At 63.1% G+C, this 115,343-nt stretch carries 93 protein-coding genes, 5 pseudogenes and 1 riboswitch (2 of these 99 cut by a window edge); of the genes and pseudogenes, 59 read left to right on the forward strand and 39 right to left on the reverse strand.

What is annotated here, in order from left to right:
- The 17 genes from AEB_RS12905 to AEB_RS12985 form a co-directional block, all read left to right on the forward strand.
- On the forward strand, window positions 1-2,504 hold the 3' portion of the coding sequence (locus AEB_RS12905; RefSeq protein WP_197714432.1) for an alpha-1,4-glucan--maltose-1-phosphate maltosyltransferase. Its footprint begins 556 nt before the window's first position; only the last 2,504 of its 3,060 coding nucleotides appear in the window; its start codon lies beyond the left edge, outside the window; its stop codon occupies window positions 2,502-2,504.
- Window positions 2,501-5,752, forward strand: coding sequence for a maltose alpha-D-glucosyltransferase (gene treS / locus AEB_RS12910; RefSeq protein WP_119083518.1), 3,252 nt, complete (start codon window positions 2,501-2,503; stop codon window positions 5,750-5,752). Before AEB_RS12905 ends, treS begins: the two co-directional genes overlap by 4 nt.
- Window positions 5,749-7,944: a 1,4-alpha-glucan branching protein GlgB gene (gene glgB / locus AEB_RS12915; RefSeq protein WP_119083519.1), complete on the forward strand. Its 2,196-nt coding sequence runs from the start codon at window positions 5,749-5,751 to the stop codon at window positions 7,942-7,944. The genes treS and glgB overlap by 4 nt, the downstream gene beginning before the upstream one ends.
- Complete coding sequence (gene glgX / locus AEB_RS12920; protein WP_119083520.1) at window positions 7,941-10,043, forward strand: glycogen debranching protein GlgX; 2,103 nt, start codon at window positions 7,941-7,943, stop codon at window positions 10,041-10,043. Before glgB ends, glgX begins: the two co-directional genes overlap by 4 nt.
- The gene (gene treZ, locus AEB_RS12925; RefSeq protein ID WP_119083521.1) at window positions 10,040-11,746 is read left to right on the forward strand and encodes a malto-oligosyltrehalose trehalohydrolase; all 1,707 of its coding nucleotides are present in this window, start codon (window positions 10,040-10,042) and stop codon (window positions 11,744-11,746) included. The genes glgX and treZ overlap by 4 nt, the downstream gene beginning before the upstream one ends.
- Window positions 11,743-13,743, forward strand: a complete 2,001-nt coding sequence (malQ, locus tag AEB_RS12930) for a 4-alpha-glucanotransferase (RefSeq protein WP_119083522.1) — start codon at window positions 11,743-11,745, stop codon at window positions 13,741-13,743. Before treZ ends, malQ begins: the two co-directional genes overlap by 4 nt.
- A complete protein-coding gene (gene treY, locus AEB_RS12935; RefSeq protein WP_119083523.1) occupies window positions 13,740-16,193 on the forward strand; it encodes a malto-oligosyltrehalose synthase in 2,454 nt (817 codons plus the stop codon). Before malQ ends, treY begins: the two co-directional genes overlap by 4 nt.
- Before the next feature lie 57 nt (window positions 16,194-16,250).
- Window positions 16,251-16,457: a DUF2945 domain-containing protein gene (locus AEB_RS12940; RefSeq protein WP_119083524.1), complete on the forward strand. Its 207-nt coding sequence runs from the start codon at window positions 16,251-16,253 to the stop codon at window positions 16,455-16,457.
- 109 nt (window positions 16,458-16,566) lie between these two features.
- Window positions 16,567-16,656, forward strand: coding sequence for a K(+)-transporting ATPase subunit F (gene kdpF, locus AEB_RS12945; RefSeq protein WP_119083525.1), 90 nt, complete (start codon window positions 16,567-16,569; stop codon window positions 16,654-16,656).
- Window positions 16,656-18,665, forward strand: coding sequence for a potassium-transporting ATPase subunit KdpB (gene kdpB, locus AEB_RS12950; RefSeq protein ID WP_119083526.1), 2,010 nt, complete (start codon window positions 16,656-16,658; stop codon window positions 18,663-18,665). The genes kdpF and kdpB overlap by 1 nt, the downstream gene beginning before the upstream one ends.
- A gap of 18 nt (window positions 18,666-18,683) precedes the next feature.
- On the forward strand, window positions 18,684-20,342 hold the full coding sequence (kdpA, locus tag AEB_RS12955; protein WP_119083527.1) for a potassium-transporting ATPase subunit KdpA: 1,659 nt from the start codon (window positions 18,684-18,686) through the stop codon (window positions 20,340-20,342).
- Between the two features lie 20 nt (window positions 20,343-20,362).
- On the forward strand, window positions 20,363-20,920 hold the full coding sequence (gene kdpC / locus AEB_RS12960; RefSeq protein ID WP_119083528.1) for a potassium-transporting ATPase subunit KdpC: 558 nt from the start codon (window positions 20,363-20,365) through the stop codon (window positions 20,918-20,920).
- A gap of 11 nt (window positions 20,921-20,931) precedes the next feature.
- Entirely contained in the window at window positions 20,932-23,574 is a 2,643-nt protein-coding gene (locus AEB_RS12965; protein WP_119083529.1) for a sensor histidine kinase, read from the forward strand.
- Window positions 23,567-24,256, forward strand: a complete 690-nt coding sequence (locus AEB_RS12970) for a response regulator (RefSeq protein WP_119083530.1) — start codon at window positions 23,567-23,569, stop codon at window positions 24,254-24,256. The genes AEB_RS12965 and AEB_RS12970 overlap by 8 nt, the downstream gene beginning before the upstream one ends.
- 81 nt (window positions 24,257-24,337) lie before the next feature.
- The gene (locus AEB_RS12975; RefSeq protein ID WP_119083531.1) at window positions 24,338-24,562 is read left to right on the forward strand and encodes a twin-arginine translocase TatA/TatE family subunit; all 225 of its coding nucleotides are present in this window, start codon (window positions 24,338-24,340) and stop codon (window positions 24,560-24,562) included.
- 20 nt (window positions 24,563-24,582) lie between these two features.
- Complete coding sequence (locus AEB_RS12980) at window positions 24,583-25,536, forward strand: CorA family divalent cation transporter (RefSeq protein WP_119083532.1); 954 nt, start codon at window positions 24,583-24,585, stop codon at window positions 25,534-25,536.
- Between the two features lie 82 nt (window positions 25,537-25,618).
- Window positions 25,619-26,869 (forward strand): phospholipase A, encoded by a 1,251-nt coding sequence (locus AEB_RS12985; protein ID WP_197714433.1) that lies wholly within the window; start codon window positions 25,619-25,621, stop codon window positions 26,867-26,869.
- A 3-nt stretch (window positions 26,870-26,872) separates the two neighbouring features.
- Here AEB_RS12985 and AEB_RS12990 read toward each other — a convergent pair whose 3' ends face one another.
- Complete coding sequence (locus tag AEB_RS12990) at window positions 26,873-27,244, reverse strand: response regulator (protein WP_119083533.1); 372 nt, start codon at window positions 27,242-27,244, stop codon at window positions 26,873-26,875.
- Window positions 27,245-27,595: 351 nt separating this feature from the next.
- Here AEB_RS12990 and AEB_RS12995 point away from each other — a divergent pair, with 351 nt between their 5' ends.
- The 9 genes from AEB_RS12995 (at window position 27,596) to AEB_RS13035 (ending at window position 39,270) form a co-directional block, all read left to right on the forward strand.
- Window positions 27,596-31,234: a PAS domain S-box protein gene (locus AEB_RS12995; RefSeq protein WP_231958707.1), complete on the forward strand. Its 3,639-nt coding sequence runs from the start codon at window positions 27,596-27,598 to the stop codon at window positions 31,232-31,234.
- A 169-nt stretch (window positions 31,235-31,403) separates the two neighbouring features.
- A complete protein-coding gene (locus AEB_RS13000) occupies window positions 31,404-31,712 on the forward strand; it encodes a response regulator (protein ID WP_119083535.1) in 309 nt (102 codons plus the stop codon).
- A gap of 143 nt (window positions 31,713-31,855) precedes the next feature.
- Window positions 31,856-32,668 carry an oxygenase MpaB family protein gene (locus AEB_RS13005; protein WP_119083536.1) on the forward strand — a complete coding sequence of 271 codons (813 nt, stop codon included), beginning with the start codon at window positions 31,856-31,858 and terminating at the stop codon, window positions 32,666-32,668.
- 60 nt (window positions 32,669-32,728) lie between these two features.
- The gene (locus tag AEB_RS13010) at window positions 32,729-33,709 is read left to right on the forward strand and encodes a MarR family winged helix-turn-helix transcriptional regulator (RefSeq protein ID WP_119083537.1); all 981 of its coding nucleotides are present in this window, start codon (window positions 32,729-32,731) and stop codon (window positions 33,707-33,709) included.
- A 113-nt stretch (window positions 33,710-33,822) separates the two neighbouring features.
- The gene (locus AEB_RS13015) at window positions 33,823-35,286 is read left to right on the forward strand and encodes an aldehyde dehydrogenase family protein (RefSeq protein ID WP_119083538.1); all 1,464 of its coding nucleotides are present in this window, start codon (window positions 33,823-33,825) and stop codon (window positions 35,284-35,286) included.
- Between the two features lie 40 nt (window positions 35,287-35,326).
- Window positions 35,327-35,827, forward strand: a complete 501-nt coding sequence (locus AEB_RS13020) for a nuclear transport factor 2 family protein (RefSeq protein ID WP_119083539.1) — start codon at window positions 35,327-35,329, stop codon at window positions 35,825-35,827.
- A gap of 4 nt (window positions 35,828-35,831) precedes the next feature.
- Window positions 35,832-36,938, forward strand: a complete 1,107-nt coding sequence (locus AEB_RS13025) for an NAD(P)-dependent alcohol dehydrogenase (RefSeq protein ID WP_119083540.1) — start codon at window positions 35,832-35,834, stop codon at window positions 36,936-36,938.
- The gene (locus AEB_RS13030; RefSeq protein ID WP_119083541.1) at window positions 36,935-37,807 is read left to right on the forward strand and encodes an alpha/beta hydrolase; all 873 of its coding nucleotides are present in this window, start codon (window positions 36,935-36,937) and stop codon (window positions 37,805-37,807) included. The genes AEB_RS13025 and AEB_RS13030 overlap by 4 nt, the downstream gene beginning before the upstream one ends.
- Before the next feature lie 11 nt (window positions 37,808-37,818).
- Window positions 37,819-39,270 (forward strand): carotenoid oxygenase family protein, encoded by a 1,452-nt coding sequence (locus tag AEB_RS13035; RefSeq protein ID WP_172593095.1) that lies wholly within the window; start codon window positions 37,819-37,821, stop codon window positions 39,268-39,270.
- 97 nt (window positions 39,271-39,367) lie between these two features.
- Here the strand turns inward: AEB_RS13035 and AEB_RS13040 are convergent, their stop codons facing one another.
- Together AEB_RS13040 and AEB_RS13045 are read right to left on the reverse strand one after the other, a co-directional pair.
- Window positions 39,368-45,340: an autotransporter domain-containing protein gene (locus AEB_RS13040; protein ID WP_172593096.1), complete on the reverse strand. Its 5,973-nt coding sequence runs from the start codon at window positions 45,338-45,340 to the stop codon at window positions 39,368-39,370.
- A 272-nt stretch (window positions 45,341-45,612) separates the two neighbouring features.
- Window positions 45,613-45,687, reverse strand: a riboswitch (cyclic di-GMP riboswitch).
- A gap of 171 nt (window positions 45,688-45,858) precedes the next feature.
- Complete coding sequence (locus tag AEB_RS13045) at window positions 45,859-46,323, reverse strand: DUF4126 domain-containing protein (RefSeq protein ID WP_119083544.1); 465 nt, start codon at window positions 46,321-46,323, stop codon at window positions 45,859-45,861.
- Between the two features lie 190 nt (window positions 46,324-46,513).
- Between AEB_RS13045 and adhP the strand changes: the two genes are divergently transcribed.
- Window positions 46,514-47,560 carry an alcohol dehydrogenase AdhP gene (adhP, locus tag AEB_RS13050; RefSeq protein WP_119083545.1) on the forward strand — a complete coding sequence of 349 codons (1,047 nt, stop codon included), beginning with the start codon at window positions 46,514-46,516 and terminating at the stop codon, window positions 47,558-47,560.
- Between the two features lie 201 nt (window positions 47,561-47,761).
- Here adhP and AEB_RS13055 read toward each other — a convergent pair whose 3' ends face one another.
- The 7 genes from AEB_RS13055 to AEB_RS13085 form a co-directional block, all read right to left on the reverse strand.
- Window positions 47,762-48,220, reverse strand: coding sequence for a hypothetical protein (locus tag AEB_RS13055; RefSeq protein ID WP_145985309.1), 459 nt, complete (start codon window positions 48,218-48,220; stop codon window positions 47,762-47,764).
- A gap of 17 nt (window positions 48,221-48,237) precedes the next feature.
- Window positions 48,238-49,743 carry an acetyl-CoA hydrolase/transferase family protein gene (locus AEB_RS13060; RefSeq protein WP_119083547.1) on the reverse strand — a complete coding sequence of 502 codons (1,506 nt, stop codon included), beginning with the start codon at window positions 49,741-49,743 and terminating at the stop codon, window positions 48,238-48,240.
- 88 nt (window positions 49,744-49,831) lie between these two features.
- Window positions 49,832-50,068, reverse strand: coding sequence for a hypothetical protein (locus AEB_RS13065; RefSeq protein WP_119083548.1), 237 nt, complete (start codon window positions 50,066-50,068; stop codon window positions 49,832-49,834).
- A gap of 30 nt (window positions 50,069-50,098) precedes the next feature.
- Window positions 50,099-50,410 carry a DUF302 domain-containing protein gene (locus AEB_RS13070; protein WP_231958709.1) on the reverse strand — a complete coding sequence of 104 codons (312 nt, stop codon included), beginning with the start codon at window positions 50,408-50,410 and terminating at the stop codon, window positions 50,099-50,101.
- Window positions 50,411-50,531: 121 nt separating this feature from the next.
- Window positions 50,532-50,957: an OsmC family protein gene (locus AEB_RS13075; RefSeq protein ID WP_119083549.1), complete on the reverse strand. Its 426-nt coding sequence runs from the start codon at window positions 50,955-50,957 to the stop codon at window positions 50,532-50,534.
- Window positions 50,958-51,081: 124 nt separating this feature from the next.
- Complete coding sequence (locus AEB_RS13080) at window positions 51,082-51,738, reverse strand: DUF924 family protein (RefSeq protein ID WP_119083550.1); 657 nt, start codon at window positions 51,736-51,738, stop codon at window positions 51,082-51,084.
- Window positions 51,739-51,758: 20 nt separating this feature from the next.
- Window positions 51,759-52,085: a TraR/DksA family transcriptional regulator gene (locus AEB_RS13085; protein ID WP_119083551.1), complete on the reverse strand. Its 327-nt coding sequence runs from the start codon at window positions 52,083-52,085 to the stop codon at window positions 51,759-51,761.
- 260 nt (window positions 52,086-52,345) lie between these two features.
- Here AEB_RS13085 and AEB_RS13090 point away from each other — a divergent pair, with 260 nt between their 5' ends.
- Entirely contained in the window at window positions 52,346-52,588 is a 243-nt protein-coding gene (locus tag AEB_RS13090; RefSeq protein WP_088473117.1) for a YdcH family protein, read from the forward strand.
- A gap of 135 nt (window positions 52,589-52,723) precedes the next feature.
- Here the strand turns inward: AEB_RS13090 and AEB_RS18085 are convergent, their stop codons facing one another.
- From AEB_RS18085 to AEB_RS18200, 3 genes and pseudogenes are all read right to left on the reverse strand, one after another.
- Window positions 52,724-53,065: a cytochrome c gene (locus AEB_RS18085; RefSeq protein WP_145985310.1), complete on the reverse strand. Its 342-nt coding sequence runs from the start codon at window positions 53,063-53,065 to the stop codon at window positions 52,724-52,726.
- A gap of 202 nt (window positions 53,066-53,267) precedes the next feature.
- A pseudogene (locus AEB_RS18440) lies at window positions 53,268-53,432 on the reverse strand (peroxidase family protein); the annotation flags it as partial.
- Window positions 53,433-53,467: 35 nt separating this feature from the next.
- Window positions 53,468-53,773 carry a hypothetical protein gene (locus AEB_RS18200; protein ID WP_231959021.1) on the reverse strand — a complete coding sequence of 102 codons (306 nt, stop codon included), beginning with the start codon at window positions 53,771-53,773 and terminating at the stop codon, window positions 53,468-53,470.
- A 25-nt stretch (window positions 53,774-53,798) separates the two neighbouring features.
- Between AEB_RS18200 and AEB_RS13105 the strand changes: the two are divergent.
- Together AEB_RS13105 and AEB_RS13110 are read left to right on the forward strand one after the other, a co-directional pair.
- A pseudogene (locus AEB_RS13105) lies at window positions 53,799-54,002 on the forward strand (acetyl-CoA hydrolase/transferase C-terminal domain-containing protein); the annotation flags it as partial.
- 49 nt (window positions 54,003-54,051) lie between these two features.
- A complete protein-coding gene (locus tag AEB_RS13110) occupies window positions 54,052-56,847 on the forward strand; it encodes a cation-translocating P-type ATPase (protein WP_197714436.1) in 2,796 nt (931 codons plus the stop codon).
- Window positions 56,848-56,849: 2 nt separating this feature from the next.
- On the opposite strand, the gene AEB_RS18615 is transcribed toward AEB_RS13110, so the two are convergent.
- The 11 genes and pseudogenes from AEB_RS18615 to AEB_RS13165 form a co-directional block, all read right to left on the reverse strand.
- Window positions 56,850-56,993: a hypothetical protein gene (locus AEB_RS18615; RefSeq protein WP_230281965.1), complete on the reverse strand. Its 144-nt coding sequence runs from the start codon at window positions 56,991-56,993 to the stop codon at window positions 56,850-56,852.
- Window positions 56,994-57,101: 108 nt separating this feature from the next.
- A pseudogene (locus AEB_RS18620) lies at window positions 57,102-57,227 on the reverse strand (ABC transporter ATP-binding protein); the annotation flags it as partial.
- A gap of 10 nt (window positions 57,228-57,237) precedes the next feature.
- Window positions 57,238-58,017: pseudogene (gene istA, locus AEB_RS13120) on the reverse strand (IS21 family transposase); the annotation flags it as partial.
- A gap of 338 nt (window positions 58,018-58,355) precedes the next feature.
- Window positions 58,356-59,708, reverse strand: a complete 1,353-nt coding sequence (locus AEB_RS13130; protein WP_119083555.1) for an MBL fold metallo-hydrolase — start codon at window positions 59,706-59,708, stop codon at window positions 58,356-58,358.
- Between the two features lie 77 nt (window positions 59,709-59,785).
- Complete coding sequence (locus AEB_RS13135) at window positions 59,786-60,415, reverse strand: peroxiredoxin (protein WP_119083556.1); 630 nt, start codon at window positions 60,413-60,415, stop codon at window positions 59,786-59,788.
- Window positions 60,416-60,612: 197 nt separating this feature from the next.
- The gene (locus AEB_RS13140) at window positions 60,613-60,735 is read right to left on the reverse strand and encodes a DUF2474 domain-containing protein (protein WP_119083557.1); all 123 of its coding nucleotides are present in this window, start codon (window positions 60,733-60,735) and stop codon (window positions 60,613-60,615) included.
- Window positions 60,735-61,742, reverse strand: coding sequence for a cytochrome d ubiquinol oxidase subunit II (gene cydB, locus AEB_RS13145; protein WP_119083558.1), 1,008 nt, complete (start codon window positions 61,740-61,742; stop codon window positions 60,735-60,737). Before cydB ends, AEB_RS13140 begins: the two co-directional genes overlap by 1 nt.
- Window positions 61,732-63,186 (reverse strand): cytochrome ubiquinol oxidase subunit I, encoded by a 1,455-nt coding sequence (locus tag AEB_RS13150; RefSeq protein ID WP_119083559.1) that lies wholly within the window; start codon window positions 63,184-63,186, stop codon window positions 61,732-61,734. The genes cydB and AEB_RS13150 overlap by 11 nt, the downstream gene beginning before the upstream one ends.
- Before the next feature lie 4 nt (window positions 63,187-63,190).
- Complete coding sequence (locus AEB_RS18625) at window positions 63,191-63,346, reverse strand: helix-turn-helix domain-containing protein (RefSeq protein WP_119083560.1); 156 nt, start codon at window positions 63,344-63,346, stop codon at window positions 63,191-63,193.
- A complete protein-coding gene (locus tag AEB_RS13160; protein ID WP_231958710.1) occupies window positions 63,346-65,166 on the reverse strand; it encodes a SulP family inorganic anion transporter in 1,821 nt (606 codons plus the stop codon). The genes AEB_RS18625 and AEB_RS13160 overlap by 1 nt, the downstream gene beginning before the upstream one ends.
- Before the next feature lie 2 nt (window positions 65,167-65,168).
- Window positions 65,169-66,401, reverse strand: a complete 1,233-nt coding sequence (locus AEB_RS13165; RefSeq protein WP_119083562.1) for an NAD(P)/FAD-dependent oxidoreductase — start codon at window positions 66,399-66,401, stop codon at window positions 65,169-65,171.
- 206 nt (window positions 66,402-66,607) lie between these two features.
- Here AEB_RS13165 and AEB_RS13170 point away from each other — a divergent pair.
- From AEB_RS13170 to AEB_RS13205, 8 genes and pseudogenes are all read left to right on the forward strand, one after another.
- Window positions 66,608-67,779, forward strand: a protein-coding gene (locus tag AEB_RS13170) for an IS3 family transposase (RefSeq protein ID WP_119081383.1) whose coding sequence is annotated in 2 segments (ribosomal slippage) — window positions 66,608-66,872 and window positions 66,872-67,779 — 1,173 coding nt in all. Because the reading frame shifts where the segments join, the coding sequence is not laid out codon by codon here.
- 308 nt (window positions 67,780-68,087) lie between these two features.
- Complete coding sequence (locus tag AEB_RS13175; protein ID WP_119083563.1) at window positions 68,088-68,519, forward strand: beta-lactamase hydrolase domain-containing protein; 432 nt, start codon at window positions 68,088-68,090, stop codon at window positions 68,517-68,519.
- Between the two features lie 9 nt (window positions 68,520-68,528).
- Entirely contained in the window at window positions 68,529-69,290 is a 762-nt protein-coding gene (locus AEB_RS13180; RefSeq protein WP_119083564.1) for an MBL fold metallo-hydrolase, read from the forward strand.
- A 160-nt stretch (window positions 69,291-69,450) separates the two neighbouring features.
- A pseudogene (locus tag AEB_RS13185) lies at window positions 69,451-69,615 on the forward strand (transposase); the annotation flags it as partial.
- A gap of 215 nt (window positions 69,616-69,830) precedes the next feature.
- Entirely contained in the window at window positions 69,831-70,589 is a 759-nt protein-coding gene (locus AEB_RS13190; protein WP_231958711.1) for a class I SAM-dependent methyltransferase, read from the forward strand.
- A 101-nt stretch (window positions 70,590-70,690) separates the two neighbouring features.
- Complete coding sequence (locus AEB_RS13195; protein WP_119083566.1) at window positions 70,691-71,053, forward strand: DUF411 domain-containing protein; 363 nt, start codon at window positions 70,691-70,693, stop codon at window positions 71,051-71,053.
- 417 nt (window positions 71,054-71,470) lie between these two features.
- Window positions 71,471-72,730 (forward strand): APC family permease, encoded by a 1,260-nt coding sequence (locus AEB_RS13200; RefSeq protein WP_231958991.1) that lies wholly within the window; start codon window positions 71,471-71,473, stop codon window positions 72,728-72,730.
- Window positions 72,731-73,017: 287 nt separating this feature from the next.
- Window positions 73,018-73,356: a hypothetical protein gene (locus tag AEB_RS13205; protein WP_119083568.1), complete on the forward strand. Its 339-nt coding sequence runs from the start codon at window positions 73,018-73,020 to the stop codon at window positions 73,354-73,356.
- Between the two features lie 26 nt (window positions 73,357-73,382).
- Here AEB_RS13205 and AEB_RS18630 read toward each other — a convergent pair whose 3' ends face one another.
- Complete coding sequence (locus tag AEB_RS18630) at window positions 73,383-73,805, reverse strand: acyl-CoA dehydrogenase family protein (RefSeq protein ID WP_172593099.1); 423 nt, start codon at window positions 73,803-73,805, stop codon at window positions 73,383-73,385.
- A complete protein-coding gene (locus AEB_RS18635) occupies window positions 73,735-74,043 on the reverse strand; it encodes a hypothetical protein (RefSeq protein WP_172593100.1) in 309 nt (102 codons plus the stop codon). Before AEB_RS18635 ends, AEB_RS18630 begins: the two co-directional genes overlap by 71 nt.
- 354 nt (window positions 74,044-74,397) lie before the next feature.
- Here AEB_RS18635 and AEB_RS13215 point away from each other — a divergent pair, with 354 nt between their 5' ends.
- From AEB_RS13215 to AEB_RS13225, 3 genes are all read left to right on the forward strand, one after another.
- Window positions 74,398-75,666: a hypothetical protein gene (locus AEB_RS13215; RefSeq protein ID WP_119083570.1), complete on the forward strand. Its 1,269-nt coding sequence runs from the start codon at window positions 74,398-74,400 to the stop codon at window positions 75,664-75,666.
- Window positions 75,667-75,988: 322 nt separating this feature from the next.
- A complete protein-coding gene (locus AEB_RS13220) occupies window positions 75,989-76,804 on the forward strand; it encodes a universal stress protein (RefSeq protein WP_145985311.1) in 816 nt (271 codons plus the stop codon).
- 87 nt (window positions 76,805-76,891) lie between these two features.
- A complete protein-coding gene (locus tag AEB_RS13225) occupies window positions 76,892-77,731 on the forward strand; it encodes a class I mannose-6-phosphate isomerase (RefSeq protein WP_119083572.1) in 840 nt (279 codons plus the stop codon).
- Between the two features lie 51 nt (window positions 77,732-77,782).
- On the opposite strand, the gene AEB_RS13230 is transcribed toward AEB_RS13225, so the two are convergent.
- From AEB_RS13230 to cls, 4 genes are all read right to left on the reverse strand, one after another.
- Entirely contained in the window at window positions 77,783-78,733 is a 951-nt protein-coding gene (locus tag AEB_RS13230) for a DMT family transporter (protein ID WP_172593101.1), read from the reverse strand.
- 160 nt (window positions 78,734-78,893) lie between these two features.
- Entirely contained in the window at window positions 78,894-80,231 is a 1,338-nt protein-coding gene (locus AEB_RS13235) for a glycoside hydrolase family 130 protein (protein WP_231958712.1), read from the reverse strand.
- Window positions 80,228-81,556 carry an SAM-dependent methyltransferase gene (locus AEB_RS13240; RefSeq protein ID WP_172593102.1) on the reverse strand — a complete coding sequence of 443 codons (1,329 nt, stop codon included), beginning with the start codon at window positions 81,554-81,556 and terminating at the stop codon, window positions 80,228-80,230. Before AEB_RS13240 ends, AEB_RS13235 begins: the two co-directional genes overlap by 4 nt.
- A 449-nt stretch (window positions 81,557-82,005) precedes the next feature.
- Window positions 82,006-83,436: a cardiolipin synthase gene (gene cls, locus AEB_RS13245; protein WP_119083574.1), complete on the reverse strand. Its 1,431-nt coding sequence runs from the start codon at window positions 83,434-83,436 to the stop codon at window positions 82,006-82,008.
- A 427-nt stretch (window positions 83,437-83,863) separates the two neighbouring features.
- On the opposite strand from cls, the gene AEB_RS13250 reads away from it, so the two are divergent.
- The 3 genes from AEB_RS13250 to AEB_RS18305 all read left to right on the forward strand — a co-directional run bounded on the left by AEB_RS13250 (window position 83,864) and on the right by AEB_RS18305 (window position 87,102).
- The gene (locus AEB_RS13250) at window positions 83,864-85,213 is read left to right on the forward strand and encodes a glycosyltransferase family 4 protein (protein ID WP_172593103.1); all 1,350 of its coding nucleotides are present in this window, start codon (window positions 83,864-83,866) and stop codon (window positions 85,211-85,213) included.
- A gap of 106 nt (window positions 85,214-85,319) precedes the next feature.
- Complete coding sequence (locus AEB_RS13255; RefSeq protein ID WP_119083576.1) at window positions 85,320-86,081, forward strand: HAD-IIB family hydrolase; 762 nt, start codon at window positions 85,320-85,322, stop codon at window positions 86,079-86,081.
- Between the two features lie 532 nt (window positions 86,082-86,613).
- A complete protein-coding gene (locus tag AEB_RS18305; protein WP_197714438.1) occupies window positions 86,614-87,102 on the forward strand; it encodes a lysophospholipid acyltransferase family protein in 489 nt (162 codons plus the stop codon).
- Window positions 87,103-87,257: 155 nt separating this feature from the next.
- Here AEB_RS18305 and AEB_RS13265 read toward each other — a convergent pair whose 3' ends face one another.
- Entirely contained in the window at window positions 87,258-88,874 is a 1,617-nt protein-coding gene (locus AEB_RS13265) for an L-lactate permease (protein ID WP_231958713.1), read from the reverse strand.
- A gap of 305 nt (window positions 88,875-89,179) precedes the next feature.
- On the opposite strand from AEB_RS13265, the gene AEB_RS13270 reads away from it, so the two are divergent.
- Together AEB_RS13270 and AEB_RS13275 are read left to right on the forward strand one after the other, a co-directional pair.
- Window positions 89,180-89,866: a DUF6629 family protein gene (locus AEB_RS13270; RefSeq protein ID WP_331851742.1), complete on the forward strand. Its 687-nt coding sequence runs from the start codon at window positions 89,180-89,182 to the stop codon at window positions 89,864-89,866.
- Between the two features lie 227 nt (window positions 89,867-90,093).
- A complete protein-coding gene (locus tag AEB_RS13275; RefSeq protein ID WP_119083578.1) occupies window positions 90,094-91,821 on the forward strand; it encodes a cation:proton antiporter domain-containing protein in 1,728 nt (575 codons plus the stop codon).
- Window positions 91,822-91,911: 90 nt separating this feature from the next.
- On the opposite strand, the gene AEB_RS18455 is transcribed toward AEB_RS13275, so the two are convergent.
- A complete protein-coding gene (locus AEB_RS18455) occupies window positions 91,912-92,328 on the reverse strand; it encodes a hypothetical protein (RefSeq protein ID WP_231958715.1) in 417 nt (138 codons plus the stop codon).
- On the opposite strand from AEB_RS18455, the gene AEB_RS13280 reads away from it, so the two are divergent.
- From AEB_RS13280 to AEB_RS13295, 4 genes are all read left to right on the forward strand, one after another.
- The gene (locus tag AEB_RS13280) at window positions 92,308-94,359 is read left to right on the forward strand and encodes a copper-translocating P-type ATPase (protein WP_231958717.1); all 2,052 of its coding nucleotides are present in this window, start codon (window positions 92,308-92,310) and stop codon (window positions 94,357-94,359) included. The two genes, AEB_RS18455 and AEB_RS13280, sit on opposite strands and share 21 nt — an antisense overlap.
- A gap of 216 nt (window positions 94,360-94,575) precedes the next feature.
- Window positions 94,576-95,940: an MBL fold metallo-hydrolase RNA specificity domain-containing protein gene (locus AEB_RS13285; RefSeq protein WP_119083579.1), complete on the forward strand. Its 1,365-nt coding sequence runs from the start codon at window positions 94,576-94,578 to the stop codon at window positions 95,938-95,940.
- 17 nt (window positions 95,941-95,957) lie between these two features.
- A complete protein-coding gene (locus AEB_RS13290) occupies window positions 95,958-97,475 on the forward strand; it encodes a thymidine phosphorylase family protein (RefSeq protein WP_119083580.1) in 1,518 nt (505 codons plus the stop codon).
- On the forward strand, window positions 97,472-98,419 hold the full coding sequence (locus tag AEB_RS13295) for a ribose-phosphate diphosphokinase (protein ID WP_119083581.1): 948 nt from the start codon (window positions 97,472-97,474) through the stop codon (window positions 98,417-98,419). The genes AEB_RS13290 and AEB_RS13295 overlap by 4 nt, the downstream gene beginning before the upstream one ends.
- A gap of 265 nt (window positions 98,420-98,684) precedes the next feature.
- Here AEB_RS13295 and AEB_RS13300 read toward each other — a convergent pair whose 3' ends face one another.
- Window positions 98,685-99,335, reverse strand: coding sequence for an RNA polymerase sigma factor (locus AEB_RS13300; RefSeq protein ID WP_119083582.1), 651 nt, complete (start codon window positions 99,333-99,335; stop codon window positions 98,685-98,687).
- Between the two features lie 238 nt (window positions 99,336-99,573).
- Between AEB_RS13300 and AEB_RS13305 the strand changes: the two genes are divergently transcribed.
- Window positions 99,574-100,617, forward strand: coding sequence for a hypothetical protein (locus AEB_RS13305; RefSeq protein WP_119083583.1), 1,044 nt, complete (start codon window positions 99,574-99,576; stop codon window positions 100,615-100,617).
- Window positions 100,618-100,715: 98 nt separating this feature from the next.
- Here the strand turns inward: AEB_RS13305 and AEB_RS13310 are convergent, their stop codons facing one another.
- Window positions 100,716-100,982, reverse strand: coding sequence for a metal-sensitive transcriptional regulator (locus tag AEB_RS13310; RefSeq protein ID WP_119084634.1), 267 nt, complete (start codon window positions 100,980-100,982; stop codon window positions 100,716-100,718).
- A 190-nt stretch (window positions 100,983-101,172) separates the two neighbouring features.
- Between AEB_RS13310 and AEB_RS13315 the strand changes: the two genes are divergently transcribed.
- Genes AEB_RS13315 through AEB_RS13325 form a run of 3 tightly spaced genes read left to right on the forward strand, consistent with a single transcriptional unit; the run spans window position 101,173 to window position 104,549 of the window.
- The gene (locus tag AEB_RS13315; RefSeq protein ID WP_119083584.1) at window positions 101,173-101,457 is read left to right on the forward strand and encodes a hypothetical protein; all 285 of its coding nucleotides are present in this window, start codon (window positions 101,173-101,175) and stop codon (window positions 101,455-101,457) included.
- On the forward strand, window positions 101,450-103,813 hold the full coding sequence (locus AEB_RS13320; RefSeq protein ID WP_119083585.1) for a heavy metal translocating P-type ATPase: 2,364 nt from the start codon (window positions 101,450-101,452) through the stop codon (window positions 103,811-103,813). Before AEB_RS13315 ends, AEB_RS13320 begins: the two co-directional genes overlap by 8 nt.
- Window positions 103,814-103,817: 4 nt before the next feature.
- A complete protein-coding gene (locus AEB_RS13325; protein ID WP_119083586.1) occupies window positions 103,818-104,549 on the forward strand; it encodes a hypothetical protein in 732 nt (243 codons plus the stop codon).
- Window positions 104,550-104,594: 45 nt separating this feature from the next.
- On the opposite strand, the gene AEB_RS13330 is transcribed toward AEB_RS13325, so the two are convergent.
- From AEB_RS13330 to AEB_RS13345, 4 genes are all read right to left on the reverse strand, one after another.
- Window positions 104,595-105,503, reverse strand: coding sequence for a fructose bisphosphate aldolase (locus tag AEB_RS13330; RefSeq protein WP_119083587.1), 909 nt, complete (start codon window positions 105,501-105,503; stop codon window positions 104,595-104,597).
- A 160-nt stretch (window positions 105,504-105,663) separates the two neighbouring features.
- Complete coding sequence (locus AEB_RS13335; RefSeq protein ID WP_119083588.1) at window positions 105,664-106,407, reverse strand: Bax inhibitor-1/YccA family protein; 744 nt, start codon at window positions 106,405-106,407, stop codon at window positions 105,664-105,666.
- 201 nt (window positions 106,408-106,608) lie between these two features.
- Window positions 106,609-107,076 (reverse strand): hypothetical protein, encoded by a 468-nt coding sequence (locus AEB_RS13340; RefSeq protein WP_119083589.1) that lies wholly within the window; start codon window positions 107,074-107,076, stop codon window positions 106,609-106,611.
- A 1,198-nt stretch (window positions 107,077-108,274) separates the two neighbouring features.
- Complete coding sequence (locus AEB_RS13345) at window positions 108,275-108,694, reverse strand: DUF2147 domain-containing protein (protein ID WP_119083590.1); 420 nt, start codon at window positions 108,692-108,694, stop codon at window positions 108,275-108,277.
- Window positions 108,695-109,042: 348 nt separating this feature from the next.
- On the opposite strand from AEB_RS13345, the gene AEB_RS13350 reads away from it, so the two are divergent.
- The 3 genes from AEB_RS13350 to AEB_RS13360 are packed head-to-tail and all read left to right on the forward strand — an operon-like array spanning window position 109,043 to window position 110,250.
- Window positions 109,043-109,318, forward strand: a complete 276-nt coding sequence (locus AEB_RS13350; RefSeq protein WP_231958719.1) for a DUF2933 domain-containing protein — start codon at window positions 109,043-109,045, stop codon at window positions 109,316-109,318.
- A 17-nt stretch (window positions 109,319-109,335) separates the two neighbouring features.
- A complete protein-coding gene (locus AEB_RS13355; protein ID WP_119083592.1) occupies window positions 109,336-110,025 on the forward strand; it encodes a methyltransferase family protein in 690 nt (229 codons plus the stop codon).
- A 42-nt stretch (window positions 110,026-110,067) separates the two neighbouring features.
- Window positions 110,068-110,250, forward strand: a complete 183-nt coding sequence (locus AEB_RS13360) for a hypothetical protein (RefSeq protein ID WP_231958721.1) — start codon at window positions 110,068-110,070, stop codon at window positions 110,248-110,250.
- Window positions 110,251-110,326: 76 nt separating this feature from the next.
- Here the strand turns inward: AEB_RS13360 and eno are convergent, their stop codons facing one another.
- Window positions 110,327-111,604 (reverse strand): phosphopyruvate hydratase, encoded by a 1,278-nt coding sequence (eno, locus tag AEB_RS13365; RefSeq protein ID WP_119083593.1) that lies wholly within the window; start codon window positions 111,602-111,604, stop codon window positions 110,327-110,329.
- 530 nt (window positions 111,605-112,134) lie between these two features.
- On the opposite strand from eno, the gene ppsA reads away from it, so the two are divergent.
- Both ppsA and AEB_RS13375 read left to right on the forward strand, forming a co-directional pair.
- A complete protein-coding gene (ppsA, locus tag AEB_RS13370) occupies window positions 112,135-114,561 on the forward strand; it encodes a phosphoenolpyruvate synthase (RefSeq protein ID WP_119083594.1) in 2,427 nt (808 codons plus the stop codon).
- Window positions 114,558-115,343, forward strand: partial view of a hydroxyacid dehydrogenase gene (locus AEB_RS13375; RefSeq protein WP_119083595.1) — the 5' portion only. It continues 222 nt past the right edge of the window; 786 of the gene's 1,008 nt are visible here — the first part of the coding sequence; the start codon lies at window positions 114,558-114,560; the stop codon falls past the right edge of the window. The genes ppsA and AEB_RS13375 overlap by 4 nt, the downstream gene beginning before the upstream one ends.

The raw sequence follows: 115,343 nt of genomic DNA on the forward strand, positions 1-115,343 counted from the left end.
GCGACGCTGCGGAGCGCCTGATTGCGGCGGGCAGCAGCGGCTTCCTATTTGATATTGCCGAACCGGTCAGCCCCGCGCTGCTCGATAAGCTCAGCCAGCTGCGAGCCCGCGTACCCCTGCTGTGCGACGCCTCCACCAACCTTCCCGTGGCAGCGGTGGTCGGCAGCGGGATCCTTGCGCCGCAGGATTGGCTCGCCAACGAAGGCGGGCGCGAGGCGCTGGCCCGGGCACAGCGAATCCTCGCAGAAGCGCGCAGCTATCCGGGCGAGCTCCGCTCCATTGCACCATCCTCCCGCGTGATCGCTTTGCTGGCGGCCGAACGAGCGGATCTTCGCACATCCGACAAGGCCCTGATCATAGTCGCCAATACGACAAACGAGACCCAGCCCATTCCTGATCGCGCACAGATATCCGCCACGACCGGCGCGTTTAGCCCCGCTGACTGGGGGAATGATCTGGCGCCGCACGAGGTTCGCCTGCTGCATGTAAATCGCCAGGCTCCGATCCAGAGCAAAGTCGACGCGGGCGCGGTGAACGAGGCTGCGCGGGGAGCGAGGCTAGTCATTGATCGGGTCGAACCGACGGTCGACGGCGGGGCCTTCCCCATCAAGCGAGTGGTTGGAGAGGCCATCCCGGTCGAGGCGACGATCTTCGCCGACGGTCACGAGCTTCTCGCCGCCGAACTTCACTGGCGCGCCGCAGATGAAACTGAGTGGCGTAGCGTCCGGATGGAGCCGCTGGCCAATGACCGGTGGCGGAGCGCGCTCACTCCCGAACGGCTCGGCCGGCACGAATTCGCAATCGAAGCATGGCTGGACCGCTTTGGCGCCTTCCAGCGCGATTTTTCGAAGAAGGTCGCCGCCGGCGTCGCCCAGCCCGTGGACCGCGCCGAAGGGCAGGCACTGGTCGAACGCGCCCTCGCCCGAAGCAGCGGCGATCTTGCCCGTGAGTTGAAGAAGCGCGTCAGGCAGCTCGGCGGAGCGGAAGAGGAGAGCGCGACCGAACTGCTGCTATCGCACGAACTGCGGGACCTGATGGACCGGGCGGATGATCGGCCCCACAAGCTGACCACACCTTCGTTCCCGCTCGAAGCCGAGCGGATCGAAGCGCGCTTCTCCAGCTGGTATGAGATTTTCCCGCGTTCGATGACGGATGATCCCGCGCGGCACGGCACCTTCGCCGACGTCGTGAACCACCTCCCCCGCATCCGCGGGATGGGCTTCGACACGCTGTATTTCCCGCCGATTCACCCGATCGGCCGGACCAACCGCAAGGGTCCCAACAACACGCTCACGCCCGGCCCGGATGATCCGGGAAGCCCCTATGCGATCGGCAGCGCCGAGGGGGGCCATGATGCGATACACCCGGAGCTCGGCAGCTTCGAGGACTTCGATCGACTTGTTCGCGCCGCGGCTGAGCATGGGCTGGAGATCGCACTCGACTTTGCCATCCAGGCTTCACCCGATCACCCGTGGTTGAAGGAACACCCGGGATGGTTCGCCTGGCTGCCGGATGGCAGCATGAAATACGCGGAAAACCCGCCCAAGAAGTATCAGGACATCGTGAATGTCGATTTCTACGGTCCGGACGCAGTGCCCGGATTGTGGGAGGCGCTGCGGGATGTGGTGCTGCTGTGGGTGAGCCATGGCGTGAAGACGTTCCGGGTGGACAATCCCCACACCAAGCCCCTGCCCTTCTGGGAATGGATGATCGGCGAGGTTCGCGCGCAGCACCCGGAGGTCATCTTCCTGTCGGAAGCCTTCACCCGGCCGGCCATGATGTATCGCCTGGCCAAGGCGGGATTCAGCCAGAGCTATACCTATTTCACCTGGCGCGACCGCAAGCAGGAACTCACGGAGTACATCACCGAGCTGACGGAAGAGGCGCCGAAGGAATTCTACCGGCCACACTTTTTCGTGAACACGCCGGATATCAATCCCTTCTTCCTGCAGACCGGCGGCCGCCCTGCCCATCGCATCCGGGCAGTGCTGGCGGCCACGCTTTCCGGCCTGTGGGGCGTCTATTCCGGCTTCGAACTGTGCGACGCCACACCGCTGGGCCCGGGCAAGGAGGAGTATCTCGATTCCGAGAAATTCCAGATCCGGGTCCGCGACTGGCAGGCGCCCGGCAATATCATCGAGGATATCACCACGCTCAACCAGCTACGCCGCACCTATGCTGCCCTGCAGACCCACCTCAACACACGCTTCTACGTCGCGCATGATGACAATGTCATCTGGTACGGAAAACCGTCCGGACCGGCCAACGCGCCGCTCGGCGAGATGATCATGGTGATGGTCAATCTCGACCCGCACCAGGCCCACGGCTGCGATTTCGAGGTTCCACTGTGGGAATTCGCCCTTCCCGACCACGGCACGCTTGCAGTGGAAGATCTGGTCGGCGGCTATCGGTTCGACTGGCAGGGCAAAATCCAGAACATCACCCTTTCGCCCGATGAGCCTTACCGGATCTGGCGACTTTCGCTTGCGGGAGGCGCAGCATGAATGAGGTGCTTGACCCTGTCACATCGGACGCCGTCCGCAATGTCACCGATGCCGCCCCCGGCGATCCGCTGTGGTACAAGGACGCCGTCATCTACCAGCTGCACGTCAAATCGTTCTTCGATTCGAACAATGATGGGATCGGCGACTTCGCCGGTTTGCTGCAGAAGCTGGATTATGTGGCCGATCTTGGCGTCACCGCCATCTGGCTCTTGCCCTTCTATCCCTCTCCCCGGCGGGATGACGGATATGACATTGCCGATTACCGTAGCATCAGCCCCGATTACGGCACCATGGAGGAATTGCGCGCCTTCATCGACGCTGCCCATGAGCGCGGCTTGCGCGTGATCACGGAGCTGGTGATCAACCATACCAGCGATCAGCATCCCTGGTTCCAGGCCGCGCGGCGGGCGCCGCCCGGTAGCCCGGAGCGGGATTTCTACGTGTGGTCGGACGACGACAAGCTCTACTCGGGCACGCGCATCATCTTCCTCGATACCGAAAAGTCGAACTGGACGTGGGACGAGGAGGCCGGCGCCTATTTCTGGCATCGGTTCTATTCGCACCAGCCCGACCTCAATTTCGACAATCCGCGCGTGCTGGAAGAAGTGCTGTCGGTGATGCACTTCTGGCTCGATGCGGGCGTGGACGGGTTGCGGCTGGATGCCATCCCCTATCTGATCGAGCGGGACGGCACCTCCAACGAGAACCTACCCGAAACCCACGACATCCTGAAGAAAATCCGCGCAGATCTGGATGCGCATTATCAGGGCAAGATGCTGCTGGCGGAGGCCAACATGTGGCCGGAGGATACGCAGCAATATTTCGGCGCCAGCGCCGAGCGCACGGAAGAGTGCCACATGGCCTTCCACTTCCCGCTGATGCCGCGGATGTACATGGCGGTGGCACAGGAAGACCGCTTCCCCATCACCGACATCATGCGCCAGACGCCGGACATTCCGGCGGATGCGCAATGGGCGATCTTCCTGCGCAATCACGACGAGCTGACGCTGGAAATGGTCACCGATGCCGAACGGGACTATCTGTGGAACACCTACGCCGCAGATCGGCGCGCGCGCATCAACCTCGGCATTCGGCGGCGCCTTGCCACGCTAATGGAACGGGACCGGCGCCGCATCGAGCTGATGAACGCGCTGCTGCTGACAATGCCGGGCACCCCTGTCCTCTATTACGGCGACGAGATCGGCATGGGGGACAACATCTTCCTTGGCGACCGTGACGGGGTGCGCACGCCCATGCAGTGGTCGCCCGATCGCAACGGCGGGTTCTCCCGCGCCGATCCGCCTTATCTCGCCCTGCCCCCGATCCAGGATCCCCTCTACGGGTTCGAAGCGATCAATGTGGAAGCGCAGGAGCGCGACCGGCATTCGCTGCTCAACTGGGTAAAGCGCATGCTGGCCGTGCGCCGCGAACATCGCGCCTTCGGCCGGGGCACGCAAACCTTCCTTCGCCCGGCGAACCGCCGCATCCTCGCCTATCTGCGCCAGTTCGAGGATGAGACGATCCTGTGCGTGGCCAATCTCGGCCGGACAGCGCAGGCCGTCGAGCTCGACCTGCACGAGTTCGAAGGGTGTTCCCCGGTCGAGCTCTCCGGCGGAGCGCCCTTCCCCAAGATCGGCCAGCTTCCCTATCTGCTCACGCTTCCGCCTTATGGCTTCCTGTGGTTCAACCTGTGTGGCGATGCGCAGGCACCGGAATGGTCAAGCAGCGGCCCGGGGCAGGAGGTGGAGCGCCAAACCTTCGTTCTTCGCCCGGAACTCACCGACATCCTCCGCGCCGGCAACCGCACTCTGCTGGAGCAGGATGTGCTGCCGGACTACATCCGCCAGCGCCGCTGGTTCAGTGCCAAGGACGAGGTTCTCGAAAGTGTCGAGCTCACCCGGCTCACGCCAATGCCGAAAGCCACCGACTTGTTGCTGGGCGAAGTGTGCGTCCGCACGGCGGAGGGGGAGGCGATCTACTCCTTGCCGCTGGGTATCGCCTGGGAAGGCGAGCAGCAGGGGCCCTTCGCCTCCAACCTCGCCATCGCGCGTGTGCGACGCGAGCGTTACGTAGGACTACTTACCGACGGGTTCACTCTCGCCGAGTTCGCCCGTTCGACCATGCGCGGAATGCTGGACGGGGCCCGCGTCCCCACCGAAGGCGGCGAAGTGGTGTTTGAAGCGCTCGTGCCGGAGGCGCTGGCCGTCGATCTGGAGCCCGAGTGGCTTGCGGCGGAGCAATCCAACAGCACGATGGTCCTGGGGCAGAAGGTCGTGCTCAAGCTGCTGAGAAAGCTGGCGTCGGGCATGCATCCCGATGCCGAGATGGTCCGCTACCTGTCCGGCCATGGCTTCGCCAATGTCCCGGCCGTGGTGGGAACCGTAAAGCGCGTCTCGCCCGAGGGCGAAGAGACGCTGCTGATGATGGCGCAGGCCTTCGTCTATAATCAGGGCGATGGCTGGCAATGGACGCTCGGCACGCTGGAGCGGCTCGCCACCGATACCGACCGCAGCTTCACGAATTATGAGAATTTCGCGGCCAATCTGGGCCAGCGCGTGCGCGAGATGCATGACGTGCTCGCCCGTCCGACCGACGACGCTGCATTTGCGCCGGAGCGTGTCGCAGGGACGGATGCCGAGGCTCTGGCAGAGCGCGTGAACGCGGAGCTGGATCGGGCTCTCGCCCGCCTGGGAGAGCGGGAGCTCAGCGATGAAGCGGCCGTGGAGGCCAGCTGGCTGGCCTCTCAGCGCGACCGGATCGCCGATCGCGTAACCGCGCTGGCGAAGGGTGCGGTCGGGCGCATGCGCACGCGCATCCATGGCGATCTCCACCTCGGGCAAGTGCTCATGACCGGGCACGATGTGATGATCATCGACTTCGAAGGCGAACCGGCCCGCCCCCTCGCGGAACGACGCGCCAAGGGCATGGCGGCTCGCGACGTGGCAGGCATGCTGCGCAGCTTCGACTATGCCGCCGCAGTGGCGGAAAGGAACCGGCCTGCCGGTGCGGAAACCTGGGAAGTCCGCGCGGAGCAGCGCACCGACCTGTTCCGCGACCATGCGGAGCGTGCCTTCCTCAAAGGCTATTACGGCGAGGAAACGCCCGATCCGCTGCTGCCGATCTTCCTCATCGAAAAGGCAGCATACGAAATCCTCTACGAGGCGGCGAACCGGCCCGAATGGCTGTCGCTGCCGCTGGGCGGCCTCGCCCGCGCCGCCCGTGACCTGCTCGGCGGAGAGACATCATGACCGCGCACGATCACCTGCTCACCGCAGCCGCCGCGATGCTGGAAGGCCGGCTCGACGATCCCTTCGCCCTGCTCGGGCCTCACGACAGCGCGGACGGCCGTCTGGTGCGCAGCTTCCAGCCGGGTGCGGAGGCTGTCGCGCTGCTCTCCCGTTCGAGCGGAGAAGTGATGAGCCTGATGGACGAGGTGGCGGAGGGACTCTTCACCGCCCCGCTCCCTTCGGACGAACCCTATACCTTGCGGATCACCTGGCCGGGCGGTGCGGTTCAGGAGACGGAGGATCCCTATTCCTTCGGCCTCATCCTTTCCGACCTCGATCTGCACCTGTTTCGCGAGGGCCGCCATTTCGAACTCGCCCGCGTGTTCGGCGCGCGTCCCACGCGTATTGATGATGTGGTCGGCGTCAGCTTCTCCGTCTGGGCGCCCAACGCGCGGCGCGTGTCGGTGGTGGGGGATTTCAACAATTGGGACGGCCGGCGCCATCCCATGCGGCTCCGTCACTCCGCCGGAGTGTGGGAACTGTTCGTCCCCCGCATCGGCCCCGGGACGCTCTACAAGTTCGAAGTGGCCGGGGCGGATGGGGCCGTGGTGCAGAAGGCCGATCCCCTCGCCCGCCACACCCAGCAGCCGCCCGCCACCGCGTCCGTCGTCGCCCCGCCGGCGGACTTCGCGTGGCGCGATGCCGGATGGATGGAAACCCGCGCGGGCCGCCACGCGCCGGACGCGCCGATCAGCATCTATGAAGTGCATGCCGGATCCTGGATGAAGCGCGATGGCGGCGATGCCGGTGCGCTGGACTGGGCCGAACTCTCCGAGCGGCTGATCCCCTATGTGGCGGACATGGGCTTCACCCATGTGGAGCTTCTCCCCATCATGGAGCATCCCTTCGGCGGTTCCTGGGGTTATCAGCCGCTGTCGCAATTCGCGCCTTCCGCGCGCTTCGGCAGGCCGGAAGATTTCGCCGGCTTCGTCGATGCGTGCCACAGGGCCGGGATCGGCGTCATTCTGGATTGGGTTCCGGCGCATTTCCCAACCGATGCGCACGGCCTCGCCCGGTTCGACGGCACTCCTCTTTATGAACATGCCGATCCACGCGAGGGCTTCCACCAGGACTGGAACACGCTGATCTACAATTTGGGGCGTAACGAGGTAAGCGGCTTCCTGATCGCCTCCGCCCTGTGGTGGCTGGAAGCCTTCCATGTCGACGGGCTGCGCGTCGATGCCGTCGCTTCGATGCTCTACCGCGATTATAGCCGCAATGCTGGCGAGTGGGTGCCGAACGTGCACGGCGGCCGCGAGAATCTGGAAAATGTCGCCTTCCTCAAGGAATTGAACACGATCGTGGCGGAACGCTGCCCCGGCGCGATCACCGTGGCAGAGGAATCGACCGCCTGGCCCGGCGTATCGGCGCCGGTGGCGCAGGGCGGCCTCGGCTTCGACTACAAGTGGAACATGGGATGGATGCACGACACGCTGCATTACATCGAACGCGATCCCGTCCACCGCCGCTGGCACCACGGCGAACTGACCTTCCCCATGGTCTATGCCTATTCCGAGAAATACGTCCTCCCGATCAGCCATGACGAGGTGGTGCACGGCAAGGGCAGCCTGCTCAACAAGATGCCGGGCGATCGCTGGCGGCAGCTCGCCAATCTGCGGGCCTATCTCTCCTTCATGTGGACGCATCCTGGCAAGAAGCTGCTCTTCATGGGCTGCGAACTCGGCATGGAGCGCGAGTGGAACCATGACGAGAGCATTCCCTGGCACCTTCTCGACCAGCCCGAGCATGCCGGCATCCAGATGCTGCTGCGCGATCTCAACCGCCTCTATACCGCCGAGGGCGCACTTCATGCCCGCGACACGGAGCCCGGCGGGTTCCAATGGCTGGTGGCTGATGACGCGCAGAACAGTGTCTTCGCCTTCGTTCGCTACGGCGTCGATGCGGCACCGGTCGCGGTGGCAGTGAACCTGACGCCGCAGCCGCACCCCGCCTATCGCATCGGCTTGCCCCGCAGCGGCCAGTGGCGCGAGGTGCTGAATTCCGATGCCGCGAGTTATGGTGGAAGCAACTTCGGCAATGGCGGAACGGTCATGGCCGAGGATAGCCCGCTGCACGGCCAGGCACACTCGGCAGCTGTGGCGCTGCCCCCGCTTGGAGCCATCATCCTTCGCCATGAGGACACCCGCCGTTGATCCAGCTTCCTGACCGGCTTGACGCCGGATTCCCCTATCCGCTCGGCGCCAAGTTCAACGGGCTAGGGGTAAACTTCGCCGTGTTCTCCGCCAATGCGGACAGGATCGAACTTTGCCTGTTCGACAGCACCGGCCGCAGGGAAATCGGGCGTATCGACCTGCCGGAATGCACGGACGAAGTGTGGCACGGGTTCCTCCCCGAAGCGCGCCCCGGCCTGCTCTATGGCTTCCGCGCCCACGGCCGCTACGAGCCGCAGAACGGGCACCGCTTCAATCCCAACAAGCTCTTGCTCGATCCCTACGCCCGCCGCCTCGCCGGCGAACTGCGGTGGACCGACGCGCTGCATTCCTATCGCGTGCGTTCGAGCCGGGCTGACCTCAGCTTCGACCGTCGCGATAGCGCGCCCGCGATGCCGAAGGGCGTGGTGGGCCACAGTGGCTTCGACTGGACGGGCGACGAGCGGCCACGCGTGCCCTGGTCGGACACGGTGATCTACGAAGCGCATGTCAAAGGGCTGACGCGGCTGATGGAGGAAGTGCCGCCGGCCGAACGCGGCACCTATGCGGCTCTCAGCCACCCCAAGGTCATCGGGCATCTGCAGCGGATCGGCGTGACCACGCTGGAACTGCTGCCGATCCATGCCTTCGTGCAGGATCGCCGCCTGCAGGAGGCGGGCCTCGCCAATTACTGGGGCTATAACACCCTGGCCTTCTTCGCGCCGGAACGGCGCTACATGGCCGGTGATACCGGCGACGAATTGCGGCTGGCCATCCGTCGGTTGCACGCTGCCGGGATCGAAGTGATCCTCGACGTGGTGTACAACCATACGGCCGAAGGCAGCGAGCTTGGCCCGACCTTCAATTTCCGCGGGCTCGACAATGCCGTGTATTACCGCCTCGTCGAAGGTGACCCGCGCTATTGCGTGAACGACACCGGCACCGGCAATACGCTGAACCTCAGCCATCCGCGCGTGCTGCAGATGGTGGCGGATTCGCTGCGTCACTGGGCGGAAAGCTACCATGTGGACGGCTTCCGCTTCGATCTCGGCGTGACGCTCGGCCGCGATGGCAACAACGGCTTCGATCCGCGCAGCGGCTTCTTCGATGTGCTGCGGCAGGATCCGGTTCTCGGCCAGCTCAAGCTGATTTCCGAACCGTGGGACATTGGGCCCGGCGGTTACCAGCTGGGCAATCACCCGCCGGGCTTCGCCGAATGGAACGATCGCTTTCGCGACGCCACCCGCCGCTTCTGGCGTGGAGATTCGGGTGTCCGGCCGGAGTTCGCCAGCCGCATCGCCGGATCGGCCGATCTGTTCGATCGCCGCGCCCGCCGTACCTGGGCCAGCGTCAATTTCGTCACCGCGCATGACGGCTTCACCCTCGCCGACCTCGTCAGCTATGCCGAGAAGCACAACGACGCGAATGGCGAGGACAATCGCGACGGCCATAGCGACAATCACTCCGCCAATTGGGGGCATGAGGGGCCGATCGATGACCCCGCGATCACCGAATTGAGGGCCCGAGTGTCCCGTTCGATGCTGACCACGCTGTTCTTCTCGCTGGGTACGCCCATGCTGCTGGGGGGCGACGAATTCGGCCGCACGCAGCGCGGCAACAACAACGCCTATTGCCAGGATAACGAGCTGAGCTGGATCGACTGGAGCCAGGTCGACACCGCGGAAGGACACAGCCTCAGCGATTTCGTCCGCCGCCTGACCGCGGCCCGGCGGCACTACCCCCTGCTTCGCGCGCGCAAGTTCCTGCACGGGGAGGTCGAAGTGGCGCCGGGCGTGCTCGACATCGACTGGTTCGACGAGCGCGGCGAGCACCTGAGCGAAGGGGATTGGAACAACAGTGAAGGGCGTGCGCTGGCGATGCGCCGCGCGCGCCTGCTCCCCGACGGACAGGTGGAAGTGGTGACGATGCTGATGAACGGGGCCGAGGTGCCGCTCGACTTCCATCTGCCGCCCCCCGTGCTCGAGCGCCGGCTGATTATCGACAGCGCCGATCCGAACGCGCCGGAACGCGAGGTGGTAGAAAGCGTGACCGTGCAAGACCGCGCCGTAATGTTGATCGTGGGAACCGGAAAAGTCTCATGACCGGCTGGGGCCCGCAATTGCTGGCGGAAGGGCGCACACTCTTCCGCCTGTGGGCCCCGGACTGCGATGCCGTGGAGCTGGAGCTGCGCGGCGGGGCTTCGCTGGCGATGCACAAGGATGCGGACGGGTGGTTCTCCGTGGAGGCCGATGCGGCGCCGGCAACGCGATACCGCTTCCGCCTCGCCAGCGATCTCGTGGTGCCCGACCCTGCCGCGCGCGCGCAGGATGGCGGCGCGCATGGCTGGAGCGTCCTGACAGACCCCGACAGCTATGCCTGGCGTCAGCGGCATTGGACAGGCCGCCCATGGGAAGAGGCGGTGATCCAGGAAGTTCATGCCGGAGTAGCCGGCGGCTTCACTCGGCTGGCGGGGCAACTGCCGCGCCTTGCGGAACTCGGGATCACCGCGGTGGAACTCATGCCGATTGCCGCCTTCGGTGGCGATCGCAACTGGGGCTATGATGGCGTGCTGCCCTATGCCGTGGCGGAAGGCTACGGCACGCCCGATGACCTCAAGGCGCTGATCGACCGGGCGCATGAGCTGGCGCTGATGGTGTTCCTCGACGTGGTCTATAACCACTTCGGGCCGGACGGAAATTACCTCGGCGCCTATGCCTCCCCCTTCTTCGATGAGCACGCGCATACGCCGTGGGGCGGCGCGGTGGCGGTATCCCGCCCGCCGGTGCGCCGCTTCTTCATCGAGAATGCGCTGATGTGGCTGGATGAATATCGCTTTGACGGGCTGCGCTTCGATGCCGTGCATGCCATCGCCGATGACGGCTTTCTCGACGAGATGGCCCGCGAGATCCGCGCGGCCCTGCCGGGGAGGCATATCCACCTCGTGCTGGAAAACGAAGGCAACGACGCGGCGCGCCTCGCCCCCGGCCTCTATGACGCGCAGTGGAACGATGATTTCCACAATGTGCTGCATGTGCTGCTGACCGGGGAGACGGACGCCTATTACGAAGGCTTCGCCGAGGATCCCACGGCGCGGCTCGCCCGCTGCCTTGCCGAGGGCTTTATCTATCAGGGAGAAGTGCCGCCGGGCGACGATGCCGAACCGCGCGGCACGCCGAGCAGCCATTTGCCGGCGACCCGCTTCGTGGCGTTTCTCCAGAATCATGACCAGATCGGCAATCGCGCATTGGGCGAACGGCTGACCCTGCTTGCCGAGCGGGATCGCCTGCGCGCCGCCACGGCGCTGCTGCTGCTGAGCCCGCAAATCCCGCTCATGTTCATGGGCGACGAGAGCGGCAGCCAATCGCCCTTCCTCTTCTTCACCGGCTTTCACGAGGAGCTCGCGGACGCCGTGCGCGAGGGGCGGCGGCGGGAATTTGCGCGCTTCGCCGCCTTCGCCGATCCTGACGCGCGGGAACGCATTCCCGATCCCAATGCGGTGGAGACGTTCCACGCTTCCCAGCCCGAGCCCGGGCCGGACGCGGAGGACTGGCTGGAGTTGTACCGGACGCTGCTTGCCCTGCGGCATGATCAGATCATTCCCCGGCTGGCTGGCGCACAGGGCGAAGGCGCGGAGGTTCTGGGCGAAGGGGCCGTGCACGCACGCTGGCGCATGGGTGACGGCGTGCAGCTGAACATCGCGATCAACATCGGCGAGCAAGCGGTGCCCTTTCCCTCGGCTCCGCAGCCCTTGTTCGCGCTTGGCGAGGCAGGTGCCCCCGCATCCTTCGCAGCGTGGCTGGCATGAGCGATCTCGCCACCCTCGCCCGCGCTGCCGGACTGCAGATCGACTGGACGGATGCCGCAGGGCACGCGCAGCATGTCTCCGACGAAGCGCTGCGCAGCGTACTCAGCGCACTGGGCTATCCGGCCGAAAGCGATCGCATGATCGGCGAAAGTCTCGCCAAGTGCCGCTCGGAGGAGGCTGCCTGCAGCTTCCTTTCTGCCGATCGCGGGCAGCCCATCCCCCTTCCCCCCGGCTGCGGCACGCCGGGCGAGGCCGAGATCATCCTCGAAAACGGGGAGGCGATCACGGTGCCGATCGAGCGGGGGAAGGATGGCCTCTCCCTCTCGGCGGTGGATGCTGTCGGTTATCACCGGCTGCGGCTGAGCTCGCGCGAACTGCTGCTCGCGGTCGCTCCTGAACGGTGCCTGCGCCCGCGTGACCTATGTGAGCGGCCGCGAAGCTGGGGGGCGGCGGTGCAGACTCCCTCGCTACGCAGCGATGCACAGCGACCCTATGGCGATTTCGCCGCGCTTGCGGAGGCAGCACGAAGCTTTGGGCGAACGGGTGCGGACGCGCTGGCGATCAGCCCGGCGCATGCTCTCTTTCCCGGCGATCCCGCGCGGTTCAGCCCCTATGCTCCGTCCAGCCGGCTGTTCCTCAACATCCTGCTCGGCGATCCGGCGCTGGTCGGCCATGCACCCGCCGCCGGCGAGCAATCCGAGCTCATCGACTGGGACGCCGCAATCCCGCGCCGGATGGCCGATCTGCGGCAGGCCTTCGCGCAGCTGGGCGATGCGCAGCGGCGAGAGTTCGAGACCTGGCGCATGCAACAGGGCGAGGAGCTCGAACGGCACGCCATCTTCGATGCGCTGTTCGAACATTATGCGCTTAGCGGCGCGGGCGGGTGGCAGGGCTGGCCGGACGAGTATCACGACCCGGCTGGCGCGGCGGTGGCCCTCTTCGCGCAGCAGCATGCGGAGGACGTATCCTTCTATGCCTTCGCCCAATGGCTTGCGGCGACGAGCCTGGATGCGGCGCATCAGGCGGCGCGCGACAGCGGCATGACAATCGGCATCATTGCCGATCTCGCAGTGGGCATGGACGGCGGCGGCAGCCACGCATGGAGCCGGCGCGAGGAATTGCTGACCGGCCTCTCCATCGGCGCCCCGCCCGACCTGCTCGGCCCGCAGGGACAGAACTGGGGCCTCACCAGCTTCTCTCCGGCCGCGCTGAAGCGCACGGGCTTCGCCGCCTTCATCGCCACGCTGCGCGCCGCCTTCGATCATGCCGGCGGAGTGCGGATCGACCACATCCTCGGCCTCAGCCGCCTGTGGGTCATTCCCCATGGCGCGGCCTCCGGCGAGGGCGCCTATCTCACCTATCCGACCGAGGACATGCTGCGCATCCTCGCGATCGAATCCCACCGCGCACGCGGCATCGTGATCGGGGAGGATCTGGGCACCGTGCCGGAAGGCCTGCGCCCGCGGCTGGAACGGCGCGGCGTGCTGGGCATGCGCGTGCTGTGGTTCGAGCAGACTGATGACGGAGACTTCCTCCCGCCAGCGGCGTGGGACGAAGAAGCCGTCGCGATGAGCGGCACGCATGATCTCTTCACCCTCGCCGGCTGGTGGAGCGAGCGGGATATCGACTGGAACCGCAAGCTCTTCCGCAGCCCGGCCGGGGTAACCGAGGCGGAGGAACGCGCCACGCGGGGGGCGGACCGCAAGCGGCTATGGGGCGCCCTGCTCCACTCCGGCGCAGCGAGCGGCGCCCTTCCCCCGGCGGACGAGCCGGGAGCATTTGTCGAGGCGGCGCTGGCCCATGTCGCCTCCGCGCCCTGCGAACTCGCCATCCTGCCGCTGGAAGACCTCGCGGGATTGCGCGAACAGCCCAACCTTCCCGGCACCACCGATGAGCATCCCAACTGGCGGAGACGCATGCCCGATACTACGCCTGCCCTCCTCGCCCGGCCGGACGTCATCCGCCGCATCGCCCGCGTGGACGAGGCCCGCCGATGATTCCCCGCGCCACCTATCGCTTCCAGTTCCGCCGGGAATTTCCCTTCGCGCGCGCCGAGGAACTGGTCCCCTATCTCGACCGACTGGGCATCAGCCACATCTATGCCTCCCCGGTTACCACCGCGCGCAGCGGATCGCCGCATGGCTATGACGTGGTGGACCCAACGCGCATCAATCCCGAGCTCGGCGGCGAAGCGGCACTGCGCAGCCTCGTCTCCGCGTTGAAGGCGCGCGGCATGGGCCTCATCATCGACATCGTGCCGAACCATATGGGTGTTGCCGGCGGCGAAAACGCCTGGTGGAACGACGTGCTGGCGCAAGGGGAAGCCAGCCCCTACGCCCGCTTCTTCGACGTGGACTGGAGCGAGCCGCTGCTGCTGCCTATCCTCGGCAGCCCGCTGGAACAGGCGCTGGAGGAGGGAGCGATCACCATCGACCAGGCGGCGGGCGAGCCCACGCTGCTGCTCTATGGCGAGCATCGCATTCCGCTCCGCCCGGAAGACCGTGCGAACCTTCCCGCCCCCGACGACCGCGCGGGACTTACCGCCGTGCTCGAACGCCAGCACTACCGGCTCGGCTGGTGGCGCGTTGCGGACGACGAGCTTAACTGGCGCCGCTTCTTCACCATCAACGACCTGGCTGGCCTGCGGATCGAGGATGACACGGTGTTCGAGGCCACCCATGCGCTCTACTTTCGCCTATGGCGCGAAGGCCTGATCGACGGCGTGCGCGTGGACCATGTGGACGGGCTGACCGATCCGGGTGCCTATTGCCGCAAGCTGCGCCGCCGCTTCGAGCAGGAGGCGCAGGGCAGGACAGATCCAGCCTATATCGTGGTGGAAAAGATCCTCGGCCCATCCGAACACTTGCCCGCCGATTGGGAGGTGGACGGCACCAGCGGCTATGACTTCATGGAACAGGCCGCCGCCCTGCTGCACGATCCCGCCGGCGAACAGCCGCTGGGCGAGATCTGGCGCAGCTTCTCGGGCCGCGCGGAGGACTTCGCGGAGGAAGAGCTGCAGGCGCGGCAGGACATGCTGTCCTGGGCATTCTCGGGCCAGCTCGAACGCTGCGTGGATGCCTTCGCGGTTCTGGCCGGATCGGCCGCCGAAACACGCGCCTTCAGCCGTGCCATGCTGCGGCGGGCGATCGAACGCTTGCTGTGGGTCTTTCCTGTTTACCGCACCTATGGAACGGGCGCGGATGCGCCTGCCAGCGACGCCCGCATCCGGCAGCAGGTGCGCGAGGCGGTGCAGCCGCATATCCCCCCGGGCGAGGCCCCGGTGGTGGACTCTATTCTCGCATGGCTGGCCGGAGAAGGACCGGGCGAGCCGACGCTGGCAGCAGAGGCGGTGCGCCGTTTCCAGCAATTGTCGGCACCGGTCGCGGCCAAGGCGGTGGAGGATACGGCCTTCTACCGCCACGGCCACCTGCTTTCGCGGATGGATGTGGGCTTCGATCCCGCCTGCTTCGCCATGGGAACGAAGGCCTTCCACCGCGCCTGTGCGGAGCGCGGCGCGCACTTCCCCCACGCCATGCTGGCAACCGCCACGCATGACCACAAGCGGGGCGAGGATATGAGGGCGCGGCTGGCCGTTCTGTCCGCCATTCCGCACATCTGGCGCGAGCGGGTGACCGGCTGGGACAGCACGGCCGACGGGCCATCGAGCGGCCTCACCGGGGCGGATCGCTACATCCTCTATCAGACGCTGTTCGGCGCCTGGCCCGAACGGCTGGAGGCGGAGGATCGCGAAGGGCTCGGGGAGTTTGCCCGCCGCCTGATCGCCTGGCAGGAGAAGGCCCTGCGCGAGGCCAAGCTCCGCTCCTCCTGGGAAGAACCCGATGCGCAATATGAAGGAGCGGCGAGCGCCTTCATCACCCACCTGCTGGAGAGCCTCGCCGCGGCCTCCGTTCGGGCCGACCTGCGGCAATTCGTCACCGAGACGCGTGCCGCCGCAACCGCCAATTCGCTGGCGCAGGTGGCGCTGCGCTACACCGTGCCGGGCGTGCCCGACCTCTATCAGGGCACCGAGCTGCCCGATCTCAGCCTGGTCGATCCCGACAATCGCACCCCCGTGGATTACACTCTGCGCCAGGCAATGCTGGCGGGAGAGACTGCGAAGGACGCCAAGCTGGCGCTGATCGAACGCCTGCTCGCCGCGCGGCGCGATGCGCCGGAACTGTTCGGCGGGGGCGACTATCGCCCTGCCCGCGTCACCGGCGAACGGGCCGGGCATGTGCTGGCCTTCACCCGGCGCGGGGGTGGAGCCGAGTTGCGCTGCGCCGTGCTGCTCCGCGCCGGGGAGGCGCTGCATGGCGCCGACCAACCCGTCCCGTCGGAGGACTGGTGGGCGGACACGGCGATCGTGTTCGAAGGCGATGATGGGGCCAGTGCGGCCGCAGAGTGCTTCGCCGAGGGTCCGGTGTTCTTCAGCCTGCAGCAGCAATAGCTGCCGCCGGGGCACCCCGCCCGCTTCGACGCGTTTGCTGGGGGAAGGAGCAAATCGATGGCCAAGGATCTGAAGGCAGGCGACGCCGTGCGGTGGAACAGCCACGGCGGCGAGGCGCATGGCAAGGTGGTGAAGAAGGTCACCAGCCCCACGAAGATCAAATCGCACAAGGTTGCGGCTTCCAGGGACAATCCCGAATTCATCGTCGAGACCGACGAAGGCAAGCGCGCCGCACACAAGCCGGGAGCGCTCCGTCGGGACTGACACGGCGCGGCCCGCGGATTTTCACGCCGATTTAACGCCCGCGCAGGCCATTCCCCGGCGATTTTTCACACTCTGAGGGCGCATGCAGGCTCCGACAAAGGAGCCTTGCATGATGTTCGACCTCGTCCTTGCCGGCCTCACCGCCGTGGGGCTGCTCGCCTATCTCACCTTCGTGCTGATCCGGCCGGAGCGTTTCTGATGGCCGGCGCTACCATGTTCGATCGTGCGCTGCTGCTGCCCGCGCTGCGCGATGCGGTGATCAAGCTCGATCCGCGCCGGCTGATCCGCAATCCGGTGATGTTCACCACTGCCGCCGTTGCGGCCGTGGCAACGGTGATCCTGCTGCGCAACCTGCTGGCTGGGGCCGATGACCCGCTGTTCCAGGCTCAGCTTGCCTTCTGGCTATGGCTGACCGTGCTGTTCGGCAATTTTGCCGAGGCGCTGGCGGAAGGGCGCGGCAAGGCGCAGGCGCGCTCGCTGCGCGCCACGAAGGACCAGCTGGTGGCGCGGCGCATCGGCCGCAACGGCGCGGCAGAGGAAATTCCCGCCACCCAATTGCGCCACGGCGACGTGGTGCTGGTCAGCCAGGGCCAGCAGATCCCCGCCGATGGCGAGGTTGTCGCCGGCGTGGCCTCTGTGAACGAGGCGGCGATAACCGGGGAAAGCGCGCCGGTGATCCGCGAGGCGGGCGGCGATCGCTCGGCAGTCACCGCGGGGACGACGGTGATTTCCGACGAGATCCGCGTCAAGGTCACGGCCGAGCCCGGCAGCGGCTTCCTCGATCGCATGATCGCGCTGGTCGAGGGTGCCAGCCGGCAGAAGACGCCGAACGAGATCGCGCTCACCATCCTGCTCACGGGCCTGACACTGATCTTCCTGGTCGCGGTGGGCACTCTGCCTGCCTTTGCCGCCTATGCCGGCGGGGCGATTTCGGTGCCGGTGCTGATCGCGCTGTTCGTGGCGCTGATCCCCACCACCATTTCCGGCCTACTCTCCGCCATCGGCATCGCCGGGATGGACCGGCTGATCCGCTTCAACGTGCTCGCCAAGTCCGGCCGCGCGGTCGAGGCGGCCGGCGACATCGGCACGCTGCTGCTGGACAAGACCGGCACCATCACCATCGGCGACCGGCAGGCGAGCGAGTTCGTGCCCCTGTCCGGCGTGCTGATGGCCGATCTGGTGGCGGCGGCGCGCCTTTCCAGCCTGTCCGATCCGACGCCCGAGGGTCGTTCGATCGTCGAACTGGCCGGCGCGGGGGAGCCCGTGCCGGGAGGCGCCGAGGTCGTACCCTTCTCCGCCCAAACCAGGGTCAGCGGGATCGACCTTTCGGGGAGGATCATCCGCAAGGGTGCGGTCGATGCGGTGCTGAAGCTCGGCGCCCACCCCGAGCCCGCTGTTGCCGAACTGCGCAAGGTCACCGATCGCATTGCGCATGCCGGCGGCACCCCGCTGGCGGTGGTGGAGAACGACCGGCTGCTGGGGGCGATCCACCTCAAGGATGTGGTCAAGGCCGGCATTCGCGAACGCTTCGTGGAACTGCGGCGCATGGGCATCCGCACGGTGATGATCACGGGTGACAACCCGCTGACCGCCGCCGCCATCGCCGCCGAAGCGGGAGTGGACGATTTCCTGGCCGAGGCGACGCCGGAACAGAAGCTGGACTACATCCGCAAGGAACAGGCCGAGGGCAAGCTGGTGGCCATGTGCGGCGACGGCACCAACGATGCCCCCGCCCTCGCCCAGTCCGACGTGGGCGTGGCGATGAACACGGGCACCCAGGCCGCGCGCGAGGCCTGCAACATGGTCGATCTCGACAGCGATCCGACCAAGCTGATCGAGGTGGTGGGGATCGGCAAGCAATTGCTGATGACGCGCGGCGCGCTCACCACCTTTTCCATTGCCAATGACGTGGCGAAATATTTCGCCATCCTGCCGGCGATCTTCGTCATGCTCTATCCGGCGCTGGGGGTGCTCAATGTCATGGGCCTTGCCAGCCCGTCGAGCGCGATCCTCTCGGCCATCATCTTCAACGCCGTGATCATTCCCCTGCTGGTGCCGCTGGCGCTGCGGGGCGTGAAATACCGGCCGATGCCGGCGGCGTCGCAGCTGCTGCGCAACCTCGGCATCTATGGCCTGGGCGGCGTGGCGGCCCCCTTCATCGGCATCAAGCTCATCGACATCGCCGTGGCCGGCCTCGGCCTCGCGTAAGCGGCGGAAGGATTTCCCATGTTCGCAGCACTTCTCACCATCACCCTGATCCTCGGCAGCACGGCGCTGCTCTCCTGGCCGCTCGGCCGCTACATGGCGGCGCTGTTTTCCGGCCGCTTCGCAGCCGCCGATCGCCTGTTCATCCGCGCCGCGGGCAGCGGCAGGGAGCAGGACTGGAAGCAGTATTCGCTGGCGCTGCTGGCGTTCAACACGGTGATGTTCGTGTTCGTCTTCGCGCTGCTCGCGCTGCAGCACGCGCTGCCGCTGAACCCTGACGGACAGGGGCCGGCCTCGCTCGATCTCGTGTTCAACACGGCGGCATCCTTCACCACCAACACCAATCTGCAGCACTATTCGGGCGAAAGCACCTGGAGCTATCTCGCCCAGCTCGGCGGGCTGATGTGGCTGCAATTCGTGTCCGCCGCCACCGGCATTGCCGCCTTGGCGGCGCTGGCGCGCGGCATCGCGGGCAAGGCCGGCATGGGCAATTTCTTCCTCGACCTGCTGCGCGCCGCCATCGGCGTGCTGCTCCCGCTCGCGATCGTGCTCGCCTGCTTCATCGCCCTGCGCGGCGTGCCGATGACCTTTGACGGCGCGGCGAATGTCACCACGCTGGAAGGCGCGGTGCAGACCATCGCGCGGGGCCCGGCGGCGGCCTTCGTGGCGATCAAGCAGCTGGGCACCAATGGCGGCGGCTTCTTCGGCCCCAATTCCACCCACCCGTTCGAGAACGCCGACTTCTGGGTCAATTGCGCGCAAATGATTGCGCTGATCCTGGTGCCGATGGCTTGCGTGTGGATGTTCGGGCGGATGATCGGGCGGATGCGGCATGCCGGCGTGGTGTTCGGCGTGATGGCCGCGCTGCTGCTGCTGAAGTTGACCGCGGCGATCGGTTTCGAAGCCGCGCCCACGCAGGCCTTCGCCGATCTTCCGGTGGCGCATGACGTGGGCAATCTGGAAGGCAAGGAACTGCGCCTCGGCGCCACCACCGGGCCGCTGTGGGCAGTGCTCACCACCTCCACCAGCAATGGCTCGGTGGGCGCGATGCATGACAGCCTCAACCCGCTCACCGGCCTCGTCCCCATGGCCGGCATGTGGCTCAACGAGACCTTCGGCGGCGTCGGCGTGGGGATGATCAACATGCTGCTCTACATCCTCGTGGCGGTGTTCATCGCCGGCATGATGGTGGGGCGGACGCCGGAATATCTCGGCCACCGGGTGGAGGGGCGGGAAATGCGCCTCGCCGTGCTGGCGCTCATCAGCCATCCGGTGCTGATCCTCGGCGGCACGGCGCTGTTCGCCGCCACCGCCTGGGGGCAGGAGACGCTGAACAATGTCGGCGCCCATGGCTTTTCGGAGATCCTCTACGAATTCAGCTCGGCCGCGGCCAACAACGGATCGGGCTTCGAAGGGCTGGGAGACAACACCGTGCCCTGGAACATCGCCACCGGGCTGGTGATGCTGGTCGGCCGTTTCCTGCCGATCATCATCCCGCTGGCCATCGTCGGATCGCTGATGGCCAAACGCCGCAGCGCCGAAAGCGCCGGCACGCTCAGCGTGGAAGGCGGCACCTTCGGGGTGATGCTGCTGATCACCGTGCTGATCTTCGGCGCGCTCACCTTCTTCCCCGCCGCCGCACTCGGCCCGATTGCCGAGCATGTGACGCTGATGCGCTGATCGCCAGCCCAGGAGCAGACATGATGACCTATCTTATCCCCTCGCTTCGCCTGTGGTTCGCCACCATGCTGGTGTGCGTCGCCCTCTACACGGCACTGATTTATGGCCTGGCGCAAGGCCTGGCCCCCTGGCGCGCCAATGGCTCGATCATCGAGGTCGATGGCCGCGCCGTGGGCAGCGAGTTGATCGCGCAGGATTTCACCTCGCCCGGCTACTTCTGGTCGCGCCCCTCCGCCGCCGATTACAACGGCATGGGCGCCGCCGGCAGCAACCTCTCCCCCACCAGCGAGGTGCTTCATGCCCGCGCGGCCGAGACGGTCGCCCGCTACGGCGCCACGCCCGCCAATCCCATCCCCGCCGATCTGGTGGCGGCATCGGGCGGAGGGCTCGATCCGCATATCTCGCTGGCGGGCGCGCTCTATCAAGCGGAGCGGATCGCCAAAGCGCGCGGCCTGCCGGTGGAGCAGGTCCGCCTGCTGGCGCGTGAGCACGCCTTCGCCCCCGGCGCCGCGCTAGCGCCGGAGCCGATCGTCAACGTGCTGCAGCTCAATCTGGCGCTCGATCGCCTGTCCCGGTAGGAAGCGCGCGGATGGACGACCGTCAGCCAGATCGCGATGCGGAGCGCTTCCTCAGGCTGGCGCAAAGCGAAGAGCGCGGCCGGCTGACGGTGTATCTCGGCGCCGCACCCGGCGTCGGCAAGACCTACCGCATGCTGCAGGAGGCCGCCCGCCGGCGGGCCGAGGGGGTGGACGTCGTGGTCGGCGTCGCCGAAACGCATGGCCGGGGGGAAACCGCCGCGCTGCTGGAGCCGCTCGAGACCCTGCCCCGCCGCGTAGTCGAGTATGGCGGCCACCGGCTGGAGGAGTTCGATATCGACGCCGCGCTGGAGCGGCGCCCGGACCTGATCCTGGTGGACGAGCTGGCCCACACCAATGTGCCGGGCAGCCGCCATCCCAAGCGCTGGCAGGACGTGGCCGAGCTGCTGGTGGCCGGGATCGACGTCGCCACCACGGTCAACATCCAGCACATCGAAAGCCTCAACGATGTGGTCGCCGGCTTCACCCATGTCCGGGTGCGCGAAACGGTGCCGGACAATATTCTCGACAAGGCCGAGCTGATCGTGGTGGACCTGCCGCCCGAAGCGCTGATCGAGCGGCTGCAGTCGGGCAAGGTCTATCTGCCGGAAACGGCCGGGCAGGCCATGGCCAATTTCTTCACTCCCACGAAGCTCGCCGCGCTGCGCGAACTGGCCCTGCGCTTCGCCGCGCGTAGCGTGGACCGGCGGCTGGCCGCGCAGCTGCTGACCAGTGGAGACGATGGCAGCTTCCTTGCGGGGGAGCGGCTGATGGTGGCGGTGAGCCCCGGCAAGGGCGGCGTGCAGGTGGTCCGCTACGCCAAGCGCGTGGCCGATCAGTTCCACGCACCCTGGACGGCGGTGGTGGTGGAAAGCGGCAGCGCACGGGCGGTCAGCGGCGCCCAGCGCGAACAGCTGGCCGACAATCTCGCCCTCGCTTCCGCCCTCGGCGCCTCGCTGATGACGATCGCCGCCGACGATGTGGGCAAGGCGCTGGCCGATCAGGCCCGGGCGCTGCGCGCCAGCCAGATCGTGATCGGCAAGAGCCGCCGCAGCCGCTGGTTCGAGCGGTGGCACGGCTCGATCGCGCAGGAAGTGATCCGCCGGGCGGAAGGTGCGGCCGTGCATGTCGTTCCGCTGGCCGAGGCGGACGAGAAACCGCAGCGTCCGCGCGATCCCTATTCCCAGCGCGACAATCTGCTCGCCTTCGTCATCGTGGCCGCCACGGTCGGCCTGCTCCACCTGCTGCGGCCCTGGCTCCCCTTCGGCGCGATCGACCTGCTGCTGCTGATCCCCGTGATCCTGTCCGCCACCCTGCTGCGGATGCGCGCCGGCCTGTGGTCGGTGCTGTGGGCGGCGCTGTCCTACAATTTCTTCTTCATTCCCCCGCTCCACACGCTGACCATCGACAATCCCCAGAATCTCGTAACCTTCGCCGTGCTGGCGCTGGTGGCGATTGTCGTCGGCGGCCTGGCCGGGCGCGTGCGGCGGCAGGCGGAAACCAGCGCCGGGGTTGCCCGCCTCAATGCCTCGCTGGCGCGTTTCGCCGGGCTGATGGGCAGCCTGTCGGGCAGCGAGGAGACGGCGCGGGTCGCCTGCCGCGAAATCGGCGGGCTGCTGGATGTGGAAGCGGTGATCGTGGCGCTGGAGGACGATCGTCTGGTGGTCCGCGGCAATGACAAATATCGCACGCTCGACGTGATCGACCAGACGGCGGCCCGCTGGGCGATCGAGCGCGGGGAAGCCACCGGCCGCGACACGGGCACGCTCAATGCGGCGGACTGGCAGTTCCACCCGCTGCGCACGGCGCTCGGCACCATGGGCGCGCTGGGTGTCGCCCGTCCGTCGCAACAACGCGTGATCCGGCCGGACGACGCCACGCTGCTCGCTTCGCTGGTGGACCAGACCGCCCTCGCGCATGAGCGGCTGGTGCTGGAGGCGCAGGCCCGGCAGGTCGGCACTTTGCGGGAACGGGACCGGCTGCGCGGCGCGCTGCTGGGCAGCGTGGCGCATGATCTGCGAACCCCGCTCACCTCCGTGATTGCCGCCACCGAGGCGATTCCCGCCGAAGGCCGCTTTGCCGAAGAGGTACGCATCGCGCGCGAGGAATCGCGCCGGCTGCAGCGCTTCCTCAACGATCTGCTGGAAGCCTCCCGCATAGAGGAAGGCGCGATCGAGCCGCGCTGGGAAAGCGTGGATCCCACCGATGTGCTGCCCTCCGTGCTGCGCGACCTTCGGCAGGACCGGCCCGGCGGGCGCGTGGTGGCGCGGATCGATTCCGATTGCCCGCTGCTCCGCACCGATCCGCTGCTGCTGCGCCATGTGCTGATCAACGTGATCGACAATGCGCTGAAATACTCGCCCCCGCCGGGGGAAGTGACGGTGGAACTGGCCTGCCGCGACGGGCAGGCGGTGTTCCGCGTGCTTGATCGGGGACCCGGCCTGCCGGCGCAAAGCGATGCGCTGTTCGAGCGGTTTCACCGGCTGGAAGGCAGCGACCGGGTGGGCGGCTCCGGCCTCGGCCTGTGGATCGCCAAGAACTTCACCGAAGCGCTGGGCGGCACGATCACCGCGGGCAATCGTTCGGGCGGCGGCGCGGCATTCGAAGTTGCCTTGCCGCTGGATGGCACCGGGGCAGGAAAGATGGACGATGCGTAAGGACGTGCTGATCGTGGATGACGAGCCGGCGATCCGCCGCCTGCTGACCGGGGCGCTCGATCGCACGGGGCTGAGCCATGCCGAAGCCGGCACGGCGGCCGAAGCGCTGCGGATCGGCGCAGTGGCGCAGGCGCCCTTCGTCGCCCTGCTCGATCTCGGCCTGCCCGATCGCGACGGGCTGGAAATCGTGCCGCAGCTCGCCGCCGCGGGCATCGCCGTGATCGTCCTGACCGCGCGCGACGCGACAGAGGAGAAAGTGGCCGCGCTGGACCTGGGCGCCGACGATTTCGTGACCAAGCCCTTCGACAGCGAGGAGCTGCTGGCGCGCGTCCGCTCCGCCATGCGGCGCAAGGCCGGGCCGATGGCCGCCGCCGACCGGCGCGAATTCGGCGAAGGCGAAATCGACCGCGCGGCGCATAGCGTGACCGTGCGGGGGGAGCGGGTGGAACTGACCCCGCGCGAATTCAACCTGCTGTGGACGCTGTGCGAGAACCCCGGACGGGTGATGACCCATGCCAGCCTGCTGGAGGCGGTGTGGGGGCCGGCACACCGCGAGGATCTCGATTACCTGCGCGTGGCGGTGCGATCGCTGCGCCGCAAGATCGAGCGCGATCCGGCCCAGCCCGTGCTGCTGCTGAACGAACCCGGCGTGGGCTATCGCCTCGGCACCGGGGCGGAGTGAAACAGGCGCTGGCGGCAAGCGCGGCGAAGCATTAGAAGGCCGTCTCACCACGGGCATCGGCCCGTGATCTGGAGCATCGACATGGGCAGTTTTTCTTCCGCTCACTGGATCGTCGTCATGGTTGTGGCGCTGCTGCTGTTCGGCCGCGGGCGCATTTCGGAAAGCATGGGTGATTTCGGCAAGGGCATCCGCGCCTTCCGCCAGGGCCTGTCCGACGAGGACGCGCCAGCCCCCACCCCCGCGTTAGCCGCGGTGGAGGCGAAGGAGCAGCCGGTGATCGTGGAAGCCGCGGGCGAGCCGCGCTGACGGATCAGGCACAGCCGGGCGTGGGCGGGTTCGCCCTCGCCATCGGCCCCGCAGGTCTGCGCGAAGCCGCACCCGGCCAGCCCGACTTCGCCCGGCGCGGCGAATTCGCGTGGGAGCATTTCGAGCTGCCCGACGGGCAGGAGCCGCCGCTGGCGGAGCGGGAGGACATTCCCGACATCGTCCACAGCGCGCTGGTGGCCACCGAGACCCGGCCGCGCTGCGACCAGATCGGCGACGGCGCCCTGCTCAACCTGCGCGGCCCGGCGACCGATCAGGCAGCAGGCGGGGACCGGCTCGTCTCCATCCGCATCTGGGTGCGCCACCGGCGCGTCGTTTCGGTCAGCCGCCGACCGCTCGCCGCCACGCGAGCCGTGGCCGATTGCATGCGCAAGGGGGAGCTGGCCGACCCGGGCGACCTCGTGGCCTCCTTCGCGCACAATATCAGCACCGAGCTCGATCCGCAGATCGCGCGGCTGGGCGACTATATCGACGATTGCGAGACGGAGTTGCAGGGCGCGGCGATCTATCGCCTGCGCCGCCGCATTGCCCAGAGCCGGGCCGACGCCATCGCCTTCCGCCGCTTCATCGCCCCCGATCGCGATGCGCTGATCACGCTGGCCGGCCTGCGGGTCGAGTGGCTGGCGGATGAGGATCGGCTGCATATCCGCGAGGCGGCCGATCGCTTCGCCCGCATGGCGGAAGAACTGGAGGCGATCCGCGAACGCTCCGCCCTGATGCATGAACAGCTCACCGATTTGCGGGCGGAGCTGATCGACCAGCGGAGCCTTTCCATCGCCGTGGTCGCCTTCGTCTTCCTGCCGCTCACCTTCGTCACCGGCCTGCTGGGGATGAATGTGGAGGGGATACCCTATGCCCATGCCCCCTGGGCCTTCTGGGGCGTGGTGGGCTTCTGCATCCTCATCGGCCTGGTCGTGCTGGTGTGGTTCGTCGCGCGGCACTGGCTGCGCGACTGAAACAGCCATCCCCACGGGTCGACACCCACCCCCCGCCCGGCCTATGCCGAGCGCCATTGTCCATGCCTGAGGAGCCCCGTCCATGATCCGCCCCAGGCGCAGCCGTTTCCGCCATGCGACCCCCGCCTTGCGCGCCGCCGGCGCGCTGGCGGCGCTTGCCGCGCCGGCCCTCGCTCACGCGGGCGAAGCAGCCGCCCCGCTGATCGGCGCTGTGCGCCCGGGGAGCGAGGACGGCGTGCTGGCGGTGGAACTGATCCTGCTCAACAGCGAGGGACAGGCGCGGGCGGTGGAGGTGCCGGCGCGGCTGCCGGTGACGCTCACCCTGGGCGGGGAGCGGCGCAGCCTTACGCTCGAATGCTCGCCTGATGCAGCCGCTCCGCAGGTGGAGGCCGGCGGCTTTGCCCGGCGCGAATGCCTGCTGCGCCTGCCCGAAGGGGTCAGCGCGCAGGATTCCGCGCTGCTCTCGCTCGGGGGCGATCTCGCGGGGTCGAGCTATGCCTTCGCCCTCCCCGCCGCTCCGGCCGCGCCCGCACCTGCGCAAATGGCCGGCGGCGCGGAGGAGCCCCCCGCCCTCGCCGCCGCACCCGCGCCTGCGGCCAAGCCGGATGACGGCAACGCCTTCCTCGGCAATCTCTCGGCCTATTCGCCGATCTATGCCGTCTATGGCCCCGGCACCAATAGCGACGGGCGCATCCAGATCAGCTTCAAATACCAGCTGTTCGGCGATGCCGGCGATGTGGGCGGCAATGCGCCGATCATCAACGGGCTGCATTTCGCCTATACGCAGCGATTGCTGTGGGATCTCGGCGCCGAATCCTCCCCCTTCCGCAATGTCGATTACATGCCGGAGATCTTCTATCTCCAGCCGGCGGTGGAGGTGGCGCCGCGGCTGGCGCTGGGCGGGCAGATCGGCTTCCGCCACGAATCCAACGGCCGCGATGGCGCGGCGTCACGCAGCGCCAACACCATCTATGTCCAGCCCATCGCCACGATGAAATCGGGCGATCTGTCCATTTCGCTGGCGCCGCGGCTGTTCTTCTATGTGGGGGATCGGGAGGACAATCCCGACATCCGCCGCTATCGCGGCAACACCGGGCTGTTCGCGGAAATCGGGCGGGACGAGGGCTTCCGCCTCACCGCCAACAGCCGGTTCAACTTCTCCACCGGCAAGGGCTCCGTGGATGCGGAGCTATCCTATCCGCTGGACCGGATCGTGGATACGCCGCTCAACCTCTATCTCTTCGGCCAGGCCTTTGCCGGCTATGGCGAGAACCTGCTGGACTATAACCGGCAGCAGACGCGGCTGCGCTTCGGCTTCGCCATCGTCCGCTAGGCGTCAGGCGCTGCGCGCGGCCGTGGAAGCGCGCAGCGCCTCCATCAGCAAGGTGGGTGAACAGGGCTTGGCGCAGATCGTCGCCTGCGGATAACGTTCGCGCAGGGTCTCGTCGCTGGCATGGCCGGAATGGAAGATGATCGGCACGCCCGCCGAATAGAGCCGATCGGCCGCAGGGAATACCTGCCCGTCCGCCAGCCGCACGTCCAGCACCGCGCCGGCCAGTTCCTGCACCCCGATCTCCTCGATCAAGCGCAGCACATCCCTCAGCGTGGCACACGGCCCGTGAACACGATATCCTTCATTTTCAATTGTTTCCCGCAGGTCAAGCGCAATGAAAAGCTCGTCTTCAACCAGCAGCACCTGCTCCGTCATGCACCATGTCCTGATGCTGCCGACCCGGCGGAGCGGAGCGCCATCGCCCCCGCGCCAATGTTACACGCCACTAACCTGATCCTCCGTCCGCGTCGCGACCGATACACCCCTCGCGTCGCCATAACGGCACGAACGGCATTTTGATCCCGGGCGCGAGGCGAAAGGTTTTCGAGGGGCGCATGAACAGGCGGACCGGACCGGGCAGAGCCCCTTTGTCAAAATCAACCAGTTCATGCGCCGGATGGAACCGAAGCAGTGCTGGCGCGTATGCCGGCAATTGCTATGAGGAGGGTGCGCCGGCCCCACACCAGCCCTTCCCCGGGTGCCGCGCTTCGGAGAGAGATCAAGCACTTGGCCCTGCCGGACGAATATTGGTTCCTGAAGGGCGGCGGCAATCTTGCGCGCCGGATCGCCGCGCACGACTGGGCCTCCACCGCGCTCGGCCCGATCGAGGAATGGCCCGAAAGCCTCAAGCGCGTGATCGCGCTGATGTTGCCCAGCCCCGTCCCCATGGTCCTGCTGTGGGGGCCGGACGGGGTGATGATCTACAATGATGCCTATTCTCCCATTGCCGGCGGGCGCGACAGCCAGTTGCTGGGTTCGCGCGTGCTGGAAGGCTGGGGCGAGGTCGCGGAATTCAACGCCAATATCATGCGCGTAGCCATGGCGGGCGGGACGCTGAGCTATCGCGATCACGAACTCACGCTGTATCGCCACGGACAGGCGGAGCAGGTGTGGATGGACCTCGACTATTCCCCTGTGCGCGGCGCGGACGGAGAGCCGGTAGGCGTGCTCGCCGTCGTGGTCGAGACGACCGAGGCGCATCATGCGCGCACCGCGCTGGAGGACAGCGAGCGCCGGCTGCGTTTCCTGGATGCGCTGGGCCGCGCCATGGCCGACAGCCGGGACGCCGAGGCCGTGCTGGCGATCGCCACGCGGATGACCGCGGATCATCTCGGCGCCAGCAATTGCGCCTATGCCGATATGGACCCGGATCAGGATGGCTTCACCATCCGCGGCAACTGGCATGCAGAGGATGTACCCTCCATCCTCGGCCATTACAGTCTCGCCGACTTCGGCGAACGCGCCGTGCGCGATCTGCACGCCGGCCGCCCGCTGGTGATCCGCGACAACCGGGCGGAGCTGGAACCGCAAGCGGCGCAGAGCTTCCGCGATATCGGGATCGGTGCAACCATCTGCATGCCGCTGCTCACGCAGGGGCGCCTCTCCGCGCTGATGGCAGTCCACGATCGGGATGCTCGCGACTGGAACGACTATGATCTCGCCGTTATGCGCGAAGTGGCGGAGCGATCCTGGGCGCATATCCAGCGCGTGGGCGCGGAAGGCACGCTGCGCGCCAGCGAGGCGCATCACCGCCAGATCCTGGACAGCGCGATCGACTATGGCATCGTCGCCACCGATCTGAACGGCTGCGTCACCCTGTGGAATCGCGGCGCCACCGAAATGCTGGGCTGGGACGAGGACGAGATGATCGGCCAGCCGATGGACGTCTTCTTCACGGAAGAAGATCGCGCAGCCGGGCGGCCGGCCGAAAAGCGGCGCGAAACGCTGGCGCACGGGCGCTCTCACGATGCCCGCCGGCACCTGCGCAAGTCCGGCGAACGGTTCTGGGGTCTCAGCGAAATGGTGCCGCTGCGCGGCGAAGGCGGCCAGCCCATCGGCTTCGTCAAGCTGATCCGCGACCGCACGGCGGAATATGAGGCGGAGCAGGCTCTGCGGCGCAGCGAGGAGCGGCTGCGGCGGGCGCAGGCCGCCGGCGGCGTCGGCCTGTTCTCCGTCGATATCGCCACCAATATCATCAGCACCACCCCCGAATTCTGCCGCATCTTCGGCCTGGGGCCCACAGAGGAGATTGCCGCCGCCGAAGTCGAACAGCTGGTGCTGCCGGAAGATCGCCAGGTCGTCTCCACGCTGAAGGGCCGCCGCTCGGGCGAGGGGCTGCTGGATGTGGAATATCGCATCCGCCGCCCCGATACGGGGGAGGTGCGCATCATCGCGCGCAAGGGCGAGTTCGAACGCGACGAGAATGGCCGGCCGGTGCGCATGGTTGGCGTGGTGCAGGATGCCACCGAGCGACGGCGCATCCAGACGGCGCTGGAAGTCAGCGAGGCGCAGTTCAGCGCCCTCGCCCAGAACATGCCGAACCAGGTGTGGACCGCCAGCGCCGATGGGACGCTCGACTGGTTTAACGACCAGATATACAGCTACACCGGAGTGGCGCGGGGCACGCTCGATGGCGATCGGTGGACCCGCTTCATCCATCCAGAGGATTTCGATGCCGCGGCGGAACGGTGGGCAGCCGCAGTGCGATCGGGCGCGGTGTACGAGACGGAGCTCCGCCTGCGGGACGAACGGGGCGATTATCGTTGGTTCCTCGCCCGCGCACTGCCGCTGACCGATCATCAGGGCAGGATCACCGCCTGGGTCGGCACCAATACGGAAATCGACGCTCAGAAGCGGGCGGAGGAAGCCAGCGCGCAGGATCGCGACCGTCTGTGGTCGATCAGCCAGGACCTGATGCTGGTGTGCGACTTCTCCGGCGTCATCACCGCAGTGAACCCGTCCGGCCAGCGCCTGCTGGGCTGGTCCGAAGAGGAGATGGTCGGCACCCCGCTGACGCAATATCTCCACCCCGACGATCAGGAAGCGACTGCGGCGGAGCTTTCCAGCCTTGGCGCCGGCTCCACCACTTTCGCCTTCGAAAACCGCTATCGCACCAAGGACGATGATTACCGCCTGCTCGCCTGGACGGCGGTGCCCGATGGCGGCCGCATCCATGCGGTTGGCCGCGACGTGACCGAGCAGCGTGAGGTGGAGGAAGCGCTGCGGCAGAGCCACAAGATGGAAGCCGTGGGCCAGCTGACCGGCGGCATCGCGCATGATTTCAACAATTTGCTGCAGGGGATCACCGGCAGCTTGGACATCCTCGGCAATCGGCTGGCGCAAGGTCGCACGGACGACGTGCAGCGCTGGCTCACCGGCGCCAAGAATTCTGCCGAGCGGGCCGCCGCCCTCACCCACCGCCTGCTGGCCTTCTCGCGCCGCCAGCCGCTCGATCCCCGCCCGGTCCGCGCCAATCCGCTCGTCAGTTCGATGGAGGATCTGCTGCGCCGCACGCTGGGCGAACAGGTGGATCTGGAACTGGTGCTGGCGGGCGGGCTGTGGCTGACGCGCTGCGATCCCAACCAGCTGGAAAGCGCGATCCTCAATCTGGCGATCAACGCCCGCGATGCCATGCCCGAAGGCGGCAAGCTGACGATCGAGACCTGCAACGCACATCTCGACAATCACTATGCCGCCCTGCAGCGCGACGTGAAGCCGGGGCAATATGTCTGCATCTGCGTGACGGACACAGGCACCGGCATGGACAAGGAGACGATAGCCCGCGCGTTCGAGCCGTTCTTCACCACCAAGCCGATCGGCCAGGGCACCGGCCTCGGCCTGTCGATGATCTATGGCTTCACCCGCCAATCCGAAGGCTATGCGCGGATCTATTCCGAGCCGGGCGAAGGCACCACGATCAAGCTCTATCTTCCCCGCCATCGCGGGGAAGAACGGGCGGAGGAACCGGCCGGCGAACTGGCCGAAGCACCCAAGGCCGATGACGGGGAAGTGGTGGTGGTAGTGGAAGACGAGCCGGTGGTGCGCGGCCTTATCGTCGATGTGCTGAACGAACTCGGCTATCAGGCGATCGAGGCGCAGGACGGGCGCGAGGGGCTGGAGGTGCTGCGCTCCGACCGCCGGATCGACCTCCTCGTAACCGACATCGGCTTGCCGGGCCTCAACGGGCGGGAAGTCGCCGCCGGGGGGCGCGAGGTGCGGCCCGGACTGAAGGTGCTGTTCATGACCGGCTATGCCGAAAACGCCGCCCTCGCCTCGGGATTCCTCGAGCCGGGCATGGCCATGATCACCAAGCCATTCGCAATGGACATGCTCGCCAGCCGCATCCGTGAAATCCTTACCGGATAAGCGCCGGATTGCGGTAGGTTATCGACAAGGCGACCGTTTTTCTGCATGCAGGGCCGGGGCAATCAGGCGCATTCGCGGGGCCGCCGGAGAGGACGAGGACCAGCTGCAAACATCACCGCGCTTCGCCGGGCTCTCGGTCCTCATCGTGGAGGATGAACCCTTCATTGCAATGCTGATCGAAGACATGTGCCGCGATCTCGGCTGTGAGATCCGGGGCCCGTGCTCATCCCTCGGCGCCGCGCTGGAGGCAGCGGCCCGGGGCGATTTCGATGTGGCGCTGGTGGACATGAACCTCGCCGGAGAGCGGGCGGACCCGCTGATCGCCGAACTCGCCAACAGATCCGTCCCCCATGCCGTGATCAGCGGCGGCGACGGCAATGGCCGCGGCCATCTGCTCAGCAAGCCCTTTTCCTTCGACGGCCTGACGGCGATGCTGGCGACCCTCCGCTCGGAACTCCCGGGGCGGCAGGGCGGCTGATCGCCGGACGGCATGCCCATACTCTTGCACAAGCGCTGCGGTCGCTTTGTACGGCGGATGCACCGGCAGTGCCTGCCGGAACGGCTATTTACCCGTAATACACTGTGAATACAGGATAATTACAGCAAAGGAGGGCGCAAAGCATGAAGCGGCTCGTTGCAGCGCGAATCCGTGCTGCCTTCCGCGATCCGGCCGGCGCCCAGCCCCCGGTCCAGCGCCGGCCCGACGGCCTCTTCGGCCCCTCCTCCACCATCTGGCGCGTCCACGGCGATGTCGCCTCGATGATGGTCGGCGGGCTCAGTGCATTGCTGTTGCAGATGCTCCACCCCGCGGTTCTGGCCGGCGTATGGGACCATTCCACCTTCCGCAACGACATGCGTGGCCGGCTGAGCCGCACGGCGCGCTTCATCGCACTGACCACCTACGGCAGCCGGGAGGAGGCGGAGACGGCGATCGAGCGGGTGCGCACCATCCACCGGCACGTGCACGGCACGCTGCCCGACGGCACGCCCTATCGCGCGGACGACCCGGCCCTCCTCGCCTGGGTACATGCCACCGAGGCGGCTTCCTTCCTCGGCGCCTGGATCCGCTATGTCCAACCGGGCATGCGCGGGGTCGAGCAGGACCGCTATCTGACTGAAATCGCCCGCATCGCGCGCAGTCTGGGTGCCGATCCGGTGCCCGCCACCCGCGCGGAACTGAGCGCCTATATCGCCGCCACGCGCCCCCGGCTACGGGCGGACGAGCGCACAGCGGAGGTCGCCCGGCTGATCCTGCACCAGCCGGCCGAGCCGCTCGACGCCGTCCCGCTCCATCTCATCCGCCACGCCGCAGTGGACCTGCTGCCGCCATGGGCGCGGCAGATGCACGGCCTCACAGCCGGCGCCCTTCCCCGCCCGCTGCTGCGTGCAGGCACCTTCGCCCTCGCCCGCACCACCCGCTGGGCGCTTCGCTAGCCGCGATGCGGCTTCAACAAGCCGCCGGAAGCGCTTAAGAACGCGCTCCGTTTTGCCAATTTGCCGAGGGCCGCCATTATCGCCACGCAGCACCACAACGAAGCCGCCACGCCTTCGGATGCGGAGCTGATGCAGTATTTCCTGCGCAAGCCCGGCTTCCTGCTGGCCCGCGTGGACCAGATCTGCACGGCGATCTTCGGCGGGTTGTCGGGCACGGCCACGCTCAGCCAGGCGGAGTTCCTGCTGCTGCTCGACCGGCTGGGGCCGATGATCCAGATCGCCCTAGCCGGCGCAGCGGGCGTGGACAAATCGACCACCGCCTACATCCTCGACAATCTGCAGGCGCGCGGCTGGGTCGAGCGGACCGTGCGCAAGGAGGACCGCCGCTCTTCGCTGGTCTCGCTCACTCCCGCCGGGCAGGCGGTGGTGCCGCAGGTGCAGGAGGATTTCGCCGAACTTCAGCGGCAGCTCGGCGCCCCCTTCACCGCGCCGGAACGGGCGCGGCTGATCGCCAGTCTCCAGAGCCTGGGGCAAAACCCCGGACGCGGCGTGCCCGTCTGGCGACGGGCATGCGATCCTGGCTCCGGCGTGCTGGACGGCGCGATCAGCTTCCTCACCCGGCGCGCGCTGCAATTGCTGCATGCCGAGTTTCTGGAGGCGACGCGCGGCACACGGCTGACGCTGCGGCAGTTCTCCCTGCTCTTCATCCTGAGCCGGCGCGAATCCATCACCCAGAGCGCGTTTGCCCGGCTGTTCGGGCTCGATCCGGCGACCTGCGCCGTCATCATGCGCGGCCCGGCGCAGCGGGGCCTGATCGCCAGCGCACGCTGCCCCAGCGACGGCCGGGCCCGCCTGTTCCGCCTCACCGAAGCCGGCAGCGCCTTGCTCGCCAGCATGCACCCGTTGGTCGACGAAACCGAGGAAGCGGTATTCCGCGATCTGTCCGCGGCTGAGCGCCAGAAGACCGTTCGGCAGTTGCAGCAGATCGTGAAGGCGCACAGCGCCCTGCTAAGATTTCCCGCGTCCGGCGGCGAAGGCTGAGCTCCTCCGGGCCCCGCCCCGCCGGGGCCGCTTGACACCCACTGCCGGCGATTTACAACGACATCGGACAATCGCTCCGGCCCCTGGCCGAGAGTCGGGCAGCGGAGAGGACGATGACAGAGGCCGAACAGCGCAGCGTGGCCGTGCGCAACCCGCGCACGGGAGCGGTCGATTTCCACCTGCCGGTGGCCTCCCACGCGCAAGTGGCGGAAAAGGCGGCGCGTCTCCGCAAGAACCAGCCCGCCTGGGCCGCACTCCCCCTGCAGCAGCGGATCGGCGTGATGCAGCGCTGGCTGGGCGAAGTGGCCAAGCGCGCCAACGATATCTCGGCTGCCGACGCGGTCGATACTGGGGGCTGCCACACCTCCTATGTCCAGGGCTTCATCACCATGGGCAATATCGGCGGCTGGATCGAGGATGCCGAGGCCGCGCTGGAGAAGGCCGCCTACCACGGCCCCTCCCGCGCCATGCCCAGCGTGGAGGTGCGCACGCAATTCGTGCCTTACCCGCTGGTGAGCGTGATCGGCCCGTGGAACGCACCGATGATGCTGGTGCTGCTGGATGCCATTCCCGCGCTGTTTGCCGGCTGCGCGGTGCTGATCAAGCCATCCGAAGTCACCCCCCGCTGGGTGGCCCCGCTATTCGAAACCGTGGCGCAGGTGCCCGAACTGGCCGCCGTGTTCGAGTTCGTGCACGGCGACGGCACCACCGGCAAGGCCATGATCGAGGAAGCCGATCTCGTCTGCTTCACCGGCAGCGTGCCCACCGGCCGCAAGATCGCCGTGCAATGTGCCGAGCGGCTGATCCCCTGCTATCTCGAACTGGGCGGCAAGGATCCGGTGATCGTCACCGAAACGGCGGATCTGGAACGGGCCACCACCGCCGTGCTGCGCGGCGCGGTGCACGCCAACGGCATGGTCTGCTTCTCGGTGGAGCGGATCTATGTGGCAGAGGCCATTCACGACGCGTTTGTGAAGCTGCTGGCCGAGAAAGCCGAAAAGGTACGCCTCAATTGCGACGATCCCCGCGCGGGCCATCTCCATCCCTTCACCTTTGCACCGCAGGCCAAGATCGTGGCGCAGCAACTGGCGGAGGCGGTGGATAAGGGGGCCAGCGTGCTAACGGGCGGCAGGGTGGAGGAGATCGGCGGCGGGCTCTACATGCGGCCAACGATCGTGACCGGCGTCGACCACACCATGGCGCTGATGCGCGATGAAACTTTCGGCCCGATCCTGCCGGTAATGCCCTTCGCCAGCGTGGAAGAGGCGATTGCCCTGGCTAATGATACCGAATTCGGCCTCACGGCCAATGTGATCGCCGGCAGCGAGGAAGAAGCGCTGGCCATTGGCGAGCGGCTCAATGCCGGCTCCGTCTTCATGCAGGATACCTTCCTCACCTTTGCCAAGAACCGCACCGTGGGCAGCAACAGCTTCGGCGTGTCCGGCGTGGGCGGCGGCGCGCGCACCGGGCCGGAAGCGATCCTGCGATACGTGCGGCGCAAGGCTCTGCTGACCCAGCACGGCGAACCTGCCGACATCCAGAACGATCATCACCTGGGCAAGCCTGCGGGCGCATGAACCAGATGCAGCGACCCGCTTGAAAGAGGGAGAAAGACACATGGCCTGGCAACTGACCGCACTCGACCGGCTCGAAATCCAGGAGCTCTATTCCCGTTACGCCTGGGGCATCGATCTGGCGGACGAGGCCATGGCGCTTTCCACCTTCACTCAGGACGCGGGATTCGATCATTTGTGGCAGGGCCGCGTGGAAGGGCACGAGGCGATCCGCGAGAACCTCCACTCGCTGTGGAACGACCGCCAGCACTGGTGGTATGGCCGGCAGCACCTGATGAACCATTTCATCATGGAACCGCGCGAGGAAGATGGCGAAGTGGACGTCCGCTGCTTCTTCCAGATCTTGCAGTTCCAGACCGACTACAACACCAATTTCGTATTCGGCATCGGCACGCGGGTGGACCACGTCACGCGCAAGGAAGGGCCCTGGCGGTTCCAGTCCTTGCATGTGAACGCCTGGACCGCGGCCGATCAGGTGCCTTGGAAGGGCGAGTTCCTGATGAGGGAAAAGCCGCGGCACACGCCGCCGCCGGTGCGGGGCTGAAGCGGTGCGGATCACCGCCGCCATCAGCCGCGCGGAAACTCCGGCGCCGCAGCTGGAAGAGGTGGAGCTGGAAGCACCCCGGCCCGGGGAGATGCGCATCCGCATTACCGCCGTGGGCATCTGCCACACCGATCTTCATGCGCATGAAGGCCGCCTCGCCCCGCTGCCGATCGCGCTGGGCCATGAAGGGGCCGGCGTGGTCGAGGAACTGGGCGATGGCGTGCGCGGCTTCGCGCCGGGCGATCACGTGCTGCTCAGCGGCACCTCCTGCGGCACCTGCCCCAACTGCCTGAACAACCTGCCCAGCTATTGTGACCTCGCCATGCCGATGACCTTCGGCGGGAAGCGGCTGGATGGGTCCACCGCACTGTGCGCCGATGGCGGACCGCTGCATTCGCATTTCTTCGGACAGTCATCCTTCGCCACGCACGCCATCGTGCCGGAACGAACGGCGGTTAAGGTGGACAGGGATCTGCCGCTCGCCACCCTCGCCCCCCTGGGGTGCGGTGTGATCACCGGCGCGGGTTCGGTGATCGAGGCGCTGAAGGTCGACTATGGCCACAGCATCGCCGTATTCGGCACGGGAGCGGTGGGACTCTCCGCCATCATGGCCGCGCGGCTGGTGGGCGCGCAGCGCATCGTGGCCGTCGATCTCAAGCCGGATCGGCTGGAACTGGCGCAGGAGCTGGGCGCGACCCACGTCTTCCAGGCGGATCAGGGCGATCTCGCCGCCGCGATCCGGGGCGTCACCGGCCGCGGCGTGGATTTCACGCTCAACACCACGGTCGCGCCGGCGGTTCACAGTCTCGCCCTGGAATGCCTTGCGATGCGTGGGACGGCCGGCTTCGTAGCGGCGCCGCGCGGCGAATGGGCGCCGGCGATGTTCCCCATGCTGGCCGGCGGCCGCCAGCTGCGCGGCATCCTCGGCGGCGATGCGGCACCGCGCCTGTTCCTGCCCCGGCTGATCGAATACTGGCGCCAGGGCCGCTTCCCCTTCGATCGCCTGATCAGAACCTATCGCTTTGCCGAGATCGCACGGGCCTTCCACGATCTGGAGGAAGGCGCAGTGATCAAGCCCGTGCTGGTGCTGGACGAAGGAGAGGCGGCATGAGCCCGGAGCTGCGCGAGCGCATAGAGGCCCTCGGCCTCGATCTCTCCCCACCCATGATGCAGGCGACGCAGGCGATCTTTGCCGAGAGCTTCCGCGGCATGGATGCGGTCACGCAGATCGAGCGCGACCTTGCCTATGGCCCTGACGAACGGCACCGGCTGGACCTGTTCCGCCGCGCCGACACGGCCAACGCCCCGGTGCTGGTCTATGTCCATGGCGGCGGCTTCGTCATGGGCAACAAGCGATCGCCGGACCTGCCGTTCTACGACAATGTCGGCGATTTCGCCGCCCGCTCCGGAATGATCGGCGTCACGGTGAACTATCGCCTCGCGCCGCAGCACCCGTGGCCCGCCGGTCCGGAGGATATGGGCCGGCTGGTTGCCTGGCTGCAGGTGAATATCGCGGAGCATGGCGGGGACCCTGCCCGCATCTTCCTGATGGGCCAGTCCGCCGGCGCCGTGCATGTCGCGAGCTATGTCGCCCATCCGCGATTCCATCCGGGCGGAAGCGCAGGCCTTGCAGGCGCCTTGCTGATCTCCTGCATCTACGATGTAGCGGCGGCGCAGCCCAACCCGTTCCACATCGCCTATTATGGGGAGGATGCAGGTGCCTATCCCGCCTGCTCCACCCTGGAAGGGCTGATCGACACGCAGGTGCCGCTGCTCGCCACGGTTTCGGAATTTGACGTGGTGGATTTCCAGAAACAGGCCGCCGCCTTCGTTACCGCCCACGCTGCCCGGCGCGACCGCTATCCCCGGCTGCTGTGGCTCGCCGGCCATAACCATCTGTCGCCAGCGCTGGAGATCGGATCGCCCGACAGCGCGCTGGAGCCCGCGATCACCCAGTTCATCGCCCACGCGACCTCCTGAGGAGAATGCCCATGGAACCGCTCCGCTTCCCCGATAACCCGCTCTTCCGGGGCTGGGGCTCCCCGATGCGAACCGAAAGCACCATCGAGGGGCTCGAGATCACCCAGGGCGAAATTCCCGCCGGGCTGGAGGGCACGCTCTACCGCAACGGGGCGGACTGGCAGTATCCCTCCGGTCGGGATGACGACATCTTCATCGACGGCGAAGGCATGTATCACATGTTCCGCTTCGAGGACGGGCAGGTCAGCTATCGCTCCCGCTGGGTGCGGACGGAGCGGTACGAGCTGCAGAAAAGCGCCCGCCGCGCGCTCTTCGGCCGCTATCGCAACCGCTACACCAATGCGCCGGAAGCGCGCGAGGCCAACATGGGCACGGCCAACACCACCGCCATGTTCCATGCCGGCCATCTCTATGCGCTGAAGGAAGACGATCTCCCCTATGAGATCGACCCCGATACGCTGGAGACCATCGGCCGCACGGACATGAACGGCCAGATCACCGCGCAATGCTTCACCGCGCATCCCAAGGTCGATCCGATCACCAACGAGCTGCTCGCCTTCTCCTACCAGGCCAAGGGCGACGGCACGAAGGATGTGGTGTTCTACCTCTTCGATGCCGAGGGGCGGAAGATCAACGAGGTATGGTTCGAAATGCCCTATGCGGCCTGCGTCCACGACTTCGCCGTGACGGACGAGTGGATCGTCTTCCCCTTCTTCCCGCTGATCACCGACATGGACCATGTGAAGGCCGGCGGCACCTACTTCCAGTGGAACCCCGACCAGCAGACCCATATTGCGCTGGTGCCGCGCTATGGCGATGCCAAGGACATCCGCTGGTTCACCGGCCCGACCGCCAGCGCCGGCCACATGATGAATGCGGTGCGCGAAGGCACGAAGGTGCATCTCGATGTCTGCTATTACGAGGGGAACTGCTTCCCCTTCTTCAAGACGCCGCAGGGGGAGACCACCAAGCCGGTGCCGCCTTTCCTCACCCGGCTGACGATGGACCTTGCCCGCAACGACGGCGCGATCGAGAAGCAGCGCCTGCTGGACGTGAGTTGCGAAATGCCCCGCACGGACGATCGTTATCAGGGCCGCCCCTACCGCCAGGGCTACGTTATCGTCTATCGCGCGGCGGACGGATCGAGCTCCACCGGCCGCTTCGACCTCGCGACGGGCGAGCTCGACACCTGGTCCCCCGGCCCCGGTGACACGGTGCAGGAATGCCAGTTCGTGCCCCGCACGCCCGATGCTGCGGAAGGCGACGGCTGGCTGCTGGTGCCGGTGGCCCGCGTATCCGAAGGACGCAGCGACCTGGTGATTCTCGACGCGCGGGATCTCGCCGCAGGGCCCGTGGCGACGATCAAGCTGCCGGTGCGCGTGCGCTCAACCTTCCACGGCACCTGGGTGCCGCGCGAAACGATGGAGAGCGGCAAGTATCCCTACGCACTTCAAGCCGCCTGACTGGCTGCAACGCAGCGCCATCCTTCCGCCCACCCACAACGAAAAGGCCCGGTCCATAGGACCGGGCCTTCTCGTTCCATGACGGAAATGCGTGCGTTCAGAAGCTGTAGCTGAAGCCCAGCTTCAGGCCGTGATCCGACCACCGATCGGACAAATTGCCGACATATGAGATGCCGAGCGAGCCGCCGGGGAGGATGTTGGCCTGCGCCCCTGCTTCCAGCCGAAGGCTGTCGCGCGCGACCGGCAGGCCTTCGATCGTGAAGGCGGAACCAGCCGACAGCGTGCTGGTACCGAACGCTGCCCGATCGCCGAAGCCGCGCAGCCAGGCTGCCGAAGCGCGCGGGGTGACCACTGCGCGGTCCGAAATCGGCACCACTGCACTAAGCCGCAGGCCGAGCGAGGTGTAGGTCACATCGCGCGTCTGGCCAGCCACCTGCAGTTCGCCTAGTTCGCCGCCGGTTTCCGCAAAGCCATCCGTCTTCACATGGACATGGTTCACGCCCGCGAAGGGTTCCAGCAGAGTGGTGCCCAGCTTGGCTGCATAGCTCAGCTCCGCGAAACCGGAAGCCGCCTTGCCATCATAATTGCCGGCAATGGACTCCTCCACCGAGGGGAAGGAGACCTGCCGGGCGCCCTTCACGTCCATCCAGCTATAGGAACCACCCAGGCGCACCCGCAGAGCTCCCCAGCCGCCACCGGCATAGGCGGCAACAGACGAGCCATCGATGCTCGCGTGGCTGCCCCGGCCGGGCAGGCGCACTTCGTCCTCGCCATAGGTGAAGGCTGTGCCGATCCGCCAATTGCCGACCAGCGTGTCCAGTCCCAGGGTAAAGCCGGCGCTGTCCTGCGTCGCGCGGGCGGCATTGCCGTCGCTCTTCACGCTGTTCCAGCTCCCTGCAGCCTGGCCCCAGATGCCGGTGCGACCACCCTGCGTCTCGCGCGCGGCGCCCGGCGCCTCAGCGAGCACTTGGCTGATGGTGTCCGCCTGTTCGAGCCGGCCCACCACCATCTCGCCGAGCCGCCGGGTGCGGTCGATCATAAAGGTGCTCGTGGTCGCCCACAGTTCACCGGAGAGCGCATCGAAGGCGCGGACGGCGCCGGCCGCGTCGGTCTGCCCCGCCACAGCGCGGTAAAGCGCGCTGTTCCGGTCTCCGCCGTCCAGCGCAGCCGCCACGGCGCGCTGGTTTGGCGTGATCGCCGCACTGGCAAAGCTGCGATCGTTACGCACCAGCGTCAGTACCACGTCATTCGGATCGTAGCGCAACGAGGGCGTGAGGAAGGGGAGATCGACATCGGTATCCTCGAACTCGCCCGTCACGCCGCCAGCGGCAGACAGGATCACGTAGTCACTGACCGAGCGGTAGTTGCCGGCCGCGGCCAGCACCGAAACCGTGCCGCCCGCGATCGTAGCGGTTCCGCCGGCGATAAGTCGGTCGCTCTCACCCTCCGCATTGAGTTCGACCGAATAGACCGAACCCGGCTGGAAGGACACGTCGCCCGCCACATTGAGAGTGCCGATCGAATTGCCCGGCGCCAGCGTGCCGCCGCTCAGCACGGTCAGAGTACCCGCCGTGCCGTTGCCGCCCAGCGTGCCGCCGGAGTTGACCGTAACCTGTGCCGGAAGCGTGCCGTTGATCGCAAGGCGGCCGCCATTCACATTCACCGCGCCTGTAAAGCCGCTGGTGCCGGACAGGTTCAGCGAACCCGCGCCGGTCTTGGTGAAGCTGCCGCTGTCTCCGCCGGTGATACTGCCGGCGAACTCGCTGTTGCCTTCCTGGTTCACCGTCAGCGAACCACCGCCGAGCAGCAGATTGCCCGCTTCGCCACTGAGGCCGGAGACCTGCTGGTCCTTTCCGTCGAGATCGAAGGTGCCATTGTCCACGACCAGATCGGTGTCAGAGTCGAGCAGTGCCGCCAGCCTGACGAGCCCGCCCTCAACCACGGTGGAGCCGGTGTAGCTGTAGGCGCCGGAGAGCAGCAGCGCGCCGTCGCCCCGCTTGATGAGCCCGCCGTCACCGGCAAGGGCACGGGTGAACTCGTAGTCGCCTGTCTGGTCGAAGATCAGCGTGCCGTTGTTGGTGGTGTCGGCCAGCAGATCGCCATCCTTCACGCCATTGCCGACCTGCACCGTTCCGCCGGTGCTGATCAGCAGACCGCCGCCCAGCGCACCGGTCAGCACCACCGTGCCTCCATCGACCGTCGTGTTGCCGCCGAAGGTGCTGCTGTTGCCGGAGAAAGTGATCGCGCCCTCACCCGTTTTGAGCACGGAACCGGTGCCGGTGAGGCTGCCCTTGTAGCTCGTGGTGCCGGGATTGGCGAAGACCAGGCTGGTCCCTGCAGCAAGTGCCGCACTGCTGCTCATGGAACCGAGGAACACAGCCGTCCCCTGTTGCAGGTCCAGCTTCACGCCGCTCATCGAACCGGTGAGGGTCAGCGTGTTGGCGCCTGTCTTCACAACCGTGCCCTGCCCGGTGATCTGACCCGCATAGGCGATGTCATCCGCCCGATCGAAGCGCAAGGTGCCGTAATTGGTCACGCCGGCGGTGATCGAGCCGGTGGTGCCACCGTCACCGATATTCACGACGCCTTCGTTCCCGATGCCGAGCCCGCCGGCAAAATCGCTGTCGCCGGTAAGCGTCAGCGTGCCGGCCTGGACCGTGAGACCGCCCGTGCCGGTCGCGCTGCCGGAGAATGTGTGGCTGGCGTCAGCGATGATGAGACCGGCATCGCCGAGGACGATCGTTCCCGAACCGGCAAGATCGCGGATTTGCGCCGAGCTTGCGCCAGTGACATCGAAAGTGCCGTCCACCGTCACGAGCGAAGACTGGTTGATCCGGCCCTGCCCGGCGAGGGCCAGGGTGGCGCCGGAGCCAATCTGCGTTGCGCCGGTGAAGGTGTTCATGCCGCCGAGGGTGATCGTGCCGCCCGCCACCAGCAGGCCGCCGGTGCCGGAGATAACGCGGTTGTGGACCAGCGCATCCGACCGGTTGATGGCCAGCGTGCCCTCATTGAGGATATCGCCGTTGAGCGAGCCGGAGGTGCCACCAGAACCAATCTGCAGCACGCCGTTATTGCCCACAAAAGTGCTTACGGCATTGGTCGAACCAGCCAGCACCAGCTTACCGCCGGTAACGTTCAGACTTCCGGCGAAATTGACACTATCACCGGTCAGGGTGCTGGTGCCCGCGAGCTGGTCAACCGTGCCGACACCGCTAAGCACGGCGGCGAGCGTGAAGCCGTCGTCCAGATGATTCAGGACCAGCCGACCGCTGTTGAGCACGATCTGTCCGGCTTCCACGGTTCCGGCTGCTGCTGCCGCCAGGTTGCCGTCTGCGCCGATGTTCAGGGCGCCGGCCTCGCCAATCGCGATGGTTTCCGACTCCAGGCGGCCACCATTGCTCAAGGTAATGCTGCCGGCGCCGAGCCCGCCGATGGTGGTGCCGCCGTCCCCGATCGTCAGACTGGATCCCAGACCGTCAACGGACACCATGCCGTTCGCACCGAAGCCGCCCCCGATGCTCAGCGCGTTGGCGGAGACCTGGCCGCCGCTCCGCACGATCAGCGTGCCGCTGCTGCCGTCCTGGCTGGCGACATCGAGCAGACCGGCGGCCGAGAGGGCCGCGCCATTTTCCACGGTGGCCGTGCCGGTGCCGCTATAACCCACGCGCATGTTGCCGGCGAAGCCCTGACGGGCGAGCACCGAGTAGGTCGTTCCGGGGCCGGAAAGAACCAGCGTGCCCTCCGATCCAGTGTCGACGCCCAGGGCGCTGGTATAGGACGTGACCGTGGCGCCGCCGGAGACGGTCACACTGCCCTTGCCCTGATCGCCGTTCCCGGTTCCGCCGATATAGAGCGGCAGGCCATTCGACCACGCGGTGCCCGCGCCATCCACCGTCATCTGCGTGACCGCGGGGCCGCTGCCACCGATATAGCTTCCGTCAGCCTCGAGATGCGCGCCATCGGTGACGGAAATGATCCCTCCTTCCGGGCTAAACCAGCCGTCTGCCTGGTCAAAGGTCGCGGGGAGATCGGAATGCAGCGTGCCAATCCGCAGCGCCGTCCCTGCTCCGCTGAGATTCACGCTGCCGCCGGCGCCCATGTAGAGTCCGCCCTGCGACGTTTCCACAACGCCGCCGTCCCGCACCGTCAGCGAGCCGGAGGTGCCCGGGCCACGTGCGATCTGGATCGCACCGGCTGACACCAGCTTGGCGGTTGTGCCCTCTACCGTCACATCCGCATTGGAGCCGCTCGCCTCGATCCACACGTTTTGCACGTCAAGCGTACCGCCGTTGCTGACGATCAGCGCAGCATCGCTCGTGCCGCCCACGCTCAATGCCTCGCCGGTGAGCGCGTTCCGCACCTCCAGCGTACCTGCATCCACGGTGATATTGCCGGCGAACGTGCTGCTGTCGCCGATGAGCGCAAGCGTGCCGGTGCCGACTTTCTCGAATGTGCCGGTTCCGGTGAGATGGCCGGCATAGGCGCCGTCCACGCCTTCGCGCAGCATCAAGGTGCCGCCCGAACCGATGTTGACGGTGCCATCCGCCGTGCCACCGAGAGTGCCGATTTGTGCGGTGAAGCTGGCGATATCGAGCGTGCCGCCATTCACGGTATACGCCTGATCGACCCCCAGCGCATCAGCGCTGCCCGCCTTCAACGTGCCGGCTTCCACGGTCCAGCCGTTCGTGCCGATGCCGTTCAGCGTCCAGACGCTCTGCCCGGTCTTCGAGAAACGGGTGAAGCCCTGATATGAATTGCCGACGAGCTCTGCGTTGAACAGATCGTTGCTGTCGCCCCCCAGAACCAGCGTGTTCACGCCGTTGGCGAAATCGGCATCCACCACCGGCCCCAAGATCAGCGATCCCGCGTGCAGTTCCAGCGTCACATCGCCCGAACCCATGACGATCGTGTCGCTCCCGTTGCTCTGAATGATGCCGGAGTTGACGATTGTGGTCGCCGCATTGCCGGTGATGATGGCGACGCCACCCGAACTGCTGGAAGAACCACCGGTGATCGTGCCGCTGTTGACGATCCGGACCATGCCGTTGGCGGTATCTGCATCGATTCCATAGACCGATCCATCGACGGTGCCGCTGTTGGTGATCGTCACGTCCCCATCGGGCGTGCGGGCATAGATCGCCGTGCCATCCCACGCGTCGAGATTGTCGGTGTTGGTGATGGAGATGTCGCCAGATCCGGCCTCCTGCGGATCGAAGCCGGCTACGGCACTGATGCCGGCCTTGCCGACCGCCTGCCCGTCGTTGACGATGGTGATGTCGCCGTTCTGCGTAGCGCCCTGCATGCTCACGCCGTCGAGCGAGTTGGCGGCGCCCGTGCTGGTGTTGGTGAGGACGACATTGCCCTGCGGCGACCAGGCGACGAGCGCCTGCTTGGTGGTGGAGGTCGCCGTGCCGCTGTTCTCGATGGAAGCGGTGCCGTTGTAGTTTACCGCACGCAGGCCCGCCTCATAGGCGTTCACATTGCCGCTGTTGGTGATCTTAACCTCAACCGGGGCAACGTCGTTGAAGCCGCCGTCGGCGTAGATGCCGCGATGCGTGTTCGGAACGGCATCCGTATTGTCCGTCACGGTGATGTTGCCGCTGTTGGACACGGAGACGCCGCCGCGGTTCGTTGTGGCGGAGATGCCGTTCGCTTCCGCGCCGGAAGCCGTGATCGCTGCATCATTCACGATGCCGATGTTGCCGGCCTGCTCATTGCGCACCCAGACGCCGCCATAGCCGGCTGTGCTGGTAATGGAGGAGTCGGCGGTGACCGTGACTGTGACGTCGCTCCCCTCCGCAACGGATGAATAGATATTCACGCCGCCATAGGTGGTGGAATTGACGGTGGTGTCGCTGACGGTGAGCGACATGCTGATCGGCCCAGTGGGGACATTCGCCCCGTTGGGATTGTAGCCGATGCCATCGCCGCCGACTTCGGCTCCGCTAACCACCAAAGTGGTGTCGCCCGACTCCACCCGCGCGGCAATGCTGGGCGCGCAGGACAGGATTGTAAGGTCGCCGGTGATGGAAAGAGGGCACGGTTCCGCCAGCGCCGGTGTTGCCGCCATCAGCCCAGCTATGGATGCGCTTGCAAACAGACCTGCATGCACGGCCGCACGAACGGAACGCCGACCCGCGGCAACTTTACCTTCAATCACCATCATACCCCCAATTCAGGACGAAATCGTCCGTGGTAATGAGAGCAAACCGGCATAGCCGGGGTGATCGAAGTCAAACTCCGCACGAGGCGGAAAGGCGACGAGAAAATGAGGATGCTGGCCGCGCCACCATCGCGGGGGCGCGCTTGCTTCTCCACTCTCTGTGGTCGCCCAGCTTCTCCTTCGGCAGGCCCGCCACCCCAAGGGGGTCGGAACCTTTGCGTCCCGCCGTTACCGACGGTTTGCCCTTATCAAAGACAGTAATTCGACCGGAAGGAGGAATCGCCGTCTGGGGCGCTGAGTGCCAGCAACAGCAATAAATAACAACACCTTATAGAAATAAAAACGTAGAAATACCGAGCGGGGAGTTAACTACATCTATTAAGCCTGTTTATTTACTTTTCTTGTTATTGCAGTATCGCGATTTTTTAGATGGCGTTGGAAGGCGGCGTGGCATGGGCGATGGCCAGGCCGCTGCCGAACACGAGTGCATCTTCCACAAAACCCGTGCCCGTCTGGCCGTGGCGGCGCATCGCTGCGCAACGCAGGCGCCAGCCAAGGTAGGAAGAGACGAGCGCGGTGCCCACCGCCACGGCCGCGCCGGCCGCTCGCCTGCCGCGAGGGGCCAGAGCCGCGCCGGCATAGGCGGCAGTGATGCTGCGCGTCGCCAGGCCGGCGGGGATGATTCGGTCCGGCGCGCTCTTCATCTTGTCACCAACCATCTCGGCCGAAGCGAGCGCGGCGGTGCCCGCGGCAATCACCGGGTTGAGCATCAGCTTCTGCAAGGGAAGCACCGGCGGGATCGCGCCGTTTCGCGTGGCCGTGGCGATCACCGCCAGGGGCGTCATGCCCCGTTGTCCGGCGACAAGACCAATCAGAAAGGAACGCAGCATGCCTTATCTCCCATAAGAGGTTCAAAGGCTTAAAGCTCCGCCAGGGCTTCCGTATCCCGCAGGCGACCAGGTGGTCTCCGACGCCCCCCGCCCCCTGCCCGGCTCAGTAAGTATCCTGATAGAGGGCCAAGGTGGCCGACCTCTATCCTTCGGCGATCACGCTCCCCGCCCGCAAGGAAAGAGATCCGCCATGCTCAAGACCATGAAAGCCGCAGTCGTCCGCGAATTTGGCCAGCCTCTGGTGATGGAGGAAGTGCCGATTCCCACCGTCGGGCCGGGCCAGATCCTGGTGAAGATCGCCGCCACCGGCGTGTGCCACACCGATCTCCACGCGGCGAACGGGGACTGGCCGGTAAAGCCGTCTCCCCCCTTCATCCCGGGGCATGAAGGCGTGGGCCATGTCGTCGCCGTCGGCAGCGGCGTCAGCCATGTGAAGGAAGGCGACCGCGTAGGCGTGCCCTGGCTCTACACCGCCTGCGGGCACTGCGTGCACTGTCTGGGGGGCTGGGAGACCCTGTGCGAGCAGCAGCAGAACACCGGATATTCGGTGAACGGCAGCTTCGCCGAATATGTGCTGGCGGACCCGAACTATGTCGGCCACCTGCCGGCCAATGTCTCCTTCGTGGAAATCGCGCCGGTGCTGTGCGCCGGGGTGACCGTCTACAAGGGCCTGAAGACCACCGACACCAAGCCGGGGGACTGGGTTGCCATCTCCGGCATTGGCGGGCTGGGCCACATGGCCGTGCAATACGCGAAGGCGATGGGCCTCAATATCGTGGCAGTGGACATTGATGACGAGAAGCTCGCGCTGGCGAAGCGGCTGGGTGCGGATCTGACGATCAACGCGCGTGATGCCGACCCCGCCGCGGTAGTGAAGAAGGAGATCGGCGGGGCGCAGGGCGTGCTCGTCACCGCCGTCAGCACCAAGGCGTTCCAGCAGGCAATGGGCATGGCGCGCCGCGGCGGCACGATCTCGCTGAACGGCCTGCCGCCCGGCGACTTCCCCCTGTCGATCTTCGACACAGTGCTGAACGGCACAACGATCCGCGGCTCCATCGTCGGCACGCGGTTGGACCTGCAGGAAGCGCTCGACTTCGCCGCCGCAGGAAAGGTCCACGCCACTGTTTCCACCGATCGGCTGGAGAACATCAACGATGTCTTCGCCCGCATGCACCGGGGCGAGATAGAGGGACGCATCGTGCTCGATTTCGAAAGTACGCCGGCGGCAGCCGCCTGAACGCGGAGCAACGTGGCTCACGACGCTGACGATCAAGGATGTAAACCACAAAATGGTAGCGGAGGAGGGACGCATAAATTTCTCTTATAATGTTGATATAGATATATCATTTTTTACTTTTCGAGAAAAATACCCCCACCGATACCCCCGCAGAAGCGATGCGATGAACCGTTACGATTGCACGACGAATCGGCGAAAAGCCTACAGTCTCTCATCGGACAATTCGCGGAGCACCTGAATGGATAGAGCCGCCAAAGGACTGGATCGCACGAAACCTGGCGCGGTTTGGGGCGGCACGTCATGGATTATGTCGGATCGCTCTTCGTCGTGCGAGAACTCGTCGCCGCGTTTCTGTTCGAACGTCGCGAGCCTTGCCTCACCGTCGATCGCGACCAGTTTGGATCGAAAGTTCAGATGCGCACCGTAGCGTTCGACGTGTTCCATCAGCGCGCGCACATAAATCGGCACGCCGAGCAGCACAGCACCGACCGTGTGGAACCGCACGTCGATGTCCTTGAGGACCCAAACCTGATCCTGCCATGGATCAACGGTTGCATTGTCATCCTGAATGAGACGCCCACTGGTCAGGATGATAGCCCGCACGAGCCTGGTTTCAGGCGTTCGAAACCCCGCCGGTAGCGCATTTCGGCTTGCGGTCACAGACTGATGCCCTGCAATCACATGTGGCCGGTGGCGATAAAGTTCTGATGCCAAGCCAGCGCCTCGCTTAGCAACGAAGGGGAATGCTTGCCGAAGGAATCGCGCAGTGCGCGCTCGTAATAGTCGGCCAGCCTGTCGCGATAGCGCGGGTGGACACAGGTCTCGATGATCAGGCAGGCGCGCTGCCTGGGCGCCAGTCCGCGCAGATCGGCAAGCCCCTGTTCGGTCACGATCACCTGCACGTCCTGGTTGATGTGATCGACGTGGCTGACCTGCGGCACGATCGTCGATATCGCCCCTCCCTTGGCCGTCGAAGGAGCCATGAAGATCGAGATATAGGCATTGCGGGCAAAGTCGCCCGAACCGCCGATGCCGTTCTGGATCGCCGAGCCCATGACGTGGGTGGAATTGACGTTGCCGTAGATGTCCGCCTCGATCATCCCGTTCATCGCGATGCAGCCCAGACGGCGGATCAGTTCGGGGTGATTGCTGATTTCCTGGGGGCGCAGGATAATCCGCTCGCGGTAGCGGTCCATGTCGGCATTCAGCGCATGCGCCGCCTCGGGGCTCAGCGAGAATGCCGTCGAGGATGCCATGCGCAGCTTACCCGAGGTGAGCAGGTCCAGCATTCCGTCCTGTAAGACCTCTGTATAGGCGGTCATGTTCTCGAACGGACTGTCGATCAGGCCGGTCAGCACGGCGTTGGCGATATTGCCGACGCCCGATTGTAGCGGTAGCAGATTTTCCGGCAGCCGCCCCTGCGCGACTTCATGCGCGAAGAATTCCATCAGGTGGCCAGCGATCCGCTGGGCGCAATCGTCGGCTGGCTTGAACGGCAGGTTGCGATCGGGCGTGTCGGTTTCGACAATAGCGACAACCCTGGCCGGATCGCAGCGGAAGGTGGGCTGGCCGATCCGGTCATCGGCGCGAACCAGAGGGATCGGCATGCGGTGCGGCGGCAGGGCCGTACCGTAATAGATGTCGTGCATCCCCTCCAGCGCCGGGTTCTGCCAGCGATTGACCTCGAGGATGACCTGCCCCGCCCGGTCCAGCCAGGTCTTGTTGTTCCCTACCGACGAGGCGGGGACCAGCGAGCCATCAGGCAGGATCGCCGTCACTTCGACAAGCGCCGTGTCCAGCGGACCGAAGAATCCCTGCCAGGCCATTGGCGCCACCTGGCTCAGATGCATGTCGAAATAGTTCATCTCGCCGCGATTGATCTGCTCGCGAGCAATCGGATCGGAATTGTAGGGCAAACGAAAATCGATGCCCTTGGCCTTGGCGAGTGCGCCGTCCAGTTCAGGCCCGGTCGAGGCGCCGGTCCACACGCTGATCGCGAACGGATCGCCGGCCGCGTGTGCCGCCTCGATCCGCCGCGCCAGCGCCTGCGGCACCGCCTTGGGATAGCCCGCGCCGGTAAAACCGCTCATTCCCACGGTCGTGCCCGGCGCGATCAGCGCCGCGGCCGCCTCGGCGTCCATCACCCGGGACTGGAGCAATGGATGGGCAATTCGTGAGGTCATCAATCTTGGGTCTCCATCGGGCCTGTCGGATTTAAGGGTGCCAATAGGGCCAACTTGGCATGGATCTGTGTAGACCTTGAATTGGAGCTCAGAGCGCGCTCTTCAATCGCTCATAGGAGGCGCGCAGTTCCTCGGCCAGCACCTCGATCGCCGACTTGATGTTCTGCCCGCTGTCATGAAGGCGCGCTTCGGCCACGAAATGGTTCCATTTGGTTTCGGCTTCCTGCCATTCCTGCTGGGCTTCCATGCTGCCCAGATGGGCCTGCACCTTGGCCTCATCGCGCAACGTGGCGAGTTCCGGCTTCAGATTTTCCAATGCGCTCATCATCTTCCTCCTGTGCTGATTTTCGCTGGTCTAAATTTCAGATTGCCGCAGCCGGTCGATCGCGCGCGCGAGCTTTTCCCGAACCGTGCTGGCGGCTTTGACCAGTTCAGGATTGCTGATCGCCTGCATCGACGCCACCGGGTCAATTGCGGCGACTTCAACTTCGTCCGAACCTGACTGCTGCACGATGACATTGCAGGGCAGCATCAGGCCGACCTTGTCTTCCAGCTGCAGCGCCTCGTGTGCCAATGTCGGATTGCAGGCGCCAAGGATCGTATAGGGGCGGAAGTCGACGTCGATCTTGGATTTGAGGGTCTGCTGGATATCGATCCAGCTGATCACGCCGAACCCCTCCGTCTTCAGCGCAGCCTCTGCGCGCGCTGGCGTCATCGAAGGGGACCTTCAACCTGGCGGAAATATAGTAGCTCATCGCCTGCCTTCTCCTGTCGGGGTGCGGGTTTCGTCAGCTTGCCGCAACCGTAGTGATCACCGGCGTGCCCTCCAGCGTGCGCTGCACCGGGCAGCGGGACGCCACCGAGATCAACTTTTCCCGCTGCTCATCGGACAGGTCCTCGCCAATGACACGGATCGTCTTGGCGAAATGGTCCGTCTTCGCCGACTTCCCCTCGACCGTGCCCTTGGCATGCGTAAGGGTGACTTCCACGCGTTCGAGCGGCCAGTTCTGCTGACGGGCATACCAACGCACCGTCATGGCCGTGCATTCGCCCAGTGCTGCCAGCAACAGGTCGTAGGGCGCCGGTCCCAGGTCCCCGCCACCCTGTTCGACGGGCTCATCGCCGATGAGGTGATGGCCGGACACGTCGATGCTGACGGCAAAAGCACTTTCACCGGTCTCGACGATGTGCGCTGTTGTCGTGCCTGTACTCAAAGAACGTCTCCCCTCATGCCGTGGCCATGCTGGGACCATAACAGGTCATTTCTCGACCTGTCTGACAAAATGCCACTTGCTTGGCGTGAGGGTTGCCGGGGTCGAGAACAGTGCGGGCCTGCCGTCACAGGCGTTCTGGTTGAAATGCGCGCAGGTGCGGAAAATCCCCCTTTTGCAGGTATGCCTTTTCCGCAGGCGTCGATTGCCTATCGAGGATTTGATTGCGGTGCGGGTGGCGGCCAAACGCAGCAATCACCTGGCGCACGTCTTCTGCCTGTTTCACCAGGGAACGATAAATCGGCTGCAAATGATCCGGGGCGCTTGACGCAATTTCTACCCGCAGGCGGATCAGAAGGTCGATCCGCTCGAGGTGGTCGTGGCCTTCGCAGTGACCGAGTGGCTGGGTGAAGGCGATCTTGAACCACGGCGTATCGAGAGCTTCATAGTGGTCAGTTGCCAACCCCGTCAGCGCCAGTTTCAGGGCGGCGGCATCCTGCGCGAATGCCCGCGTCGTGCCCCGCCAGAGTGACCGTGAAAACTGATCCAGCAGGATAATGAGCGAAAGTCGTCCCTCCGGATCGCCTGCCCAGTGATCGAGCCCGCCTTTCGCCCCACGGGTCGTCAGTTCTGGAAACCGGGCGACGATCGACTCGTCGGCGCCTCCCTGCATGCGCCAGAACCAATGCTTGCGATGAGTCTCTGCGTCCACATCCTTGCTGCGCCCTTCCGGAAACCAGAAGTCCAGAACGTCGTGCCACGGCTGAGCAGGGGTTTCGATCATGCGCTTTCAATCGGACGATATCATTGCTCGCTGCTTGCGCAGGAAATGCAGAGTGCGGCTTCCGGGCGCGCCTCAAGACGCTTGGGAGCGATGGCATCGCCGCAGCGAACACATTCGCCGTAGGTGCCATTTTCGATGCGTAACAAGGCGCGGTTGACCGACGCGATTTCGCGCGCGACCAGCGCGGCCTGCGCTTCGAGAGAGGCGTCATCCTCCATCTCGACCGCCTGTTCGGACGAGTCGGGGTTCAAGGGTTCCGCCAGATCCTGAGCGAGGCGCTGCTGCCGGCCTGCGAGTTCGGTGAGTTGTTGCGAAAGGCGTGCTCGGGCGGCGTCGGCATTCGGCATGGACAATAATCCTTTCAAGTCTCCAGCCCTTTGGTAGCAAGTGCCGCCGCTGCCTGACAACGAGAAGTCCTTCGGCGCAAAGCCGGCAGGCAAAGATTGGTTGTTTTATGCCGGCCTGCAGGATTTCTTCCGGCCTTCAAGCGACGTCGACAGTTGTGCTCGCCATCCCTAGGGTTAAAGAACGGCCAGTTCCGGCGCGGCGCGAGGGAATCTTCCAGCCGCATTTGAGACTGGGCCGTGATTGCGATTGGAGAATGTGAATGTCGAATACCCCCCACACTCTGGGCGATGAATTTCCTGACCAGATGGACCAGATCCACGCTCTGAAGGTGTCGAACACCCGGTTCGCCAAGCTCCTGGTGGACTATGACGCAGTTAACGACGAGATCCATCGCGCGGAAACCAACATCGCGCCGGTGTCGCAGGATCGCGAAACCGAACTGCGCAAACAGCGCCTCGCGCTCAAGGACCAGATTGCCCAGGCTCTTACCGAAAACGCCTGACCGGGATCGCGTGTTTGCCTCCTGCTCCCTCTAATTCAGCGTTGTGGGAGGCAATACCGATCAGAGCATAGCAGTACCGTGCCGGCAACCAATTGGACATGGTTCCTGCCCGTAACCACTGCGGTCTATCCCATGTCAGATCGGTGGTACGTAATCGCTTCGCTGCAATGATATCATGTAGGCAGCAAGGTTATCGATCTGGTCGGGATCGATGGCAAAGTTCATCACATCGGGAAAATTGTGTGATTTCTGCAGCCAGGGCTTGATCGTCGCGCCGGTCAGGCCTGGCGTGTTGACGACAGATTCAAAGGTCGGGGCATCAACGTTCGGGGAGTATCGTCGTCCGGCGCTCACAGCATGGCAACCGGAACAATGCTGTTGCGCAAATGCCAGCCCCCTGGCCTCAGCAGATTCTCGGATTGAGCCGGCACCTTCCGCAGTCGTGGCGGGGTTTGGTGCCCCTGCCTTGGGTATCATCTCGGGCGTGCACGCCGTTGTGAACAGCAAAAGAATGGTGAGACCTGGAAATTTACACATGGTCGCGACCTACCCCGATCACCATGCGGGGTCCAACTTCGAATGCGTGAAAGTCCCCCGACCACTCGCCCGCGGATATTCCGCAAGCGAGCAGTCGGGGATCAGGCTCGAGCGGTCGCCCGATGACTCGGGTAGCGATCGCTTAGCGGCGATCGCTCTCCATCACTTTCGTCCAGACCCTCACGAAATGATCCGCGAACATCTGCTTTGCGTCATCCGAAGCATAGACCTCGGCGACAGCCCGCAACTCTGAATTGGAACCGAAAACGAGATCAACCGGCGTTGCTGTCCACTTGGCAGCGCCCGTACCTGCGCACGGTCAAAATCGATTGAGCGCGAACCTCATTTGAATTTTTTTAACAGCGGGATCGGTTCGCGCCGGTCCCGCTTTTTGCTATGTAGGGAGACAATATGCTGCTCGAAAAAATCAAGACGCCCGGTCTGTCCCACTTGTCCTACCTCATCGGCTCTGGCGGCAAGGCCGCGGTGATCGATCCACGTCGCGACTGCGAATGCTACCTTGAACTGGCGCGCGCGGAGGGGCTGGAAATCACGCACATATGCTCGGAGGATGCCGAAGGCATGGATGAGAGGCAGCGGCGGTGGCAAGCATTCTTGAATGCTGCCAATGTGGTCTCGGTCAACCAACCTTCCCTGCTACAACCGACTAAACCTTGCCGACCTTCGCGGCTTGAGTCCCAGGCAGCGCGCACCGGTCATCATCGCGAACTGCGCCCATCCGGACTACCGGCCGGCGTTGGCCGACTATCTCGCGCGAGCACGCAAGGATTCCTATGGCCAGCAATCGCCCAGGCTGCTCAAGGAGGCACTGTCTTGGCACCAGCGCTTCATCGCGACGAGCACGATTCTGGCTTAGCGCGCTTGCGTAACCAGAGACGAGAGAGCGCATGGCCGATCCGACCGAGTTGATCGACCTCGACGATCCATCCACCGGATCGCCGGAGGAAGCCGCTTCCGCGCTGGGCGTCGATCCTGCAAAGGGATTGTCCGCGCATGATGCGAGCGAGCGACTGGCCCGCTTTGGCTCCAACGAACTACGGACGGTAAAGGGGCCGCCGCTGTGGCGCCGTATTCTTGCGCAGTTCCGGGATCCGCTGGTCTACCTCCTCCTCGCAGCGATTGCGGTGACGCTTGCGATCTGGCTCATCGAGGGGGAGCGGGAGTGGCCTGTCGACGCCTTGGTCATCGCGATTGTCATCCTGCTTAACGCGGTTTTGGGCTTCGTCGAAGAGAGCAAGGCAGCAAGCGCGGTAGCGGCACTTGCGAAGATGACAGCGGTGACCTCGTCGGTAATGCGTGACGGTCGCAGGCAGCGGATACCCGCTAGAGAACTGGTGCCTGGCGACGTGCTGCTGCTCGAGGAGGGCGACGCAGTCGGTGCGGATGCGAGGTTGATCCTGGCGGCCTCGCTGCGCGTTCAGGAGGCATCGCTCACCGGCGAAAGCGAAGCGGTCGCAAAGGATGCGGCCACCCTGCCCGCTCCGGCGGCCCTCGCCGACCGGACTTCGATGGTCTTCAAAGGCACCGCGGTCGCACAGGGCACCGGCCGCGCAATCGTCACCGCCATCGGTATGCGAACCGAGATGGGCCGCATCGCCACCATGCTCGACGAGACACGCGAAGAGGCTACGCCGCTACAGCGCGAAGTGGCTCGGCTGGGGCGGATCCTCGGCACAAGCGTGGTGATCATCGCGGCAGTTGTCATGGCGACGCTGATTATCGTCCAACCGGTCGAGACGCCGAACGACATCGCAACTGTCCTGCTCCTGGGCGTCTCGCTTGCGGTCGCCGCCGTGCCGGAGGGACTGCCGGCGATCTTGTCGCTCGTCCTAGCTCTCGGGGTTCAGCGAATGGCGGCGCACAACGCCGTGGTGAAGAAGCTTTCCTCGGTCGAAACCCTGGGTTCGGCGACGGTCATCTGTTCCGACAAGACAGGTACGCTTACCCGCTCGCAGATGACCATCCAGCGCGTCATCACGGCTTCGGGCGAAAGCCGGGTGACGGGCACGGGCTACTCGCCGCACGGCACTTTCGAGGCGCAAGGCAGTGCATCGCTCGATGACGCGCTGAGGGCGGAGCATATCGTCGTGCTGAGCGGCGGCAGCCTTGCCGGCAACGCCGGTCTTCGCATGCTAGCCGACGGGACCTGGGCCATCGATGGCGATCCGACCGAGGCGGCCTTCCTGGTTGCCGAAAAGAAGTTGGGCGCCGACACCCGACGACAGGCACGGTTCGAACGCACTGCCGAATTGCCCTTCACGTCTGAACGCAAGATGATGTCGACGATCGAGCGCGACCGGGAGCACGGCGGCGAACTCGTGCTGATCGCAAAGGGTGCCCCCGATGTGCTGATGGATCGATGCACGGGCATCCGCGTCGGCATGGACATCCGGCCCTTCGACGACATTGTCCGGGCAAAAGCTCGCGCCGATGTCGAGCGGCTTTCGAATGACGCGCTTCGAACGCTCGCGGTTGCCTATCGTCCGCTTGTTCCCGGCGAAGAGGCAAAGCTGGATGGATCGCTTGAACGCGACCTGATCTTCGTCGGCACGGTGGGCATCATCGATCCTCCGCGCGAAGAGGCCGCCATCGCGATCGCCGAGGCGCAGCGCGCGGGCATTCGTGTCGTCATGATCACCGGCGATCATCCCCGCACTGCTGCCCGGATCGCGGCGCAACTTGGAATAACATCGAATGATGCAAGGGTACTGACCGGGACCGACCTCGATGCGCTGGATGACATGCAGTTGGCCCGCGCGGTTCGCGAGACGCAAGTCTATGCGCGGGTTGCGCCGGTTCACAAGCTGCGGATCGTCGATGCCTTGCAGACAGATGGCGAGATCGTCGCAATGACCGGCGATGGGGTGAACGATGCCCCGGCACTCAAGTCTGCGGACATCGGGATCGCGATGGGCCAGACCGGCACCGAAGTGACGAAAGAGGCCGCGAAGATGATCCTGGCCGACGACAATTTCGCCACGATCGTTGCGGCCGTGCGCGAAGGCCGGGCCATCTTCGACAATATACGCAAGTTCCTGCGCTACCTTCTTTCCTCCAACATGGGCGAAGTGCTGACGGTATTCCTGGGCGTTGTCGGCGCAGGGGTCATCGGCCTCGACGATGCGAGCAATGGTGCTGGTCTGGTCTTGCCATTGCTGGCGACGCAGATCCTGTGGATAAACCTTATTACCGATTCCGGGCCTGCCCTTGCCATGGGGGTCGACCCGGAGATCGGCGACGTGATGGAGCGCCCGCCCCGCCGGCGCAGCTCGCCCACCATTGATGCGCGGATGTGGCGCGATGTGTTGAGTCTCGGGCTGGTGATGGCGCTAGCCGCCCTTGGGACAATCGACATCTATCTGCCAGGCGGTCTGGTTGAGGGCAGCCATGATATAGACCACGCCCGCACCGCCGGCTTCACTACTTTGGTGTTTGCGCAGCTCTTCAATGCGTTCTGCGCACGATCCGACGTGATCAGCGCATTTACCCATTGGTTCGCAAACCGCTGGCTATGGGCTGCGGTTCTCCTGTCAGCCTTGCTGCAGGTAGCGGTAATCCATCTTTCGCCACTGAATGCGGCTTTCGGCACGGTTCCGCTGGCGTTGGATGACTGGCTGATCTGCCTGGCCATGGGTAGTGCGGTCCTGTGGTTCAGTGAAGGGCGCAAGCTGCTTCGCCGACGATCGACCATGTCCCTGTGATATCAGGTCCGGCGCGCGGGGGAAGCCTCGAGCTGCAGCTCCTCGATCGTCACGCCATCGCGGATATTGTAGAGGCGGCGGAAGGTCGGGATGATCTTCTCGTCATGTGTAACGACAATGATCGCGGTTTCGAACTGTTTGGCCATGGTGTTGAGCAGATCAACCACAGCCAGTGCGCGAACGCTGTCGAGCGGCGCAGTCGGCTCGTCGGCGAGTATTACCGGCGGTCGGTTGACCAATGCCCGTGCAATGGAAACCCGCTGCTGCTCGCCGCCCGACAACTGCGAAGGCATGGCCGCTGCGCGGTGCGCGACATCGAGCGCCTCCAGCAGGTCGTGCGCCTCCTTGCGGGCCAGAGCATTTGGCTTGCCCGCCAGCATGGGGAGCAGCGCGACATTGGAAGAAGCGTCCCCGGATGGTCTGGACCTGGTTCTCGACCTGCCCTTTCTCCCATCCCGCCGCCGGAGAGCAGGCGGTCGGCTCCACCATATAATGATCGGCCATAACCAGGAACCGGCGGTTGAACACGCGCTCCTTGCCAGCGAACACGGCGGTGACCGCGGTCTTCATGTTATCGTAGATGCCGCGCAGGGGAACGCCGCCAAAGAACGCAAACCCGCGAGCATGGGCATCAAACACCATCTCCTGCGTCTCGCGCGGATAGGCCCGGACGTAGACTGCCCGTGACGCGCACAGCCGCATATGCGCCACCTTCACTCGCATCGGCTTACCCGCGATCTCCACATCCTCGTGGCTCCAGTCAAACTGGTATGCCTCGCCAGGCTTGAACATGAGCGGGATGAAGGCTGGCGCGCCGTCGCCCGCATCCTTGCGACGCGCTTCCCTCCAGCGCTGGGCATAGCGCCGGACCGCATCATAGGAGCCCTCGAACCCCTCACGGCACAGCAGATCATGGATCCGCGTCATCCGCAGCCGATCGCGCCGGTGCCGGGCCTCATTCTCCGTCAGCAGCGTATCGAGCCGCTCCTGGAACGGCCCAAGCCGAGGCAGCGGTTGAACCGTGCGGCGATAATCGAATGCGCCTTCTGGTGCCCGGATCGCCTTGCGCACCACCTTGCGGGATAACCGCAGATCGCGCGCAATCGCCTTGATCGCCTTCCCGCTCGCGTGTTCCCGCCTAATCCGAACGACCGTCTCCACCACCAACATCCCGATCTCACCACCTGGAAAACCAGGCGGTCAACTACACCATCAGAATGAGGGGTCCCTTTTAGACGCCGATCACCCCGCTAACAGGGTCCCTTTTGCACGCCGATCCACAAGCTCTCGCTTTGTCGAGCGCCCTTTCTGAAACGTCGGTAGCGACGACGCGATGGCCATGCTGGGCCAGAAATACGCTGTTGCGCCCCTCGCCATCGGCGACAGCCAAGACTTTCGATCCGGGAGTCAGGCGGTGCGCCTCGCGCGCCAGAAAAGCGTTGGGCGCGGTCCCGAACAGATACTCGTCCGCTGCGTAACGCTCGTTCCAGAACTCCGCCTAGCTCGGTTCAGTCATGGGCCGCTTTCCATGCACCCATGGAGCCGAGATAGACATCCAGCTTTTCGAAGCCGCGGCTCGCAAGCCATCCTGCAGCAACCGTGGCCCGCATCCCGCTTGCACACATCAGGGTGTAATGCTGTGACAGATCGAGATCGTGATACTGCTCGTTGAGTTCACCCACGTAGATATGCTCGGAACCCTCGATCGCGTTTTGCGCGCGTTCGTCCGCATCCCTCACATCAAGCAGCGTCCAGTCACGTTCGTCGCTCTCCAGTCGCCGTTCAACTTCGTCGGTCCCGATCATCGGGATAGTCCGCATCGCCTTGCCTTGGGCAGCGGCAGGCACGACGCCGACATAACCGCCTTCGATATTGTCGAGTGCGATCCGCACGAGATGCGTCATAGCAGCTTCGAGCTGGTCTTCATCGGAAGCGACAAGAGCGACATTGTCGCCTTCACGGATGAACCATCCGGCGAATGCCGAGATCATCCCGACTGGCAGGTTCATGGAACCGCGAAGATGGCCTGAGGCAAACGCGAGCGGCTCGCGCACATCGACCAAGTGGTCGACGTCAAGCTTTTCCAATTCGGACAGCGACAGGCGCTTGGGTCGCATCACACGAGGCGCAGCTTCGCCGCCTTCCAGATTAAGGCGCTCCATCAACCGGAAATACGGCGGCTGGTAGTGGTTCTCTTCCACCTTAAAGTCGATGAACGCATCCCGGCTTTCGAATTGAAGGCGCGGATTGTTCGCGCGTTCATGGCCGAGTGTCGAGAACTCGCGTTCCGCCATTCCCGACCCGCAGACGGAACCCGCTCCATGCGCAGGATATAGAATGACCTGGTCGCCAAGATCGAGAATCTTGTGGAGGGAATCGTAGAGAAGACCTGCGACCTCGCGTTTGCGTTCGGGATAGAAGTCCGTCCGTCCGACATCGCCAACGAACAGCGCGTCTCCCGTGAACACTCCAACTGGCCCATCGGGATAGGCAGTGTCGTGAAGAACGAAAGCAAGATGATCGTCCGTGTGCCCCGGTGTCTCCAGCACCCGAATTTTCAGCTGTCCGATCTCAAACTCATCACCTTGGTGAGCCGTCTCGGCATATTCGACCGTGCCCACAGAATTGGGACCGTGCAGGACGCGCGCGCCGGTCAAATCTCTCAGGATGGGCGCCCCCGAAACCAGATCCTCGTTGCGATGGGTTTCGAAGATATGAGTGATCTCCAGCCCCTCGGCGCGCGCCATTTCGACATAGCATTCGCAGTCGCGGCGCGGATCGATGATGGCCGCCTTCCCGCCCGAACCAATCAGGTAGGATAGGTGGGACAGTCCGGATGTCTTAATTTTCTCGAGCAGCATGGTGCCTCCTTCATAAGGAAAAAGCGGGACCGGCGCGAACCGATCCCGCTTTCAAAAGATTCGATGGCGCGTCACGCTCAATCGATTTTTACCGTGCGCAGATAGGGGCGCAGCGTGGTGAAGCCCTGCGGGAAGCGGGCTTTTGCATCCTCGTCGGAAACCGATGGTGGAATGATCGCATCCTTGCCTTCGCGCCAATCGGCGGGAGTGGCCACGCCATGCTTGTCGCTGAACTGGAGCGCATCGATCGCGCGCAGGATCTCGTCGAAGTTCCGTCCTACGCTCATGGGATAGGTCATGGTGAGCCGAATCTTCTTGTCCGGATCGATGATGAATACCGACCGCACAGCCGCCGTTTCGCTCTGATCCGGATGGATCATGTCATAGAGCTTGGCGATCTTGAGATCGGCATCAGCGACGATCGGGAACACGAGATTCGTGTTCTGGGTGTCGTTCACGTCTTCGATCCACTTGGCGTGTTCTTCGGCAGTGTCGGTCGAGAGGCCGAGTGGCTTTACATTGCGCTTGTCGAACTCGCTGGCGAGCTGCGCAGTGCGGCCCATCTCCGTAGTGCAGACGGGGGTGAAGTCGGCCGGGTGGCTGAAGAAGAATACCCAGCTATCGCCAGCCCAATCGTGCAGGCTGATTTCGCCATTCTGGGTGTCGACGGTAAAGTCGGGGGCGGTGTCACCGATGTGAAGGCTCATTTCAATTTTCCTTGTTCCGTGTCGATGCATCCTTTGTAGAGAGACCCAGGCACGCTGCCCAATTCAAATTATCGATTGCGATAAGTGATAAACCAAACAGAAGGGTAGAGAGGCCGGAGAGGCACACCTTTTCCTTTAGATGATGACCTCATAACTTAACCAATACCTATAACTGTGTTGAGCATTGATAACGTCAATTACGCTTTCAGCCAGAACCTGATGACCGAGGCTACGAGACCCAGCACGGTTATGCTGGCGAGCCAGATCACGAACATCCAGCCGAGCCGCTGCCAAAGTGGGCGATCCTGAGGCTCGTCCATCAGTGATATCCCTCATCCGCCACCTTGCCGCGGAACACCCAGTAAGCCCAAGCGGTGTATGCGATGATGAGCGGCATGGTGATCGCGACGCCAACCAGCATGAAGATCTGGCTGCGTTCGGGCGCGGCGGCGTCCCATATCGTGAGGCCCGGTGGAACGACATAGGGCCACATCGTGACGCCCAGACCGGCCATGCCGAAGAAGAACAGCGCAAGGCTCAGCCAGAACGGCTTGCTGTGCCGGTCCACTGAAAGAGCCCTCAGCAGCATGACGGCAATCACCGCTGTGAGGATCGGGACCGGCGCGGCGAAGTAGATCTCCGGCGCAGTCAACCAGCGCTCGGCATATTCGGCGTTCAGGAACACATTGTAGAGGCTGACGCCTCCCATCAAAACCAACGTTGCCCATGCCGCCCGCTTGCCCAACTTTCGGGCATGATGCTGACTCTCCCCATCCAGTTTCCACACCAGCCAGGTCGCGCCAAGCAGAGCGTAGCCGGCGACTGTGCCTAGGCCGGTCAACAGCGTGTAGGGCGTGAGCCAGTCGAACCAGCTGCCCGCATAGGATCGATCCACGACCTCGATCCCCTGGAGAAGCGCACCCAATGTCATGCCCTGCGCCATCGCCGCGACCAGCGAGCCGCCAGTGAAGGCCGCGTCCCAGTATCGGCGGTGCCCGGGGTCGCGCCAGCGATACTCGAACGCGACACCGCGGAACACCAGTCCCAACAGCATGGCGATGATGAGCGGGTAAGTGGCGGGCAGGATCACCGCGTAAGCCAATGGGAAGGCTGCGAACAATCCGCCGCCGCCCAAGACCAGCCAAGTCTCGTTGCCATCCCAGACCGGCGCTATCGAATTCATCGCACGATCGCGCTCCGGCCCGACCTCGAAGGTAGGGAAAAGAATGCCGATGCCGAGGTCGAACCCGTCCATCACCACATAGGCGAAGACGGCGAAGGCGATGATGAAAGCCCAGATCGTCGTCAGGTCCAAGTTAACGTCCATCGGTCGCCTCCTCGTGATCGCGCGGAAGTGTGTCGGGATCGCCCGGATTCTGGGATGGGCCAGGCGTAATGCCAGCAGTCCGGATCGGCCCGGTGTCCCCGCGCTTGACGCCATGTTCGCCTGCGTGCGGTGGCTTGTGCATCAGGTGCAGGATATACCAGACACCCGCGCCGAAAACTGCGAAATAGACCACGACGAATGCAAGCAATGACGCGGCGACGGCGGGGGCATCCAGCGGACTCGCAGCATCTGCCGTGCGCAAGAGATTGTAGATCACATACGGTTGCCGGCCGACCTCCGTCGTGATCCAGCCAGCGATGACCGCCACGAAACCGCTGGGAGCCATGACCAAGGCTGCGCGATGGAGCATGGGCCATTCGTAGAGCCTCTTGCGGAAGCGAGCGAACAGGCTCCACGCTCCGATACCGAGCATGGCAAAGCCGATCCCGACCATGATCCGGAATGACCAGAAAACGAAGCCGACCGGCGGTTCCTCGTCGTCCGGGATCGTGTCCAGACCGGCGAGCGGCGCGTCGAGATCATGCTTTAGGATCAGCGAAGATGCCTTGGGTATCTCAATTGCGTAGTCGACCCGCTTTTCCTCGCTGTTCGGAATGCCGAACAGGATCAGCGGTGCACCATCCGGATGGCTCTCGAAGTGGCCTTCCATCGCCATGACCTTCTGCGGCTGATGTTCGAGGGTGTTGAGCCCGTGCATGTCGCCTGCGAAGATCTGGATCGGCGCAACGATGGCCGCCATCCACATCGCCATCGAGAACATCTTGCGCGCGTGCAGGTTTGTCCGGTCCTTGAGAAGGTGCCAGGCCCCGACCCCGCCGACCACGAAGGCGGTCGTGAGGTAAGCTGCGATGACGGTATGGACCAGGCGATAGGGGAAGCTGGGGTTGAAGACGATGTCCCACCAGCTTTCACCCGGCAGGTATTGCCCGTTCGCCCCGATTTCATATCCTACGGGGGTCTGCATCCAGCTGTTAACCGACAGGATCCAGAAGGCGCTGATGAAGGTGCCAACAGCGACCATGAGCGTGGCGGCGAAGTGCAGCTTCTTGCCGACCTTGTTCATGCCGAAGAGCATGACGCCAAGGAAGCCAGCTTCGAGGAAGAACGCGGTCAGCACCTCGTAGGCCATCAGCGGGCCGATAACCGGCCCCGCAATATCAGAGAAAACCGACCAATTCGTGCCGAACTGGTAGGACATCACGATGCCCGAAACGACGCCCATTGCGAAGGCGATGGCGAAGATCTTCAGCCAATATTTGAAGAGATCGAGATAGATCGCCTTGCCTGTCTTGAGCCACAGACCCTCGAGCACTGCCAGATAGCTTGCGAGACCGATGGAAAAGGCCGGGAAGATGAAGTGAAAGCTTACCGTGAAGGCGAACTGGATGCGGGCCAGCAGCAGGGCATCGAGCTGTTCGAACATGTCTTTATCCGTGTTGCTTTTCGGCGCGTGCCTTGCGCCAGCGATAGTAGGTCTTTTCGGAAATTCCGATTTCGCGGCAGCTCTCGCAAACGCCTTTTCCCGACGCGATCAAAGCTGCGATCTCCCTGCAACGGGCATCTTTGTCAGGAATGGTGGGCATCAGATCATACCTCTCGCAGCATCGGGGATTGGTTCAGCTGGCGGTCCGCCGTTCGTTGCCAATTCCCGGAATGCGCGGTTCTGCGACAGGAAGACCTGCCCGTTGAGTTCGTCAACGAAGTGGGTCCGCTTCAGCCGGTCCATGACGGGGCCCTTCACTTCGGAAAGATGCAGCCCGATCCCGGCGTCGGTCATGCGGTGATTGATCGCCTCAAGGCTTTCTAGGCCGGAAGCGTCGATTTCGTTGACCGCGCTGCACATCAGGATGACGTGGCGCACCTCTGGGCGGTCGGCGACCTCTTCCAACACGTATTCCTCGAGCCATCGCGCATTGAGGTAGGTCAGGCTCTCGTCGATCCGGACCGAGAGGACGTGCGGCACGGTAAAGACCTTGTGGCGGTCGACATTACGGAAGTGCTCGGTCTCGGGGACGCGGCCGACGATGGCGGCATGGGGGCGGCTGGCGCGCCAGAGATAGAGAAGGAGGCCGACGCCAACGCCCGCGATCACACCCAGCTCGACGCCCGCAAGCAGCGTGATAGCGATCGTCGCCATGTGCGCGGCGAAGTCGGCCTTGGAGTAGTTCCAGAGCTGGCCGGGAGTCTTGAGATCGACGAGGCTGAGAACCGCGACGATGATCGTTGCAGCCAATGTGGCGATGGGCAGGCTGTAGAGCAGCGGGGTCAGGAACAGTCCCGCCAGCGCAATACCGACAGCGGTGTAAGCTCCGGCTGCGGGCGTCTCGGCCCCGGCGTCGAAGTTGACGACCGAGCGCGCAAATCCGCCGGTGACGGGGTAGCCCCCGGAAAAGGCACTGGCGATGTTCGATGCGCCAAGGCCGATAAGCTCCTGGTTCGGTGCAATCCGTTGACGGCGTTTAGCCGCAAGCGTCTGCGCAACCGATACGCTTTCGACGAAGCCGATGATCGAAATGAGCAGCGCGGGGACCCACAGTTGCCCGATTAGACCCAGATCGGTCGATGGCAGGGCGAAAGGCGGAAGACCCTGCGGAATTGCACCGACGAGGTTCACACCGCGATCCTCGAGATTGAGGCCGATGGCGGCAAGGATCGTCGCAACAACTGCTACGACCGGACCTGCCTTGGCCGCGATGTCGGCGGCTCGTGAAGATAGACCCATCGCGACCAAGGCCGGCTTCAAGCCCTTTCGGACCCAGAAGAGGAACAACGTCGCTGGAATCCCAATGGCGAGCGTCCACGGATTGACCGTGTCGATTGCCGCCGCGAGCCCGCCGAGCATCTCGGGCCAGTTGTCGCCGCCTGCCGATACGCCGAGAATGTGCTTCAACTGGCTCGTCGCGATCAGGATGCCGCTGGCGGTGATGAAGCCGCTGATGACGGGGTGCGAGAGGAGGTTGGCCAAGAAGCCCATCCGCAGGAATCCGAGCACGGCCAGCATCACACCGGACAAGGCTGCAAGGGTGATTGCCGCCTCGAGATAAAGTTCAGTCCCCTGCGCCGCTACGGCTCCGGCAGCGCTCGCCGTCATCAGCGACACAACCGCCACGGGCCCCACCGCAAGCGTCCGGCTGGTGCCGAAGATCGCGTAGGCGACCAGCGGCAAGATCGAGGCGTAAAGGCCCACGACCGGCGGCAACCCCGCCAGCAGCGCATAAGCGAGGCTTTGCGGGATCAGCATAATTGTTACGATGATCGCCGCGACGAGATCGTTCGTCAGGACCGATCCGTTGTAGGTCCGGCCCCACTCGAGGATCGGGAGGTATTGCGCCAACAGCCCGGGCTTTTGCCTGCGAGGCAAACCGGACGGCTCGCCAATCGGCCCTGGATTGCTGTCGCTCACGATTAGGCAGCCTTCTTCAGGTGCGGCTTGGCCATCCATTCATGGCCCTTCAGCATACCGTTCCAGTAAATCCACGGCAGCGCCTCTGACTTCAGAAGCCAGCTGAGCTTCCGCGGCTTTGTGCCGTCGATTACCCACTTCGGGAAGCTCGGAAGAAGTTTTCCATCATAACCAAATTCGGCGAGCACAATCTTTCCGCGTTCCACGGTCAGCGGGCAGGAGCCGTAGCCATCGTAATCGGCCACAGCCTGCTTTGCATCGAGCTGGGCGAGCGCATTGACCGCGACGATTGGTGCCTGTTTGCGCGCAGCCGCCATTGTCTTGGCGTTGGGCGTAGATCCCGCATCGCCGAGACCAAACACGTTGGGATAGCGAACATGCTGTAGCGTGAACTTGTCGACGTCGACAAAGCCGCTTTCGGCATTCGCGAGAGGACTGTCGGCGACGAACTGCGGGGCTACCTGCGGCGGAACCGCATGGAGCATGTCGAACTCGACCGTCTCTTCACCGGCCTCGGTTTTGAAAACGGCTTGCTTGCCGGAGCCCTCGACCGCAACGAGTGTCTGGTTGAGCTGCAAATCGATCCCGTATTTTTCGACATATTCCATCAGCGCCGGGACGTATTCCTTCACACCGAAAAGGACGCCGCCAGCGTTGCGGAATTCGACATCGATGTTGCCGAGAACGCCGCGCTCCATCCAAGCATCGCATGACAGATACATGGCCTTCTGCGGTGCACCTGCGCATTTGATAGGCATCTGCGGTTGGCTGAAGATCGCACGCCCCGATTTCAGGTTGCGCACAAGCTCCCAGGTGTAGGGTGCCAGATCGTAGCGATAATTGGATGTGACGCCGTTCTTGCCGAGTGTCTCTTCCAGCCCGTCGATCTTCTCCCAGGCGAGCCGGATGCCCGGAGCGACAATCAAAATACCGTAGGTGATCGTCGTGCCGTCGCTGAGCGTGACCTGATTGTTTTCGGGCTGGAAAGACGCGGCGGCCGTTTTCAACCAGGTCGCCTGTTTCGGCATTACGCTCGCTGTGGTGCGCTTGGTCGTTGACGCTTCGAAGACACCGCCACCGACCATCGTCCACCCGGGCTGATAATAGTGATCTTCGCTAGGCTCGACGATTGCGATATTGAGTGACGGGCGCCGCTTCAGCATGGACGATGCAGTCGCAATTCCTGCTGAACCTCCGCCGATGATGACTACTTCGTGTTTCAGGCTTCGGGCCATGACAAACTCTCCAATGTCTTTTCGTTATTCGCCAAGCCGGTCGCGCAAGCCCGACAGATCGTAGCCGACGCACTGCGCACGTTCGATGCGCGCGTCGGCAGTTTCATTCTCGACGTTGGCGAGAGCATCGAGCGTAATGGAGTGAGGTGGTCCCGGAAATCTGGACAGGGTGCTAAGCTAATCCCGACCTGAGGAATGGACGGGAAATGAAGAAGACGAGGAAGCGGTACAGCGCAGATTTCAAGGCGAAGGTGGCGCTGGAGGCGCTCCGGGGTGACCTGACCCTGGCCGAGCTGGCAGCGAAGCATGGCATCCACCATACGATGATCGCGGCCTGGAAGCGCCAGGCTGTCGAGGGAATGGGGAGCACGTTCTCCGGAGCCGGCGATGCAGCCAAGGCAGCCAGCGAGGCCGAGGTGGAGAAGCTGCACGCCAAGATCGGCCAGTTGGTCGTGGAGCGGGATTTTTTAGCCAAAGCCTCCGGTCGATGAGCGTGGCACGGAGGCGTTCGATGATCGAACCTGCTCACCACCGGCTGTCGATTGCGGCGCAATGCCGGCTGCTGTCGATCAGCCGGTCTTCCTATTATTATGCGCCGGTGCCGGAGACCGACGAGACGCTGGCACTGATGCGGATGATCGACGCGGCGTTCCTCGACATGCCATGGTATGGTAGCCGCCAGATGGTCCGGCACCTGCGCCGCGAGGGCCACGATGTCGGCCGACGACGTGTGCGGCGGCTGATGGCGAAGATGGGCTTGTCGCCGATTTACCAGCGCCCTCGGACCAGCGATCCGAACCCGCAGCACCGGATCTATCCGTATCTTCTGCGCAAACTGGTGATCGAGCGCCCCAACCAGGTGTGGTGCGCCGATGTGACGTATATCCCGATGCGCCGGGGCTTCTTGTATCTGGTCGCGGTGATGGACTGGGCGACCCGCAAGGTGCTGGCCTGGCGGCTGTCGAATACGATGGACGCCGGCTTCTGCGTCGCCGCACTGGAAGATGCGCTGGCGCGCTTCGGTAAGCCGGAGATCTTCAATACGGATCAGGGTAGCCAGTTCACCAGCTTCGCCTTCACCAGCGTGCTGCGCAACGCAGAGGTCAAGATCAGCATGGACGGTCGAGGCCGTTGGATGGATAATGTGTTCATCGAGCGGCTGTGGCGATCTCTGAAGTATGAATGCGTCTATCTCCACGCCTTCGAGACCGGCTCGGAGCTGCGCACTGGCCTCCGGCGATGGATCACCTATTACAACACGCAGCGACCGCACTCGGGTCTCGCCGGGCGGACCCCGGCAGAGGCCTACGGGCGGATCAGCGAACCAGATCATGGGGGGCATGCCCCCCATGATCTGACGACCAGACTGGCGGCATAATCACATCGGGGATTAGCTTAACTTCGTCGCCGACCTGTCCAAGAAGGCGGAACCACCTCACCACCTCGCCGTGCGCCGCAGCAACAGCGAATCGAAAATTGGCAATTCCGCGCAACGCTCTAGCTCGAAATCTTTGGCTAACCTTGCGAGGGCCGGACCTAATTGGACATTCAATCCGGGGAGACGAGATGTCGTGGGAACATCAAGCTCGCCGTTCGTTTCCAAGACAGCAGTGATGCCAATATCAATCCCATGCTCTTCGTCGCTGGCAGACACGTCTGAAGTTGAGCGCTTGAAGGAGTAGACACATGGATGGGCTCATCGATCTGGACAACAAGCTCCACGTTTTCACACGTGCGCCGAACGAAGCGGATCTGAGAGATCTCTCACGAGCCGGCATTCGGTCCGTTGTCAATCTGCGCGCACCCGGAGAAAACGGCGAGGTCTTAGCTCCGGTTACCGAGGGTGAGGTGGCGGCGAAAAGCGGGTTGGCCTACCTGAGCTTCCCGGTGACACCCGCGGATCTCAACGCAAGGACCGCCTCGACCATCCGTGCCGAAATGGAGCAACTGCCGACACCCATCGCCATTCATTGTGCTAGCGGCAAGCGGGCTAGCCTGATGGCCCTGGCTCACTGGGCTCACCGGCAGGACGCGGGCGCAAGCGAAGCCGCGGCCAAGGCCGAAGCCGCTGGACTCAAAGTCAGCGAGGCCGATCTCCAGCCCCTGATCGAACCTTAGGCGCAGGTCATGATCTTTCGACAATTGTTCGAACCCGAATCCTCGACCTACACCTACCTTTTCGGCTGGCAGGACACCGGCGAGGCCCTGTTGCTCGATCCGGTGGTGGAGACAATCGAACGCGATCTTCAAACTATCAACGAACTTGGCCTGCGGCTTGCCTACACGCTCGACACGCACATCCATGCAGACCACATCAGCTCCGCCTGCCGGTTGCGAGCGCTGACAGACTGCAAGGTCGCCTATCCTGCGCAGGACGATCTCCCCTGCGCGGATATCGGCGTCACCGAGGATCGGCCGCTAAATCTTGGAGGCTTGAATTTCCGGCCCCTGTTCACTCCGGGCCACACGGATACGCACCATTGCTATCTTCTGGATCAGGGCGGACAGCAAAGGGTATTTACCGGGGATGCGTTGCTGATCGATGGCTGCGGCCGAACGGACTTTCAGAATGGTGACACGGTTGCGCTCTATCGCTCGGTTCACGACAAGATTTTTACCTTGCCCCCGGACACCCTGGTCTATCCCGCACACGATTATCAGCATCGGCACGTCTCCACCGTCGCGCAGGAACGTGAGCGCAACCCGCGGTTGAACGACGCGATCCGACTTGAAGAGTTCGAGGATATCATGACCAATCTCGACCTTGCCTATCCGAAAAAAATCGATGTGGCGGTACCGGCCAACCGCAGATGTGGCGATTGCCCCGAAGATGCCGTGGAACAACTTCATCGAATTGGCGGCAAGTCCCCCCAGGGCTGGCCGAGCTAGGCTCAGGATCTGTTAAATTGCCGCCGTAGCGAATGAACGCCTGATTCCGTGACGGTGAGAGGCCCGGGTTCGTCGAGCTTGGAGTCCGCGAGCAGCTGACGGGACCCCTGGTTTTGCTCAACGCATGATTAGAGTCTGGCCCCGATGGTAAGGACGGATGATGAAGCGAACGAGGTTTACGGAAGAGCAGATCATTGGTGTGTTGAAGGAGGCCGAGGTTGGTGCGAAGACCGGCGACCTGACCCGGCGGCACGAGGCATCGGAAGCGACGATCTATAGCTGGAAGGCCAAGTATGGCGACCTGGATGTGCCGGAAGCCCAGCGGTAGTGGGCACTGTGTCGTTTCTACATCGGGTTTCCCTCACTATCGTACGAGCCCAGTCTCCTCGCGTACAAGCCGATTGGGGCAACAGCGGTGCATGTTGATCTCCGATCGGGCGATGGAGTACGGCCGGGCTTGGTCCTACAAAATGGACGGCCGTTTCGCTTTGGCAAGCGTTCTAACGGACCAGGCCTGCGCGGGGTGCCTGGCGTTTGACGGTGCCCATTGTCGTCCGCAATGCCTGGACCGCTAGAGATGATCATTTCACCCGCCTCTCTGGGGAACGTGCGATGCGAAAGACAAGCACTCTCGACCGAGCAGTCAACTTCACACCTGCGCTCGGCAAAGCTTGGCTAACACCGCTCTACGACATTGCAATTCGCTGCCTGACATCGGAGAAACGATGGCGGAGCGCGATGATAGCCGAAGCGAAGGTCGAGCCAGACGATCGTCTGATCGACGTCGGAAGCGGTACGGGAAGTCTGCTCATCGGTCTCCGCTCCGCCTGTCCGCAAGCGGACCTGCTCGGTGTCGATCCGGACCGCGCCACGATCGGCATAGCCCGGCGAAAAGCTGCGCATAAGATGTCGTCCATCCGTTGGCACCATGGTTTTCTCGACAGCCTCGAGCTTCAGGACAATTGGCGGCCAAACAAGATCGTGAGCAGCCTTCTATTCCACCAGGTACCGGCGGGGCAGAAGAAGGTCCTCATCGAGGAGATCTGGAACCTGCTCGAGCCCGGCGGGATGGTCTTGATCGCGGATTACATGAAGCAGGAAAACCCGCTGATGCGGGCGCTATTTCGCGCGACCGTCCAAAGACTGGACGGATTTGCGGATACCCAGCCCAACGCCGACGGAGTAATGGAAAATCTGATCTCTGCCCGATTTATCGACAGCAAGAGGTTAGCCCTATTCATTACGCCCACAGGTGCCATTTCTCTGTGGCGCGGCTTCAAGGAAAGGATCGTGAATTGACCGACACTGCCCCTCCATCGGCCCTGCGTAGACCTCTCGCGAGTGCTTTGCTCGTCGTTCTTGCGGCTTGTTCGAACGTCGCGCAGGCCGCAAGCTACACGATGTATCGTGATCCTGGCTGCGGCTGTTGTGAACAATGGGCAGCTCATGTCGAGCGGGACATGGACGCACAGGTCGCCGCAGTCGACAGCACCGATATGGCCGCTCTCAAGGCGGAGAGGGGTGTTCCGCGGGGCCTCTCGTCCTGCCACACGATGGTGGTCGACGGCTATGTCATCGAGGGCCATGTTCCCGCTGAAGCCATTGCGAGACTGCTGCGCGAGCGACCCGTCGGCGTCGCCGGGCTTGCCGTGCCCGGTATGCCGCTCGGCTCCCCCGGCATGGAGGCTGACGGCCGAAGGCAGGCATATGACGTGTTTGCGTTTGGCCCGGGCGGACAAAGGGTTTTCGCAAGCTACCCCTAACGCAAAGCGGATGGCCCCACCGTCCGAAACTGGGCAATCGAGATGGACAGCGAACGAAACGGGGCGCTCTGTTGTCGAGCCGAGGGAACTGAAATGACAAATATCACATCTGGTAATTAAACCGAGCGGAATTCCAAAGGGCATGCCGTCCGAGCTTATACGCCGGCCAGGCATTTAGGATCAGTCGCCAAAGCCCACTTGACCGCAGATAAACGCGGGGCGCATGAGGCAGGCCGCTGCCCTTTCAGTCTCGTGCCGGCGATCGCGAAGTTGCACCCTGCCCCCTCGCGCGCAGGTTCGCCTTGTTTTCAAAGTTAGAGAGTTGTGAACGAGATGAAACACGAGGGACATGCGGCATCGGCAGGGATCCAACGCAGCAAGAGCGAATCTGCCATAAGTCTCGCCGGTGGCGTGGCTATGGGCACGGGGGTCATGATCGGCGCCGGAATATTTGCCCTAACCGGTCAGATCGCACAGTTGGCCGGGCCGCTGTTCCCGCTTTCCTTCGTCGTGGGAGCTATCGTGACAGCGCTTGCGGCCTACAGTTACATCAAAATGTCGAACGCCTGGCCATCGTCTGGCGGCATCGCGATGATCTTGCAAAAGGCCTACGGTCCGGGAGTCGTGGCGGCCTCTGCCTCACTGCTCATGGCGCTCTCGATGGTGATCAATGAAAGCCTGGTAGCCCGTACCTTCGCTGCTTACGCCTTGCGTCCGTTCGGCCAGGAGGAGAATGCCCTTTTCCTGCCTATCCTCGCGCTAGCTCTGATCGTCTTCGCCTACTTCGTAAATGCGTCCGGCAATCGTTCGGTGAGCGGCTTTTCGCTCATCATGTCCGTGATCAAGGTCGGCGGCATCGTCGTTTTCGCAGTGGCGGCGATCTGGGCGAGCGGTTTCTTTTCTGGCGCTTTTTCTGAAGACATTTCGCAAACCGGTGGCGGCGCATTTCTGGCATCGGTGGCATTTTCCATCCTCGCCTTCAAAGGCTTCACGACCATTACGAACAGTGGCGGCGATATTGTTGATCCGCATCGCAATGTTGGTCGCACGATCGTCATCTCGATTGTCATCTGCGTGGTGACGTACCTGCTCGTGGCACTGGCTGTCGGAGCAAGCCTGACGATCAGCGAGATTGCCCAGGCGCGCGATTATTCTCTGGCCGCCGCCGCCAGACCGGCGCTAGGTCAACTGGGCTTCTGGTTCACCATCATCATTGCGCTATCGGCAACTACCTCAGGGGTGATCGCCAGCGTGTTCGCGGTCTCGCGCATGCTGGCGATGCTGACTGACATGAAGATGATCCCGCACAGTCATTTTGGCATGAAAGGCGGAATACGAAGCCATATGCTGGTCTACACGGTCGTGGTAGCCGGCTCGCTAGCGGTGCTGTTCGATCTGTCGCGCATCGCTTCCCTCGGGGCGTTTTTCTATCTGGTCATGGACATGCTGGTGCATTGGGGTGTCTACCGGCACCTACGAAAGGAGATCGCGGCAAAAAGTTCCGTTCTGCTTGCCGCGATTGCAGCCGACGGTGCTGTTCTTGCTGCCTTTACTGCCACCAAACTCGACACCGACCCGTTTATCGTTGGCATCGCTGCGGCCCTCATTGCCGTTGTTTTTGCTCTTGAAGCTCTTTTCCTGCGTCAGATAGGCGGAAAGAATGATAACCCCGGGTAGAAACTGAGGTGAAATCCACCATCGGCCCGGATGACGAGACGCGGCTGATCCCCGGTGAAGCACGCATCTTTTTATTAGATGGTGATGGGCTCCAAGTCCGTCCCCGCTGCCCCCGAAGCGGCCGACTTGCTTGATGCGCCGATCGAGGTGTTACTGGCCATGCGTCATCGGCAAGGATGCACTGCTGTCCGGCTCCAAGCTTCAGGATGCGCTGGCTCTCACCTCCCGCGGTTTCAGGTATCCGCCCGTCTTGATACATTGCTTCCTCAATCCAGGAGTTTCGACCTATGACAGATCAAAAGAAGAGCGCCGCGGTTTCGCGATGGGAAGATGAGGGCGGGGCCACGCCGTGCGGCCCTCAGGAAGCTTTGGCAGCGGCTTGCGACGAATGGGATATTCCCGCACTTTCCGATGCCGAGATCATCCAACTGCGCATCCGGGTAATCGCATTGGAAAATATTGTGCTAAGTGTGCTAGCCAAAGCCACTGACGAACAACTGACGCAAATTGGCGAGATGGCGGAATTCATCACCCCGCGTCCCGGTGCCAGGCAACATCCCCTCACCATTCATGCCGCGTCCCAGATGACCCAGCTCGTGGAGCGCGCCAAACATTTTCGATCGTAAGGATACGAGCGCAATCTGCTAGCCAATCACATCAAATTCGTGCGGTGCGCAAGCAAGAATCGCGGCCAGTTTGCGCTCGGGTCACAGGAAGCCCTTTGGCAGTCTATCGCTAAAGTAGCGGTAGCGCTCTTTGTGTCAGACGATTCGCCGCAACTTGTTCGGTAAAAGCCTCGTAAGCAAGGCGCGGTCCCTCTGTAGAGCGGCCGCCCATCTTGTCCTTCGGGCGCATGACGTGGATCGCATTCCGCGCCGCGTCGGGCCGCCACTCGCGGGACGAGGAAACAGGTCAATCCCTCCTCGGCGTGGGCCAGCGCCAGGAAGGCATCCGACATTGGCGCCGAGCAGAACCATTTATGGCCGATCAGCTCGAATTCACCGCTACCAAGCGAGGCGGCGCGGGTGCTGTTGGCGCGCACGTGCGAGCCGCCCTGCATTTCGGTCATCGCCATGGCAGTGGTGGACCCAGTCTTTCCTGCGCGGGAATGAAACGCTGATCGTATTTCGAGGCGGAGACACGCGGTTCCCATTCCGCAGCCACTTCCGGCTCCGCGCAAAGGGCGGTGACCGCCGCATAATACCGGCATCGGCCTGCGTCATAAGGTAGAGCAGCGCTGCACGCAGGTCTGGCCCGCCTTTACGCTGGTCCACGCCGCCGCGGAAACTCCCCTCTTCGACCCCCATCTGCATCAGAGCGTGAGAGGCGGGGTGGAACTCAACTTCATCCGGGCCTCACCGAAGCGGTCGAAACCTAAGGGTGTTGGCGGGTTCGCATTGGCAAGCCTACCAAGCTCAACGGTTCGGCCTGACCCACCAGTTCGCCGAAGGCACTCAGACGGTCCCAGTGCCCCGCTCCGGAACCGGCGACACCATCCTGAATTGCCCGGTCGGCGAGTGCGGACAGATCCTTGAAACCCTCAAGGGACACGCCGCCAAGCTACCGCAAATTACAGATCCTGACCCTAGCCGCCCCAATGTTGTTGAAATATTCCAGTAGCCGCAGCGTCCTTGGGTATAATCCTCAAGATGCCGCCAGGAGACCCGATGCAAGACAAGTCCAAAGCGCTCCAGGCGGCACTACGTGCCAATTCCGTCTGTTCCTGCATTACGCTCGACCGGGACATGCTTCAGGCCACATTGAACAGCCAGACCGGACGTGAAGGTTTCGGGGAGCAGTTGGCGACCTCGCACCCGCACCTGTTCGCGAACTCGCCGGTGTTTATCGCGCCGGAGACAATGACGGTGATGACGCGCGTCGTCACGGCGGTGGAGACCGCCGCAGCCCTCGCGCAATATGGTGAGGCGGTGCGGAAGTGGGCACCGTCCGGCTCCGCTCCCGATCTGGGACCTGCCGGTGCACTGATGGGGTATGATTTTCATCTTTCCGAATCCGGACCGGTTCTGATCGAGATCAATACCAATGCCGGGGGCGCGTTCCTCAACGCAGCCCTCGCCAGGGCGCAGCGTGCCTGCTGCTTCGGCTCCGATGGCTCGAATGGATCAGTGGAGGATTTTGGACCGGCGATTGCGAGAATGTTTCGCAGCGAGTGGTTACGCCAGGGCCGCACTGGGACACCCGAGACCATTGCGATCGTCGATGACGCGCCCCTTGATCAGCATCTCTATCCGGAGTTTCTGCTCGCCAAGGCAGCGCTCGAGCGTCAGGGAATTTCGGCGGTCATCGCTGATCCAACGGCGTTGGAGCCTTCCGGCGGTGAACTTTTTGCGGATGGCTGCAAGATCGACCTGGTGTACAATCGTCTCGTCGACTTTACCTTGGAAGAGCCGAATCATTCCGTCCTCAAGGACGCTTATCTGAATAATCTGGCAGTGGTTACGCCCAACCCATACGTCCACGCCATGCTGGCCGATAAGCGAAATCTCTCGCTTTTGAGCGACAGCGCTCTCCTGACCCACTGGGGCCTGCCAAGGGAGCAAGCTGAGGTTCTTGCGACGACTATTCCCGCTACCACTCTGGTAACACCTGATAACGCCGCGTCGCTTTGGGCGGAACGTCGGCATCTCTTCTTCAAGCCGGCGCAGGGATATGGCAGCAAAGCCGCCTATCGCGGTGCCAAGCTTACCCGCAGCGTCTGGTCACAGATCCGGGACGGTGACTATATCGCCCAGCAATACGCGCCGCCGAGTCTTCGCAAGGTCAAGTATGATGGAGAGGCTGTGGACCTCAAGGTCGATGTGAGGCTCTATACCTACGCTGGTTCCGTATTGTTGAAGGCGGCGCGGCTATACAGGGGGCAGACGACCAACATGCGCACACCGGGTGGCGGTTTTGCGCCAGTCCTGGAAGTCTGAATTTTCACTGAATCCTCTTCGTGCTCGCAAGTTGTGATGTTCCCTCGGGAAGGCTTCCGGCTGTTCGGATGGGTAGAGCGGCCATACCCGCCCTCTCGCTACGCGTGTTGGCCCCGGCAGCGGCATTTCGACAGCGAGCGATGAGTGGGAGTTCGGCCCTCGGTAAGGGATCCTGTGCCCTTGTCAAAAGCGGCGTCTCGAAGGTCCACAGCGCTCGACACGGACGGTGTGTAAGATCGGATCGAGTGAAACGTCAAAGACAACAATGAGTGCTTTTTGATCCAGCGCAAGCGCTCGATTGCAACCGGACCAGGATGATCAGTTGAAGTCGGTTTTGCTCCACATAAACCAGGATCCTGGCCAGGCCGCACGGTTAGCTGCTGCCATGGAAGTCGTTCGCGCCCACAACGGGCAGCTGATCTGTTTGCAGGCAACCCCTCTCGATGCGTATTTCTTTGTCGGCGATCCGTTTGGAGGGTCATACGTTCCTTCCGGCATCTTCGAGACTTTTCGCCAAAACGAGAAACTTGAACAGGTGCGGATCGAAGATACGCTCAAACGGGAGGGAATCGATTGGCAATGGCTTCACGCCGAGGGATCAGCGGCTCAGACCATCATCGAACACGCGAAGTTTGCCGACCTCGTCGTTCTAAGCCAACCCGAAGAGAAGGAAACAATTCTCCCGCGCAGGGCGCCACTCGCCGCCGACGTGGCGCTCCATGTTCAATCGCCCGTACTACTCGTGCCGGCTGCCGGGCAACGCTTTACCAACAGCAGTGCTGCCATGATCGCCTGGAATGGCTCCCCAGAAGCTGCCAACGCCATCCGGCAGAGCCGTTCGCTTCTGCGCGCCGCGCCCAAATTGCATATCGTAAGTGTCAGCGAGAAGGGGGAGAAACCTTCTTTGGACGATGTCCGCAATTATCTGGCGCGATATGGTGTCACCGCCGAAAGTCATGATTGGCCGCTCGACGGAGACACCGTGGCCAATGCGCTCATTGCGGCCGCAGCGAGTCTCGAAGCGAAATATATCGTGCTCGGTGCCTATGGCCATTCACGACTCCGCGAAACTTTTCTGGGCGGCGTCACCCAGGATCTTATCACGACGAGCCCCGTTCCGCTGATTCTCGCGCACTGATATGTTCGGCGTACGGGCCCCGCGATATGCACATGGTTTCTCCTTACCAGCCCCTCAAGCAAGGGGTAGTCAAGGGAGGCGTCGGCAATGACCCCTGTCCAGCTCGTTCCCCGCTCGGTGGCCAAGGTCTGGGGTCGCCGTCAGCCTGGCTTCGGATTTGCGCAGGCAGCAAGCGGCGACGATCCGATCGGTGAAATCTGGTTCGAAGAACCCGACCACCGCTCGGGCGCCCTTCTTGTCAAATACCTGTTCACGAGCGAGCGGCTCTCTGTCCAGGTCCATCCAGACGATGCCGAAGCGCGAGCGCTCGGACATCCGAGGGGCAAAGACGAATGCTGGGTGATCCTGAAGGCTGAGCCGGGTGCGCAGATCGGCCTGGGGCTGAAGGCAGCTGTCGCCATCGACACCCTGCGCCTCGCAGCGCTCGATGGAACCATAGAGACGATGCTTGACTGGCGCGAGGTGAGCCCCGGCGACGTCTACTATCTGCCCGCAGGAACCATCCACGCGATCGGTGCGGGAATTACCCTCATCGAGATCCAGCAAAATGTCGATCTTACCTACAGGATGTACGATTATGGCCGTCCGCGCGCCCTCCATTTGGAAGCAGCGCTGCGCGTGGCACGCCCCGAACCCTGGCAGGCTCTCACACAACCATACGTTCTTGCCGATGCTCGCCGGATAGTCGCCGAAGGACATAAATTCGTGGTCGAGCAATGGAGCGGCGCTCGCGCCGGTACACTCGCGCCCGGCACAGCGGCATGGATTGTACCGCTTTCAGGACACGGACGTATAGGTGATGCCCCCGTGGAGCCGGGCCAGGCATGGCTGGCCGATGAGCAGCATTCCCTCGACTACAATGGCGAACTGCTCGTTGCCTATCCGGGCAGCAAGGTGACTGAGGGCCTCTGGGTGTCGTCCCGTTGAATAAGCCGAATTGAGCAGCGCAGTGCCCTATTATCAATCTTGCCAGCCACTTCACTTGGATCGGCATGCGGAACCCTGATCACGAACCGGCTCTCTATCGGGCTCGGCTTTCGTTCCTAGATAGACGCCTATGCCGGCGAGGACCACGCCGATCATCACCATGAGAGTGAGCGGCTCGGCGAAGAAAAGGGCTCCGATCGTAATGCCCAGAAACGGCACGAGAAAACTGAACACGTTCGCTTTTGAAAGAGGCATCGAGCGCAGAGTCGTTTGCCACAGCCAGAAGGCGAGTGCTGTCCCTGGAAGTGCAAGCCCTACGAGCGAAACTATGAAGCCCGGCGACCAGACGACAGCACGTGGGTGTTCGGTCAGCACGGCGATTATCATCAGCGGAATGGCGCCGATCAGCAATTGAAGGCCCATCGCCATCGCCGCGTCGACCCGGTTGGCAAGCTTCCTGATTGCGACATTGCCAGCGGCAACACCGAGCGCGGCCAGGAGCACGTACATCAGGCCAAGTCCGGTTGAGCGCTCGTTGCCGGCGAAGACCTGGGGGGCAGCGACGATGATGACGCCAAGAAAGCCGATCAGCAGGCCGGTCCATCCGCGCAACGCAAGGCGTTCCCCGATCAGGCCGTATGCGAGTACCGCGGCGAAGATGGGTTGGGTATTGGCCACGACGGTCGCCAGGCCGGGAGCGACAAATTCGGCTGCATGGAACATCCCGAAGTAACCCAATCCGGTCATGCCAAGTCCTGCAAGCGCGATCCACCCCCACTCCGCCCTGTCTTTCGGGAAGGGTTTGCCCAGGCAAAGCGCGACCAGAAGCAGCGCCGACCCTGCCGTAACGGCGCGAAGACTTGCGAAGGTCAGATGCGGGGCGAAATCGAGCCCGATCGTGATCAGCGGGTAGCATGAGGCCCAAAGGACCATCACGAGAATGGCAGACAGCCTCGGCGGAATCAAAGCGTCATCGACCGGACGGTGTTCAGGGTATTGCATCGCCGCACAGGATACAGAGCTACCCCCACATTGGGGGTCCTCTTTGGGTACGCGCAAACCGCATCCGCGGTGCAGCAGCACGCTGCTGGCCCAAATTCGATCGTCTGGAATCCACCGCTTGTCCTGCGCTCAGCGCCAACCAATACCAAAAAACCTGCCCTCACTCCATAGTGGCAAGTAGCCGGTCGATGGGGACGGTGGCAAATGTCGTGTAACTATCCGCAATTGCGTAGGGAAGAAGAAGCACCCCGTCATGCACCAGGCTGCCGCAGCTATAGACAACATTGGGCACATAGCCTGAACGTTCATCCGCTTGGGCACGCAACAGCGGTTCGGGGGTGCGCGCCAGAAGTCTGGAGGGATCTTTCTTGTCGAGCAGGCACGCACCAATGGCGTAGTTTCGTACTGCACCGACGCCATGAGTGATCACGAGCCAGCCTTCGTCCAGTTCGATAGGCGAGCCGCAATTGCCGATCTTGATGAACTCCCAGGGATAGCGCGGCGAGAGGACAGTGACGCTTTCGCCCCAATGGTGAAGATTGTCTGAGAGCGCCAGCCAGATGCTTTCGTCGTCGTGGCGGCACAGCAATGCGTATTTCCCGTCTATCCGTCTCGGGAAAAAGGCGAGGCCCTTGTTGACCGCCCCCGGTCCTTCCATTCTGTGGAGATTGAAGGTTCGGAAGTCGTCGGTTGTGAGAAGTTCCGGCGCGATGGCCCGGCCGTCATAGGCAGTATAGCTGCCCAGATAGCGCGATGAGCGATCATCCTCGACAAAGCGAACCAGGCGCAAATCTTCGATGCCGTTGCGTTGCTGCGCCGTAACCGGGAAAAGAACTCGTTCGGAAAGATCATCACCTTCGTTGCAGACGATCCGGATGCTCCCATCGCTAGCGGATGGATTTGGATCCCGCTCGAGCCGGTGCGCGACGACCTGGCGGCTCGGCGCATCAATGGTGAGTCCGGTTTTGACATTGTAACTGCCGGTCCTGAACGTGACGGACGAAATATGCCCCTCCCCCACGCCGCGCAACGATAGCACAAAGCGCAGGCTGCCTGGTGGCATACCCGACTGATCGGGATGGGGTACGACACTCGGATTAAAAAGCGCCGCCGCCTCGTAGGAGTATTCCTGGTGAAAGAACGCGCCGATGAGCAACGCCTGTTCGCGCGTAGCGGAACATTTCGCGATGATGCGGCCGTTGATTTCCTCGAAGCGTGCCAGCAAGAGTTTCTCGACGGAGTAGCTGCGGTCCACGAAGGGAAGCAATGTCTGCGCAAGGTAGGCCGAGACGGCTGCATTTTCCATCGAGAGCACCCTGTCTGCGATCCGCTGCAGCCGCGAGCGTTCCGGCACGGTCAGGGCAAGGGGATCGTCAGCCGGGAAGAACGGCCGAATGACGACCCTCGATGCATCGGGATGCAATTCGACCGGCAGCCGCTTCATGATCCCGAGCTGCGCGCCGCGCGATTCAGTCGCTAATGATGGATTGCGCGTCATACGCATTCGCCCACGCGCAACGGGACGGCTTCGGCTTCGACGCGCTCGTTGAGCGCCTCATCCGCCCAGTGCGGATGCCCCTTCCGCCGATCGGAATAGAGATAGTCGCGCGTCAGGGGAACGGCGTCGCGCTCCTTGGCAAGCTGCACCTGGAACACCATCAGGGTTCCATTGCGGAACATCATCTCACAGGCAGCGAGATAATATTCCCACATCCGACAGAAGCGTTCGTCGTAAAGTGCGTGCGCCGCGGCGCGCCGCTCCTGGAATCTCTCGTACCAGTGGCGCAGCGTCTCTGCGTAATGGAGGCGCAATATTTCGATATCGGTCACCCAAAGGCCGCTGCGCTCGATGGCCGCGAGTGTTTCCGACAGGGCGGGAACATAGCCGTCCGGAAAGATGTACTTGTCGATCCACGGGTCGCGCCCGCCAGGCGGTTCCATGCGGCCGATCGAATGTACGACGGCTATTCCGCGCGGCGCCAGGTTCTGCTTGATCGCCTCGAAAAAGGTACCGAAGCTCGCCGCACCGACATGCTCAAACATTCCCACCGACACAATGCGATCGAATTGCTCGTCGATTTCGCGGTAATCGGCCAGTTTGAAGGCTGCGCGATCATCGACGCCCTGCTCGCGGGCGCGGACCCCAGCGCGGCGATGCTGTTCCTCCGAGAGGGTGATCCCCGTCACCTGCGCATCGCAGTTCTGTGCCAGCTCGATCGCTAGTCCGCCCCACCCGCAACCAATATCGAGGACCCGGTGCCTCGGTTCGGGCAGGAGCTTCTTTGCAATGTGCGAACGTTTGGCAGCCTGCGCGTCTTCGAGCGTGTCACAATCCTCGCCAAAATAGGCGCAGGAATATTGCCAATCCTCGTCGAGGAACATTTCATAGAGCCCGCTCGAAAGGTCGTAATGGTGCGCAACGTTCGCTTTGGCCTTGGCCTTGCGGATGGGCCGCAGGACATGCGCCAAACGCCCCAGCTTCGCGCGCAGGCGCGCCAAAGGCGCTTCATCGAGCGCGGTCAGGTTCGATGAGACAACAAACAGGAAGTCGCGCAGCGTGCCTTCCTCGATCGTCCATTCTCCCTTCATGTAGGCTTCGCCAAGCGTCAGCGAGGGATTGATGAGCAGGCGCAGCGGAAGGTCAAGCCTGTGCAGCCGTACGATCACTCGCGGACTATCCTGCGGCGTGCCGAAAGTCATCCGGTTGCCCGCGGCGTCGATCAGCACGAGTTCGCCCCGTTTGACGAGCCGTCGAAGCAACGGAGCCAGAATCGTGAGCAAACGCCGGCCAAGTACGGCATGGACTTGTTTGGATTTGCGCATTTCGGCTCCCACCTTGCTGGATGACTTTCGAAAGACGCCGCCAAAGGCGATCTATTACAGGACATCGCTCCAAGGTAGTATGGCTTCAAGGCCGGTGCGCCTGGACGGCCAGTCATTATCCGGGAATGGCAGATTGAATGCGGTCGCCGCGTGCGCGGCGATTTTCAGGCATTGAGAATTGGTGCGATGTGGGCGCTTTCTTCGCCGAGGCGACCGCGCTGAAAGGGGCGCGCAACCCGCGAGCGTTTGGCGCTGTCGGCAATATTCGACCTCCCAGGACGGGCAAGCCGGGCAAGCATGCCGGATCCAGGATGCGCTCGCAGACTTCGGTAAGCGACAAGCTCTGCGCTCCGCATACTGGCTGCGCGCACCCTGATCGACAAGGCTAATTACGAGCAATCACTGCCGAGGAAGCTCCGCCAATGCTCCGCGCGGGGGTGGTGAAGCGTTCAAAGGAGAGGGCCGAAGAGCCGCGCAATGTTCTGCGCCAAGGTCGCGAGGAAGGACCGCCTCCTCCAAGCCTCCAGGCTGAGCGTATCGCTAACGGCCAGATTGCGCTGCTGTTCCATCCTGAGATCGACAGCAATCTCTCGATCGTAGCAAACTAGGCTGGCCTCGGCATTGAGATAAAAGGAGCGCATGTCGAGATTGAGCGATCCGATGAGGACGATCTCGTCGTCAATACTGATGTGTTTGGCATGCAGCAGCCCCTCGCGGTAAAGATAGATCGCGACCCCGGCGCTCAGAAATTCTCCATAATAGGATCGCTGCGCCAAGCCTACGAGCCAGGAATCGCTAGCATGCGAAAGAATGATCCGCACTTCGACCCCGCGCATCGCGGCTGTTTTCAGAGCCTGGAGAAGCGATTCATCCGGAATGAAATATGGGGTCGTCAAAGTGACACTGCGCCGCGCGCCATGAACCAGGGCAACCACTAACGGACCTGCGCCCGCCAGGGGATATTCCGGACCGCTCGCCAGAAGCTGAGCGGCGTATTTGCCCTTGGCGCGCCCATGTGGAAAAAATTGGCTCCGGTCGAGCACCTCCCCTCGTTCGAGAAACCAGTCGGCGGTAAAGACCGCTTGCAATTCGAGCACGATCGGCCCTTCGACGCGCAGGACAAGTTCCTTGTTGATCAGGCCCGAGGACGCCTTCTTGTCGATAACATTCTGCGAACCGATGTAGCCCACCTGCCCGTCGATCACGACGATCTTGCGATGATTGCGAATATCCGCACGCACCTTGCCCAAACCTGGAAATGCGACGGGGAACGCGCGAGCGACCGCGACACCTCCCGACCTCAGTCTGCGCGTGACGGAAGATGCCCAGGAAAACGAACCCATCGCATCGATCAGCACGCGGCAATCGATCCCGCGCTTCGCGGCATGCAGCAGCGCCGACATAATCCGGTCGCCACTTGCGTCATCCGCAAAAATATAGGTCGTCAGATGAACATGATCGCTTGCCTGTTCGATATCCTCAACAAGCCGATCGATTACCCCTTCGTAATCAGGTAGAAAATGGATTGCATTTCCGCCCAGCACCGGAAATCGACTGAGGCTTTCGACGAAGCGCGTGGCTGATTCCAGATGACCCGACACCGCCGGCCGCAGGCAATGGCGCGAATGGACGATTTGCCGGGCCGCGCGCGCAAGCAGGATTTGCCCCTCGGCGAACCGCCGCCGACGCCAGCGCGGTGCCTTCGGTTGGCCGGCGATAAGATAAAATAAAAACGTCGGGATCGGAAGAAAGAGAGCGAACAGAAGCCAGGTGCGAGCTTCCTCCGGCGAGCGCCGTGATGTGACAGTCACGAGCATGACAAGGCGGATCGTCCACTCCAGCGTCAGGTAAGCGAGCGGAATGGGATCTGTCAGGTTCATGCCGGGCCGGCCGCACTATCAGTGCAGCCGATCCGGCCATCCCAGAACCTGCCACCGTCAACGAGAATGCCCATTGGCGCCAGTTCCGCAAGGACGACAGATGAAAGGGCGACACGCCAGGATTTGGACGTGCCGCCCTTCCCCGTGCACGGGATGGAGGAGTGGGGGGCGTCCCGTGCCGGGCAGTCGGTATTCGGAGAAATTGGCAGCTCCGTGTTGTTTGCATCTCGGATCCCACGCTACCGGGCCATGCGCACTCCGGATGAATAGCATCCCATTCTGGACCGCCTATCAAACGCCCACAGGGACGATTCGATGCGCGACTTCTTACAGTTGTCATACGGCGCGCGGCGCGCGGCGCGCGGCGCGCGCTTTTCGTAAGGAAAAGTCTCACTCCGCGTCCTTGTCAATATCCAGGGGACGAACCTTGCCCGAGAGCATCGGCAACCGCCTCGTCCTACCACACAGACCGAGTGAAGAATCCACCATGCATCCAGTCAACGTCGTGAATGCCAGCCCTCAGATCGCCATGGTCGGCAGCTATGTGCCCCGGCAATGCGGAATTGCCACCTTCTCACAGGATTTGCGCGGCGCGATCGTGCACGGTTTGCCCAAAATGGGTTGCAGGATGATTGCGGTCACCGATCAAGCTGGAGCGTATGATTACCCTGCGGAAGTTGGTCTGGAAATTGAACAGCAAAATGCCCGGACGTACACCGACGCCGCCGAGTATCTGAACTCCTCGCTTGTCGATGCCGTTCTCCTGCAGCACGAATTCGGGCTTTATGGCGGTCCGGCGGGATCCTATCTCGCGAGCTTCCTGCGCCAGCTTCGCAAACCTCTGGTCACCATCTTGCATACAGTTCTGAGCACACCGGATGACGATCAGCGACGGGTCATGGCCGAACTGATTCGGCATTCGGCCCGTCTCGTCGTGATGGCCGAAAAGGGCCGTGAGATGCTGGAACAGATCTATGCTGCACCGGCAGACCAGATTGCTGTTGTGCCGCATGGTATTCCCGACCTTGCTCTGTCCGATTCAGAGCGCGCGAAGCACGCGCTTGGCTTCGGCGGGCGCTCGGTTGCCATGACGTTCGGCCTGCTTTCACCGGGGAAAGGGATCGAGACGATGATCGCCGCGCTGCCGCAACTGGTCCGGACCAATCCCGACCTTCTCTATGCGGTCGTCGGCGCGACCCACCCGCACCTGCGCGCGAGCGAGGGGGAGCGCTATCGCGACAGTCTTCGCAAACTGGCGGACGAGTTCGGCGTAGCCAGCCATCTCCATTTTGTCGATCGCTATGTCGATCTGCCCGATCTGCTGCAGCTGCTCGCAGCCTGCGATATCTATGTCACGCCCTATCTTAACGAGGCGCAGATTTGCTCTGGCACGCTTGCCTATGCCGTTGGCCTGGGAAAGCCGGTCGTCTCGACTCCCTATTGGCATGCGCAGGAGTTGCTGGCGGACGGCCGCGGCATGCTGGTGCCGTTCAGCGACCCGCAGGCGATGGCCGGTGCCGTCGGCCGCCTCCTGTCGGACTTCAGCTTGCGGCGCCAGACCGAGGCACGCGCCTTTGCGCTCGGCCGCACAATGACCTGGTCGGCGGTGGCGCAACGTTATGCAATGATAATTGGCGATGTTGCGAATCGGCCCATCCCGCTACAACAAGCGGAACCCCACTTTGAGGCCCAACCACAGACATCCTTTTCGCAGGCCGGCTCCAGTGATCCCCTGCGCGCAGATGCGCCACGGCTTGTCGTGAATGGGCGAGTGTGAGGGCTGAATTGGAGATCGCCGGATCTGCGCCAAACGCGACCCCAGCGCGCGCGCATCTCGTTTTCGGTGGCTATCCCAATCTGAATTCGGATTTGAAAGAGCGTCCATGAAATCGATCGCCATATTTGACCTCGACGGGACTCTGGCTGAAAGCAAGCAGCCGATTGATGCCGAAATGGGTGGCCTTCTGGCCAGCCTGCTCGATCATATGGCGGTTGCGGTCATCTCAGGCGGGGACTGGCCCCAATTCGACAAGCAGCTGCTCGGACGGCTGCCCGATGTCGCTGACCTGTCCCGGCTCTTTCTCTTGCCCACTTCCGGAAGCAAGTTTTTCCAATATGAGCGCCGCTGGCGGCAAGTCTATGCCGATGTTCTGACTGAAACTGAGCGCAGCGCGATCTACGCAGCGCTGCAACAGGCAATCGCGGCGATCGGATTGGATGCCGGGCAGAGCTGGGGCGATCGGATCGAGGATCGAGGTACGCAGATCACCTTTTCCGGTCTCGGCCAGCAGGCGCCACTCGACCAAAAACGAAGCTGGGATCCCGATCTTCGCAAACGTCAGCGGCTCAAAGCTTTCCTCGAGCCAAAGTTGCCAGCCTTTTCGATTCGTATCGGTGGAGCGACTTCGCTCGATATTACACGGCGCGGCGTCGACAAGGCCTACGGGCTTGCGCGCTTTGCCGAGGTGGTCAGCATTCGCAAGGACGAGATGATGTTCTTTGGGGATGCAGTGTTTGCAGGCGGCAATGATGCGCCTGTCAGAGCTGCGGGAATCGCAACTGTGCCGGTTGCCCTTATCGGTGAGACCAAAGCCGCAATAAGGACGATCATAGCCTGCGGCCCGCCGCTTTCCACACATTTCTGAAGCTCGGAAACCTCCCAGCAAGCCGATCTCCGGCCGCCCGGATATCGCAACGCGCTCGGGAAGGTCGGCTTTTGTCGTCCTTTCCAGCTTCCATGAAGTTTCACCCAGCTCGTCGACACGGCAAGTTGGCCAATCCGAGTGCGCCATCATCACCATCGAAGATTTCGAACCGCGCCCGCGCACCACGAGCCAGGTCCGCGCGCCGTGCAACAGGTGCTTGTGTAATTCCTGTGCCCTGCACGCGTCTCTTTTGATGGCCCATCTGAACCCTCGGCATGGGTCCGCGCGGCACGAAAATGGAAGGCATTTCCACATTCTCACGCTGAGAACATGGCTTTTCAAAGCTTCCTGGGTTCTCTGGACTCTAAGCTTCGCGCCTCTGATTCCTGTTCTCTGGCTCAGCGGAAGACCTCCGCGAGTTGTGCGCAGAATTACGCGGCTCTGGGCGCGAGGGACCTTGTCACTCCTTGCCGCGTGGACCGGTATAATACATCGCGTACACGGCGATTGCCATGTTCCTCTCAGACCAGCCTTGATTCTGGGAAATCATCAGTCGCCATGGGAAACGATTGCGGCACTCGTGTTATTTCCCGATCTGGCCATAGTCGCGAAGCAGGAACTTCTCAAAATACCCGTTCTGGGTTGGTATCTTCGATATTCTCCCATGGTCATCATCGATCGAGGCGACACCACCGGCTCGGTGCGAAGCATGGTGACAGCGTGCCGGGATGCTCTTTCCGACGGCCGATCACTGTTGATTTTCCCAGAAGGCACACGCCAACCGGTCGGATCGCCAATCATTTTCAAACGCGGCGTGGAACTGTTGTATCGTACGCTTGGCCTGCCCGCGCTTGTTTTCGCTCACGATTCCGGGCGCTTCTGGCCGGCCGGATCTGTCCTGCGGTCCGGCGTCATTACAGTTTCGCTTCTACCTCCGATTCCGCCAGGCCTGGACGCTCGGGAGTTCTTCCAGCAATCGCAGCGAATGTTGGCGGATGAGGTCGCCCGTCTCGCCGGTTAGCAAGAAAATGCCGCTACCCAGTTTAGCGGCTCAGAGTTAGGTGAAGTGGCGGCAAGTTTATTGGCCACTTTTACCGGATAATGTTCGTGGCCTCGGCATGATTTAGCCCCGCGCCGTGCGACAGTGATCGAACTGCCGGAGCCCGCGATCCATTGTCACGACGCCAGCATGAGCGCAAAGATGATCGTGCCCGAGGCCAGCGCGTAGATGAGCATCGGCAGGAAGGTGAAACGAATGATCCTTCCTTCCTCCCTGATCAGACCAACCACCGCGGCTGCGGCTACCACGTTCAGCACAGATACCATGTTGCCGGCATTCGCACCGAGCATTTGTCCGGCGAGCACCAGTACTGTTGGCATGCCGACCTGCTCAGCGGCCTGCGTCTGCAAAAGAGCAAATGTCATATTGCTGAATGTGGCGCTACCTGAAAGAAAACTGCCAAGAGCGCCAAGCAACGGAGCGACCAGCGGCCATTTCGTCCCGACACCGCCAGCGGCAAAGCTGGCAAGCTCCATCGGCATGCTGCGAAGACCAGCGTCGTTCACGCCTGACTGGATAAAAATGCGTACCATCGGCACCGCTGCGCCCAGTGCCATCGCACTCGTTCCGACGATTCGGGCAGCCTCATTGAGCGAAGTTCGGACCTGGGCAAGGTTCATCCGGTGCATGCGAAGCGTCAGCACGGCGATGACAACAAACATGGCGCCTGGCAGGTAGAATGGCGCGACCGAGACACTGATCTCTGTCCCGAAGATGCCGTTCCATTGAATGGAAACCTTGTTCAACCAACTCTTGAACGGCAGGATTTCGATCCGCGTAACGACAAGCATCACCGCGAGAAGCAAATAGGGTGACCAGGCACGCTTGAGTGACATCGGGGAGGCGACGAGGGCGCCGTGCTCTAAAGTTGGTCTCAGCCCTCCATCCGGCAAAAGCCATCCCTTCCGGGCAATCGGAACGATGATCGCTAGACCACAAAGAGCGCCGATGAGCGCGGGCAGCTCGGGCCCGAGCATTGCCGCCACGCCAAGTGCGGGCAGCGTGTAGGCAAAGCCGGCCGCCAAGGCGAATTTCCACGCCGCGAGACCGGCCTTCCAACTTTGACGCACATCGAAGAAACGCGTGAAGATCAGGATCATGATGAGAGGGATGAGGCTGCCGACAAAAAGATCTATCATCGCTGCCTGAACCGCGACTGCTTCGAGCATGGTTTCCAAACTTTGGTCACCGTCGGCCGCGATTGCCGCATCGACCTGTCCGTCTTCCTCCAGACCCTGCGCGAGGCCTATTGCGACGGGCGTGCCGATCGCGCCGAAGGAAACAGGGCTGCTGTCGGCAATCAGCGCAAGCACCACGGCTGCCATTGGCCTGAAGCGCAGAGCGACAAGCAAGGGTGCGGTGATCGCGGCCGGGGTTCCGAAACCAGCAGCACCTTCGAGGAAGGCCCCGAAAAGCCAGGCGATGACTATAATCTGCGCGCGGGGGTCAGGGGCAATGCGGGTGAACCCGTCCCGGATGACGGTCATGGCTCCGCCTGCCGTGAGAACCTTGAGCAGGAAAATCGCCCCGAAGACTATCCAGACGATCGATGCCGCGATCACCGTCCCCTCGGCGGCGGCAGCAAGAACCTGGATTACCGGCACACGCCAGATGACGACGCTCACAAGGGCGGTAACGAGAAGGCTGATAGGCATCGCCACGGCGGCAGGCAAACGAAGCATGACCAGCAGTCCGAGGACCGCAATGAGCGGCGCAAGCGCGGCAAGGATCAAGGCTATTGTGATCGGGCCAGCACTCCCCTGCTGTCGGGCGTTGCACCTCCGGCGCCCATTGAGACGCTTGGTACGCATACGTATTACACTGGAACCGCGAGCTCGTGGGTCCCCTTATCCGTGACATCAGTCTTCCCGATCACGCAAGGTTGCCTTATGTTTGGGATCTTTGTCTGCGCGCGGCACGCACTCTAGTGTGGCATCTTTGGAAGTTCCCAAGCATGTGTCGATAGAGACGGGTCCCCGCCGAATGTGCGAGGGTCGATTGAGAATGAGCGCGTGAATTTGCGGGGGTAAGGTCAAATATGTGCTTTTCGGCCACAGCTAGTTTCACCGCCGGAGCAGCGTTGCTGGTTACCGGTGCATTCAGCATACGCCTTGCGCGAAACCCTGCCGAGCGGCCATATGCAGCGATACCGCTCCTGTTTGGCGTTCAGCAATTGATCGAGGGCGCGCTTTGGCTGACATTCCCTGACAAGACGCAGCTTCTCAGTACCGTGCTGACTTACGCCTATTCGATATTTTCACACGTACTCTGGCCAATCTTTGTCCCGCTCGCCGTCTATTTTCTCGAACCTGTGAAATGGCGCCGCAAGGCGCTGCTGGTAGCGGTTGCGGGAGGAACAGCAGTGGGTCTTTATCTGCTCTATTTCCTCATCCGGCTTCCGATTGTGGCTACAGCTGCCGAGGGACATATCGACTACGTATCACCCCACTTCTACGTTAAAATCGTCATGGCTCTGTATATTTTGGGAACCTGCATAAGCCCTCTTCTGTCGAGCCACCGCTGGGTGCGATGGTTTGGCATCGCAGCGATCGTGTCGTTTCTTCTTGCCGGCATCTTTTACCTAACCTGGTTCATATCGGTCTGGTGTTTCTTTGCAGCGATCATGAGCGTGATGGTTCTGACGTTCTTCTTGCGGCGTTCGCCGGCGCTCGCCTCCGGCGCGCGAATGGACACAGCAAAATCCGAGCGCTTCCTCGCCGAGTGACGGAATGGCGTGGCGCTGGATCGGGGAAAGTTTACAGTCTTCCTGTTGGTGGAGGAGGGAGGCAAAGCGATGCGGGATGACGCACCGCAAAATTCCTGATGTTCCTTGACCCTTATCGTCCGGGTATCCCGAACTCCCATTTACAAGCGAGACGACCGTTACCGGGTCGCAGATCGGCAGCGTGCGAGCAGCTCGCTGCAATGACAGCTATTCGAAAGGCTTAACTGTTGGATCACGAAATTCCCCACTTGAGGGAAATTTTTGTTTTCCTCGCGGCTGCCGGATTGGTGATCCCGACCGTCCGTAAACTCGGCATCAGCTCTGTCCTCGGATTTCTATTTGCCGGCCTTTTGATTGGCCCGCACGGTCTCAACCGCATTGTCGTGGATGTGCCACTGCTCGCCTATGTGGTTATCGCGGATGTCGACGGTGTCCGTCGCGTCGCTGAGCTCGGCATAATCTTTCTGCTGTTCATGATCGGCCTTGAACTCTCGACGAGGCAATTGTGGGGGATGCGACGGATCGTTTTCGGTCTTGGCACCGGGCAAGTCTGCGCATCCGCTGCCATCATCGGGGCGATCGCCTACGCCTTCGGCAACTCCATGATCGCATCCGCGATTTTAGGGCTCTGTCTGGCATTATCATCCACCGCGCTCGTCATGCAGAGTTTGACTGAGACAGGGCGTCTTGGCACCCGGTTCGGGCGCACAGCGTTCGGTATCCTCCTGTTTCAAGACCTCGCCGTCGTCCCCGTCCTCTTTCTCGTAGGCGTGGCTGGCGCAGAAGGTAGCGAGTCGCTGGCCGGAGCCGCTACACGGGCGATCCTTCAGGCTGCTATCATTATCGCCGCCATTCTGGCCGTCGGACGCATTGCTATACGGCCGCTGTTGCGGTTCGTCGGCGGCAGCGGCAGCCGCGAAGTGTTTATGGCCGCCGTCCTGCTGATTGTGCTTGGAACCGCTGCACTCACGGCACAGGCGGGCCTTTCGATGGCCCTCGGCGCATTTCTTGCTGGGCTGCTGTTCGCAGACACCGAGTACCGCCACCAGGTGGCCAGTGATATCGAGCCCTTCAAGGGCCTACTCCTGGGCCTCTTCTTCATGTCCGTCGGCATGAGCCTTGACGTGAGTGCCGTCTGGCAGTTGCTAGGCTGGGTCGTACTTTCAGTGATTGGCCTCGTCGCACTCAAAGCTGGGACCCTGTTCGTGGTTTCGAAAGCGTTCCGGCAGCCCACAGCCGTCGCTGCGGAGACTGCGGTCCTGCTCTGCCAAGGCGGCGAATTTGCATTCGTCATCCTCGCTGCCGGGCTTGCGGTCGGCGTGCTGGACCCAACTGTCGGTCAGTTCATGCTTATGGTGGTTATCTTGACGATGTTTCTCACCCCGGCCCTTTCCGCCGCCGGCCGCCTGCTGGGCCGATTTTTAGAGAAGCGGGAGAATGGCACCCTCGTACCTGCCGACCTCGGGATTACAGGGGAAGCCCATGTGATTATCGGCGGCTTCGGCCGGGTTGGGCATCTTCTGGCTGATCTGCTAGACGCTCAGCGCATCAGTTATGTCGCGCTCGATACCGATGCCGAAGTCATCGCACGTCAGCGTGCGAAGGGAATGCCGGTTGTCTTTGGCGATGCAAGTCAGCCGGATCTTCTTCCGCATCTTGGTATCGAGCGCGCTGCGGCGTTCGTGACCACTATGGATGCGCCCGGGAGTGCCGAGCATGTTGTCGGCGCGGTTCACCAGCTCTGGCCGCATGTGCCCATTTACGCAAGAGCCCGAGATGCGGAGCATGCACGCCGGCTGCAAGCACTCGGTGCATCGGGGACGGTACCCGACACCGTTGAGGCTAGTCTGCAATTGTGCGAAGAACTCCTGACCGGCATCGGCTTCCCCGAGGAAGCTGCACGTGCCATCGTCAATGAGCGCCGCAACGATCTGTTCGCGGCGCGCACCGTTTGAACCGATCCCGAGCGACGCGGCGAGCCAATTGGTTGCGCCGCGATACCGTGAAAGAGCGAATCCGAACTCACGGTGTAATTCCCTCGGTGTTCAAGCGTCTTTGCCAAGCGAGCAATGAATCCGCAGTGTACGCTGCCGGACGAGAGAACGAAGAATCTTCTGGAGGTTGTTTTGGCAAAAGTGACGCTTGAGGTCGGCGGCCTCTTCGAGGAACTCGATCATCTCGGCGTAGAGAAACAACTGGAAGCCGAGGACGGCGTCAGTCGCGCTGTCGCCAATCCGGCTTCGGGAAGCGTTACGGTTGATTTTGACGGGGGTTTGACGAGCGAGGAAGAGCTGCGCCGGACCGTGCTCTCCTGCGGGTTCCGCTGTCGCGGCACGGTCCATCCCCGACATGTCTGCAAGCCAGGGCCCGACCCGGTACCATCCGCTCATGCCGGCCACGAAAGAGTTGCGGCTGCCAGCAAGGCGCACGCGCAGGATGCCATGGCGCACGAAATGGGACACGGCGCCGGTGCCGACATGCAAGCGATGGTCCGTGACATGCGCAACCGGTTCTGGGTGGCTCTCCTCTTTACCATTCCGATCTTTGTCTATTCGCCAATGGGCGGCATGTTCACGCCGCCTGCTCCGCCTTTCGGGTTGGGCCTCGATCTGTGGCTGTTCTTCCTCGCGAGCGCTGCGGTTATCTATCCCAGCTGGCCGTTCTTCGTCGCCGCCTGGCGCGCGCTGCGCAACGGAATCCTCAACATGGCAGTGCTTGTCGTGCTGTCGGTCGGAACAGGCTATCTCTTCAGCGTCGGCTCGACCTTCCTCTTTCCCGGTGTGCAGTTCTACGAGGCAGTCGCGGTCCTGCTGGTCTTCATCCTGCTCGGCCACTGGCTCGAAATGCGCGCGCGCGCCGGGGCGTCGCAGGCGATACGCGCACTGCTCGATCTCGCGCCGCCGATGGCGACCGTCATTCGCGATGGCCGCGAAGTGGAGATCGCCACCTCCGAAGTCCAGGTGGGCGAAACGATCATTATCAAGCCTGGCAACAAGATACCCGTCGACGGGGAAATCGTCGAAGGAACCTCGCTAATCGATGAATCGATGCTTACCGGCGAGTCGATGCCGGTCAACAAGGCGGTCGGCGACGAAGTCATCGGCGCATCGATCAACAAGAGCGGCAGCTTCCGGTACAAGGCAACCAAAGTTGGTGCCGACACCGCGCTGGCCCAAATTGTCAAGCTCGTCCAGGAAGCGCAGAATTCCAAGGCCCCGGCGCAACTGCTTGCCGACCGCGCGTCGCAGTGGTTGGTCTTGATCGCGATCCTTATCGGACTGGCGACCTTTGCGACATGGTTCTGGTGGCTCGGCGCGCCATTGCTGTTCGCCGTCACGCTGACAATAACCGTCTTCGTCATTGCTTGCCCGGATGCTCTGGGACTCGCGACCCCGATGGCGGTCATGGTCGGGACCGGGCTCGGCGCGACCAACGGCATCCTGTTCAAGAATGCCGGCGCGCTCGAGGATGCGACCAAACTCGACGTCATCGTATTCGACAAGACCGGCACGCTAACCATGGGGCAGCCGCATGTGGTCGACATCGTCGCTGCGGAAGGCCGATCCGACGAGGATGTGTTGCGGCTCGCCGCCGCGGTCGAGCGTGGTTCGGAACACCCGCTCGCACTCGCCATCCTTGACCGCGCAGGCGATCTCGCGCTCGACGACGTCCGCGACTTTCATAACCGGGAAGGCATGGGCGCAGAGGCGCTGGTGGGCGGAAGCACGGTGCTGCTCGGCAATCGCCGACTGATGGACGAGGAGAACGTCCCACTCGGCACCTTGTCCGAGGCGGCGGATGAGCTGAAGGGTGCCGGACGAACAGTCGTTCACGTCGCGCACAAGGGCGATCTGGTCGGTCTGATCGCCATCGCCGACGCCCCGCGCCCCACCGCCATTGCGGCGGTCGCGGCGCTGCGCAAGCGCGGGGTCGAAGTGGCAATGCTGACCGGCGACAATGAGGGCACGGCAAAGCGCGTGGCGGCACAGCTGGGCATCGGCACCGTGCTCGCCGACGTCCTGCCCGGCCAGAAGGCCGATAAAGTCAAGGAGTTGCAGGCCCAGGGCAAGCGCGTGGGCATGGTTGGAGACGGAATCAACGATGCGCCCGCGCTGACCCAGGCCGATGTCGGTTTTGCGATCGGGGCCGGCACCGATGTCGCTATGGAAAGCGCCGATGTCGTACTTATGCGCAGCGATCCTTATGACGTGGTCGGCGCGATCGTTCTTTCGAAAGCAACCTTGCGCAAGATGCACCAGAACCTGTTCTGGGCTGTCGCTTACAATGTCATTGCCTTTCCGGTCGCGGCAGGCGTCCTCTACCCGCTGATCATCAGCCCGGCGGTCGCCGCCATCGCCATGTCGGGGAGCTCCGCGCTCGTGGCCGTGAATGCACTGCTCCTCAAACGGACGCGAATGGAAGGTATCGGCAGGAGCGTAGCGGAGTCCGGAGAAAGCGATCGGAGCCCCACGGCGAGCCCGATTCCTGCGTGATGCTGTGCTACCCGCAGCATACCGCTGGCGCATTGTCCCTCCTGTCAAAGCGGGATAATTCCAGCGGTTGAGCAGCCGACAACGCCCAGACAGGCACGGACAAATGCGGCAGAGCAAACAGTGCGCGAGACGTTCGGGTTGTAATTACAGTCGAGCGAGCGCGTCTCTATCCATCAAGCGGCGCGGTGTGCCGCGCCACACCCGAGGAAGGCACCGATGACCTTGCAACTTACTTTTCTGGGCGGTGCCGGTACGGTCACCGGATCGAAATATCTCGTCGAGACCGACGACTGCAAAATCCTTGTCGACTGCGGCCTGTTCCAAGGTTTCAAGCAGCTACGCCTGCGCAATCGCCAACCCCTCCCCATCGCGCCGCGCGATATCGATGCCGTTCTTCTCACGCATGCCCATCTTGATCATTCGGGTTTCATTCCGGCGCTTGTCCGCGACGGTTTCCGTGGCCCCGTGATCAGCACGCACGCGACCTTCAAGCTGTGCGAGCTCCTGCTCCCCGACAGCGGCTATCTCATGGAAGCGGACGCACGCTATGCCAACAAGCGCGGGTTCAGCAAACACACGCCGGCTCTTCCACTCTATACCGAACGCGATGCAAAGGCGGCGCTTACCTCCTTCGCTCCGACCAGCTTCGACGAACCGTCGAAAGTTGCCGAAGGCTGCAGCGCGATCTTCCGGCCAATGGGGCATATTCTCGGGGCGGCCAGCATCGAACTGAACTGTAACGGCAAGCGGATCGTCTTTTCGGGTGATGTCGGCCGCTACTCCGCAGCAACGATGATCGATCCGGTGCGAGTTCCGCGAGCAGACTATCTTGTTGTCGAGTCGACCTATGGCAACCGACACCATGACGAGACCGACCCCGAAACCGCTTTGGAAGAGGTCATCAACCGCACCATCGGGCGCGGCGGAAGCGTCATCATCCCGTCATTTGCGGTCGGACGCGCCCAGACGCTGCTGTTTCATTTGAGCCAGCTGCGTCGCCGCGGACGGCTTGGTCCTGTACCGATCTTCCTCAACAGCCCGATGGCGGTCAACGCAAGTTCGATCTTCTGCGACCATGTTGGAGAGCACCGCCTAACGCAAGACCAGTGCCGGGAGGCCTGCGGCATTGCCGAATACGTCCGTGACGTCGAGGACTCAAAGCGCCTCAATCGCGACCCCATGCCCAAAGTCATTGTCGCGGCCAGCGGGATGGCGACGGGCGGAAGGATATTGCATCATCTCAAAGCTTATGCCCCCGATCCCCGCAACACGATCCTCCTGGCCGGTTTCCAGGCCGGCGGGACGCGGGGCGCAGCCCTGCGCGATGGTGCGAGCGAACTGAAGATCCACGGAGAGTTCATCCCTGTGCGCGCAGAGGTTGCCAGTCTCGACATGCTGTCTGCCCATGCCGATCAGGGCGAACTCCTGCGATGGCTTGGCGGCTTCGAGGATCCGCCGGTCCAGACATTCGTGACTCACGGTGAGCCGGAGGCCTCCGATACGTTTCGCCGTTGCATCACCGAACGGCTTGGGTGGGAGGCGCGGGTGCCCGAACACGGCGAGCGCGTGGTGCTCGAGTGAGAGCGAGCGGTCCTCAGATGCTTACCGACCACACAGTGGCGCCTCATGGCCTGCGCGTCCGACGCCTCGGCATCGAGACCGGTGGCGAAGCGATCGTGTTCATGCACGCCGACTGTCCAGTCGCCCGTTCGGAAGGGTTCGCGACGCGGACGCGCGTGGAAGTCCATGCGGGAGGCCGCCGCGCACTCGCAACGCTCTTTTTCACGACAAACGGCCTGCTCGACCCCGACGAGGTCGGACTGCCAAACGCTCTTTGGCGCCAGCTTCATGCTGGCGATGGCGATGTCATTGAGGTGCGTCATCCGCAGCCACTCGCTTCGATGAGCGATGTGCGCGCCAAGATCTACGGCCATCGGCTCGAGCAGGACCGGCTTGCGCGGATCGTCGCGGATATCGCCACCGGCCGCTATTCCGACGTGGAACTCGCCGCCTTTGTGACCGCCTTTGCGGGGCAGCCGCTCGACGTAACCGAAACTGCGGCGTTGACACGTGCCATGCTTGAAGCGGGTGACCGGCTCGACTGGCCCGATGAACTCGTTTTGGACAAACACTGCGTCGGCGGGCTCCCGGCCAACCGCACCACTCCGCTCATTGTGGCGATTGTCACCGCTGCCGGCTTCACCATGCCCAAAACTTCTTCCCGCGCCATCACCTCGCCGGCAGGGACAGCCGATGCGATGGAAGTGATGGCTCCAGTCAATCTCGATCTGGCAGCGATGCGGCGCGTAGTCGAGCGTGAGGGCGGATGTGTCGTCTGGGGCGGCAATGTGCGCCTGAGCCCGGCTGACGACATCCTGATCGGCGTCGAGCGCGCGCTCGATGTGGATAGTGAAGTCCAACTTGTCGCGTCCATCCTGTCCAAGAAGCTCGCGGCCGGGGCGACGCATGTCCTGCTCGATCTGCCCGTGGGCGCAACCGCCAAAGTGCGCTCACCAGCTGAAGCAGCCAGGCTCAGCGCGCATCTGGTCGCGGTCGCGGCGGAATTCCATCTCTCGGTGACCCCGGTATTGACCGATGGGACACAGCCGGTGGGGTCGGGCATCGGGCCAGCGCTCGAGGCGCACGATGTTCTCGCCGTCCTGCGCAGAGCACCCGATGCTCCGGCGGACCTGCGCGAGCGGGCGATTGATCTGTCAGGCAGAATTCTCGACCTCGCTGGCGGACCGTCCGGGCGGGGGCATGCGCAGGCCAGCGCGATCCTCGACGACGGCCAGGCGCTCGACAAGTTCATGGCGATCTGCGAGGCGCAAGGGGGCTTTTCCGAACCGTCCACCGCACCGCTGCGATATACGATCAGCGCCCCGCGCAGTGCCAGGGTGGCGGCATTCGACAATCGGACGCTGGCGCGTATTGCCAAGTTGGCGGGTGCACCGCGATCCAAATCGGCAGGCATATCGCTGCATGTGAAGCTGGGTGCGACAGTAGCGCGGGGAGAGCCGATCTTCACCGTTCACGCGGAGAGCCGCGGCGAACTGGACTACGCGCTGGCCTTCGCCGCCGCCAATCCCGACGCCATCCGATTGGCAAGCCTATGAATCCGGTTCTGTTCTCGCTCAGCGCCTCGCCCGACATGGCGGCTCACTTGTGTGCCGAGACCGGCATGGAGCTTGGAGAAATCGCTTGGCGGCAGTTTCCGGACGGCGAGAGCTATGTGCGTCTGTTGTCCTCCGTCCGTGGGCGAGACGTCGTTCTGCTGTGCACGCTCGATCGGCCCGATACCAAGGCCTTGGCCCTCTTGTTCGCGGCCGACAAGGCACGCGAAATGGGCGCGCGCCGCGTTAGCCTCGTTGCGCCCTATCTGGCTTATATGCGCCAGGACAAGGCCTTCAATGAAGGCGAAGCCGTAACTTCGGTCACTTTTGCGCGTCTACTCTCGCGTGCGTTCGATGGGCTCATCACTGTCGATCCGCACCTGCACCGACATCCGGACCTAGGCGCGGTCTATTCCATCCCGGCCATTGCGGTTCAGGCCGCACCCGCAATCGCCGCGTGGATACGCCGGGAAGTCCCCAATCCGCTCCTTATCGGTCCCGATGAGGAGAGCGGTCAGTGGGTCGAAGAAATCGCTAGCCTGGCCGGCGCTCCCTACGCAGTTCTCCGCAAGGAGCGCAGGGGCGATTACGACGTCAGTATCTCGGCCGACAATCTTCCTGATTTATCCAACCTTACGCCGGTGATCATTGATGACATCGCCTCAAGCGCCCGCACAATGATCGAAGCGGCGCACATTCTTCGGGAAACAGCTGCCGCAACGCCGATCGCGATCGTCGTCCATCCGATCCTGGCAGGCGATGCCTTTGGGAAACTGCAGGCGGCGGGCACCGCCAGGGTCGTCAGTACCGACACCATCGCGCACCCATCCAACGCAATCAGTGTCGTGCCGCAAATTGCTGCAGCGCTAAAGGCGTGGCGCGATGAAACAGCCCGGCCGGAATCTTCGTCGGCGGGGCGTCAACGCGTCAACCAAGGCCCTTCGTAGTGATGCGGACAGAACACCCGCCACGAAGCAGCGACCGTGGTGATGGGTCAGACAGTCGGTGTGCAGGAGATTATTCGAGATTCGATGCCATCTTCCCATGAGCGGCCGCCGTCGTCCCGACAACATGCCAGGTGCTTGTTCGTTGCAGGTGAGCCAAGACATTCCTGCGCCCGTCCGGGCAGGTACTGTCAGCCAATGTCCCGCACAATCCACTTGGCGGTACGCCCCGGAGAACCGCTCGAGACCTGACAGATATCTGCCCGTTCTAATCAGCCGAGGACCCTTCCACATTGGCTCGAAGCGAGGACTCTGCAGGGGCACATTCACAATCGAGAAAGCCATGCTCGATGCACGTGCGGCACATCTGCAGGAGTCGGGTTTTCAGCGCACGGCGTGCGCGGTGCAACCTGACGGTCACATTGTTGACCGTCGTGTCGAGACTTTTCGCGATGTCGTCCCGAGGCTCTTCGAGCAAATCGGCGCGCCAGATGACCTCCGCATAGTCGGGTTTCAACGTCGGCAGGAGCCGGTAAAGGCAATTGCACACTGCCTGGTCAAGATCCACCTCTGGTTGCGTGTGCGCATGGCTGCTCTCGGCAAGCTCATGCGGATCGACACCGATCTCCTTGCTGCGCCGTCGGATGACAGTCCGCTGGAAATCGGCAATCGTCGTTGCCAGAACGCGCGAAAGCCAACCTTTGACCGACTTTGCCTCGCGAAGGTCTCCGGCGCGCTCGATCGCCCGGAGCATGAAGCGCTGCAGAACCTCCTCCGCTTCGTGGGAACTGAGGAGACGCCGATTCAGGAATTTGAGAATGTCCTGATGACTGTCCACCAGCGCCCGTCGGACGGCTTCGTCCATCGGCCTCAAGGCATCGTCGCAGGCAGCGGCCGAAGTGGCAGGATCATCATCCATCGAGCTTCCAATACAAGTATTCCGCTGAGGATCGCCTACCTCAAACTTCTGCAACAGAGCGCCACACTACAGGAAGCTCTTATCATGTTTAGCGGGAATCGTTTGCTCACAATCCAGGCTTATCGTGGACGCCTCAAATGCCGATGACGACCAGCGCCTCGTCTCGTCGTCGGGATCACCCGGGCAACGCAGCAAGCGCGCGCGGGCTTATGCCTGCGGCCGTGAAGGATGGCACAAGATGATCGACCTGGCGATTACCGTCCACTTGCTGGCGCTGACCGACGATACGGGTCTGGCCCAACACGCCCGGCACCATTTCGTCGACCGTTCTCACGGCTACTGTCTCGATGACAACGCGCGAGCGGTAACCGTAATGTGCCGTCTGGCCCACCTGCGCTCGCTAAGCGCCGCAGAGCAACACGCTCTCGCCGCTTATGCCGCGTTCCTCGATCATGCTTTCGACCGGCAGGCACGATATTTCAGGAACTTCATGACGTATGATCGGCGCTGGCTGGACGAGGAAGCGGCTGAGGATGCTTGCGCTCGCGCTGTTCATGCCTTGTGCGTCATGATTGCGATGCCCCCTCAGGACTGGATGCGGGTCTGGGGACGCGATCTTCTCGAAGCGGTTCTGCCGCGCCTGCACGAGCTCGCTTCGCCGCGTTCGTGGAGCCTGGTCCTGACGGGTCTGGACACATTGCTGCGCAACAGCTCTCCCTGGACGGAAGCGGAGCAGCTGCGCGAGCACCTGGCGCATGCATTGCTGCAGCGCTGGCGGGACGCGGTGCAACCTGCCTGGCCCTGGTTCGAAGACGGGCTGGCCTACGACAATGGACGCCTGGCCGAGGCCGCGATTACGACCGGTACGGTGCTGGGCATCGCTGACCTGCGGGAGGCTGGACTATCGGCCCTGCAGGCACTCTGGGACTGGCAATACGACGGAAAGGTCTTTCACCCCGTCGGTACGCACAGTTTTGGGCGCAGGCACCAACTGCCGTGCAGGTTCGATCAGCAACCCATCGAAGCCCATGCGATGATCGATGGGTGCCTCGCCGCCGCCAGTTCTGGCGTCGAGACCGCCCTGTGGCGCGAGCGAGCGGATATCGCGATGGCATGGTTTTTCGGACGAAATGATCTTGGCTGCTCGCTCGTGGAACCGGAAAAAGGTCTGTGTCATGATGGCCTTCACGAGGACCGGATGAATGCCAACGCAGGCGCGGAATCGACGCTCGCCTATATCGGCGCGTTCCTCTCGATGGCTTCGCTGGAGAGACAGCGGTGACCAGCAGGCGACTCAGGACGCCTTCAAAGCCTTGTCCAAGGACCCAACTGGAGAGGCGCTGGGGAAGCAGGGCGCTGTGACAACAGGCATTTTGCCCCTCAGCGACCCGCCTTTCCAAAAAGCTCTGCGAGTTCGGCGAACTTCGCGCGCTGCGCTTCCTTGTCGCCGCTCTCGATCGCTTCCTGGACACAGTCATGGGCATGAATGCCGAGAACCCTGGCTCTCGTTGCCCGCAATGCGGCTTCCATCGCAGCGATTTGATGCAGGATATCGACGCAGTACCGCTCATCTTCCAACATGCGGATCACACCCCTCGCCTGGCCTTCGACCCGCCGCAGACGAGCGATTTCCTTGGTGAACTTCATCTCTCGATCCCTCGTCGCCTCAGGGCATATCATACCAAATGCACCGCTCTTCCTTACCCTACCGGGGTAACGTTTACAAATGCCCGCCTGTCGGCTAACGGAGAATGGTGTCGAAGCACTAGCCTGTCCATCGGAGCGGGACAAACCGCGAAGCGCGCCGAATTTGCCGGTCAGAAGCAAGGAGCCGATCATGACGCAATTGCCCATTCCCCGCGCGATCCTCGTCTGGGGCACGGCTTTCAGCCTGTTCCTGATGATCAGTCTTATTGCCTGTATCCTTTACGGTTTGGCCCTTCCTTCCGGATTCGAAATGCACCGCGCCTGGTCGCCCTGGCTCCCCGGGTTTGAATGGCTGACACTCGGCGGTGTTCTCGCGGGTCTGTTTTGGTCCTTGATCTACGGTTTTTGGGCAGCGGCCCTCCTCGTCCCCCTGCACCGCCTCGCAAGGCGCTGGTTCGGAGTTGCAAATGACTGATCACAAGACCTGCTGCGACCCTGCCAGCGGCGCGCTGCCGACCGAAGGCGTAGCGATTGATCCGGTTTGCGGCATGAGCGTGACGATCGCCGGAGCCGAGCACAGCGCCGAGCACGACGGCGCGCGCCACTACTTCTGCTCCGCGCACTGCCAGCAGAAATTCGCAACCGATCCCGAAATGTATCTGAGCGGAACGCATCTGCAGGCGGTCGAGGACCTGCCCGAGGGCACGATTTACACCTGTCCGATGCACCCGGAAATCCGGCAGCAAGGACCAGGCTCGTGCCCGATTTGCGGCATGGCGCTCGAACCGGAAACCTTCAGCCTCGATGACGGCCCCGATCCGGAGCTCATCGACATGAGCCGGCGCTTCTGGATAAGTCTGGCCTTCACTATCCCGTTGTTCGTCTACGCGATGGGCGACCTGATTCCGGGGCAGCCGTTTTCACAGCTTGTCGAACCGGCCTTGGCGCAATGGATACAGCTGACGCTGGCCACACCTGTCGTGCTCTGGGGCGCTTGGCCATTCTTTACGCGCGGTCTGCAATCGGTCCGGACGATGAACCTCAACATGTTCACGCTGATCGGGCTCGGCGTCGCCATCGCCTACGCGTTCAGCGTCGTGGGAACGATTGCGCCGCACATCTTCCCGCCCGGTTTTCACGATGCCGATGGGCGGGTGGCGGTCTATTTCGAAGCCGCGGCGGTCATCGCCACGCTTGTCCTGCTCGGGCAGGTGCTCGAACTCAAGGCGCGCGGCGCAACATCGAGCGCGCTGCGCGCGCTGCTCGAACTCGCTCCGCCGACCGCGCTAAAACTCCTGCCCGACGGTTCGGAGCGCGAGGTTGCTCTCGATCAGGTGGCTACGGGCGATCGCCTGCGCGTCCGCCCCGGCGACAAGATCGCCGTCGACGGCCGTATTCTTGAAGGCTCGAGCAGCGTCGATGAATCGATGATCAGCGGCGAGCCGCTACCGGTGAAAAAGTCGGTCGGCGACGAGGTGACGGGGGGTACGGTCAACCAGACCGGCGGCTTTGTCATGTCTGCGGAACGCGTGGGCAAGGACACGATGCTGTCAAAGATCGTGCAGATGGTGGCCGAGGCGCAGCGCAGCCGCGCGCCGATCCAGCGTCTGGCCGATCTTGTCGCGGGCTGGTTCGTGCCCGTCGTAATCGGCATCGCCGTACTCACCTTCGCTGCCTGGTCGGTCTGGGGGCCGGAACCGGCGTTCGCGTATGGCCTGGTCAATGCCGTAGCCGTACTCATCATTGCCTGCCCCTGCGCCCTGGGCCTCGCCACGCCGATGTCGATCATGACCGGGACCGGCAAGGGTGCGCAAAACGGTATCCTGGTGAAAAATGCCGAGGCGCTCGAGACCTTCGAGAAGGTCGACACTATCGTCGTCGACAAGACCGGGACGCTGACCGAAGGCCGACCGGAGCTGGTCATGGTCGAACCTGCACAGGGCATCGATGAATCGGAGATGCTGCGCCTGGTGGGTGCCGCCGAAATCGGCAGTGAGCACCCGCTCGCCGAGGCGATCGTCAAAGGCGCTCGCACTCGCGGCCACAAGTTCGAGGCGGCGAGCGATTTTTCCTCCGTGACGGGCGAAGGTATCGAGGCACGCGTTGGCAAGCGACACGTCGCGATCGGCAACGCAAAGATGATGCACCGGGTCGGTGCCTATGACGCGATCATGGCCGACGCCGCCGAAACCGCGCGCGCGAAGGGGCGGACGGTGATGTTCGTCGCCATCGACGGCAAGCCGGCCGGGCTGATTGGCGTCGCCGATCCGATCAAGCCGACGAGCGCGCGCGCCATCGGCCGTCTCCACGCAGCCGGTATTCGGGTGGTCATGCTGACCGGCGACAGCGAGGCAACCGCACGCGCCGTGGCAAACGAAGTGGGGATCGACGAGGTTCATGCCGATGTCTCGCCTGCGGACAAGAACCGCATCGTTGGTGAATTGAAGGCGGCAGGCAAGACTGTCGCAATGGCGGGCGACGGGATCAACGATGCGCCTGCGCTCGCCGCGGCCGATGTTGGCGTGGCGATGGGAACCGGCACCGATGTCGCGATCGAAAGCGCCGGTATGACCCTTGTGCGCGGCGATCTCGAAGGTCTGGCCCAAGCGCACCGGCTCTCGAGTGCAACCATGCGCAACATCCGCCAGAATCTGTTCTTCGCCTTTGCCTACAACTCGCTCGGCGTGCCGATCGCCGCTGGCGTTCTGTTCCCCTGGTTTGGCATATTGCTGAGCCCGATGATTGCGGCAGCCGCGATGAGCCTCTCGTCGGTATCGGTTATCGGCAATGCTCTGAGACTGCGGACGCTCGATCTCAGAAGCGAGCCATGACAGTGTGAATAAGCTCTGGCGCCCTGTCCGTCGGCTGATCCGCTGGAAGTTGGGCCAGTCGGCGCGCAAGGTGCTCGAAACGAGAACTCTCAAGCGGGTGGATGGCGCGTGGCTGCGGTGGTTGCCGGATGAGATTGATCTGTTGCTCGCGAACCTGGAGCCACAGGCGAACGAACTGCGCGCCTTGTCCGATCTTGGTCAACTTCCGAGCGCAGGCAATCGTCTCATGGTGGAGCTAGCCATCTACACCGCCGCGGCCTATCGGGCATTGCTCGAAGCAGGGCTCTCCAGAGAATCGTCGCGCAGCGTGGTCGCCGACATCGGGTGGGACGTCTACGCGCTTCTTCTGCGGCTGAGTTCGCTCCCTCTCCGTCTGGTCACGCGAGATCCCGGCAAGCGGCTACGCGGCACGATCGGACTGCTGCTGCGCTTTCCGTTCAACGCGCCTGGCGCACCGGGTTACGCGGTGGAGGTGCGCCGGGAGGGCGACGACCTCATCACCCACTTTACCCACTGTCCGCCGCAGACCCTTATACGGACCCTCATTGCGGAAACGGGCGACTGCGGCGACCTAGAAGCTTTTTACGAAAGCTGGTGCCGGTACGACTGGCCCGGCGCCGACATCATCGCGAATGACGGCGGCCGAGGCCATTATGAGCGGCGACAGACGCTCTCCCGCGGCGACCCGGTCTGCGATATGTGCTGGAAGGCGCAAGCCAGGTCGAACGGAACGTAAGCGGGAACAGGCGAATGCAGCCCCCGCTGGCAGCTCTCGAAAAACTCATACCGGGTTGATGGCCGTCTTCACGGTCGACGCGCGGTAAATCCGCTCAATGGCTTCGGCGAGCACCCGATCGAATTCCTCGTCATCCATCCCGGCGCGCAGATCCTGCAGAAGCGCCCGGCTGAAGCTTGCCACAAGCGCATGATTTTTCGCCAGCTCATCACAAGCCTCTTCCTGCGAATACCCGCCTGAAAGCGCCAACACCCGCGCACAGCTGGGATGTCCCACAAGCGGCGCAAATAGGTCTGGCGCTGCTGGCATGGAAAGCTTGAGCATTACCCGGCGGCCAATTGGCTGTCTATCGAGTGCTTTCGTCAGCGCGCCAAGAAGTATAGTGTCGCATTCGGCGCGCGACTTGCTTTTCAGGTTCACCTCCGGCTCGACGATTGGCATCAGGCCCTTGTCCAGAATGCGATTTGCGATGTCGAATTGTTGATCGACAATAGCGCCAATGGCTCCGGTGGACGCCTCGTTGATCAGCGAACGCATTTTCGTACCAAAAACGCCCTTGGCCTTTGCGCGGACAAGCAAGGTCTCGAGAGCCGGAATCGGCTTCATGAGCCGAACCCCATCCTTTTCGTCTTCCAGACCCCGATCGATCTTGACGAAGGGCACGATGCCACGCTGCCGGAGCAAGTCCGGCACGGGTGTGCCGTCCACCTCGCCATCCATCGTTTTCTCGAACAGGATCGCACCCAGGATCTTGCGGCCATCGAACGACGGAGCGGTAATGAGCCGGCTCCGCATCTTATGGATGAGGGCGAACATCTTCTCTTCACCGGAATAATCGTGAGCGCTGATGCCATAGTTTGCCAGCGCAGTCGGCGTCGAACCGCCTGACTGGTCGAGCGCAGCAACGAAGCCCGCACCGCCAATGATTTGTGCCATCAGTACCGGGTCGTGCATGCACTGCCTCCGTTCATCCGGGCGTCGATTGCCTTTTTGCGTGTCACTTCCGTCCGCGGGAGATTTCACGCCTTGCACCTCCGGCTAAATGTGCCGTGCTCGCCGACACCAGGACCTCGGACCAGAATACCGCGCGCGTTGGAGCTGCCAGCGGGTATGGTCATCGGCGGTCACCCATGAAGCGGAGCAGAAACAGGAACAGGTTGATGAAATCGAGATACAGCGTCAGTGCACCCATTACGATCGCCTTGCCGCGGAAGTCGCTGCCCCTAACCTCAGAATAGATATTCCTGATCTTTTGGGTGTCATAGGCCGTGAGCCCGGCAAACAGCAGAACTCCAATGCCGCTCACGATCATGTCCATCACCGAGGATTTCAGGAACATGTTGACGAGCATGGCGATGATCAGGCCGAACACCCCCATGATCAGGAACGATCCCCACGCGGACAAATCGCGCTTGGTCGTATAGCCCCACAAGCTCAACGCGGCAAAGGCCGATGCCGCCACGAAAAAGGTTCGGGCGATGCTGACTCCAGTGTAAGCAAGGAAAATAGTAGCGAGCGACACGCCCATGAGTGCCGCGTAGCTCCAGAACATGGCCTTGACCGCCGTCTCGGAAAACCGATTGATGCCAAAGCTCAGGGCAAGCACTAGCGCCAGGGGCGCGAATACAGCGACCCATCCCAATCCTGTCGGCGCTCCGGTTGCAGCAAAGAACAGTGCGCGTACACTGTCCGTGCTGGCCACGAATAGCGCGACCAAGCCGGTGAGCAGCAATCCGCTGGCCATATAATTGTAGACGCCGAGCATATAGGATCGCAGCCCCGAATCGTAGATTTGCGCGGGCGCCCCCGCGTGGGACCGTAAAGCGTGCTGATCTAGAGTTTTGAGTGGGTCTGCCATTGTGAAGTCCTCCTGCGCCGGACCGCTGACGGTGCCGGATTTCTGCCGCCGCCGTCTGAAGACGTTTGAGCCTCCGGTGAATTACAGTTTGCTGTCGTTATGCAGACCCGCTTTAGACGACAAGAGCGCCATGGAAGAGGAAGACCTCCGTCGTCGCTTGAACGCACCTGTCCAGCGGGCTCGGTTGCGGCGCGATACGCTTCAGTCATGGGTATAGGTGAAATGCACCGTCACAGGCGGCTTGCGATGCATCGCGTGCGGAGCCTGCTTCGATTGCGACGGTAGCATGTGCGGCGGGCGGTCCACGACAATTCCGATCCGGTAATTGATGCCTCGGGCAAAGGTTGTGTACCCGCCGAAAGTCAGCGCGCCCGCGACAGTCATCGGTTGCAGGCGAACCGATCGTTGTATTCCGCCAGGTTCGAGGATATGCGCGGTGACATTCGCGTCCCTGATTCTGGTCCCTGAAGCCTTTTCAAAGACAGCGGCCGTGATGTGCATGCTGTGAGAGCTTGCCGGCGTGCCGCCATGCATCTCCGCCTCGGGATGGCCGGTTGGATGACCCTTCACCACTGCCGCCGGCACCACGCCTAGATACACCGTGAGACCACCCGCGCTCTGAGAACCATCGATTACACCCGCATTGGCTGTGACCGGAGCGAAGAGCATTCCTGCTAGGCCCACCGCAGCAAGCGCTTGGCGCCAGAACGATCTGTATCTCATAGTGAAGGCATCTTCCTCTTTTTAAGTCCGGGCAAGGGGCAGGACTGCATCTCGTTCTCTGATCACTTGGACACTGTCATGTGCTGTTTGCCCCAATAGGAGGCAACTACGCCAACAAAGACGCGCCGAAATTGAAATCTTACAGAGCCATGGAATGAAGGAAGGTTCCCAGACCTCCAATCGCCTTTACCCAGGCCAAATCGGCGTATGGGGAGAATGCCGGTGATCTCCCGGGCCCGTGCGCAGTTGCCCGCCGTGACACGATCCGGACCAAGCAATGATGCATGTCAGGCGTTCGGGCTCAGCACCGGAAGGTCGGGGACGACCGACATGCTCGATTCGACCATGGCAGGCCTCTTGAGACCACGCAGGCCAAGAGATCAGATTCCAAGTGTAAGAATCGCGGATTGAAGAACGTCAAAAACAACAAGGACAGTCGCTGCGGCAGCCCCAAGCGCGCCGCAGTTGACCAAAAACGACTTTGCAAGCGGAGATTCTCAGATGCCGTCCAGCTCGGAACAAGCCGAAAGCCACTCGCACAAATCGGTTTGCTGCCGCGACAACCCACGATCCGGTCGAGAGCAAGGCAAGGTACCGCGAGCAGCGCCGACCGAAGCCAAGCTGTCGGGAGATGCCCCTCGCTGTTGCTGCGCGCATCCCTGATTTCGATCGTTCCTGCGCGCGATAATGGCAACAAACAGCAGCGCGCAGGCGCCGTTCGAGGGGCGGAGCCCTCCCCCTGCCCATTCTCCGCCCGTCGAACCTTGCAGAATTGTCGGCCGTCGGGACGCCAAGGTCAGCTGGCAAGTACATCTGGCACGACGCCATGAGCACTGCAGCGCGATTGGCGAACGTTGGCGTGGTCGTCTCGGTTCGCAGCAGTGTCGTGGATGGTCGCTTTGAGGATCAATTGGCCCGCTAAAGTAATAAGTGACCGACACATCAGCCATATAGGAGTCATATGGCGTACCTATCGGTCACCAATCACAATGCACGGAGAGAAGGCGGCGACGATCCCTTAATCGTGACGCAGGGAATCAGCCTGCCTCTTCACTTTCCTACTCCGCAATGCAAACGGCAGAGGTCAAAGGGACGATCGTGTTCAACGTGCTTTCTGCGGTTGCAACGCTCCCGGCAACACACATCAGTTTGAAACCCGCGTCCATTTCTGGTTCTTGCACCCCACATGCCCAAACATACATCCATGAACCTGGAGGGTGTCGGCACTGATCGGTTTCAATTCCCCGCCGACCGTTCTGTCGAGATCGGGAACCAGACCTTTCCCGCGCCATTTGTTCCGGCCGTACCGATAGAACTCGCGAAAAAGATTGATGCCTATGAGCACGTCGGTTCCGGCTTTCGCTGCGTCGGCCTTCGCTTTCTCGTTTGCATAAACAACGACGCCGCAAAGCTTCGTGCCGCATTCCTCGATTCGGACACGAACACTTCCGGACGGGTTAGCCCAAACACCCATGATAGCCTCATTTGGCGCTCCGGTTTGCCGAGCATGTGCCGCATTCGATGCAAAGATGAGGGCCGCGCCCATGATGACCAGACGAATCATAGCTTCTCTTTCTTGCGCCAAAAGAGGACCGAGCGCACCAGGTCTGATGAACGGACGTCATCTGCCGGGTCATACTCCCAGTTTGGCGAAGACCTTGATCGCCTCCTGACACGCAGCTTCTCAAGCCAAAATGGAGCGTGCTCGTGGTAACTTTTAGCGGTCCCCCATCACGGTGCTCGATGAGGGTCAAGTGCTGTTCTGCCGAGCGACTGTAATTTGGGGAGCCGCCGCGCGTCCATGATGCTGAGTGCGGCCTCCTTTCTTTGATGGCGACCGTCCTTAGGCCGAAAGTGGGAGCAAGATATGAGGCAAGGTCACAAGCACGCGTCCGACAGACGGGGATGGCGGATGCCGATCGTCTTCCTCGGTTTTGCAGCGATAGCGGGGTATTTCCTGCTTGCCGAGCATAGGGTTCACGCGCTCAGCATACTTCCTTGGGCCTTGCTCTTGCTGGCCTGCCCGCTGCTCCACATGTTTATGCACGGTGGACACGGTGGACACGGAGGTCATGGCGGCCAAGGCGGTGATGATGATGATCAGCGCACCAGCAACAACGGCGCGAGTCCGGTCCGCGATCGCCACAGCGGACACAAGGTCGCCGATTCCAGCGCCCGTCGCCGATAGCTCCGGAGAAACCTGTCATGCATAGCGACGCATCCGCCGCCTATGGACTTTGGGGTCTGGTGATCCTCAACTCCGCGATCTTCATTTTCTTCGCGTTCAGCTTCTTCAAACCGCAAACCAAGCGCGATTGGCGATCATTCAGCGCTTTCAGTGCTTTTCTCGTCGCACTTTTTGCGGAGATGTACGGCTTCCCGCTGACCATCTACCTGCTCTCGGGCTGGCTCCAGAGCAACTATCCGCAGGTGGACTGGTTCTCGCATGACGCCGGCCATCTGCTCGAGGAGTTGTTCGGATGGCAAGCCAACCCTCACTTCGGCCCCTTTCATATCCTGAGCTTCATCCTGATCGGCGGTGGCTTCTGGATGATATCGAGCGGCTGGGCACGGCTTTACCGGGCCCAGAAGCAAGAGAAGCTCGCAACTGAAGGTATCTATTCCTACGTCCGGCATCCGCAATATGACGGCTTCATCCTCGTCATGCTCGGCTTCCTGTTCCAATGGCCGACTGTCCTGACGCTGGCGATGTTCCCGGTCCTGGTTGTCATGTATGTGCGTCTCGCCCGGAGCGAGGAGCGCGAGGCGCTCGCCGCTTTCGGCCAGGATTATCGAGCCTACATGGCGCGCGTCCCGGGTTTTATTCCCAAGCTGTCGCGCTCGCGGTCAGGTGATCCAAATCTGCCCAAAAGCCGACCGCGCCGCCCATTCTAAAACGGCCCAGGACGAAGCCCTAGTAGAGATTGTCAGATCGATATGAGCAAGAACAAGCAGGACAGATCTGCGCCCGGCTACGCCGAGAAGCTCCATGCGCTTGAGATCGGGCCCAGCGCGTTGCAACGCCAGGTGATCGCCGGTGGTCGCAAGCTGCTGATCATTCTGGAAGGGCGCGATGCAGCGCAAAGGACGGCACGATCAAGCGCATCGTCAAGCATCTGAGTCCTCGCCCCAAGGCGATCGAGCTTCGCGGGCATCATCAGGGCGCAGCAATGGCGATGCAGTCGCCTGGCGGCGCTCATGCGACAAATGGCGATGAGAAGATGGCTTCGCCGCCGAGTTGGTGTTCGATTTCCAGCAAGCGATTGTACTTGGCGAGACGTTCACCTCGACACGGCGCTCCGCCCTTGAACTGACCACCGGTCATCGCGACGGCAAAATCTGCGATGAAGTCGTCTTCTGTCTCGCCGGAGCGATGGGAGAATTTGTAGCGCAGTCCAGCTCGCCGACACAGTTCGATCGCCGCCACCGTTTCGGTCACCGTGCCGATCTGGTTGGGCTTGATCAAAACAGCGTTCGTGGCTTTGTCATCAATGCCCCGCTGGATGAAGCGCGAATTGGTGACATACAGGTCATCGCCGACGATCTGGATGCGGTCTCCCATCGCCAGGGTCTGCTTTACAAAGGCGGGCCAGTCCTGTTCGCCGAAACCATCCTCGATCGACACGATCGGAAATGCGGCAATCCAGTCAGTGTAGACGGCCAGAAGTTCGTCACTGGTCATATGCGCTCCGCCAAGCCCGGGCAGAACATAACCGCCGTCCTCGACGAAGGAGGTCGCTGCGGGATCCAGCGCGATGGCAATTTGACGGCCTGGTTCATAGCCTGCCACCTCAATTGCGCGGACGATCAGCTCGAGCGCTTGACGCTCGTCTTTCAGATGGGGCGCGAACCCGCCTTCATCACCAACCCCCACACCCAGGCCTTTCTCTTCCAGAAGCCCCCTCAGGACATGATAGGTTTCCGAACCATAGCGCAGCGCTTCGCCGTATGTCGGGGCACCATGCGGTACGATCATGAATTCCTGCATCTGGAGCCCATTGGCGGCATGCTTGCCGCCATTGATGATGTTCATCATGGGGACCGGGAGACGCCGGGCGGTGGAACCCCCGAGGTACTGGTAGAGCGGTAATCCCATCGCCTGAGCAGCAGCGCGAGCGACGGCCAGCGAAACGCAGAGAACGGCGTTCGCGCCGAGCCGCGCCTTGTTCTCGGTTCCGTCGAGTTCACACATAAACCGGTCAATTTCCGGCTGCCGGACAACATCCAGACCGATGAGGGCGCCCGCGATTTCGCGTTCGACATTTGCGACCGCCTTCAGGACCCCGCGACCGGCATACCGCGCCGCATCGCCGTCGCGAAGTTCGTGGGCCTCGAACTGGCCAGTCGATGCTCCCGAGGGCACCGACGCGCTTGCGGCGATACCGCCCTCCAGACGGACTGTCACCTTGACCGTGGGCCAACCGCGCGAATCAAGAATCTCCTGCGCCGACAGAGCAGCAATGGTTCGCCTCATTCGATGTCTCCTCGTCCAGCAAACAACTTTCAATGGCCGGGCTTTCGGCCAACTCACGCTTTGTCCTGCGATCTTTCAAACGTCCGGCAACGGCACGGCCCCAGCACATTCCGAACGTCGTCCGCCGATCGACCCGCGTCCGAATTGCGACACCGTCTTCGTCACGTCTCTCGTCACTGCTCGTATCTGCAGCAGGCACGCGCATTGGCGCGTCATCAAAGAGACGTCGCAGCGGGCCGATCCTTACCAGAACGCCCTCCCAAATCGCTTGCGAGCGCACCGATCTCCGCGTCTGAAATGACGAGTCTGGCAGCAGCATGGAAATCCGTTGGCCGGTTTGCCGGGGGTCCCGCATCATGCGGTACTGTAAGGTCGGGTGCTTCCCTGCGTCCTTTCCGGGACACACTGATAGTCTGTCACTGGCCGGCGCGGCCGCAAGAGTGATCATTGGTTCGCTGTCGCAAATCACGTCGCGGCAGATAGTCGGCAATAGGGTTTATATCAGGCGTGAGTGCACAAGGAGCGCAGCGATGACGGAAAAACGCATAGCCTGGTTTGAGTCCTTGAACGTGGGCGACGTTCCCATCGTCGGCGGCAAGAACGCCTCGCTTGGTGAGATGGTCCGCACACTCGAGGAGAAGGGCGTGCGTGTGCCGGGCGGCTTCGCGACGACCGCCGCGGCCTTTCGCGAATATGTGGCTGCCAACCAAATCGAGCCGGAGCTGCGCGCCAGCATTGCGGCATTGCAGAGTGAAAACGCCTCGTTGCATGAAACGGGCGAAACGATCCGCCGGCTATTTCTCGACGGAGAATTCCCGGAGGCGATCGCCGCAGAAATCCGGGACGCCTATCGCGAGCTTTCCCGTCGCAGCGGCCAGGACGAGATCAGTGTTGCTGTGCGCTCGAGTGCGACTGCTGAAGACTTGCCCCAGGCGAGCTTTGCCGGTCAGCAGGAAACCTTTCTCAATGTGCGCGGTGAGCGCGCGCTGCTCGACGCCTGCCGGCGGTGCTACGCCTCGCTGTTTACCGACCGGGCGATCAGCTACCGCGAAACCCAGGGGTTCGATCATCTGGAAGTCGCGCTGTCGATCGGCATCCAGCGGATGGTACGCTCCGACCTGGCAGGTTCGGGAGTCATGTTTTCGATCGATACGGAAACCGGATTTCCCGGCGTCGCCGTGATCAGCGCCGCATGGGGTCTCGGCGAAACCGTCGTGCAGGGCGCGGTCGATCCCGACAAATATCTCGTCTTCAAGCCCTTGCTCGACGACCGGCGCTACACCCCGATCATCGAGAAGACGCTCGGCGCCAAAGAGACCAAGATGATCTACGCGACCGGCGGGAGCGAGCGCACGACGACGGTTGCAACCACCCAGAAGGAGCGCCAGGCCTTCGTTCTCAGCGAAACGGAAATTCTGGAGCTCGGCCGCTGGGCCGCAACGATCGAGGACCACTACGGCCGGCCGATGGACATGGAATGGGCCAAGGACGGAGAGACCGGCGAACTCTACATGGTTCAGGCGCGGCCCGAGACGGTGCAGTCGTCCCGGCAAACCGGCCAAATCAAGAGCTACCGTCTGAAGACGAAGGGAAAGCCGATCATCACCGGCTCGGCGATCGGCGAAGCGATTGCCTCGGGTCAAGTCTGTGCCATTCGCAGCGCCGCCGACATCGACACCTTTCGCGACGGTGCCATTCTCGTGACCGGCATGACGGACCCCGACTGGGTCCCGATCATGAAGAAGGCCGCCGGCATTATCACCGATCATGGCGGCACGACCAGCCACGCCGCCATCGTCAGCCGCGAACTGGGAGTGCCCGCCATCGTCGGCACGGGCCACGGCACCGAACTGCTGCTTGACGGGCAGGACATCACGCTTTCCTGCGCTGAAGGTGATCGCGGCGTAGTCTACGAAGGCATCCTGGAATTCGAGTCATCGCAGGTGGATGTTTCCGATCTGCCAGAAACCCGAACCGCGATGATGGTGAATATCGCCAGCCCTGCCGCCGCATTCCGCTGGTGGCGCCTGCCTGCGCGCGGGGTCGGCCTTGCGCGGATGGAGTTCATCATCAACAATCTGATCAAGATCCATCCGATGGCGCTGATCCATCCCGACCGCGTGACCGATCCAGCGGCGCGGCGAGAGATCCGCCAGCGCACGCGCGGCTACGATGACCCAGTGGACTTCTTCGTCGAGACGCTCGCGCTGGGAATTGCCAAGCTCGCAGCACCCTACCACCCGCACCCCGTGATCGTTCGCTTGAGCGACTTCAAATCCAATGAATATGCCCACCTCCTCGGCGGCAGCGTTTTCGAACCGGACGAGGAAAATCCGATGCTCGGATGGCGCGGTGCTTCGCGCTACTACGACGCGCGCTATCGCGAGGGTTTTGCGCTGGAATGCCGTGCGCTGAAGACGGTTCGCGAAAGGATCGGTCTGGAGAACGTGATCGTCATGGTGCCATTCTGCCGCACGCTCGAGGAGGCTGATCGCGTGCTTGCCGTGATGAAAGAGAACGGACTCGAGCGCGGCCGGGACGGCCTCGAGGTCTACATGATGTGCGAGATTCCCGCCAACGTCTTCCTTGCCGAAGAGTTCGCGCAGCGCTTCGACGGCTTTTCGATTGGTTCCAACGACCTCACGCAGCTCGTGCTCGGGGTTGATCGGGATTCGGGCGATCTCGCCCCCCTGTTCGATGAGCGCAATGAAGCGGTAAAGCGTGCGATTCGCGCAGCGATCGTCCAGGCGCACGCCGCGGGCATCAAGATCGGGATCTGCGGCCAGGCCCCCAGCAACTATCCCGAATACGCCGCGTTTCTGGTTGAAGAAGGCATCAATTCGATCTCGCTCAACCCGGACAGCTTCGTCTCTACGCTTCGCAACGTTGCCCAAGTCGAGCAGAGTCTGAAGGCCGCGCCGGCGCGAACAACCTCCGAGCCGGACACTTCTCGATGAAGGTCGTCGTGTTCGAGACGGAAGAGTGGGAACACCAGGCCTGTCTGAGGCTTGAACCCGAGCATGAGGTCGAATGCACCCGCGAGCGCCTCGACCCACAAACGGCCGCGCCCTACGCTTCCGCAGAAATTGTAAGCACCTTCGTGAACTCGCAGCTCGGTGCCGACGTGCTGGTTCAGTTCCCGCGTCTAAAGCTGATCGCAACCCGGTCTACCGGATACGATCATGTCGATTTGGACTGGTGCAAGGCGCACGGCGTCGCGGTGGCGAACGTACCCGATTATGGCGATTCGACCGTGGCGGAGCATGCCTTCGCCCTGCTCCTGGCCGTCGCCCGCAATCTGGTCGAGGCGGTGGAGCGCACACGCCGCGGTGACTTCTCGCAAGCCGGGCTGCGCGGTTTCGAACTGCGCGGCAAGACGCTCGGCGTCATCGGAACCGGACGAATAGGCCGCCGCGCGATCGAGATCGCTGGCGGATTCGGCATGGATGTTGTGGCCTACGATCTCTATCCGGATGAAGACGCGGCAACACAATTCGGGTTTCGCTATGCCGATTTAGATGAAGTTCTCGCAGATGCGGATGTAATCACGCTCCACGTACCGGCAACGCCGGGAACCGCGAGTCTACTTTCCGACCGTGAATTCGACCTGATGAAGTCCGGCGCACTCCTGATCAACACTGCGCGGGGCAACGTTGTCGATGTGCCTGCGCTGGTACGAGCTCTGGCGGACGGCAAGGTTCGGGCGGCGGGACTTGACGTTTTGCCACAGGAGCCTGTG

Origin of the sequence: Altererythrobacter sp. B11 (assembly GCF_003569745.1) — a bacterium.
GTDB lineage: Bacteria > Pseudomonadota > Alphaproteobacteria > Sphingomonadales > Sphingomonadaceae > Croceibacterium_C.

Coding starts and splice junctions, on each gene's coding strand:
- ppsA (WP_119083594.1), top strand. CDS start 112,135: ATGACGGAAAAACGCATAGCCTGGTTTGAGTCCTTGAACGTGGGCGAC.
- AEB_RS13340 (WP_119083589.1), bottom strand. CDS start 107,076: ATGCTCTTCGCTCCGGTCACAGCCAATGCGGGTGTAATCGATGGTTCT.
- AEB_RS13020 (WP_119083539.1), top strand. CDS start 35,327: ATGGCCTGGCAACTGACCGCACTCGACCGGCTCGAAATCCAGGAGCTC.
- AEB_RS18635 (WP_172593100.1), bottom strand. CDS start 74,043: ATGCAGATGGGGGTCGAAGAGGGGAGTTTCCGCGGCGGCGTGGACCAG.
- AEB_RS13305 (WP_119083583.1), top strand. CDS start 99,574: ATGATCGACCTGGCGATTACCGTCCACTTGCTGGCGCTGACCGACGAT.
- AEB_RS12940 (WP_119083524.1), top strand. CDS start 16,251: ATGGCCAAGGATCTGAAGGCAGGCGACGCCGTGCGGTGGAACAGCCAC.
- AEB_RS13315 (WP_119083584.1), top strand. CDS start 101,173: ATGACGCAATTGCCCATTCCCCGCGCGATCCTCGTCTGGGGCACGGCT.
- eno (WP_119083593.1), bottom strand. CDS start 111,604: ATGAGGCGAACCATTGCTGCTCTGTCGGCGCAGGAGATTCTTGATTCG.
- AEB_RS12965 (WP_119083529.1), top strand. CDS start 20,932: ATGGACGACCGTCAGCCAGATCGCGATGCGGAGCGCTTCCTCAGGCTG.
- AEB_RS13065 (WP_119083548.1), bottom strand. CDS start 50,068: ATGAGCGCATTGGAAAATCTGAAGCCGGAACTCGCCACGTTGCGCGAT.
- AEB_RS13085 (WP_119083551.1), bottom strand. CDS start 52,085: ATGCCGAATGCCGACGCCGCCCGAGCACGCCTTTCGCAACAACTCACC.
- kdpF (WP_119083525.1), top strand. CDS start 16,567: ATGATGTTCGACCTCGTCCTTGCCGGCCTCACCGCCGTGGGGCTGCTC.
- kdpA (WP_119083527.1), top strand. CDS start 18,684: ATGTTCGCAGCACTTCTCACCATCACCCTGATCCTCGGCAGCACGGCG.
- AEB_RS13360 (WP_231958721.1), top strand. CDS start 110,068: ATGAGCAAGAACAAGCAGGACAGATCTGCGCCCGGCTACGCCGAGAAG.
- AEB_RS13150 (WP_119083559.1), bottom strand. CDS start 63,186: ATGTTCGAACAGCTCGATGCCCTGCTGCTGGCCCGCATCCAGTTCGCC.
- AEB_RS13225 (WP_119083572.1), top strand. CDS start 76,892: ATGACCCCTGTCCAGCTCGTTCCCCGCTCGGTGGCCAAGGTCTGGGGT.
- AEB_RS13355 (WP_119083592.1), top strand. CDS start 109,336: ATGCATAGCGACGCATCCGCCGCCTATGGACTTTGGGGTCTGGTGATC.
- AEB_RS18085 (WP_145985310.1), bottom strand. CDS start 53,065: ATGATACCCAAGGCAGGGGCACCAAACCCCGCCACGACTGCGGAAGGT.
- AEB_RS13195 (WP_119083566.1), top strand. CDS start 70,691: ATGTATCGTGATCCTGGCTGCGGCTGTTGTGAACAATGGGCAGCTCAT.
- AEB_RS13280 (WP_231958717.1), top strand. CDS start 92,308: ATGGCGCACGAAATGGGACACGGCGCCGGTGCCGACATGCAAGCGATG.
- AEB_RS13035 (WP_172593095.1), top strand. CDS start 37,819: ATGGAACCGCTCCGCTTCCCCGATAACCCGCTCTTCCGGGGCTGGGGC.
- AEB_RS13130 (WP_119083555.1), bottom strand. CDS start 59,708: ATGCTGCTCGAGAAAATTAAGACATCCGGACTGTCCCACCTATCCTAC.
- AEB_RS13140 (WP_119083557.1), bottom strand. CDS start 60,735: ATGGACGAGCCTCAGGATCGCCCACTTTGGCAGCGGCTCGGCTGGATG.
- AEB_RS13090 (WP_088473117.1), top strand. CDS start 52,346: ATGTCGAATACCCCCCACACTCTGGGCGATGAATTTCCTGACCAGATG.
- AEB_RS13320 (WP_119083585.1), top strand. CDS start 101,450: ATGACTGATCACAAGACCTGCTGCGACCCTGCCAGCGGCGCGCTGCCG.
- AEB_RS13005 (WP_119083536.1), top strand. CDS start 31,856: ATGAAGCGGCTCGTTGCAGCGCGAATCCGTGCTGCCTTCCGCGATCCG.
- AEB_RS13000 (WP_119083535.1), top strand. CDS start 31,404: ATGCTGATCGAAGACATGTGCCGCGATCTCGGCTGTGAGATCCGGGGC.
- AEB_RS12990 (WP_119083533.1), bottom strand. CDS start 27,244: ATGACGGAGCAGGTGCTGCTGGTTGAAGACGAGCTTTTCATTGCGCTT.
- AEB_RS13030 (WP_119083541.1), top strand. CDS start 36,935: ATGAGCCCGGAGCTGCGCGAGCGCATAGAGGCCCTCGGCCTCGATCTC.
- AEB_RS13290 (WP_119083580.1), top strand. CDS start 95,958: ATGCTTACCGACCACACAGTGGCGCCTCATGGCCTGCGCGTCCGACGC.
- AEB_RS13255 (WP_119083576.1), top strand. CDS start 85,320: ATGAAATCGATCGCCATATTTGACCTCGACGGGACTCTGGCTGAAAGC.
- AEB_RS13345 (WP_119083590.1), bottom strand. CDS start 108,694: ATGATTCGTCTGGTCATCATGGGCGCGGCCCTCATCTTTGCATCGAAT.
- AEB_RS13230 (WP_172593101.1), bottom strand. CDS start 78,733: ATGCAATACCCTGAACACCGTCCGGTCGATGACGCTTTGATTCCGCCG.
- AEB_RS13215 (WP_119083570.1), top strand. CDS start 74,398: ATGCAAGACAAGTCCAAAGCGCTCCAGGCGGCACTACGTGCCAATTCC.
- AEB_RS13045 (WP_119083544.1), bottom strand. CDS start 46,323: ATGCTGCGTTCCTTTCTGATTGGTCTTGTCGCCGGACAACGGGGCATG.
- cydB (WP_119083558.1), bottom strand. CDS start 61,742: ATGGACGTTAACTTGGACCTGACGACGATCTGGGCTTTCATCATCGCC.
- AEB_RS13180 (WP_119083564.1), top strand. CDS start 68,529: ATGATCTTTCGACAATTGTTCGAACCCGAATCCTCGACCTACACCTAC.
- AEB_RS13335 (WP_119083588.1), bottom strand. CDS start 106,407: ATGGCAGACCCACTCAAAACTCTAGATCAGCACGCTTTACGGTCCCAC.
- AEB_RS18625 (WP_119083560.1), bottom strand. CDS start 63,346: ATGCCCACCATTCCTGACAAAGATGCCCGTTGCAGGGAGATCGCAGCT.
- kdpC (WP_119083528.1), top strand. CDS start 20,363: ATGATGACCTATCTTATCCCCTCGCTTCGCCTGTGGTTCGCCACCATG.
- AEB_RS12975 (WP_119083531.1), top strand. CDS start 24,338: ATGGGCAGTTTTTCTTCCGCTCACTGGATCGTCGTCATGGTTGTGGCG.
- AEB_RS13165 (WP_119083562.1), bottom strand. CDS start 66,401: ATGGCCCGAAGCCTGAAACACGAAGTAGTCATCATCGGCGGAGGTTCA.
- AEB_RS13285 (WP_119083579.1), top strand. CDS start 94,576: ATGACCTTGCAACTTACTTTTCTGGGCGGTGCCGGTACGGTCACCGGA.
- AEB_RS13240 (WP_172593102.1), bottom strand. CDS start 81,556: ATGCGCAAATCCAAACAAGTCCATGCCGTACTTGGCCGGCGTTTGCTC.
- AEB_RS12970 (WP_119083530.1), top strand. CDS start 23,567: ATGCGTAAGGACGTGCTGATCGTGGATGACGAGCCGGCGATCCGCCGC.
- AEB_RS13300 (WP_119083582.1), bottom strand. CDS start 99,335: ATGGATGATGATCCTGCCACTTCGGCCGCTGCCTGCGACGATGCCTTG.
- AEB_RS13080 (WP_119083550.1), bottom strand. CDS start 51,738: ATGATCGAAACCCCTGCTCAGCCGTGGCACGACGTTCTGGACTTCTGG.
- cls (WP_119083574.1), bottom strand. CDS start 83,436: ATGAACCTGACAGATCCCATTCCGCTCGCTTACCTGACGCTGGAGTGG.
- AEB_RS13205 (WP_119083568.1), top strand. CDS start 73,018: ATGACAGATCAAAAGAAGAGCGCCGCGGTTTCGCGATGGGAAGATGAG.
- glgB (WP_119083519.1), top strand. CDS start 5,749: ATGACCGCGCACGATCACCTGCTCACCGCAGCCGCCGCGATGCTGGAA.
- AEB_RS13175 (WP_119083563.1), top strand. CDS start 68,088: ATGGATGGGCTCATCGATCTGGACAACAAGCTCCACGTTTTCACACGT.
- treY (WP_119083523.1), top strand. CDS start 13,740: ATGATTCCCCGCGCCACCTATCGCTTCCAGTTCCGCCGGGAATTTCCC.
- AEB_RS13200 (WP_231958991.1), top strand. CDS start 71,471: ATGGGCACGGGGGTCATGATCGGCGCCGGAATATTTGCCCTAACCGGT.
- AEB_RS13295 (WP_119083581.1), top strand. CDS start 97,472: ATGAATCCGGTTCTGTTCTCGCTCAGCGCCTCGCCCGACATGGCGGCT.
- adhP (WP_119083545.1), top strand. CDS start 46,514: ATGCTCAAGACCATGAAAGCCGCAGTCGTCCGCGAATTTGGCCAGCCT.
- AEB_RS13270 (WP_331851742.1), top strand. CDS start 89,180: ATGTGCTTTTCGGCCACAGCTAGTTTCACCGCCGGAGCAGCGTTGCTG.
- AEB_RS13310 (WP_119084634.1), bottom strand. CDS start 100,982: ATGAAGTTCACCAAGGAAATCGCTCGTCTGCGGCGGGTCGAAGGCCAG.
- AEB_RS13135 (WP_119083556.1), bottom strand. CDS start 60,415: ATGAGCCTTCACATCGGTGACACCGCCCCCGACTTTACCGTCGACACC.
- AEB_RS13350 (WP_231958719.1), top strand. CDS start 109,043: ATGCCGATCGTCTTCCTCGGTTTTGCAGCGATAGCGGGGTATTTCCTG.
- AEB_RS13330 (WP_119083587.1), bottom strand. CDS start 105,503: ATGCACGACCCGGTACTGATGGCACAAATCATTGGCGGTGCGGGCTTC.
- AEB_RS13235 (WP_231958712.1), bottom strand. CDS start 80,231: ATGACGCGCAATCCATCATTAGCGACTGAATCGCGCGGCGCGCAGCTC.
- AEB_RS18615 (WP_230281965.1), bottom strand. CDS start 56,993: ATGGCCAAACAGTTCGAAACCGCGATCATTGTCGTTACACATGACGAG.
- AEB_RS12985 (WP_197714433.1), top strand. CDS start 25,619: ATGATCCGCCCCAGGCGCAGCCGTTTCCGCCATGCGACCCCCGCCTTG.
- malQ (WP_119083522.1), top strand. CDS start 11,743: ATGAGCGATCTCGCCACCCTCGCCCGCGCTGCCGGACTGCAGATCGAC.
- AEB_RS13015 (WP_119083538.1), top strand. CDS start 33,823: ATGACAGAGGCCGAACAGCGCAGCGTGGCCGTGCGCAACCCGCGCACG.
- AEB_RS13040 (WP_172593096.1), bottom strand. CDS start 45,340: ATGGCGGCAACACCGGCGCTGGCGGAACCGTGCCCTCTTTCCATCACC.
- AEB_RS13060 (WP_119083547.1), bottom strand. CDS start 49,743: ATGACCTCACGAATTGCCCATCCATTGCTCCAGTCCCGGGTGATGGAC.
- treS (WP_119083518.1), top strand. CDS start 2,501: ATGAATGAGGTGCTTGACCCTGTCACATCGGACGCCGTCCGCAATGTC.
- treZ (WP_119083521.1), top strand. CDS start 10,040: ATGACCGGCTGGGGCCCGCAATTGCTGGCGGAAGGGCGCACACTCTTC.
- kdpB (WP_119083526.1), top strand. CDS start 16,656: ATGGCCGGCGCTACCATGTTCGATCGTGCGCTGCTGCTGCCCGCGCTG.
- AEB_RS18630 (WP_172593099.1), bottom strand. CDS start 73,805: ATGGCGATGACCGAAATGCAGGGCGGCTCGCACGTGCGCGCCAACAGC.